104 protein-coding genes, 3 tRNA genes, 1 other RNA gene and 2 riboswitches (1 of these 110 only partly in view) are annotated in these 112,253 nt (G+C 64.5%); of the genes, 67 read left to right on the forward strand and 41 right to left on the reverse strand.

What is annotated here, in order from left to right:
- The 3 genes in view from EV678_RS00515 to cydX are tightly spaced (at most 21 nt apart) and all read left to right on the forward strand, a layout consistent with a single transcriptional unit that may run on beyond the window.
- Positions 1-472 carry the final stretch of a cytochrome ubiquinol oxidase subunit I gene (locus EV678_RS00515; protein ID WP_130458127.1) on the forward strand. It extends 1,076 nt beyond the left edge of the window, so 472 of the gene's 1,548 nt are visible here — the last part of the coding sequence; the start codon falls outside the window, past its left edge; its stop codon occupies positions 470-472.
- Positions 473-485: 13 nt separating this feature from the next.
- Positions 486-1,625: a cytochrome d ubiquinol oxidase subunit II gene (gene cydB, locus EV678_RS00520; RefSeq protein WP_130458128.1), complete on the forward strand. Its 1,140-nt coding sequence runs from the start codon at positions 486-488 to the stop codon at positions 1,623-1,625.
- 21 nt (positions 1,626-1,646) lie between these two features.
- A complete protein-coding gene (gene cydX / locus EV678_RS00525; RefSeq protein ID WP_014236989.1) occupies positions 1,647-1,742 on the forward strand; it encodes a cytochrome bd-I oxidase subunit CydX in 96 nt (31 codons plus the stop codon).
- Positions 1,743-1,840: 98 nt separating this feature from the next.
- Here the strand turns inward: cydX and EV678_RS00530 are convergent, their stop codons facing one another.
- The 11 genes from EV678_RS00530 to EV678_RS00580 all read right to left on the reverse strand — a co-directional run bounded on the left by EV678_RS00530 (position 1,841) and on the right by EV678_RS00580 (position 22,171).
- On the reverse strand, positions 1,841-4,054 hold the full coding sequence (locus EV678_RS00530; RefSeq protein ID WP_130458129.1) for an OsmC domain/YcaO domain-containing protein: 2,214 nt from the start codon (positions 4,052-4,054) through the stop codon (positions 1,841-1,843).
- A 212-nt stretch (positions 4,055-4,266) separates the two neighbouring features.
- Positions 4,267-8,271, reverse strand: a complete 4,005-nt coding sequence (locus tag EV678_RS00535; protein WP_130458130.1) for a cobaltochelatase subunit CobN — start codon at positions 8,269-8,271, stop codon at positions 4,267-4,269.
- Complete coding sequence (locus EV678_RS00540; RefSeq protein WP_014236992.1) at positions 8,255-8,596, reverse strand: DUF2149 domain-containing protein; 342 nt, start codon at positions 8,594-8,596, stop codon at positions 8,255-8,257. Before EV678_RS00540 ends, EV678_RS00535 begins: the two co-directional genes overlap by 17 nt.
- Positions 8,574-9,182, reverse strand: coding sequence for a MotA/TolQ/ExbB proton channel family protein (locus tag EV678_RS00545; protein WP_130458131.1), 609 nt, complete (start codon positions 9,180-9,182; stop codon positions 8,574-8,576). Before EV678_RS00545 ends, EV678_RS00540 begins: the two co-directional genes overlap by 23 nt.
- Before the next feature lie 14 nt (positions 9,183-9,196).
- On the reverse strand, positions 9,197-11,476 hold the full coding sequence (locus tag EV678_RS00550) for a TonB-dependent receptor plug domain-containing protein (protein WP_130458132.1): 2,280 nt from the start codon (positions 11,474-11,476) through the stop codon (positions 9,197-9,199).
- Positions 11,477-11,680: 204 nt separating this feature from the next.
- Positions 11,681-11,934: riboswitch (cobalamin riboswitch) on the reverse strand.
- A 151-nt stretch (positions 11,935-12,085) separates the two neighbouring features.
- Entirely contained in the window at positions 12,086-13,270 is a 1,185-nt protein-coding gene (locus EV678_RS00555; RefSeq protein ID WP_130458133.1) for a ribonucleotide-diphosphate reductase subunit beta, read from the reverse strand.
- Positions 13,267-16,113 carry a ribonucleoside-diphosphate reductase subunit alpha gene (locus EV678_RS00560; protein ID WP_207222126.1) on the reverse strand — a complete coding sequence of 949 codons (2,847 nt, stop codon included), beginning with the start codon at positions 16,111-16,113 and terminating at the stop codon, positions 13,267-13,269. Before EV678_RS00560 ends, EV678_RS00555 begins: the two co-directional genes overlap by 4 nt.
- 129 nt (positions 16,114-16,242) lie before the next feature.
- A riboswitch (cobalamin riboswitch) is annotated at positions 16,243-16,493 on the reverse strand.
- A 405-nt stretch (positions 16,494-16,898) separates the two neighbouring features.
- The gene (locus EV678_RS00565; protein ID WP_130458134.1) at positions 16,899-17,186 is read right to left on the reverse strand and encodes a hypothetical protein; all 288 of its coding nucleotides are present in this window, start codon (positions 17,184-17,186) and stop codon (positions 16,899-16,901) included.
- 202 nt (positions 17,187-17,388) lie between these two features.
- A complete protein-coding gene (locus EV678_RS00570) occupies positions 17,389-20,889 on the reverse strand; it encodes a hypothetical protein (protein ID WP_130458135.1) in 3,501 nt (1,166 codons plus the stop codon).
- Positions 20,890-20,948: 59 nt separating this feature from the next.
- Positions 20,949-21,740 (reverse strand): hypothetical protein, encoded by a 792-nt coding sequence (locus EV678_RS00575; protein ID WP_130458136.1) that lies wholly within the window; start codon positions 21,738-21,740, stop codon positions 20,949-20,951.
- Positions 21,741-21,751: 11 nt separating this feature from the next.
- Positions 21,752-22,171, reverse strand: coding sequence for a hypothetical protein (locus EV678_RS00580; protein ID WP_130458137.1), 420 nt, complete (start codon positions 22,169-22,171; stop codon positions 21,752-21,754).
- A gap of 690 nt (positions 22,172-22,861) precedes the next feature.
- Here EV678_RS00580 and ilvB point away from each other — a divergent pair.
- The gene (ilvB, locus tag EV678_RS00585; protein WP_130458138.1) at positions 22,862-24,580 is read left to right on the forward strand and encodes an acetolactate synthase large subunit; all 1,719 of its coding nucleotides are present in this window, start codon (positions 22,862-22,864) and stop codon (positions 24,578-24,580) included.
- 1 nt (position 24,581) lies between these two features.
- Positions 24,582-24,899 carry an acetolactate synthase small subunit gene (gene ilvN / locus EV678_RS00590; protein ID WP_130458139.1) on the forward strand — a complete coding sequence of 106 codons (318 nt, stop codon included), beginning with the start codon at positions 24,582-24,584 and terminating at the stop codon, positions 24,897-24,899.
- A 141-nt stretch (positions 24,900-25,040) separates the two neighbouring features.
- Here the strand turns inward: ilvN and EV678_RS00595 are convergent, their stop codons facing one another.
- On the reverse strand, positions 25,041-26,144 hold the full coding sequence (locus EV678_RS00595) for a hypothetical protein (protein WP_130458140.1): 1,104 nt from the start codon (positions 26,142-26,144) through the stop codon (positions 25,041-25,043).
- A 193-nt stretch (positions 26,145-26,337) separates the two neighbouring features.
- On the opposite strand from EV678_RS00595, the gene EV678_RS00600 reads away from it, so the two are divergent.
- From EV678_RS00600 to ahbB (EV678_RS00620), 5 genes are all read left to right on the forward strand, one after another.
- Positions 26,338-26,691, forward strand: coding sequence for a c-type cytochrome (locus tag EV678_RS00600; RefSeq protein WP_130458141.1), 354 nt, complete (start codon positions 26,338-26,340; stop codon positions 26,689-26,691).
- Positions 26,692-26,716: 25 nt separating this feature from the next.
- Positions 26,717-27,910, forward strand: a complete 1,194-nt coding sequence (locus EV678_RS00605) for a cytochrome D1 domain-containing protein (RefSeq protein ID WP_130458142.1) — start codon at positions 26,717-26,719, stop codon at positions 27,908-27,910.
- Between the two features lie 14 nt (positions 27,911-27,924).
- Positions 27,925-28,953, forward strand: a complete 1,029-nt coding sequence (gene ahbB / locus EV678_RS00610) for a siroheme decarboxylase subunit beta (RefSeq protein ID WP_130458143.1) — start codon at positions 27,925-27,927, stop codon at positions 28,951-28,953.
- The gene (locus EV678_RS00615; RefSeq protein WP_130458144.1) at positions 28,946-29,452 is read left to right on the forward strand and encodes an Lrp/AsnC family transcriptional regulator; all 507 of its coding nucleotides are present in this window, start codon (positions 28,946-28,948) and stop codon (positions 29,450-29,452) included. Before ahbB (EV678_RS00610) ends, EV678_RS00615 begins: the two co-directional genes overlap by 8 nt.
- Positions 29,453-29,618: 166 nt before the next feature.
- On the forward strand, positions 29,619-30,122 hold the full coding sequence (gene ahbB / locus EV678_RS00620) for a siroheme decarboxylase subunit beta (protein WP_130458145.1): 504 nt from the start codon (positions 29,619-29,621) through the stop codon (positions 30,120-30,122).
- 124 nt (positions 30,123-30,246) lie between these two features.
- Here the strand turns inward: ahbB (EV678_RS00620) and ssrA are convergent.
- The 6 genes from ssrA to EV678_RS00650 all read right to left on the reverse strand — a co-directional run bounded on the left by ssrA (position 30,247) and on the right by EV678_RS00650 (position 34,809).
- Positions 30,247-30,570, reverse strand: a transfer-messenger RNA (tmRNA) gene (gene ssrA, locus EV678_RS00625).
- Between the two features lie 39 nt (positions 30,571-30,609).
- Positions 30,610-31,269, reverse strand: coding sequence for an HAD family hydrolase (locus EV678_RS00630; RefSeq protein ID WP_130458146.1), 660 nt, complete (start codon positions 31,267-31,269; stop codon positions 30,610-30,612).
- Entirely contained in the window at positions 31,262-31,960 is a 699-nt protein-coding gene (ubiG, locus tag EV678_RS00635; RefSeq protein ID WP_130458147.1) for a bifunctional 2-polyprenyl-6-hydroxyphenol methylase/3-demethylubiquinol 3-O-methyltransferase UbiG, read from the reverse strand. The genes EV678_RS00630 and ubiG overlap by 8 nt, the downstream gene beginning before the upstream one ends.
- Positions 31,961-32,039: 79 nt before the next feature.
- Positions 32,040-32,678: an outer membrane protein OmpA gene (gene ompA / locus EV678_RS00640; protein WP_014237007.1), complete on the reverse strand. Its 639-nt coding sequence runs from the start codon at positions 32,676-32,678 to the stop codon at positions 32,040-32,042.
- Between the two features lie 82 nt (positions 32,679-32,760).
- Positions 32,761-34,095 carry a TRZ/ATZ family hydrolase gene (locus EV678_RS00645; RefSeq protein WP_130458148.1) on the reverse strand — a complete coding sequence of 445 codons (1,335 nt, stop codon included), beginning with the start codon at positions 34,093-34,095 and terminating at the stop codon, positions 32,761-32,763.
- Between the two features lie 69 nt (positions 34,096-34,164).
- Positions 34,165-34,809, reverse strand: a complete 645-nt coding sequence (locus tag EV678_RS00650; protein WP_130458149.1) for an OmpA family protein — start codon at positions 34,807-34,809, stop codon at positions 34,165-34,167.
- A 266-nt stretch (positions 34,810-35,075) separates the two neighbouring features.
- On the opposite strand from EV678_RS00650, the gene gyrA reads away from it, so the two are divergent.
- The 34 genes from gyrA (at position 35,076) to rpoS (ending at position 67,419) form a co-directional block, all read left to right on the forward strand.
- Entirely contained in the window at positions 35,076-37,697 is a 2,622-nt protein-coding gene (gyrA, locus tag EV678_RS00655; RefSeq protein ID WP_014237010.1) for a DNA gyrase subunit A, read from the forward strand.
- Positions 37,697-38,827 carry a 3-phosphoserine/phosphohydroxythreonine transaminase gene (gene serC / locus EV678_RS00660; protein ID WP_130458150.1) on the forward strand — a complete coding sequence of 377 codons (1,131 nt, stop codon included), beginning with the start codon at positions 37,697-37,699 and terminating at the stop codon, positions 38,825-38,827. Before gyrA ends, serC begins: the two co-directional genes overlap by 1 nt.
- 3 nt (positions 38,828-38,830) lie before the next feature.
- Positions 38,831-39,955, forward strand: a complete 1,125-nt coding sequence (pheA, locus tag EV678_RS00665; protein ID WP_205230918.1) for a prephenate dehydratase — start codon at positions 38,831-38,833, stop codon at positions 39,953-39,955.
- A 57-nt stretch (positions 39,956-40,012) separates the two neighbouring features.
- A complete protein-coding gene (locus EV678_RS00670) occupies positions 40,013-40,885 on the forward strand; it encodes a prephenate dehydrogenase (protein ID WP_014237013.1) in 873 nt (290 codons plus the stop codon).
- A gap of 48 nt (positions 40,886-40,933) precedes the next feature.
- Positions 40,934-42,868, forward strand: coding sequence for a bifunctional 3-phosphoshikimate 1-carboxyvinyltransferase/cytidylate kinase (locus tag EV678_RS00675; protein ID WP_130458151.1), 1,935 nt, complete (start codon positions 40,934-40,936; stop codon positions 42,866-42,868).
- 199 nt (positions 42,869-43,067) lie between these two features.
- Complete coding sequence (gene rpsA / locus EV678_RS00680; protein ID WP_014237015.1) at positions 43,068-44,774, forward strand: 30S ribosomal protein S1; 1,707 nt, start codon at positions 43,068-43,070, stop codon at positions 44,772-44,774.
- A gap of 114 nt (positions 44,775-44,888) precedes the next feature.
- Positions 44,889-45,191, forward strand: a complete 303-nt coding sequence (locus tag EV678_RS00685; RefSeq protein WP_014237016.1) for an integration host factor subunit beta — start codon at positions 44,889-44,891, stop codon at positions 45,189-45,191.
- A gap of 84 nt (positions 45,192-45,275) precedes the next feature.
- Positions 45,276-45,602, forward strand: coding sequence for a LapA family protein (locus EV678_RS00690; RefSeq protein WP_130458152.1), 327 nt, complete (start codon positions 45,276-45,278; stop codon positions 45,600-45,602).
- The gene (gene lapB, locus EV678_RS00695) at positions 45,602-46,768 is read left to right on the forward strand and encodes a lipopolysaccharide assembly protein LapB (protein ID WP_130459241.1); all 1,167 of its coding nucleotides are present in this window, start codon (positions 45,602-45,604) and stop codon (positions 46,766-46,768) included. The genes EV678_RS00690 and lapB overlap by 1 nt, the downstream gene beginning before the upstream one ends.
- 52 nt (positions 46,769-46,820) lie before the next feature.
- Positions 46,821-48,146 (forward strand): UDP-glucose dehydrogenase family protein, encoded by a 1,326-nt coding sequence (locus EV678_RS00700; RefSeq protein ID WP_130458153.1) that lies wholly within the window; start codon positions 46,821-46,823, stop codon positions 48,144-48,146.
- 10 nt (positions 48,147-48,156) lie between these two features.
- Positions 48,157-49,218, forward strand: coding sequence for a dTDP-glucose 4,6-dehydratase (gene rfbB, locus EV678_RS00705; RefSeq protein ID WP_130458154.1), 1,062 nt, complete (start codon positions 48,157-48,159; stop codon positions 49,216-49,218).
- Positions 49,205-50,134 (forward strand): dTDP-4-dehydrorhamnose reductase, encoded by a 930-nt coding sequence (gene rfbD / locus EV678_RS00710; RefSeq protein WP_130458155.1) that lies wholly within the window; start codon positions 49,205-49,207, stop codon positions 50,132-50,134. The genes rfbB and rfbD overlap by 14 nt, the downstream gene beginning before the upstream one ends.
- On the forward strand, positions 50,124-51,014 hold the full coding sequence (gene rfbA / locus EV678_RS00715; protein WP_130458156.1) for a glucose-1-phosphate thymidylyltransferase RfbA: 891 nt from the start codon (positions 50,124-50,126) through the stop codon (positions 51,012-51,014). The genes rfbD and rfbA overlap by 11 nt, the downstream gene beginning before the upstream one ends.
- Positions 51,011-51,559 (forward strand): dTDP-4-dehydrorhamnose 3,5-epimerase, encoded by a 549-nt coding sequence (gene rfbC / locus EV678_RS00720; RefSeq protein WP_014237023.1) that lies wholly within the window; start codon positions 51,011-51,013, stop codon positions 51,557-51,559. The genes rfbA and rfbC overlap by 4 nt, the downstream gene beginning before the upstream one ends.
- A gap of 13 nt (positions 51,560-51,572) precedes the next feature.
- A complete protein-coding gene (gene rfaE1 / locus EV678_RS00725; protein WP_014237024.1) occupies positions 51,573-52,520 on the forward strand; it encodes a D-glycero-beta-D-manno-heptose-7-phosphate kinase in 948 nt (315 codons plus the stop codon).
- A 9-nt stretch (positions 52,521-52,529) separates the two neighbouring features.
- Positions 52,530-53,522, forward strand: a complete 993-nt coding sequence (rfaD, locus tag EV678_RS00730) for an ADP-glyceromanno-heptose 6-epimerase (RefSeq protein ID WP_014237025.1) — start codon at positions 52,530-52,532, stop codon at positions 53,520-53,522.
- A 3-nt stretch (positions 53,523-53,525) separates the two neighbouring features.
- Positions 53,526-54,425 carry a cysteine synthase CysM gene (gene cysM, locus EV678_RS00735; RefSeq protein WP_130458157.1) on the forward strand — a complete coding sequence of 300 codons (900 nt, stop codon included), beginning with the start codon at positions 53,526-53,528 and terminating at the stop codon, positions 54,423-54,425.
- A gap of 5 nt (positions 54,426-54,430) precedes the next feature.
- Positions 54,431-55,228, forward strand: a complete 798-nt coding sequence (locus EV678_RS00740; protein WP_130458158.1) for a 3'-5' exonuclease — start codon at positions 54,431-54,433, stop codon at positions 55,226-55,228.
- Complete coding sequence (locus EV678_RS00745) at positions 55,225-55,668, forward strand: rhodanese-like domain-containing protein (protein ID WP_130458159.1); 444 nt, start codon at positions 55,225-55,227, stop codon at positions 55,666-55,668. Before EV678_RS00740 ends, EV678_RS00745 begins: the two co-directional genes overlap by 4 nt.
- Positions 55,669-55,752: 84 nt before the next feature.
- Positions 55,753-55,829 (forward strand) — tRNA-Val (locus EV678_RS00750).
- A 152-nt stretch (positions 55,830-55,981) separates the two neighbouring features.
- A complete protein-coding gene (thrS, locus tag EV678_RS00755) occupies positions 55,982-57,898 on the forward strand; it encodes a threonine--tRNA ligase (RefSeq protein WP_014237029.1) in 1,917 nt (638 codons plus the stop codon).
- A gap of 58 nt (positions 57,899-57,956) precedes the next feature.
- Positions 57,957-58,472, forward strand: coding sequence for a translation initiation factor IF-3 (gene infC, locus EV678_RS00760; RefSeq protein ID WP_197739083.1), 516 nt, complete (start codon positions 57,957-57,959; stop codon positions 58,470-58,472).
- Positions 58,473-58,581: 109 nt separating this feature from the next.
- Complete coding sequence (gene rpmI / locus EV678_RS00765; protein WP_014237031.1) at positions 58,582-58,779, forward strand: 50S ribosomal protein L35; 198 nt, start codon at positions 58,582-58,584, stop codon at positions 58,777-58,779.
- Positions 58,780-58,794: 15 nt separating this feature from the next.
- On the forward strand, positions 58,795-59,154 hold the full coding sequence (rplT, locus tag EV678_RS00770; protein ID WP_014237032.1) for a 50S ribosomal protein L20: 360 nt from the start codon (positions 58,795-58,797) through the stop codon (positions 59,152-59,154).
- A gap of 135 nt (positions 59,155-59,289) precedes the next feature.
- Positions 59,290-60,336, forward strand: coding sequence for a phenylalanine--tRNA ligase subunit alpha (gene pheS, locus EV678_RS00775; RefSeq protein ID WP_014237033.1), 1,047 nt, complete (start codon positions 59,290-59,292; stop codon positions 60,334-60,336).
- Between the two features lie 9 nt (positions 60,337-60,345).
- Entirely contained in the window at positions 60,346-62,718 is a 2,373-nt protein-coding gene (gene pheT, locus EV678_RS00780; protein ID WP_130458160.1) for a phenylalanine--tRNA ligase subunit beta, read from the forward strand.
- 12 nt (positions 62,719-62,730) lie between these two features.
- A complete protein-coding gene (locus tag EV678_RS00785; RefSeq protein ID WP_014237035.1) occupies positions 62,731-63,033 on the forward strand; it encodes an integration host factor subunit alpha in 303 nt (100 codons plus the stop codon).
- Positions 63,017-63,385 carry a MerR family transcriptional regulator gene (locus EV678_RS00790; protein ID WP_130458161.1) on the forward strand — a complete coding sequence of 123 codons (369 nt, stop codon included), beginning with the start codon at positions 63,017-63,019 and terminating at the stop codon, positions 63,383-63,385. The genes EV678_RS00785 and EV678_RS00790 overlap by 17 nt, the downstream gene beginning before the upstream one ends.
- Before the next feature lie 49 nt (positions 63,386-63,434).
- Positions 63,435-63,511 (forward strand) — tRNA-Pro (locus EV678_RS00795).
- A gap of 211 nt (positions 63,512-63,722) precedes the next feature.
- Positions 63,723-64,040: an H-NS histone family protein gene (locus EV678_RS00800; protein WP_014237037.1), complete on the forward strand. Its 318-nt coding sequence runs from the start codon at positions 63,723-63,725 to the stop codon at positions 64,038-64,040.
- 56 nt (positions 64,041-64,096) lie between these two features.
- Positions 64,097-64,837, forward strand: coding sequence for a 5'/3'-nucleotidase SurE (gene surE, locus EV678_RS00805; RefSeq protein ID WP_130458162.1), 741 nt, complete (start codon positions 64,097-64,099; stop codon positions 64,835-64,837).
- Positions 64,837-65,511, forward strand: coding sequence for a protein-L-isoaspartate(D-aspartate) O-methyltransferase (locus EV678_RS00810; protein WP_014237039.1), 675 nt, complete (start codon positions 64,837-64,839; stop codon positions 65,509-65,511). Before surE ends, EV678_RS00810 begins: the two co-directional genes overlap by 1 nt.
- Complete coding sequence (locus EV678_RS00815) at positions 65,508-66,422, forward strand: peptidoglycan DD-metalloendopeptidase family protein (protein WP_130458163.1); 915 nt, start codon at positions 65,508-65,510, stop codon at positions 66,420-66,422. Before EV678_RS00810 ends, EV678_RS00815 begins: the two co-directional genes overlap by 4 nt.
- Positions 66,423-66,432: 10 nt before the next feature.
- Positions 66,433-67,419: an RNA polymerase sigma factor RpoS gene (gene rpoS / locus EV678_RS00820; protein WP_014237041.1), complete on the forward strand. Its 987-nt coding sequence runs from the start codon at positions 66,433-66,435 to the stop codon at positions 67,417-67,419.
- Positions 67,420-67,471: 52 nt separating this feature from the next.
- Here rpoS and mltB read toward each other — a convergent pair whose 3' ends face one another.
- The 4 genes from mltB to EV678_RS00840 are packed head-to-tail and all read right to left on the reverse strand — an operon-like array spanning position 67,472 to position 72,430.
- A complete protein-coding gene (gene mltB, locus EV678_RS00825) occupies positions 67,472-68,503 on the reverse strand; it encodes a lytic murein transglycosylase B (RefSeq protein ID WP_130458164.1) in 1,032 nt (343 codons plus the stop codon).
- Positions 68,500-70,506 carry a transglutaminase TgpA family protein gene (locus EV678_RS00830; protein WP_130458165.1) on the reverse strand — a complete coding sequence of 669 codons (2,007 nt, stop codon included), beginning with the start codon at positions 70,504-70,506 and terminating at the stop codon, positions 68,500-68,502. The genes mltB and EV678_RS00830 overlap by 4 nt, the downstream gene beginning before the upstream one ends.
- Positions 70,503-71,477, reverse strand: a complete 975-nt coding sequence (locus EV678_RS00835; RefSeq protein ID WP_130458166.1) for a DUF58 domain-containing protein — start codon at positions 71,475-71,477, stop codon at positions 70,503-70,505. The genes EV678_RS00830 and EV678_RS00835 overlap by 4 nt, the downstream gene beginning before the upstream one ends.
- Positions 71,478-71,488: 11 nt before the next feature.
- Entirely contained in the window at positions 71,489-72,430 is a 942-nt protein-coding gene (locus tag EV678_RS00840; RefSeq protein WP_130458167.1) for an AAA family ATPase, read from the reverse strand.
- A gap of 152 nt (positions 72,431-72,582) precedes the next feature.
- Here EV678_RS00840 and EV678_RS00845 point away from each other — a divergent pair, with 152 nt between their 5' ends.
- The 4 genes from EV678_RS00845 (at position 72,583) to EV678_RS00860 (ending at position 76,424) form a co-directional block, all read left to right on the forward strand.
- Positions 72,583-73,509 carry a histone deacetylase family protein gene (locus EV678_RS00845; RefSeq protein ID WP_014237046.1) on the forward strand — a complete coding sequence of 309 codons (927 nt, stop codon included), beginning with the start codon at positions 72,583-72,585 and terminating at the stop codon, positions 73,507-73,509.
- A 109-nt stretch (positions 73,510-73,618) separates the two neighbouring features.
- A complete protein-coding gene (gene dapA / locus EV678_RS00850) occupies positions 73,619-74,497 on the forward strand; it encodes a 4-hydroxy-tetrahydrodipicolinate synthase (protein ID WP_014237047.1) in 879 nt (292 codons plus the stop codon).
- Positions 74,498-74,510: 13 nt separating this feature from the next.
- Complete coding sequence (bamC, locus tag EV678_RS00855; protein WP_014237048.1) at positions 74,511-75,644, forward strand: outer membrane protein assembly factor BamC; 1,134 nt, start codon at positions 74,511-74,513, stop codon at positions 75,642-75,644.
- Between the two features lie 12 nt (positions 75,645-75,656).
- Positions 75,657-76,424: an MBL fold metallo-hydrolase gene (locus EV678_RS00860; protein ID WP_130458168.1), complete on the forward strand. Its 768-nt coding sequence runs from the start codon at positions 75,657-75,659 to the stop codon at positions 76,422-76,424.
- A 94-nt stretch (positions 76,425-76,518) separates the two neighbouring features.
- Here EV678_RS00860 and EV678_RS00865 read toward each other — a convergent pair whose 3' ends face one another.
- The gene (locus EV678_RS00865) at positions 76,519-76,767 is read right to left on the reverse strand and encodes a hypothetical protein (protein WP_083833950.1); all 249 of its coding nucleotides are present in this window, start codon (positions 76,765-76,767) and stop codon (positions 76,519-76,521) included.
- 148 nt (positions 76,768-76,915) lie between these two features.
- A complete protein-coding gene (locus tag EV678_RS00870) occupies positions 76,916-77,389 on the reverse strand; it encodes a DUF7931 domain-containing protein (RefSeq protein ID WP_130458169.1) in 474 nt (157 codons plus the stop codon).
- A 123-nt stretch (positions 77,390-77,512) separates the two neighbouring features.
- On the opposite strand from EV678_RS00870, the gene rlmD reads away from it, so the two are divergent.
- Positions 77,513-78,808: a 23S rRNA (uracil(1939)-C(5))-methyltransferase RlmD gene (rlmD, locus tag EV678_RS00875; RefSeq protein ID WP_130458170.1), complete on the forward strand. Its 1,296-nt coding sequence runs from the start codon at positions 77,513-77,515 to the stop codon at positions 78,806-78,808.
- Positions 78,809-78,976: 168 nt separating this feature from the next.
- Here the strand turns inward: rlmD and cysN are convergent, their stop codons facing one another.
- The 6 genes from cysN to EV678_RS00905 are packed head-to-tail and all read right to left on the reverse strand — an operon-like array spanning position 78,977 to position 84,982.
- Complete coding sequence (gene cysN, locus EV678_RS00880) at positions 78,977-80,251, reverse strand: sulfate adenylyltransferase subunit CysN (RefSeq protein WP_130458171.1); 1,275 nt, start codon at positions 80,249-80,251, stop codon at positions 78,977-78,979.
- Positions 80,251-81,186, reverse strand: coding sequence for a sulfate adenylyltransferase subunit CysD (gene cysD, locus EV678_RS00885; protein WP_014237053.1), 936 nt, complete (start codon positions 81,184-81,186; stop codon positions 80,251-80,253). Before cysD ends, cysN begins: the two co-directional genes overlap by 1 nt.
- 55 nt (positions 81,187-81,241) lie before the next feature.
- Positions 81,242-81,964: a phosphoadenylyl-sulfate reductase gene (locus EV678_RS00890; protein ID WP_130458172.1), complete on the reverse strand. Its 723-nt coding sequence runs from the start codon at positions 81,962-81,964 to the stop codon at positions 81,242-81,244.
- Entirely contained in the window at positions 81,961-82,479 is a 519-nt protein-coding gene (locus EV678_RS00895) for a DUF934 domain-containing protein (protein WP_130458173.1), read from the reverse strand. Before EV678_RS00895 ends, EV678_RS00890 begins: the two co-directional genes overlap by 4 nt.
- Before the next feature lie 28 nt (positions 82,480-82,507).
- Entirely contained in the window at positions 82,508-84,184 is a 1,677-nt protein-coding gene (locus tag EV678_RS00900) for a nitrite/sulfite reductase (RefSeq protein WP_130458174.1), read from the reverse strand.
- Positions 84,185-84,208: 24 nt separating this feature from the next.
- Positions 84,209-84,982, reverse strand: a complete 774-nt coding sequence (locus EV678_RS00905; protein WP_130458175.1) for a sulfite exporter TauE/SafE family protein — start codon at positions 84,980-84,982, stop codon at positions 84,209-84,211.
- A gap of 105 nt (positions 84,983-85,087) precedes the next feature.
- On the opposite strand from EV678_RS00905, the gene cysB reads away from it, so the two are divergent.
- The 7 genes from cysB to EV678_RS00940 all read left to right on the forward strand — a co-directional run bounded on the left by cysB (position 85,088) and on the right by EV678_RS00940 (position 89,741).
- Positions 85,088-86,062, forward strand: a complete 975-nt coding sequence (gene cysB / locus EV678_RS00910; protein WP_014237058.1) for an HTH-type transcriptional regulator CysB — start codon at positions 85,088-85,090, stop codon at positions 86,060-86,062.
- 135 nt (positions 86,063-86,197) lie between these two features.
- Positions 86,198-86,581, forward strand: coding sequence for a 30S ribosomal protein S6 (gene rpsF / locus EV678_RS00915; protein ID WP_014237059.1), 384 nt, complete (start codon positions 86,198-86,200; stop codon positions 86,579-86,581).
- Positions 86,582-86,588: 7 nt separating this feature from the next.
- Positions 86,589-86,945, forward strand: a complete 357-nt coding sequence (gene priB / locus EV678_RS00920; protein ID WP_232058863.1) for a primosomal replication protein N — start codon at positions 86,589-86,591, stop codon at positions 86,943-86,945.
- The gene (gene rpsR, locus EV678_RS00925) at positions 86,911-87,189 is read left to right on the forward strand and encodes a 30S ribosomal protein S18 (RefSeq protein WP_014237061.1); all 279 of its coding nucleotides are present in this window, start codon (positions 86,911-86,913) and stop codon (positions 87,187-87,189) included. The genes priB and rpsR overlap by 35 nt, the downstream gene beginning before the upstream one ends.
- A 15-nt stretch (positions 87,190-87,204) precedes the next feature.
- A complete protein-coding gene (rplI, locus tag EV678_RS00930) occupies positions 87,205-87,654 on the forward strand; it encodes a 50S ribosomal protein L9 (RefSeq protein ID WP_014237062.1) in 450 nt (149 codons plus the stop codon).
- A 142-nt stretch (positions 87,655-87,796) separates the two neighbouring features.
- Positions 87,797-89,230 (forward strand): replicative DNA helicase, encoded by a 1,434-nt coding sequence (gene dnaB / locus EV678_RS00935; RefSeq protein WP_043799125.1) that lies wholly within the window; start codon positions 87,797-87,799, stop codon positions 89,228-89,230.
- 19 nt (positions 89,231-89,249) lie between these two features.
- Positions 89,250-89,741 (forward strand): flavodoxin family protein, encoded by a 492-nt coding sequence (locus EV678_RS00940; RefSeq protein ID WP_197739066.1) that lies wholly within the window; start codon positions 89,250-89,252, stop codon positions 89,739-89,741.
- Between the two features lie 179 nt (positions 89,742-89,920).
- On the opposite strand, the gene EV678_RS00945 is transcribed toward EV678_RS00940, so the two are convergent.
- From EV678_RS00945 to EV678_RS00980, 8 genes are all read right to left on the reverse strand, one after another.
- Positions 89,921-91,132, reverse strand: coding sequence for a transglutaminase-like domain-containing protein (locus EV678_RS00945; RefSeq protein ID WP_130458176.1), 1,212 nt, complete (start codon positions 91,130-91,132; stop codon positions 89,921-89,923).
- 67 nt (positions 91,133-91,199) lie between these two features.
- A complete protein-coding gene (locus EV678_RS00950; protein WP_014237066.1) occupies positions 91,200-92,642 on the reverse strand; it encodes a PhoH family protein in 1,443 nt (480 codons plus the stop codon).
- A gap of 22 nt (positions 92,643-92,664) precedes the next feature.
- Positions 92,665-93,138 carry a peroxiredoxin gene (locus EV678_RS00955; RefSeq protein WP_014237067.1) on the reverse strand — a complete coding sequence of 158 codons (474 nt, stop codon included), beginning with the start codon at positions 93,136-93,138 and terminating at the stop codon, positions 92,665-92,667.
- 77 nt (positions 93,139-93,215) lie between these two features.
- On the reverse strand, positions 93,216-94,001 hold the full coding sequence (gene murI, locus EV678_RS00960) for a glutamate racemase (protein WP_014237068.1): 786 nt from the start codon (positions 93,999-94,001) through the stop codon (positions 93,216-93,218).
- Between the two features lie 11 nt (positions 94,002-94,012).
- The gene (locus tag EV678_RS00965) at positions 94,013-94,357 is read right to left on the reverse strand and encodes a RidA family protein (RefSeq protein ID WP_130458177.1); all 345 of its coding nucleotides are present in this window, start codon (positions 94,355-94,357) and stop codon (positions 94,013-94,015) included.
- 25 nt (positions 94,358-94,382) lie between these two features.
- Complete coding sequence (locus tag EV678_RS00970) at positions 94,383-95,150, reverse strand: hypothetical protein (protein WP_130458178.1); 768 nt, start codon at positions 95,148-95,150, stop codon at positions 94,383-94,385.
- Between the two features lie 27 nt (positions 95,151-95,177).
- On the reverse strand, positions 95,178-96,710 hold the full coding sequence (locus tag EV678_RS00975; protein WP_014237071.1) for a fumarate hydratase: 1,533 nt from the start codon (positions 96,708-96,710) through the stop codon (positions 95,178-95,180).
- 11 nt (positions 96,711-96,721) lie between these two features.
- The gene (locus EV678_RS00980; RefSeq protein WP_130458179.1) at positions 96,722-97,246 is read right to left on the reverse strand and encodes a TIGR00645 family protein; all 525 of its coding nucleotides are present in this window, start codon (positions 97,244-97,246) and stop codon (positions 96,722-96,724) included.
- 302 nt (positions 97,247-97,548) lie between these two features.
- Between EV678_RS00980 and acs the strand changes: the two genes are divergently transcribed.
- From acs to EV678_RS01005, 5 genes are all read left to right on the forward strand, one after another.
- A complete protein-coding gene (gene acs, locus EV678_RS00985; protein ID WP_130458180.1) occupies positions 97,549-99,525 on the forward strand; it encodes an acetate--CoA ligase in 1,977 nt (658 codons plus the stop codon).
- A gap of 211 nt (positions 99,526-99,736) precedes the next feature.
- The gene (locus tag EV678_RS00990) at positions 99,737-101,647 is read left to right on the forward strand and encodes a DUF294 nucleotidyltransferase-like domain-containing protein (RefSeq protein ID WP_130458181.1); all 1,911 of its coding nucleotides are present in this window, start codon (positions 99,737-99,739) and stop codon (positions 101,645-101,647) included.
- The gene (locus EV678_RS00995) at positions 101,644-102,357 is read left to right on the forward strand and encodes a 3'-5' exonuclease (RefSeq protein ID WP_014237075.1); all 714 of its coding nucleotides are present in this window, start codon (positions 101,644-101,646) and stop codon (positions 102,355-102,357) included. The genes EV678_RS00990 and EV678_RS00995 overlap by 4 nt, the downstream gene beginning before the upstream one ends.
- Before the next feature lie 13 nt (positions 102,358-102,370).
- Entirely contained in the window at positions 102,371-104,413 is a 2,043-nt protein-coding gene (locus EV678_RS01000; protein ID WP_130458182.1) for a sodium:solute symporter family protein, read from the forward strand.
- Positions 104,414-104,456: 43 nt separating this feature from the next.
- Positions 104,457-104,723, forward strand: a complete 267-nt coding sequence (locus tag EV678_RS01005; RefSeq protein WP_014237077.1) for a DUF4212 domain-containing protein — start codon at positions 104,457-104,459, stop codon at positions 104,721-104,723.
- 21 nt (positions 104,724-104,744) lie between these two features.
- On the opposite strand, the gene EV678_RS01010 is transcribed toward EV678_RS01005, so the two are convergent.
- Positions 104,745-105,332 carry a tetratricopeptide repeat protein gene (locus EV678_RS01010; protein ID WP_165397425.1) on the reverse strand — a complete coding sequence of 196 codons (588 nt, stop codon included), beginning with the start codon at positions 105,330-105,332 and terminating at the stop codon, positions 104,745-104,747.
- A gap of 101 nt (positions 105,333-105,433) precedes the next feature.
- Here EV678_RS01010 and EV678_RS01015 point away from each other — a divergent pair, with 101 nt between their 5' ends.
- The 3 genes from EV678_RS01015 to EV678_RS01025 all read left to right on the forward strand — a co-directional run bounded on the left by EV678_RS01015 (position 105,434) and on the right by EV678_RS01025 (position 106,979).
- Positions 105,434-105,727 carry a hypothetical protein gene (locus EV678_RS01015; RefSeq protein WP_043798035.1) on the forward strand — a complete coding sequence of 98 codons (294 nt, stop codon included), beginning with the start codon at positions 105,434-105,436 and terminating at the stop codon, positions 105,725-105,727.
- Between the two features lie 60 nt (positions 105,728-105,787).
- Positions 105,788-105,878 (forward strand) — tRNA-Ser (locus EV678_RS01020).
- A gap of 111 nt (positions 105,879-105,989) precedes the next feature.
- Positions 105,990-106,979 carry a hypothetical protein gene (locus tag EV678_RS01025; protein WP_130458184.1) on the forward strand — a complete coding sequence of 330 codons (990 nt, stop codon included), beginning with the start codon at positions 105,990-105,992 and terminating at the stop codon, positions 106,977-106,979.
- Positions 106,980-107,012: 33 nt separating this feature from the next.
- Here the strand turns inward: EV678_RS01025 and EV678_RS01030 are convergent, their stop codons facing one another.
- Together EV678_RS01030 and EV678_RS01035 are read right to left on the reverse strand one after the other, a co-directional pair.
- On the reverse strand, positions 107,013-107,849 hold the full coding sequence (locus tag EV678_RS01030) for an antA/AntB antirepressor family protein (RefSeq protein ID WP_130458185.1): 837 nt from the start codon (positions 107,847-107,849) through the stop codon (positions 107,013-107,015).
- Positions 107,850-108,758: 909 nt separating this feature from the next.
- Positions 108,759-109,346, reverse strand: coding sequence for a recombinase family protein (locus EV678_RS01035; protein ID WP_130458186.1), 588 nt, complete (start codon positions 109,344-109,346; stop codon positions 108,759-108,761).
- Positions 109,347-109,693: 347 nt separating this feature from the next.
- Between EV678_RS01035 and EV678_RS16575 the strand changes: the two genes are divergently transcribed.
- The 3 genes from EV678_RS16575 to EV678_RS01050 are packed head-to-tail and all read left to right on the forward strand — an operon-like array spanning position 109,694 to position 112,204.
- The gene (locus tag EV678_RS16575; RefSeq protein ID WP_130458187.1) at positions 109,694-110,107 is read left to right on the forward strand and encodes a very short patch repair endonuclease; all 414 of its coding nucleotides are present in this window, start codon (positions 109,694-109,696) and stop codon (positions 110,105-110,107) included.
- A complete protein-coding gene (locus EV678_RS01045; RefSeq protein ID WP_130458188.1) occupies positions 110,085-111,353 on the forward strand; it encodes a DNA cytosine methyltransferase in 1,269 nt (422 codons plus the stop codon). The genes EV678_RS16575 and EV678_RS01045 overlap by 23 nt, the downstream gene beginning before the upstream one ends.
- A 2-nt stretch (positions 111,354-111,355) precedes the next feature.
- A complete protein-coding gene (locus EV678_RS01050) occupies positions 111,356-112,204 on the forward strand; it encodes a hypothetical protein (protein WP_207222129.1) in 849 nt (282 codons plus the stop codon).
- Positions 112,205-112,253: the final 49 nt, after the last annotated feature.

A 112,253-nucleotide genomic window follows, 5' to 3' on the forward strand; every position in this document is an offset into this window, starting at 1 on the left:
CAAGCGCTACAGCCCGGACCTGGCCCAGGCCACCCCGGCCATGCTGGACCAGGCGGCCCACGACTCCGTGCCCAGGGTGGCGCCGTTGTTCTGGACCTTCCGCCTGATGGTGCTGCTGGGTTTTGCCATGCTGCTGCTGGTGGGGCTGGCCTTCTGGTACAGCGTCAAGAACAGCTTCCAGCAGAAGACCTGGCTGCTGCGCTGGGCCCTGTGGTTCATCCCCATGCCCTGGATCGCCATCCAGTCCGGCTGGTTCGTCGCCGAGTACGGCCGCCAGCCGTGGACAGTGTTCGGCATGCTGCCCACCCATCTGTCGGCCTCCAGCCTTTCCGCCGCCAGCCTGTGGGGCTCCATCGCCGGCTTCGTCGGCTTCTACACCCTGCTGCTGGTCGCCGAGATGTACCTGATGTTCAAGTACGCCCGCCTCGGCCCCGCCGCCCTGCAGCCCGCCGCCGCGCCCGCCAACGCCTGAGGAGACGACTGAGATGCTGTTCGATTATCTGACCCTGAAACTCATCTGGTGGCTGCTGGTGGGCGTGCTGCTCATCGGCTTCGCCATCATGGACGGCCACGACATGGGCGTCGGCACCCTGCTGCCCATCCTCGGCCGGGACGACACCGACCGGCGCGTCATGATCAACACCGTGGCGCCCCACTGGGACGGCAACCAGGTGTGGTTCATCACCGCCGGCGGCGCCATCTTCGCCGCCTGGCCCTTCGTCTATGCCACCGCCTTCTCCGGCATGTACTGGGCCCTGCTGCTGGTCCTGTTCGCCCTGTTCTTCCGTCCGGTAGGCTTCGAGTACCGCTCCAAGCTGCCCAATCCGGCCTGGCGTAGCGCCTGGGACTGGGGCCTGTTCGCCGGCAGCGCGGTGCCGGCCCTGGTGTTCGGCGTGGCCTTCGGCAATCTCTTCCAGGGGGTGCCCTTCCACCTGGACGAAACCATGCGCTCCTTCTACACCGGCAGCTTCTGGGCCCTGCTCAATCCCTTCGCCCTGCTCTGCGGCGTGGTGAGCCTGTCCTTGCTGGCCCTGCAGGGCGCCACCTTCCTCGCCCACCGCACCGAAGGGGAGTTGCAGGCCCGCGCCAGGGGCGCCGGTACGGTGCTGGCGGTGCTGCTGCTGGCCGCTTTCTCCGCCGCCGGGGTATGGGTGGGCCGTCTCGACGGCTTCGTCATCCAGTCCATCGCCGACGTGGGCGGTGCCCTCAATCCCCTGATGAAGGAAGTGGTGCGCCAGCCAGGTGCCTGGTTCGCCAACTACCAGAAGTATCCCCTGCTGTGGGCCGTGCCTGCCCTGGCCTACGCGGGGGGGCTGCTGGCCCTGGCCTGCCTGCGGGCCGGCAAGACCCTGGTGGCCTTCATCGGCTCCTCCGTGGCCTGCCTGGCGGTGATCCTCACCGCCGGCGTCGCCCTGTTCCCCTTCGTGCTGCCGTCCTCCACCCTGCCCAAGGCCAGCCTCACCGCCTGGGATGCCACCTCCAGCTACGTGACCCTCAACGTCATGCTCTATGTGGCCCTGATCTTCACCCCCATCGTCATCGCCTACACCGGCTGGGCCTACCGGGTGATGGCCGGCAAGGTGACCCGGGACTACATCGTCGCCAACGACAAGGCCCTCTACTAATCAAGCAAAGGAGTACATGCCATGTGGTATTTCACCTGGATTCTCGGCCTGGGTTTCGCCGTGCTGCTGGCGGTGGTCAACGCCCTGTGGCTGGAAGCGAAGCACACGCAGGAATAGCGCTCGTTCCCTCCCTGGAACGAATTTCACCGGGCCCTCGGGCCCGGCTTTTTTTTATGGGAGTGCGGCGGCGGCCGATGCGGGGCCGCCGTTCCGGGTCAGCCGCCGGCCGCCACCTTGGCCCGGGCGGCGTGCACCTTCTTGTAGCTGTCGATCAGCCGCTGGTGCCGGTCCAGCCCTTCCAGCTTCATGCTGGTCGGGGTCAGGCCGTGGAAACGCAGGGTGCCCTGCACCGAGCCGATCACCGCGTCCATGCGCTCGTTGCCGAACATGCGGCGGAAGTTGGCTTCGTAGTCGGCCAGGTCCAGGTCCCCACCTTCATCCTTGTCCAGCACCACTTCCAGCACCACGTTCATGGCCTGGTAGAAGAGGCCCCGGTCCACGGTGTTCTCGTTGAACTGCAGGAAGGCGCCCACCAGGTCATGGGCCTCCGCCAGCTGCCCCAGGGCCAGATGGATCAGCAGCTTCAGTTCCAGGATGGTCAGCTGGCCCCACACCGTGTTCTCGTCGAATTCGACGCCGATGAGGCCGATGATGTCGGTGTAGTCGTCCAGCTCGCTCTCTTCCAGCCGTTGCAGCAGGGCGGCCAGCTGCTTGTCGCTCAAGCGGTGCAGGTTGAGGATGTCCTCGCGGAAGGCCAGGGCCTTGTTGGTGTTGTCCCAGATCAGGTCTTCCACCCCGTAGATTTCCGAGTAGCCGGGCACCAGGATGCGGCAAGCGGTGACACCTAACTGGTCGTACACCGCCAGGTAGGCCTCCTTGCCCATCTCTTCGAGAATGCCGAACAGGGTGGCCGCTTCATGGGCATTGGATTCTTCGCCGTGGCCGGAGAAGTCCCACTCGACGAAATCGTAGTCGGCCTTGGCGCTGAAGAAGCGCCAGGAGACCACGCCGCTGGAGTCGATGAAGTGGTCCACGAAGTTGTTGGGCTCGGTCACCGCCTGGCTTTCGAAGGTGGGCCGGGGCAGGTCGTTGAGGCCCTCGAAGCTGCGGCCCTGCAGCAGCTCGGTGAGGCTGCGCTCCAGGGCCACTTCCATGCTGGGATGGGCGCCGAAGGAGGCGAAGACGCCGCCGGTGCGGGGGTTCATCAGGGTGACGCACATCACCGGGAACTGGCCGCCGAGGGAAGCGTCCTTCACCAGCACGGGGAAGCCCTGTTCTTCCAGGCCCCGGATGCCGGCGACGATGCCGGGATACTTGGCCAGGACTTCCGCAGGCACGTCGGGCAGGGCGATTTCGCCTTCGAGGATTTCCCGCTTCACCGCCCGTTCGAAAATCTCCGACAGGCACTGCACCTGGGCTTCGGCCAGGGTGTTGCCGGCACTCATGCCGTTGCTGAGGTAGAGGTTGTCGATGAGGTTGGAGGGGAAGTACACCACCTCGCCGTCGGACTGGCGCACGAAGGGCAGGCAGCAGATGCCCCGGGCCACGTTGCCGGAGTTGGTGTCAATGAGGTGGGAGCCCCGCAGTTCGCCGTCCGGGTTGTAAATCTCCAGGCAGTACTCGTCGAGGATTTCCTTGGGCAGGGCGTCCTTCTTGCCGGGCTTGAACCAGCGCTCGTTGGGGTAGTGCACGAAGGGGGCGTTGGCGATCTCTTCGCCCCAGTACTGGTGGGTGTAGAAGTGGTTGCAGCTCAGGCGCTCGATGTACTCGCCCAGGGCCGAAGCCAGGGCGCTTTCCTTGCTGGCGCCCTTGCCGTTGGTGAAGCACATGGAGGAATGGGCGTCGCGGATGTGCAGGGACCACACATTGGGCACCAGATTGCGCCAGGAGGCGATCTCGATCTTGATGCCCAGGCCCGCCAGGAAGGCGGACATGTTGGCGATGGTCTGCTCCAGGGGCAGGTCCTTGCCCGGGATGTAGGTCTGGTGGCCGGCATCGGGTTTGACGGTGAGCAGGGCCTGGGCGTCGGCGTCCAGGTTTTCCACTTCCTCGATGATGAACTCGGGGCCGGTCTGCACCACCTTCTTCACCGTGCAGCGCTCGATGGAGCGCAGGATGCCCAGGCGGTCCTTCTCGGAAATGTCCGCTGGCAGCTCGACCTGGATCTTGAAGGTCTGCTGGTAGCGGTTTTCCGGATCGACGATGTTGTTCTGGGAGAGGCGGATGTTCTCCGTGGGAATGCCGCGGGTCTCGCAGTACAGCTTGACGAAGTAGGCCGCACAGAGGGCCGAGGAGGCCAGGAAATAGTCGAAGGGCCCCGGCGCCGAGCCGTCGCCCTTGTAGCGGATGGGCTGGTCGGCGATGACCGTGAAGTCGTCGAACTTGGCCTCCAGGCGCAGCTTGTCGAGAAAATTGACCTTGATTTCCATGGCGAATCCAAAAATGTGTGCAGACGAATAAAGCGAAGCGGCCGCCATTATCCGGGTTTCCCGGGGAAAGCCCTATTCCTCGGCCAGCCCCCTGGCCTCGGCGGAGGCTCGGCAAAAGCCCGGCGAAAAAAAACGCAGCCCGAAGGCTGCGCGCAAACGCCGGGGTGACAGCAGGATCACCCCGGAGGGGGACGGTCCGGCCTAAGCCGTGCTCATGGCCGGCGCCGGGCGCGCCAGGCGAAGCCGAGCAGCACCAGGGCCCCCAGGCCGGCCAGGGCCCAGTGGGTGACGGCCGGCGGCAGGGGGCTGTTGGCGGATTTGCTTTCCTGCACCGCGTAGCCTTGCACCGGCTCGCCGGCCTGGGCGGGCGGCGTCGGCCTGGGGGCCGGGGGCGGTGCCGCCTTGGCCTGGGCCGGCTGGGCCGCAGCCTTGGCGCCGGGGGGCGGTGCGGCCTGGGCGGCTATGCTTGCGGCGGCCGGCAGGGCGCTGCTGCGGCCGGGGGCGCGGGCGCCGTTGCCCGGGGCAGGCTGGCTGCGGGCCTCGGCCATGTCCCGGGCGTCCTGGGCCTGGGCCAGGGCGGTGACCTCGGCGCTGCTGCAGCTGTTGGCATTGCAGGCGACGCCCGCTTCGGCGATGACTTCCCGGTTCACCTGTTCCAGATGGGCCTTCACCCGGGGGTCGGCCTGCCAGTAGCCCTTGTTGATGGCTACCAGCATCTTGTCCACCACCGCCTGGTAGGCCCGCAGGTTCTTCGCTTCCCGGAACTTGTCCCTGACGCCCAGCCGGTTGCGGTCGGCCACGTAGGTCTCGTACATCTCCTGCCACTTGGCCCCGTCCACCGCCTCCGGCACGGTGACCTGCCAGCCCCACAGGTGCTCGGTCACCTTCATGACGAAGCGGGCGCCGGCATAGCCTTCCTTGAGCATGGCCTTGACCCATTCCGGGTTGGTGTAGCGGGTCCGCATTTCCCGGCCCATGAACTTGTCCAGGGTCTCGTGCTTGCCGCCCTTGCCGTCGGCCAGGTTGAGCACCAGGGTTTCCGGCGACTTGCCGTTCACCTGGCGGATGGCCATGGCCGTGGCGCCCAGGTACTGGAACACGTCGTCGTTATCCAGGGTGCCGTAGAGGTTGGAGGAGCGGGAGTGGATGGCCGCCTTGGCATCCTTCAGGGCCATCTTGAAGATGTCCACCGCCAGGGCCGCGCCGCCGGGGCGGTCGCCCCAGTAGCCCTGGCCGAAGAGATGGCCGACCCGGTTGAAGTACACGTCGGCCACCTGGCTTTCCTTATCCCAGGTGTTGGCGGCCTGGACCACGTTGTCCACCCCGGTGCCGTAGGCGCCGGAAGGTTCGGTGAACACCCGCACCGCCGCCAGGCGTGCCGCCTCGGCCGGGGCGATGCCCCGCTGCTCCAGGGCCTGGCGGGTCTTGCCCACATTGGCGCGGATGGGGTTGTCGTCCTCCTCCAGGTCCTTCACCTTGGAAACGGCCTCGTCCACCAGCAGCATCAGGGTCGGCAGGGCGTCCCGGTAGAGACCCGAGGGCACCACGGTGACGTCCACCCGGGGCCGGCCCAGGTCGTGGCGGGGAATGATCTCCAGGCCGCTGACCCGGCCCCGTTCGTCCCATTGGGGCTTCACTCCCAGCAGGGCGAGGATTTCCGCCTCGGTGACGCCCTCGTGGCGCATGGCCTCGGTGCTCCACAGGTTGAACACCACCCGGTCCGGGTACTGGCCGTGGCGCTGCCGGTAGTCGGCGACGAACTTCTCGGCCAAGAGGCGGCCCTGTTCCCAGGTGCCCGGAGTGGGCAGGCGGGAGGGGTCGAAGCCGTAGAGGTTGCGCCCGGTGGGCAGGGAGTCCGGATTGCGGATCGGGTCGTTGCCCGGGCCGGCGGCTACGTAGCGCCCGGCCAGCCCCGCCTCCAGGGCGTCCAGCTCGGCCTTGCCGCTGGCTTCCATATTGGCCATCAGGGCTTCCAGGCGGCGCTGGTATTCGGCCGGGGCCAGCTTGCCGGCCAGGGCCAGGATGGCCTCGGCGGTGCTGCGCTGCATCTCCCTGGGCGGAGCGATGCCGAAGGTGTGCAGGCCGTAGGGGGCCTGGTGTTCGCTCACTTCCTTCAGGTAGTGCTCCAGTTCCTCCACCTCCTCGCCGTTGGCCAGGGTGTCCTTGCCGATGTCCTTGAGCACGCCCAGCTTGCGGGCCTGGGCGTTGATCTCGCCGAGGGCGGCCGCGGCGGCGGATTCGCTCTTCTGGGCTGCCACCACGTAGTCGTCGATGAGGCCCCGCAGCTTGACCAGCTCCAGGTTGAGACTGGCCCTGTCGAAGGGGGGCGTCATGTGGGAGATGATGGTGGCCATGCCGCGCCGCTTGGCCTGCAGGGCCTCGCCGATGTCGTCCACGATGTAGGGGTAGAGCTGGGGCACGTCGCCCACCATGGCCTCCCCCGGATCGGCGGCGGTGAAGCCCACCTCCTTGCCGGAGAGCCATTCATGGGTGGCGTGGGTGCCCACATGCACCATGGCATGGGCCTGGTAGCCCTTCTGCAGCCACAGGTAGAAGGCCAGATACTGGTGGTGGGGCGGCAGGGCCACGTCGTGGTACATCTTCTTGATATCGCCCTCCCAGCCCCGGGAAGGCTGGGGCGCGAAGACCAGATTGCCGTAGCGCTGGGCGGGGAAGACGAAGTGGGGCTTGCCCTTGCTGTCCTTCCACAACATCACCCTGGAGTTTTCCGGCTCGCCCCAGGCCTGGACCATGGCGCGGCGCAGCTTTTCCGGCTGGCGGTCGAACCATTTGCGGTAGTCGCTCACCGGCAGCAGCATGGCGTGACCGCTGCGCACCATTTTTTCCAGGGCGCCGGGGGCCCAGTTGCCGATGTTGGTGCCGTGTTCCCGCAGGGCGTCGAACAGGGCTTCTTCCGTGGCCGGGCGGCCCTGGGCGTTGTAGCCGGCCTGCTCCAGGCGGGAGAGGATCTGCCACAAGGAGCGGGGCAAAACGTTGAGATAGGAGGCGCCGATGTTCTCCTTGCCCGGCGGATAGTTGTAGTAGATCACCGCCACCCGCTTGTTGGTGTTGAGCTCGTAGCGCAGTTCCACCCACTTCTTCACCCGGTCCGCCAGGCGCTCGATGCGCTCGGGAATGGGGGCCTCCACCACGTATTCCAGGCCGGTGCGGGGATCGGTCAGACGCTCCTTGGAAGCCACCACGGTGGGAGCCACGGCGCCGGCGAATTCGGCGCCGGCGATCTGCCAGGCCCGCTCGTTGAGGCTCAGGCCCATGGGCGAATCCTCCCATTCCTGGCGGCTCTGGTTGAAGAGGGAGAGGGCATTGACCACGGGTACGTCCAGGGCCTGCATGAGCGGGACGGTCTTCTCCGGCACGTTGCCCATCTTCAGGGCCAGGCCCACCAGGGCCGCCACCCGGGCCTTGCCCCTGGGGTCGATGAAGTACTGTTTGACGGCATTTTCGGAAGGAAAGCCGAAGGCCGGGGCGACGTTGAAGCCCCGCCGCTCCAGGCTTTCCACCATGGCTTCGAGCAGGGCCGAGCGGCCGGCCTGGGCCGTGACCCGGTTGAAGACGATGCCCACCCAGACCCGCTCGGCGGCGCCGGGGCGCTGCCGCAGGTAGTCCGCCGCGTAGTCTTCGAAGCGGCTAAAGAGCTGGCCGCTGCGGGGATTCCACAGGGCCACGGCGGGGAAGGGGCGGGGCGGCGGAGCCGCCAGGGGCAGGCCGAATTCCCGGGCCAGGGCCAGGCGCAGCATGGCGGCGTAGTTGTCCACGCCGCCGGCCTGGGCGTAGGCCCGCAGTTCCTCGTTGCGGCTCAGGCCCGCATCCCGTTCACCTTCCTCGAAGGGCGAGCCGACGGCGTAGGCCTTGGCGCCGCGCCGGTTGATTTCGGCCACGGCGGGAGCAATCTGCTTCGCCAGGTCCCGGCCCATGTTGTAGATCAGGGCCAGGTCGGCTTTGGCCAGGGCTTCCAGGTCCGCCGGGCTGGGCTGGGAGGAGGAGGCGATGTGGAAGCGCACCTGCTGCAGGGCCGGCTCCCGCTGCAGCTGCTGCACCGCATTGACCGCCGTCAGGGTGGCCGGGTCGCCGGGGAACAGCACCAATGACAGGGGCCGGGCCTGGGCGGCCAGGCCCAGGAGCAGCAGGGCCAGGCCCAGGAAGAGGTGCCGGAGGTGGAACAGGATCGGGCGCCTGCCCTCAGTCGGCCGGTACATAGACGATCCTCCCGTCGGGCAGCTTGTAGGCGGTGCCGAGGCGTTCGCCCCGGCCCGAGAGTTTCTGGTCGGTGACCTTGGCGGCTTTGATCTCGTTGCCCTTCTTGGTGATGATCTCCATCTCGCCGTTGGCGTTCTTCTTCACCATGGTCACTTCGGAGCTGGGGTCCAGCAGGTCCATCATGTTGTAGGCCATGAACAGGGCGATCATCATGGAGACGATGAAGACGATGCTGGCGTCGAAGAGGTTGGCGACCCCGGCGATGGGGTCTTCCAGGGCCTCGCCGTCCAGGGAGAAGCGCCTACGCCGCTGCAGCAATCGCATCGTCGGCCTCCGTCTGCAGGTGATGGGGGAGGGCCTGGCCGCTTTCCGCCAGGGTCAGTTCGGCGGCGTGGGCCATTTCCCGCACGTCGGCCCGCACCCAGCGTTCCCGGGAGAGGGCCAGCAGATAGGCGAGGACCCCGGCGCCCAGGCCGGCCACGGTGGCGGTGAAGGCGGTGACCATGCTGCCGGCCATCTTGGGGATGTTGCCTTCGGCCAGGGCGGCCAGGGAAATGCCCATGGGGATGAGGGTGCCCATGAGGCCCAGGGCCGGCCCCACCTTGATGACGAAGCGGATGCGGTCCAGGCGCCGCGACAGTTCCAGCTCCTCGGCCTGCAGCAGCCGTTCCACCTCGATTTCCAGGCGGCGCGGATAGCCCTTCAGGCGGTGCCGCAGCTGGCCCAGGCGCAGCTTGAAGCTTTCCACCTCCGGCAGATGGCCGCGGCGCCGCTGCCAGGCGTCGAACAGGGTGATGCCCAGCTGCAGGGGCACGTAGGCCACCAGCAGGGCGCAGCCGCCGATCACCGGCAGGTAGAGGGCGGTGGAGACTTGGTAGAGCAGTTGCTCGATGAGGGTAACGATTTCCATGATGGCTCCCAGGGTCAGAACGAGGCGTTCAGCTCGATGAAGGCATTGCGGCCGGGCATCTGGTAGTACTCGTAGTAGGTCTTGTCGAAGAGGTTGTTGATGCCGGCGCTGACCTTGAAATTCCTGTCGAACTGGTAGCTCAGCTTGAGGTTGGCCAGCCAGTACTTGCTGACGCCGCCGTAGACGTTCTTGATGACGTCGCTGTTGTCTTCCTTGCTGAACTGCTCGCCGGTGTAGGCGGCGGAGAGGTAGGCGCGCCACTGTTGCCACTGGGCGTCCAGAGCGAAGTAGGCGGTGTTCTTCGGCACATAGCGCAGGTGCTTGCCCTGCAGGCCGGTCCCGCTTTCGTCCCGGGTGATCTGGCTGTCGGTCCAGGTGTAGCTGGCGGAAGCCCGCAGCCAGGAGGCGAGGGGCATTTCCGCCGCCAGTTCCACGCCTTCCACCTCGGCCTGGCCGGCGTTGGTGGCCGTGGCGAAGAAGTCCACATTGGCCAGGCTGCCGCTGTAGGGGCTGAGCTTGCGGTAGATCATGTCCTGCAGCCGGGTGCGGTAATAGGTGGCCTTGGCCGAGCCCTGGCCGGCCAGGGCCGTCTCGATGCCCAGGTCCCAGGAGGTGGAGGTTTCCGGCTTCAGGTTGGGGTCGGCCACCAGCAGGCGGCGGCTGCTGATGCTGGGCGTGGCGTACATCTCGTAGTTGGAGGGAGCACGGAAGGCCTTGCCCAGGGAGCTGCGCAGGCTGGTGCCCGGCGTCAGGCGGTAGACCGCCGCCACCTTGGGGGAGAAGGCGGATTCGGAGCGTTCCGGGATGTCCAGATTGCTCCGGGGCGTACCGACAAATTTCTGCATGTTGCCCCGGCTGCTCCAGCGGTCGTGGCGGCCGCCCAGGTAGAGGGTGAGGTCGTCGCCGACGAAGATCTGGTCCTGCAGGAACAGGGAATTGGTGGTGCTTTCCCCGTCGGACTGTTCGTTGAGGGCGCCGGTGGTGCTGTCGGGATCGCGCCAGCTGGTGAGCTGGTACACCTTGCGCCGCAGGTGGCTGCGGCTGGAGGAGAGGCCGACGATCAGGTACTGGTTGCTGCCCGCGGCAAAACCCAGCTGGGCCGAGGCATCCAGGGTGGTGTTGGGAGTGCTGGTGCGGGTGCCCGGGCCGCTGTCGAAGGTGGCGCCGGTGCCGGAGCCGACGTAGAAGGCCTCCCGGTCGAAGTAGCCCACATTGGCCTTGAGGTCGTAGCCATTACCCAGCTTCCCGTCGAAGCCGGCGAAGTAGCGGGTCTCCTGGCGGTAGTTGGGATTGCTGGAATTCCAAAAGCTCGATTCCTTGATGCTGCCCAGCTTGTCGCCGTTGATGGAGACGTTGCTGGCGGGCAGGGCGAGGGGGGCGCCGTTCTTGCTCAGGTAGTTGTTGAAGCGCTCGAAGCCGATGCTGCTTTCGCTGCGGTTGAAGCCGGCGAAGAAGCGGGACTGGACATCCAGGCTGTAATAGACCTTGGCATGCAGGTTGTTGGCGTGGGAGGAAATGGCGCCCTGGTCCCCCACCACATAGGCCTTCTTGCCATCCACCGTGGTGGTGGCCCGGCCACCCTGGACCGCGTTGGCGCCAGTGCCGGTGGTGCCCACCGGCAGCACCACCAGGTCGCTGCCGGCGAAACCGGCCATGTCCTCGTAGCCGAAGCCCAGGGTGGCGGCCAGGCCGTTGTCCCACTTGTTGCGGTAGCTTGCTTCCACCCCGTTGCGCTCGCCGTCGCCGAAGCCCCGGCTGACCTTGACCCGGGTTTCCTGCTTGGTGGGCACCTTGGTGATGACATTGACCACGCCGCCCATGGCTTCGCTGCCGTAGAGGGCCGAGGCGGAGCCGGGCACCACCTCGATCTGCTCCACCTCGCCCATGGGAATGCCCATCAGGCTGGCCAGGCCGCCGGCGTTGCCGTCGGAGAGACTCATGCCGTCCACCATCATCTTCACCCGGCCGTCGGAGAGGCCGCGGAAGGAGACGATGGGGGCGGTGTTGATGCGGGTGCTGGTGCCCAGGCCGTTGCGCATGTAGAAGCTGGGCACCTTGGCGGTGAGGGCGTCGCCGATGCGCATGGCGCCCGAGGCGTCCAGCTTGTCGGCCGTCACGACGGTGACGGCGGCCGGGGCCTCCAGGGTGGTCTGCTCGATGCGCGAGGCGGTCACCACCACGCTGCCCAGTTCCGTCTCGCCCTGCTCTCCGGCGGCCAGGGCGGCCTGGGAAAAGAGGGCGGCGATGGCGGCGGCCAGGAGGCGCCGCGGTTGTTGGTTGTTGATGCTCCCCATGTTGCTGTCTGACTCCAGTCGATGGCTACCGACCGGGCTTCGGGAAACGGGGGCATAAAAGATGAGGCGCGACCGCCGGCCCGAGGGCAGGCGGCAGAAACTCGGCTCAGAGGGAAAAGCCGGCGCTTCGATTCATGCTCCGCTCCGTCCGCAACCCCGCGGTCGGTGGCAGGTTCGTGCCGGCACCGTCCTCCATGGACGGCGGGCACGCAAAAATCAAAGGCCGGTCTCCGGGCTCGCCAGTCTTGATGTTCCGCCTTCCCAAGCCAGTCGCCGGCCCCGGTGAGGGGGCGACGGGCTGGCTCAGTGGCTGGCGCTCCGGGGAGGAGGACCGTGGAACATCCGCACTGGCTTACCGTTGCGGGGGCAGCCGAAGCTTGGGGCCGTGATGGCCGTTACTTCGTTCCCGTTTCACCCGGCGGCTGCTGCCGCCGGACACCTTTGACTGCTAATGGCTCCCTGGGGAGCCGGGATCGCAACTGCAGGCGATCAGGAGTGCGATCATACCCCCAATCCCATCTATGACAAAAGTCTGTGTCCTGGGCTACCCCATCCCCGCCAGGGGCCGGGGCAGCGTCCAGGGCACGACGCCGCTGGCTGCCGCCCGGCTCAGTCCCAGGCCAGGGCGCCGCCGGTCTGGTACTCGGTGACGCGGGTTTCGAAGAAGTTCTTTTCCTTGCGCATATTGGCCTGTTCGTCGAGCCAGGGCAGCACGTTCTCGGCGCCGGGGAAGGGCTCGGCCAGGCCCAGCTGGCGGGCGCGGCGGTTGGCGATGAAGCGGAACTGGTCCCGGTGCAGGTCGGCGTTGTAGCCCAGGATGGGCTCCCGCAGGATGTAGCCGGCGTAGGCCGACTCGGCGGCTTCCGCCTCTTCCCACAGGGCCTTGACCTGGACCGGGTCCAGGGTCAGGTTTTCTTCCTGCAGGAGCTGGCGCACCACCCGGATGCCGAAGGCGCAGTGCAGCACCTCGTCACGCATGATGTACTGCAGCTGCTCGGCGGTGCCCTTCATCAGGCCCCGGCGCTGCAGGGCGAAGATGGGGGTGAAGCCGTTGTAGAACCAGCAGCCTTCGAAGATGCCGGCGAAGAAGAGGTAGGAGAGGGCGAATTCGTGCAGGTTGTCCCGGTCCGTCAGGTCGAAGTCGGAACGCATCACCCGCTCCAGGCGGCGGTTGGCCAGGGCGATCTTGCCGTGGATTTCCGGCACCACCCGGTAGCGGTTGTAGATTTCCTTCTGGTCCAGGCCCAGGCTTTCGATGCAGTGCTGGTAGGTCCAGGTGTGCAGGGCCTCTTCATAGACCTGGCGGGCCTGGTAGATCTGCAGCTCCGGCGCGCTCATCTTCTCCATCACCGCCAGGCCGATGTTGCGCATGGCCAGGATGTCGGAGGTGGTGAGGTAGGACAGCACGTTCTCGAAGACGTGGCGCTCGGCCGGCGTCAGCTTGTGGTTGTAGTCGTGCACGTCCTGGGCCATGGAGATTTCCAGGGGCGTCCAGTGGTTGCGGTTGGCGTTGAGGAAAAACTCCCAGGCCCAGGGGTACTTGAAGGGCGCCAGCTGGTTGATGTCGGCCTTGCCGTTCACCACCCGCTTGTCTTCCGGGTTGATGGGGGCCAGGGAGATGCCGCCGGCAGGCAGGCGGGGCGCGGCTGCCGGGGTAGTGCCAGCCAGGGGCGCCGCCGCTCCTGCCTGGGCGGGCAGGGGGGCTGGGGATGCTTGCCGGGCGGGCGTTGCAGCCGGGGCGGGCTGGGTGGCGGCGGGTGCGTCGTCCCAGTCGTCGAAACGCAGTTGGCTCATTGGCAGGCCTCGCAATCCGGGTTGTCGATGGAGCAGAACTTGGGCTCGGGCGCGGCGGGGGCGGCGGCCCGGTCCACCGGGGAACTGGTCTTTTCCATGGCGGTGGCGCCCAGGGTGCGCAGGTAGTAGGTGGTCTTCAGGCCCTGGGTCCAGGCCAGCTTGTAGATCTCGTCCAGCTTCTTGCCGGAGGGGGCGGCCACGTAGAGGTTGAGGGACTGGGCCTGGTCGATCCACTTCTGGCGGCGGGCGGCGGCCCGGATCAGCCAGGTGGGGTCGATCTCGAAGGCGGTGGCGTAGCGGGCCTTCAGCTCGTCCGGGATGCGGTCGATGGGGCCCAGGGAACCGTCGAAATACTTGAGGTCGGAGATCATCACCTCGTCCCACAGGTTAAGGGCCTTCAGGTCCCGCACCAGGGATTCGTTCACCACCGTGAATTCGCCGGAGAGGTTGGATTTGACGTAGAGGTTCTGGTACTCAGGCTCGATGGCGGCGGAGACGCCGATGATGTTGGAGATGGTGGCCGTGGGCGCAATGGCGACGCAGTTGGAGTTGCGCATGCCGACCTGGGCGATGCGCTCGCGCAGGGCGTCCCAGTCCAGGGTGGTGCTGCGGTCCACTTCCACATAGCCACCCCGGGCGTCTTCCAGCAGCTGCAGGGAGTCGATGGGCAGGATGCCCTTGTCCCACAGGCTGCCCTTGAAGCTGGAGTAGCGGCCCCGTTCCTCGGCCAGGTCGGTGGAGGCCCAGTAGGCGTGGTAGCAGACGGCTTCCATGGAGCGGTCGGCGAATTCCACGGCGGCCTCGGAGGCGTAGGGCAGGCCCAGCCGGTGCAGGCAGTCGGAGAAGCCCATGATGCCCAGACCCACCGGGCGGTGCCGCACGTTGGCGTTGCGCGCCTTGGGGGTGGCGTAGAAGTTGATGTCCACCACGTTGTCCAGGAGGCGCATGGCGGTGCGGATGGTGCGTTGCAGCTTGGCCTGGTCCAGCACCAGCTGGCCGTCCACCAGGATCAGGTGGGCCGGCAGGTTCACCGAGCCCAGGTTGCACACGGCGGTCTCGGAGTCGGAGGTGTTGAGGGTGATCTCGGTGCACAGGTTGGAGCTATGCACCACGCCCACGTGCTGCTGGGGCGAGCGCAGGTTGCAGGCGTCCTTGAAGGTGATCCAGGGGTGGCCGGTCTCGAACAGCATGGTCAGCATCTTGCGCCACAGCTGCACGGCGGGAATGCGCTTGAACAGACGGATTTCGCCCCGGTCGGCCTTGGCCTCGTAGGCGTTGTAGGCGACTTCGAATTCCTTGCCGAACTTGTCGTGCAGGTCGGGCACGTCACTGGGGGAGAAAAGGGTCCACTCGCCGCCGTTGATGACCCGCTGCATGAACAGGTCGGGAATCCAGTTGGCGGTGTTCATGTCGTGGGTGCGGCGGCGCTCGTCGCCGGTGTTCTTGCGCAGCTCGAGGAATTCCTCGATGTCCAGGTGCCAGGATTCCAGATAGGCGCAGACGGCGCCCTTGCGCTTGCCGCCCTGGTTCACGGCCACGGCCGTGTCATTCACCACCTTGAGGAAGGGGATGACGCCCTGGCTCTTGCCGTTGGTGCCCTTGATGCGGGCCCCCAGGGAGCGCACCGGGGTCCAGTCGTTGCCCAGGCCGCCGGCGTACTTCTGCAGCAGGGCGTTTTCCTTGATGGACTGGTAGATGCCTTCCAGGTCGTCGGAGACGGTGGTGAGGTAGCAGGAGGAGAGCTGGGAATGCCGGGTGCCGCTGTTGAACAGGGTCGGCGTGCTGCTCATGAAGTCGAAGGAGGAGAGCAGGTTGTAGAACTCGATGGCCCGGGCTTCCCGGTCGATCTCGTTGAGGGCCAGGCCCATGGCCACGCGCATGAAGAAGGTCTGGGGCAGCTCGATGCGGCGCTCATCCACGTGCAGGAAGTAGCGGTCGTAGAGGGTCTGCAGGCCCAGGTAGTCGAACTGCAGGTCCCGCTCGGCCTTGAGGGCGGCGGCCAGGCGTTCCAGATCGTAGTCCTTGAGGCGGGCATCCAGCAGCTCGGCGTCCACGCCGGTGCGGATGAGGCCGGGGAAGGCTTCGGCGTAGCGGGCGGCCATGGCCTCCTGGCTGGCTTCCTCGCCCAGTACTTCGACGCGCACGCTGCTCAGCAGCAGGCGGGCAGCCACCTTGCTGTAGCCCGGCTCCCGCTCGATCAGGGTGCGGGCGGCCAGTACCAGGGACTGGCGCACGGCGGCCAGGGGCACACCGTCGTAGAGGTTGTGCAGGGCTTGCTCCAGCACCGTTTCGGCAGCCACGTCGGCCAGGCCCTGGCAGGCTTCCCGGCATTGCTGCAGCAGGGCGGCCCGGTCCAGGGGGAAGCGGTGGTCGCCGTCCACCACGTGCAGCAGGGGGCCGGCGGCAGCGGGGGCGGCCGCCGCCTGGGCGGCCCGTTCGGCGGACCGCTTTTCCCGGTACAGCACGTAGGCCCGGGCCACGTCGTGCTCACCGGAGCGCATCAGGGCCAGTTCCACCTGGTCCTGGATGTCTTCGATATGCACCGTGCCGCCGCCGGGCAGGCGCCGGGTGAGGGCCTGGACGACGATGGCGGTGAGGCGGGAGACTAGATCCCGCAGGCGGGCCGAGGCGGCGCCTTGGCTGCCATGCACGGCCAGGAAGGCCTTGTTCATGGCGACGGAAATTTTCTCCGCATTGAAGGGCACCACCGAACCGTTGCGGCGGATGACTTCGAAGGACTGGGCCCGGCCGGCCAGATCGGCGGCGTTGGGCAGGCTGTCGTCCAGATTGTCGGAGGGTAGGTGGGATGACGCTTGGTGGGTGGCGAAGAGGCCGGCTTGCATCGTGGAACTCCCGTTATCAACGGAACGGGGGCCCAGGGCGGCGGGACTGCCGAGGCGCCGGCGGGCACGCCCATGGCGGCCGACAGCGGACAATCCCGATCCACCGGGGGGCACCCCGCCCCTGGTCAGACTGAAAAATTGGCGACGGCAGGTTTCCTGGCTCACGGGTCCTGGCCCGATGCCCGCCTTCCCGGTGGAACTGCCTCCCAGTGGCACGCGTGGACATCGAACTCGCCGTTTACAGTTGCGGGGGCAGCTCCGGCATGGGCGGAAAGTTCGCTGCGGATTCGCGGGGAATCCGTCTGATCCCGACTTCCTTGATCGCCGCACCGGATTCCCATTTGTCCCGAAATCGGGGAACCGTCGCGGAGGAGACTTTACCCCAGCCCTCAAGCGGAGGGCAAGGGGTTGGACACTACAGGTAGTAGTACGAGAGTAATAGACAACTACATATAGTGTATTTGGCGACAGGGTTTTTTCCACTGCCGGGAGCGTTTTGCCCAGAAAACGGGCAGAGTGTTTAATCCCCAGTAATACTGTGGCTTTTCATCGACTGTCCCGGAACGGCCCACAGACTTATCCACAGCTTTTGTGAATTAATGCGGGATTGATCGCCGAGACTAGGTGCCTTTGTCGGGCTGGCAGAAAAAATTTGGAGGCACCAAAGCGGTGGTGCCGAAGATCTGCTGGGGGCGGAAAAGTGGGGGAGTGGCAATCCATTTTTCCGCTGGCTGGGGCTGCCCTTTGCCGGTATCGCGCGGTGACGGCGGGCAGCCCCCTGGGAATTACAGGTTGTAACAGGTGCCGTTGCGGTCACTCCAGGACTTGCCGCCGGAGTTTTTGCAGTTGTGGCGGTCCTTGTGGTTGAGGACCTTGCCGCTGCATTTGCGGGCAGACCAGCAGGTCTGGCTTGCTGCCGCATCGGTAGCGGCAGGCATTTCCTTGGCCGCATCACTTTGGCCGGAGCTGGTTTGCTGGGGCGGAGAGGCCTCCTTCCCCTTTGCCGGAGTATCGGCGGCAAAAGCCGGGAAGGCGAGGGCGGTCAGCAGGGAAAGCATGGCAATCTTTTTCATCGGTGGCTCCTTTGGTGGTTGGCTGGATAAACAACGGTGAAGCAATGCTGCAGAGAAAATCGCTGCAGCAGGGAAGCGACACCAAGTGGTGCCGCAACTTCAATGACCATGCCGGTCGTTGAATTGGGAACAACTATTTGGCTCTTTGCCGGAACAGGCCCCGAGGGAAGGGCAGGAAAGCCACCCCTCGGGACTTTTCCCACTATTTCCCGGCAGTAAGGATTGCCCGCAGCGGCGGCAGGGGGGCACTCAGGTTGTGTAGCGGAATCTGCAGCCGCTGTTTGCCTTTGTAAGCGCCCCACAAGGTTCTGCTGGCGACGACCTGCAGAGGCTCTCCGGCCTTGGTGTCCTGACGCACCAGAAGGAGGTGGCGCAGAGATGGGTCGTCCAGCCTGCTTTCAATCGTGACCTCGGCCATTGCCGGAGCCCCCTTCTGGGCAGGATGAGTGGCTACCGATACCCGGGCACTGTCGGTGGATGCGGTCAGCCCGGATTTTTTGTTGACGCTGACGGCGTTCGCCTTCGCCAACTGGGCTTTGGTTCCCGCCTTGAAGACAGCGAAGTAGCTGCCGGACCAGGGCCAGGTGCCCCGGTTGTTTCCGCCGATCTTGGGATCATTGCCGTGGATTTCGTCCATGCCGCCGGTGTCCAGCGTGATAACGAAGCGATAGGGCGTGCCGTCGTCACCCGCCAGGCCGGTGGTTGGCCAGACTTCCGCTATTTCCTTGATTTGCCAGACCGGCAGATCCAGGGGCTGGCTGGTGGCGAAAGTGATCGGCTTGCCGATGGGCGCCAGGCTGGCCGGATCCAGCTTCTGGTAGGCGAACTTCACCTTGACGCCTTTGGCCACGGTATCCAGCGACAGGTTGTAGAGCTTCACCGCCACTCGCACCGGGGTTCCCTCTTCGACGCCGCCGGTCAGATAGGGGTAGGTCTTGGTTGCCTCGTCATAGGTGGCGGAGGTGACCGAGATGCCGCGCATCTGGCTGTAGCTGGACTCGTCCGGGTTGAGTATCCACTGGCTTTCTTCCCGGCTGTAGACCATCCGGTTCGGCAGGTTCAGCGCCGGATCTGGCCGCCCGCCGTAGGCGCTTTTCCACCAGCCGCGTCCGCCCATGGTGCCAAGGGGATCCACGGCGTGGGCGACCTTCAGTCCACCGTTCTGGGTGATGTAGATCAGGGAAAGGTAGTTGTAGGAGCGTTCCGTTGCCCAATCCACCTCGGGCTGGTTGAGGGTAATGCCCCGGGAGTTCTTGACCGAGCGTTCCGACAACTGGCTGTTTTCCCAACTGGCCTTGGCCGTCAGACTGACCGTGCCTTCCGTTTCGGCGGATACATCTACCAGTTCAATCTTGGCGCTGGCCTTGAAACCGACGGAGATGTCGCTGGAGTTGGACAGATTGTAGGAAAAGCTCTTTTCCGTGGATCCCCCGGCTTCATCGGTGTAGGAAAGTTCGAAGGTCTGCATATTGCCGTCGAAGGAACGCACTACCCGGCTGTTCAGCGGTTCGCGGACAGCCACCTGCTTGCCCTGGGAATCGTTGAACTTGAAATCGCCGAGATCCTGCGGGAAATTCGGGTCGGCAATATTCGGATAGCTCAGCAGGGTGTTGTTCATGTGGGAAGGCGAGAACCAGTCGACGGAGCGCCCGCCGGCCGAGTACTGCATGAGCCTCCCGGGGATGAGCACGTCGTAGTAGGGGTATTTCTGGGGCACGCTCAGGTTCATGCCGTAGACCGGGTAACGCCAGATGTCGAGGGTCCGGGCATTCCAGATCAGATGGTCGTCCACTGAGGTGGTGGCGGAGCTCTGGGTCATCTTCGACTGGTAATGGGTGCTGATGTTGCGTTCCATCACCTGCTGCTCGTAGGAGAAAGTGGTCTTGGCGGTGGTGGTGGCTTCCACTTCGGCGATTTCCATGACGCCGCCGCCTACCGTGCCGCTGACGCTGAGGGAAGCGCTGGAGCCGAAGTCGGTGGCCATCTGGTCGGTGGTGGTCTGTTGCAGCGTTTCTTCCTTGCTGTCCACCAGTTGTACGGTGAAGTTGGTATCGCCCGAGACATCCACCACCTGGCACTGTTCATCGCCCGGCTTCATCAACAGGCAGTCCACGTGGCGCGGCGGCATGTAAATGACGTACTGCGGGTCGATCAGATCCTGCACCTGGATGTGCAGGGGTGTGCCCAGGTAATAGCTGATTCCCCGGCTATCCAGGCCGACGGCACCGGGCGAATACTGTTGGCCCGAGCTTTCAAAGATCGGTTGCCGGTCGCTCCAGGCCTGCTGGATCGAAAAGTTACTCTTCTCGGCGGAATACGTCGCCGTGGCAACCACCAACTGGGGAATGGAGGCCGTCTGGGTGGCATCGCTGCGGGTAGGAATGACGATGGCCAGTTGGTCCAGGGGAGAAACGTTGTCGTTCTGCAAACCGATGAAGTTGCCGATGGCCAATGCCGGTCCCACCCCTTCCGTCCTGGACGGGTATTCCCTGCTGCCAACTTGCTGCGCCGGACTTGCAGAGAACTGGGTGAGCTGGGGAGAGATGCTGACGATCTGGGTCCAGGTATTGCCCCCGGCGTCGGCCCAGGCAAGGGCCAACTGCCGGGTATGGAAGGCGAAGGCCGGATTGCTGCCCTGGCTGCTGCGGGGATCGAAATGGAAGAGGCCTGGTGCCATTTCAAAGAACGAACCGGAAGCCGGAGTGGTCGCCAGCAGTTTGCCCCGGGGCGAAGGCCCATCGATTTTGAGCTTCTTGCCCAGGCGCAGGAATCCCAGTTCAAGTGTTCCACCCTGGGTGTAATAGGCCACGATGGCCTGGTCGAATCCCAGGGAGCCGAAATCTCCCGCGGCCAGGTTCAGGGAGCGGGGGCGTGCCGCCGTATCCAGCACGTAGGTGCTTTCCAGGGTCAGCTTCTGCTTCTTGGCGGCGTAAGAGAAGGAACGCAGCAGGATGCGTCCTGGCCCTTGTTCGCCGGTGCTGGTGTCTGCAGCCGTCAGTATGTCGAGGTTGCCATCGTTATCGTAGTCGCCGATGGCAATGGCCACATCGCCGCTGACGGCGTAGTCGGAAAGGTCTTTCCAGGCGGCGAGAGAAATCAGGGCCTCGGCGTTCTTGCTGCTGGCTGGCCGATAGCCAATGATATCGAGGGACTGGCGGCCTTTCAGGTTGCGCCGTGCCACGGCGATCCCCATGTGCTGCAGTTCATGCTTGTCTGCCCGCTGGTCCAGGAGGCCGGAGGCCGCAGCAAAGTCCCGAGCGTTTCCGCTAATACCGGGGTCGGTAAATTGATAGGGAAGGAATTCCCCGGTGGCTATCCCCCGCTGCCCGGTGTACAGGCTGACCCCATATCGATTGATGCAGATGGGTTGCTCGAACTTGGGAGTGCTGACCCGCCCGGAAATCAGGCGCCGGCGCGACGATTCCTGACAGGTGTCATCGGATTTCAGGCGTTGTCCCGCCTGCATCCAGTGGGTCAGATTGGCGTTGGCGGCGGCAAAATCCAGCAAGGTGGTGTTGGCCGCAGAGCCGCTGCTTGCCAACATGCCGACGTCGTTTACCTGAAAGATGGCGAGATTGGCCGGGTTCCTGATCGGGTTTTCTGCCCCGGGCTCCTCGGCGATTGCACCTACACCCCACAGTCCAGGGAGCGCGCACAAGAACAGGACTGCGGAAGCAGTTCGCACAAACGGTAGTGGTTTCATGTCTTGCTAGACTCCATAGGGCCAGCCGGTTGGTGGAACCGGCTGGCTGGGGGGGAGGACTATTCCTTGCGGCAGAACGTGGCCGTGTAATAGGGCGCCTGGACCGCGCTGTCGTAGGGAACCGTGATGTCGGTTTCCGTGTTGCCGGAGAAGTTGGTGTTGCCGCTGCCGGCATAACCGTGGGCGCAACATCCGGAACCGCCGGCGATACCGTTGGTCGGGAAGTTGATGACCCCGTTCATGCTGTGGCTGTGGGTCCGGTTCTCCCCGGGAGTCAGGGCGCGACCACCGAATGCGGCGCCGGGAACCCCGTTGGCCGGCAACCCTACGATGTAGCGGCCGGCAGCACTGTTGAACGGGCTCCAGCCCTTCGGGCAGGACGGCAACAGGTTGAAGGTGGCCAGGCCCTTGGGGACCTCCATCTTGGGATCGGGGCTGTCCTGCTTCATGCAGGCATTGAACTGGATGTAGGGCAGCGCCGATTCGGCCGACGTGGCGGAGCCGGTCATCGTATAGGTGCCGGAGTCGCCGGGGGTGTCGTTGCAGCAGCCGCCAATCAGGATGTACTCCTTGGAACTGGTGGTGACGGAACCGGTGGCCTTGGCATGCTTGTGCACCGGGGCCTGCTGCGAGGCAAGGGCCTGGCCGCCGTAGGATCCGGCACCGCCGCCGGGCATGGTGGGCACCAGGAAGCGGCCATTGGCGGAGGCAAGATTGGCGCTGTCCCAACCGGCGGGACAGGCGCCGTTGAAATAGGCCACAGTGAATTGGGGCAGGGCGTCGGCAGCCAGCACCGAAGTGGCAGTCAGCAGCGCCATGGAGGCCATCAGGCTGGAGTGTTTGGCAAGCATCTTGGCTCTCCCTATTTCGTTTGGCAGACAAGCAGTTGGATGAAAGGCAGGCCGCTGGTGGCGGCGCCGCTGGTCACAGATGCCGAATGGCTCCCATTCCTGGTGCCCTGGTCATTGCAGCAGCCCGAGGCGCCGGAGATGTGGTGGGACGGCAGGGAGACGGCCATGGTCCCCGAGTGGGTATGGGTGCGGTCTTCCTGGTCCTTGAGGGGCGTGCCGTAGGTCTTGCCAACGTCGCCGACATTGGCCGTGACCAGCATCATGCGGCCGGCTGCGTCAGTGGCGGCGACGCTGCCTTCCGGGCAGCTGGTTCCGTCGATGAAGAAGATCATCTTTGCCGGCAGGACCGGCTCCGCCGCGCTGGCCAGGCTGGCCAGCCCGGAACAGCCGATGGCCATGAGGCCGATCAGGGGAATGGGTTTCCAGAGCATCTTTATCTCCTTGTGGCTTTGCTTTGATGGGGACAACAGTCAGGGTCCGGGGGCAGGTTTGGAGGGCTGCTTGAACCGCAAATCCTGCTTCTTGTGGTGATGACTGGGTCGATGGTGTTCGCATATTCAATATGAATATGTCGTAACCATATGCGGAGGTGCCGGTGGACAACAAATAGAATTTTCGTATGCCATTGTTTTATCCTAAGCCAGTCTGTTGTGCCCTGCTTTTCTCGGCCAGGAGCGTGTCCGCCGGCGTCCGATGAGACAGAAGGAGAATTTATGAAGTACCGGGAGAGTTCCCGTTACCGGTGTGAACAGGGAGTCGGAAGAACGGTGGGGATCACCGGCTGCAAATTACGGCTTGCGTTCCCGTTCGGCTTTTCTGCATAATTGCCCGACCGATTTTTCATCGCCCCCGAATCTTCGCTGCCCATGAACCGCTTCGCCGCTACCGCCGACACCTCTTTCGCGCTGCCTGCCCAGGCCGGTGCGATGCTGTCCGTAGTAGGCGCTGTAGTACGCGTAGTCGTAGTAGTACGCGCGTGCGCCGCTGGGATGAGCGAAGTCCGGTAAAGAAACCAACCGAATTCCACAAAACCCCCGCCGGCGCGACAGCCCGGCGGGGGTTTTGTTTTTGGGCCCTCCGACCGGCAAGCCAAACCGGATCACGCAAGGAGAAGCCCAGCCATGAATGCCCCAGCCCCCCAAACCGCCCGCCAGACGGATGCCGCCCCGGCGTCGGAAACCCTTACCGGCGCCCAGATCGTCGTCCGCCTGCTGGAACGCCAGGGCGTCACCACCGTCTCCGGCATTCCCGGCGGCGCCATCCTGCCCTTCTACGACGCCCTCTCGGCCTCGGAGAAAATTCGCCACGTGCTGGCCCGCCATGAGCAGGGCGCCGGCTTCATCGCCCAGGGCATGGCCCGTGCCAGCGGCCAGCCCGCCGTCTGCCTCGCTTCCTCCGGCCCCGGTGCCACCAATCTGCTGACCGCCATCGCCGACGCCAAGCTGGATTCCATTCCCCTGGTGGCCATCACCGGCCAGGTGCCCCGCAGCATGATCGGCACCGACGCTTTCCAGGAGGTGGATACCTACGGCCTTTCCATCCCCATCACCAAGCACAACTTCCTGGTGAACTCCGCCGAGGAGTTGCTGGAGGTGATTCCCCGGGCCTTCACCCTGGCCGCCTCCGGTCGCCCCGGCCCGGTGCTGGTGGATATTCCCAAGGACGTCCAGGCCCAGGCCATCGAGGTCAGCCAGTGGCCCGCTCCCGGCGGCCGCCAGGCCCGGCCGGCGCCGGACATGGCAGCCATCGAGAAGGCCGCCGCCATGATCAACGCCGCCGAGCGGCCCATCCTTTATCTGGGCGGCGGCGTCGTCCATTCCGGCGCCGCCGAGGCCGCCGTGGCCCTGGCGGAGAAGGCATCGCTCCCCACCACCATGACCCTCATGGCCCTGGGTGCCATGCCGGTGGACCATCCCCTCTCCATCCACATGCTGGGCATGCACGGCGCCCGCTACACCAACCTGCTGCTGGAAGAGTGCGACCTGCTCATCGCCGTCGGCGCCCGCTTCGACGACCGGGCTACCGGCAAGGTGGCCGCCTTCTGCCCCAAGGCCCAGATCATCCACATCGACATCGACCCCTCCGAACTGGACAAGATCAAGAACGCCCACGTGGGCATCGCCGGCGACGTGGGCGAGGTGCTGGAAAAACTCTCGCCCCTGGTGGAGGCCCACCTACGCAAGCGCTGGCTCACCCACATGGGCGATCTGCGCTCCCGCTTCCGCCTGCAGCGGCCCAACCTGGAAGACCCGCGCAGCCACTACGGCCTGATCCAGGCCGTGGCCGACTGCCTGGACGATTCCGCCTCCATCGCCACCGACGTGGGCCAGCACCAGATGTGGGTGGCCCAGGCCTACCCCCTGCGTCGGCCGCGCCAGTGGCTCACCTCCGGCGGCCTGGGGACCATGGGCTTCGGCGTCCCCGCCGCCCTCGGTGCCGCCCTGGCCGAGCCCGAGCGCACCGTGGTCTGCTTCACCGGCGACGGCAGCATCCTGATGAACATCCAGGAACTGGCCACCATTGCCGAAGCCGGCGCCAACCTGAAGATCGTGCTCATGAACAACGACGCCCTGGGCCTGGTGTACCAGCAGCAGGAGCTGTTCTACGGCAAGCGCTACTTCGCCTCCAAATTCGCCGGTCAGCCCGACTTCCTCAAGATCGCCGAAGGCTTCGGTATCGACACCCTGGACCTGGACACCGCCGCCGCCCCCCGGGCCGCCCTGCGCCAGGCCCTGCAACGGCCCGGCCCCTGCCTCATCCACGCCTTCATCGACATGAACGAGAAGGTCTACCCCATGGTGCCCCCCGGCGCCGCCAACACCGACATGATTGGAGGCTGAGATGAACGCCGTCAGCAAAAACGAAAACGCCGCCCTGGCCCGCCCCCAGCGCACCGTGCTGGAACTGGAAGTGAACAACCACGCCGGGGTCATGTCCCACGTGGTGGGCCTCTTCTCCCGCCGCGCCTACAACGTGGAGGGCATCCTCTGCCTGCCCGTGGGCGACGGCAGCATCAGCCGTATCTGGCTCCTGGTCCTGGAAGACCGGCGCCTGGAACAGATGGTGAAGCAGGTGGAGAAGCTGGAGGACGTACGCACCGTGCGCCGCCATGGGGCGGATCATGCGGTGTTTGAACGGCTGGAGGAGTTTTTCCGCTGAGGGAACTAAGCGCCCGCCTTAGGAGGAGGTGGGCGCTAGTGATTGGGGCTACTAGTGACGGAAAGCGCCAGTTACCGGTATGGAAGAGTGGATGTTCTGGGTTTGCTCCTACGGCACGTATCAGCCTGTAGTAGATTTACCTTACCTACGGAATCGCATGAGAGACTGGGTGATTTCGCTTGCAGTGTCATGCCGAATGCTAAAACGTAGCTGACCTTCGCTATCTTCGAAAGTTACTGTGAGTTCGGAGTCGGAACTGTACTGTTGCACACGGGTGTAAAGGCCAATAATTTCATTATTCCTGACGGCAAGAATGCAATGACAAAGGAGCTTAGACTGAAGCGATATTGAGCGCAGGAATTGCAAATCAGGTGGGGGTGATGTGTCAAACAGTGGCGTGATGACATGATTTTGCTCGTCTACGAGATTGGGTGTCGGTGCTACTACACTCGACTCAATGCGAGCGCTTTTAATAAGAAGGTGGTCACCTACGTAGGCCTGTTTGATTATCAGGAGAGGGTGCGAGACATGTAGGTGAGGCCCGTCAATCTGTGCTTCCCATATGACATATGTGACTTCCGGTAGCTTTTGTATTCGGCCGTTACTGAAATAGGCTATCTCGTATCCGCCACCGAACATGTTTCTTAGGGTAAAAGCTGAACTTTTCCCAAAGAACTCTGATTGAAGGAGTATGCCACCGAGTGAAAGAGCTCTCGCGATAGCAACATTGCCAGCAGTTAGAGTACCCGTCGCCGCAGATTCAATATTGCTGAGCATGTCAGCAAATTCCCGTATGGCGCAAGAACCGGTGCCACTTACATAGGCTGTTCCAATCGAGGTGGTCCGTAGTTCTTCTGCCCCAAAGTGAAACTGATGGAGTCCGCTTCCATCATGTACAAGGCCAATGAAGCTTGCTGGATGACTCTTGATGTCAGGTTCTCCTTCGAGGTAAGTCAGAATTGTGTCAACAGATAGAGGTCCAGCAAGCGCGCGTCTGCGTAGCTCACAGATGGCAACCTTGGCACTAAGCCAGCTACCAGACCATGCGATAGCACACGAGTCGCTGAGCAAGCATACTTTCTGGCTAAGACCTGATATGGACCATCCGGAATCACCGAAAAAGTCCTGTACTTCGCCTTGCGCAGGTACGGCGATCATTTTCCCATCAACAGTCGAACCAGTTAGAAGTAGATCTCCGAAAAGAATTGGGAATCCTGCAACTGCAAAAGTAGAAATAACGGTCATGACGCGTGGTCCCTTCGGATAGCTAATTCCACTGATTGAGTATTTGTCCTCTGCAGTTTGAATCTTCGCATGACTATTCTGGGGTGATATCAGTTCTGTCTGTATTTCCCCCTACAACCCCCGCGGTCTTTCTGCATCGAAAGCTGATGCTTATCAAAGTGTCCCGGTGGGCCGGGCGGCAAGATGGATGCCCATGAAGCCCGCCATTTCTTTCCCTCGCATGTGCCTGAGCGGCCTTGGCCTGGCAGCAGCCTTGCTGCCCCTTTTCGCTAGTGCCACGGAAGCGGTGATTCCCGCTCCCCGCGCCAGGGAACTGGTGCATATGGTTCGTCAGGATTGCGGTTCCTGCCACGGCCTGACCCTCAAGGGCGGCCTGGGGCCGGCGCTGACGGCTGAGACTTTCCGCCAGCGGCCCGCCGAGAGCATGGTGGCCACCATCCTGCACGGCCGGCCGGGTACGCCCATGCCGCCCTTCAAGGGCATCATCAACGAGGCCGAGGCCCAGTGGATCGTGCAGCAGCTCCAGGCCGGCTTCCCCAACGAATAATTTGAGTTTCCCGCGAAAGACCGCCATGACGCCTGCCACGCCTGTCGTTTCCCGCCGCTTTCTTCTGCCCGTTCTCCTGCTCTCCCTCCTGGCCGGCTGCGCCAGTGCGCCGGCTCCCCGCGGTACCGGCGATCTGGGGGTGGTGATCGAGCGTTCCATCGGCCAGGTGCAGGTGGTCAATACCACCTCGAAAAAGGCTCTGGCCAAGGTGCCCGGGCTGGGCGACCTGTCCCACGCTTCCGTGGTCTTCAGCCGGGACCAGCGCTACGCCTACGTCTTCGGTCGTGACGGCGGCCTGACCAAGGTGGATATCCTCACCGCCTCCATCGCCAAGCGCATCGTCCAGGCCGGCAACGCCATCGGCGGCGCCATTTCCCAGGACGGCAAGCTGGTGGTGGCCCAGAACTACGAGCCGGGCGGCATCAAGGCCTTCGACGCCGAGACCCTGGAACTGGTGGCGGACATTCCTTCCGTGGACATGAACGGGGTGCGCTCCAAGGTGGTGGGCCTGGCCGACCTGTCGGGCAACCGCTTCGCCTTTTCGCTCTTCGAAGCCGGTGAAATCTGGGTGGCCGACCTCTCCAACCCGAAGGCGCCCAAGGTGCAGAAGTACTCCGCCGGCAAGCAGCCCTACGACGCCCTGGTGACGCCGGACGGGCGCTACTACATCGCCGGTCTCTTCGGCGAGGACGGTCTGGCCATGCTCGACACCTGGCAGCCGGAGCAGGGCGTGCAGAAGATTCTCGCCGGCTACGGCAAGGGCGAGCAGCCCCTGCCGGTGTACAAGATGCCCCACCTGCGGGGCTGGTCCGTGGCCGGGGGCAAGGCCTACCTGCCCGCCATCGGCCGCCACGAGGTACTGGTGGTGGATACCAAGACCTGGAAGGAGACGGCCCGCATTCCGGTGAAGAGCCAGCCGGTGTTCGTCATGGCCCGGCCCGACGGGCGGGAGATTTGGGTGAATTTCGCCTTCCCCGACAACGGCTGGGTCCAGGTCATCGACACCCTGGAAGGCAAGGTCACCCATACCCTGCAGCCGGGCAAGGCCATCCTGCACATGGAATTCGCCCCCCGGGGCGAGGCCGTCTGGCTCTCGGCCCGGGACGACAACAAGGTCACCGTCTTCGACACCCGCACCAAGGCGCCGGTGGCCGAGCTGAAGGCGGAGAGCCCGAGCGGCATCTTCTTCACCAGCCGCGCCGCCCGCACCGGCTTCTGACGCATCGCCCGTCCATGCCCATGAACGCCGCCCGCTTCCCCCTGCTCAACGACTACCAGCGGGACTTTCCCCTGGTCTCCCGGCCCTTTGCCGCCATCGGCGCGGCCCAGGGCTTGAGCGAGGCGGAGGTGCTGGAGCAATACCGCCACTGGCAGCAGCAGGGCATGGTGAACCGCATCGGCGCCGTCTTTGCCCCGCGCCGGGTCGGGGCCAGCACCCTGGCCGCCCTGCAGGCGCCGCCGGAGCGGCTGGAATGGGTGGCCAGCCGGGTCAGCGCCCATCCCGAGGTCAATCACAACTACGCCCGGGAACACGCCTACAACCTGTGGTTCGTCGCCACCGCGCCGGACGCCCTGCGTCTGCATGCGGTGCTGGCGGCCATCGAGGCCGAGACCGGCTGCCCCGTCATTTCCCTGCCCCTGGTGGAAGAGTTCCACATCGACCTGGGTTTTGACCTGGCCGGCGGCGGCGCCCGGCGCCAGCCGGTGGCGGCGGTGCCCTCCCTGGAGCAGCCCATCGAACTGACCCGGGAAGAGCAGGGGCTGATGCCGGTGCTGCAGGAGGGCCTGCCCCTGGAGCCCCAGCCTTTCCGCGCCCTGGCCTACCGGGCCGGCCTGGAGGAAGGGCGTCTGCTGGACCTGCTCGGCCAGTGGCTGGAGCGGGGCATCCTCAAGCGCTTCGGCGTGGTGGTGCGGCACCACGAACTGGGCTACACCGCCAACGCCATGTGTGTCTGGGCCGTGCCGGAAGGGGAGGTGAGCGCCCTGGGCGAACGCCTCGCCGCCGAGCCCGGTGTCACCCTCTGCTACCGCCGCCGCCCCATGGCGCCCCACTGGCCCTACAACCTGTTCTGCATGATCCACGGCAAGGCCCGGGAGGAAGTGGCGGAACTGCGCCGCGGGCTGGGCGAACGCCTGGGGTTGGACGCCTTTCCCAACGAGCTGCTCTTTTCCACCCGGCGCTACAAGCAGACCGGCGCCCGCTATGCGCCCCAGGCACCCCGGGCAGATGCCGATCCCCTGAGGCAGGCCGCCCATGGCTGACGCGGTGGAGCAGGCCAAGCCCTTCCGCCGCGCCGCCCTGGCACCGGCCCGGGAGCCGGATGAACTGGATCGGCGCATCATCAACGCCCTCCAGGGCGACTTCCCCCTGAGCCCGGAGCCCTACGCCGAGGCTGCGGCCAGGCTGGGCATCAGCGAGGCCGAGCTGCTGGCCCGGCTGCAGTCTCTGCTGGACGACCGCATCCTCACCCGGTTCGGCCCCATGTTCCAGATCGAGCGCCTGGGCGGCGCCTTCTGCCTGGCGGCCATGGCCGTACCCGAAGCCGAATTCGAGCGGGTGGCGGAGCAGGTCAATGCCTTGCCCCAGGTGGCCCACAACTACGCCCGGGAACACGCCTTCAACATGTGGTTCGTGCTGGCGACGGAAACGCCGGAGGGCATCGACGCTGCGGTGCAGGCCATCGAGGCCGCCACTGGCTACCCGGTCTATCCCTTCCCGAAAGAGAAGGAATACTTCGTCGAAATGAAGCTGCAGGCATGAACGCCGCGACCGTCGATCTCAGCATTTCCCAACCTGTCGCGGCGCTTTGGCTCACGCCGCAGGCCCATTCCGCCCGGGCGGCCCGTGCTGTCCGGGGGCAATGCCGGTATGCCGTCCCGTCGGGGACGGGTATGGCGTCTGCGAGCTGCCTGCCAGGAAACCGTTGATGGACGACACTTTCCCCATGGATGACCTGGATCGCCGCATCGTGCTTGCCACCCAGGCCGGCCTGCCCCTGGTGCCGCGTCCCTACCTGGCCCTGGCGGAGCAGCTGGGCGTGACCGAAGCCGAGGTGCGGCAGCGACTGGCCCGCCTGCTGGCAGCGGGCGCCATCCGCCGTATCGGCGCTGTGCCCAACCACTACGCCATCGGCTACACCGCCAACGGCATGAGCGTGTGGCAGATCGACCCGACGGTGATCGACGCCGTCGGTGCGCGGGTCGGCGGGCTGCAATCGGTCACCCACTGCTATCGCCGGCCGGACCATCCGCCGGCCTGGCCCTACAACCTCTTCGCCATGGTCCACGGCAAGAGCCGGGCGGAGGTCGAAGCCGAAGTCGGGCGCGTCGCCACCTTGATCCAGGCCGAGTTCCCCGGCGCCCTGGGTGCTCGGGATATCCTCTTTTCCACTCGCATCCTGAAAAAAACCGGCCTGCGCCTGGGCGAGTGATTGCCTGGGTCCTGCGGGTGCTGCTTTATGGGGGAGGTTCAGTAGCTGCTGCACCAACGCTCTCGGAAAGGGACAACGGGCGTTGCTTGAGGCGGGGAAGCTACATTTGGGGAATTGGAAATAACGATGGGGACCGAAGTCCCCACCGGCTTTTCTTTGGTAACAAGGCTCAAGCAGCCTCGGCAAAAGCCTTAAGCGGCGATTGCGAAACGCTCATCGTTGGCGTTTGGAGATTTGCTTCATTAACGTCGATCGCCTGACGAGTTGCCTGCGCACCTTTGCCCGCCCTGTCGAAGCCAGTACACCCCCACCTAAGAACTCTCCGAAACTCTTAGGTGGAGGTGGCGGGAATCGAACCCGCGTCCAGAACGCCTCCAGATTGCCGGAATTACAACCATGACCAGCATTATGGGGGCTGCCCCCCGGAACTTCAAGGGGCGGTGGTCTGATATCTGTCGTAATCCTGACGCGGCGAGGCGACTGGCCTTCAGCGGGCCGGGCGGAGTAGGGGCGACACTTCGTCGGGGTGGTCGATCAGGTGGTCGGCACCCCAGGTCTCCGGCGGGTGTTCCGTGCCCAGATAGCCCCAGCGGACGCCGATGGTCATCATGGCGCAGGCGTTGCCGGCCTGGATGTCCCGCAGGTCGTCGCCCAGGTAGCAGCAGTTCTGGGTGGGCAGACCCAGCAATTGGGCTGCCAGCAGCAAGGGATCAGGTGCCGGCTTTGGGTTGGGGGTCGAGTCGCCGCAGACAATGCAGGCGCAGCGGTGAGCCAGATCCATCTGTTGCAGCAGCGGATGGGTCAGGCGCTCGCTCTTGTTGGTGACCACGCCCCAGGGAATGCGGCGTTGTTCCAGCTGTGCGAGCAACTCGGCCATGCCCGGGAACAGTGTCGTATGGTGGCAGAGCCGCTCTTCATAGTGCTGGATGAAGCGGCGGTAAAGCTCGACGTAGCTGTCATCCTGGGGCGTAACGCCCATGCCGACCCGCAACAGGCCCCTGCCTCCCTGGGAGGTGTGGGGGCGCAGGGTGGCCAGGGGAAGAGGCGGCAGGTTGTAGTCCTGGCGCACCCGGTTGAGCGCGGCTCCCAGGTCGGGAGCCGTGTCCGCCAGGGTGCCGTCCAGGTCGAACAGTACCGCTTCAGGCATTGCGCACGGTGCGCAGCAGGTAGTTCACCGAAGTGTCCCGACCCAGGCTGTAGCGCTGGGTGAAGGGGTTGTAGGTCATGCCGATGATTTCGGCCACTTCCAGGTCGGCTGCCTTGCAATGACGTGCCAGTTCGGATGGCTTGATGAATTTGGCGTAGTCGTGGGTGCCCTTGGGCAGCATCTGCAGGAGATACTCGGCGCCAATGACAGCGAGCAGGTAGGACTTGGGATTGCGATTGAGGGTGGACAGGAAGACCTGGCCGCCCGGCTTGACCAGCTTGGCGCAGGCCGCCACCGTGCTGGCGGGGTCCGGCACGTGCTCCAGCATTTCCAGGCAGGTGACCACGTCGAAACTGCCCGGCATTTCGGCTGCCAGGGACTCGGCGGAAATGTGACGGTAGTCCACGCTGCGGCCGCTTTCCAGCAGGTGCAGGCGGGCGACGCCGAGGGCCTTTTCCGAGAGGTCGATGCCGGTCACCTGGGCGCCCCGTTCGGCCATGCCCTCGCTGAGCAGACCGCCGCCGCACCCCACGTCCAGCACTTTCTTGCCGGCCAGCCCCGCATTGGCGTCGATCCAGTCGAGACGCAGGGGGTTGATGTCGTGGAGCGGCTTGAACTCGCTCTTGGGGTCCCACCAGCGGTGGGCCAGGTCACTGAATTTCTGCAGTTCGTTGGGATCGGCGTTAATCATGGCTGAAATATGGCAAGGGAGAGGCTAGGAAAGAAAAAAGCCCTGCGAATGCAGGGCTTTTTACAGGAACGGCGCAGGATTACTTGGTGCCGATCACTTCGATTTCAACGCGACGGTCAGGCTGCAGGCACTCGATCAGGGCCTTGGTCTTCTTTTCGCTCTTGCCGCACTTGCCGGCGGTCACGGGCTGCTTTTCGCCCTTGCCTTCGGTGTAGACGCGGTTGGCTTCGATGCCCTTGCTCACCAGGTATTCCTTGACGGCGGCAGCGCGACGCTCGGACAGCTTCTGGTTGTAAGCATCCTTACCGATGCGGTCAGCGTGACCCACGGCGATGATCACTTCCAGGTTGATTTCCTTGGCCTTGACCACCAGCTCGTCCAGCTTGGACTTGCCTTCGGCGCGCAGCACGGCCTTGTCGAAGTCGAACAGGGCGTCGGCGGACAGGGTGATCTTGGCGCCGACGGGCTTGACGCCACCGGCGTCCTTGGCAGCGGCACCGGCCTTCACCAGATCGCCATCACATTCAGCGATGGCGGCGGCGGGGGTCCAGTAGCCGGTGCGCCAGCAGAGGCCGAAACCGCTGCGGGCAACTTCGTTACGGGTATCGGTCAGGTAGGCACCCTTGTCGGTGGTTTGGGCTTGGGCCATGGTGGCGCCCAGGCTCAGGCCGGCGGCAAGCAGAACCAGCAGGGACTTTTTGGCGAATTTGTTGGTCATCTCTCTTTTACCTCGTGTTCGTGAAAGGCAGCTGAATCAGCAACGGCGCAACCCCTTATTTTTGCGTGGGTTCGGCCCGAGACTAATCTCGAATTTTATTCTGCCATACTTTGGCAAGGCTGATCAAATCATTTTTCCCGATTCCGCACAGGGAGCCGTTCTCCACCCTTAATTGCCCTGCAACCCAGACGTGGGAGACATGCTCCCTCCCGGCCGCATATACGGCGTGGGATGCGGGGTCGTAGCAGGGGGAAAGTTCGGGGGATGAAAGGTCGATGGCGCAGAGGTCGGCAGCTTTGCCAGACTCAATTGTACCTATTTTGTCTTCCATGCCCAGCGCCCGGGCACCGGCAAGGGTGGCAGCCTGCAGGGCCTGGTGGGCGCCCAGGGCCTGTGCGTTGCCGCTGGCGCCCTTGGCCAGCAGGGCGGCCAGGCGCATTTCGGCCAGGAGGTCGAGGCGGTTGTTGCTGGCGGCGCCGTCGGTGCCGATGCCGACATTGACGCCGGCTTGCAGCAATTCGGCAGCAGGGGTGATGCCGCTGGCCAGCTTGAGGTTGGAGGCCGGGCAGTGGGCAACGGAGCAGCCGTGGGTGGCCAGCAGGGCAATTTCAGCCGCTTGCAGGTGGACGGCGTGAACGGCAATCAGGCCGGGGCCCACCAGTCCCAGGCGGCGCAGGCGTTCCAGGGGACGTACGCCGTATTGCTTCAGGCTTTCCTCGATTTCAGTCGTGGTTTCGTGCAGGTGCAGGTGGATCGGAATGTCCAGCTGTTCTGCCAGGGGCAGGATGCGCTCGAAGGTCTGGTCGGAGACCGTATACGGCGCATGGGGGGCCAGGCAGAAGGAGAGGAGGGGTTCGTCGCGCAGGTCGTCCCGGGCGGCCAGGCCTTTTTCCAGGTAGTCCTCGGCGCCGCTGGCGTAGGCGTTGGGAAAGTCCAGCACCACCAGGCCCAGGGCAGCCCGCATCCCCATCTGCTGGACGGCGGCGGCCGCTTCCCGGGGGAAGAAGTACATGTCGTTGAAACAGGTGATGCCGCCCCGCAGCATTTCGGCTGCCGCCAGCAGAGTGCCGTCGCGGACGAACTCCCTGGAGACGAAACGTCCCTCTGCCGGCCAGATGTGCTCCTGCAGCCAGGTCATCAGGGGCAGGTCGTCGGCCAGGCCGCGCAGCAGGCTCATGGCTGCGTGGGTGTGCAGATTGACCAGACCGGGAATCAGCAGCTGTTCGCCCAGATGTACCGTCTTGCGCGAAGTGAAGCGTTCCCGGGCCTCCGCCTGGGGCAGCACGGCGACGATGTTGCCTCCGCTGACGGCGACGGCATGGTTTTCCAGGGTGACGCCGAAGGGTCTGACCGGAATGATCCAGCGCGCCTCGATCAGGAGGTCGATGCTGTCGGCGGGAGTGGGGGAGGAGGTCATTGGGTGTGGGATGGTGTGTGAACAAAAAAGCCCCGCCGTATGGGGCGGGGCGTCTGTCTGCAACTGCTGTTACTTGGCGCTGCCCTTGACCTCGACCACCACGCGGCGGCTGGGGGCCAGGCAGGCGATCAGCTTCTGCCGGGGCAGGGAGTCATCACATTTGACGCCCTGGGCCGGCTGGGTCTTGCCGGCACCCATGGTGTCCACCGTGTCGGCCGGCACGCCTTTCTTCAGCAGATAGGCCTTGACTGCATCGGCGCGCTTTTCGGACAGCTTCTGGTTGTATGCCTGGGAGCCCAGGCGGTCCGTGTGGCCGGTGATCATGATCATGGAGACGGAAGCGCAGGAGCCCAGCTTGGCCACCACGTCGCTGTCCAGGCGTTTCTGGGCGGCGCCGGTCAGGGCGGCCTTGTTGAAGGTGAAGAGCTCGTCGCTCTGCAGGGTGACGGTGAAGTCGCACTTCTTGGCGGCTGCGGCGGCGGCCGGTGCGGCGGCGGCGGGGGCTGCCTTGGTCAGGTCCGGATCGCATTCGGCCAGGGCGGCCGCCGGGGTCCAGGCGCTGGTGCGCCAGCACAGGCCGAAGCCACTCTTGGCCACCACATTGCGGGTGTCGGTGAGATAGGCGGCGGTTGGCGTCTGGGCCAGGGCCGGGGCGGCACAGGCAACGGCGCCCAGGGCGGCGATGATGGTGGTGGTCAGGTTCTGCTTTTTCAAGATTTGTCCCTCCTCGTGGGTGGTGTCTCAGGTGTGGCCTTAGGGGGCCTTTCTTTGCCTACCATTGCACATACGGCAATGTATGGGCGATTTAACCAAAGATTTTCGGGGGATACAACCGATTCCGGCGGAGCGGGAAGGGATTCCGCCGGGATATCCCCGGCCGTGGGGGCGTTCTGACGGCGGGGAGGCCGGCGTGCTAGAATCTCCCCCTTCATTTCCACCGGAAATCCTCCCAGAGCCGCTCCGGCGGCCGCCCGAGACCTATGGATCAATTCGCCAAAGAAACCCTGCCAATCAGCCTCGAAGAGGAAATGCGCCGTTCCTACCTGGATTACGCCATGAGCGTGATCGTCGGCCGGGCGCTGCCGGATGTGCGGGACGGCCTCAAGCCCGTGCATCGCCGGGTCCTGTTTGCCATGCATGAACTGGGCAACGACTGGAACAAGGCCTACAAGAAGTCCGCCCGTATCGTCGGCGACGTCATTGGTAAGTACCACCCCCACGGCGATACGGCGGTGTACGACACCATCGTGCGCATGGCCCAGGACTTTTCCCTGCGCTACATGCTGGTGGACGGCCAGGGCAACTTCGGTTCGGTGGACGGCGACAACGCTGCTGCCATGCGATACACGGAAGTGCGCATGGCCCGCATCGGGCATCAGCTGCTGGAAGACATCGACAAGGAAACCGTCGACTTCGGCCCCAACTACGACGGCTCCGAGCAGGAGCCCCTGATCCTGCCGGCCCGCATCCCCAACCTGCTGATCAACGGCTCCTCCGGCATCGCCGTGGGTATGGCCACCAACATCCCGCCCCACAACCTGGGCGAGGTGGTGGCCGCCTGTCTGGCCCTGCTGCAGAACCCGAACCTGACCATCGACGAGCTGATCGACATCATTCCGGCCCCCGACTTCCCCACCGCCGGCATCATCTACGGCGTTGCCGGGGTGCGCGAGGGCTACCGTACCGGCCGTGGTCGGGTGGTGATGCGGGCCAAGACCCACGTGGAAGACCTGGACAAGGGCAACCGCCAGGCACTGATCATCGACGAGCTGCCCTACCAGGTTAACAAGCGCACCCTGCTGGAAAAGATCGGCGAGCTGGTCAACGAAAAGCGCATCGAAGGCATCTCCGACCTGCGGGACGAGTCCGACAAGTCCGGCATGCGGGTGGTGATCGAACTGAAGCGGGGCGAGATGCCCGAGGTGGTCCTGAACAACCTGTTCAAGATGACCCAGCTGCAGGATACCTTCGGTATGAACATGGTGGCCCTGGTGGATGGCCAGCCGCGCCTGCTCAACCTGAAGCAGATGCTGGAATGCTTCCTCGCCCACCGCCGCGAAGTGCTTAACCGTCGCACCGTCTTCGAACTGCGCAAGGCCCGGGAAAAGGCCCACACCCAGGAAGGCCTGGCCGTGGCCCTGGACAACGTGGACGAAATCATCGCCCTGATCAAGGCCGCGCCCACTCCGGCCGATGCCCGCCGCGAGCTGATGGCCCGCATGTGGGTCTCCGCCACCGTTACCGAGATGCTGGCCCGGGCCAGCCTGGATGCCACCCGTCCCGAAGGCATTGCGCCCGAGTACGGCCTCTCCGCCCAGGGCTACCGCCTCACCGAAGCCCAGGCCCAGGCCATCCTGGAACTGCGTCTGCAGCGCCTGACCGGCCTGGAGCGGGACAAGATCGTCGCCGACTACAAGGAACTGCTGGAGAAGATCGCCGACCTGATGGATATCCTGGCCCGCCCCGAGCGCGTCACCGAGATCATCGGCGAGGAACTGACCGCCATCCGCGACCAGTTCGGCGACGACCGTCGCTCCGAGATCGTGGCCTACGCCCAGGACCTGGGCATCGAAGACCTGATCACGCCCCAGGACATGGTGGTGACCCTGTCCCACACCGGCTACATCAAGTCCCAGCCCCTGGCCGACTACCGGGCCCAGCGCCGCGGCGGCCGCGGCAAGCAGGCGGCTGCCATGAAGGATGACGACTTCGTCGATCACCTCTTCGTCGCCAACACCCACGACTACATCCTCTGCTTCTCCAACCGGGGCCGCTGCTACTGGCTCAAGGTCTATGAAGTGCCCCAGGGCAGCCGCATCAGCCGGGGCAAGCCCATCATCAACATGTTCCCCATGGAAGAGGGCGAGCAGATCAACGCCATCCTGCCGGTGAAGGAATTCTCCGACGACAAGTACGTCTTCATGTGCACCGTCCAGGGCACCGTGAAGAAGACTTCCCTGGCCAACTTCTCCAATCCCCGCAAGGCCGGCATCATCGCCGTCGATCTGGACGAGGGCGACTACCTGATCGGTGCCGACCTGACCACCGGCCAGAGCGACATCGTGCTGGTCTCCGACGGCGGCAAGGCTGTCTGGTTCGGCGAGGATCAGGTGCGCCCCATGGGTCGCCAGTCCCGCGGCGTGCGCGGCATGATGCTGCAGGAAGGTCAGAGCGTCATTTCCCTGCTGGTGGCCGAAAGCGAAGAGGAAACCGTGCTGGTGGCCACCGAGAACGGCTACGGCAAGCGCACCCGCCTGGGCGACTTCCGTCGTTCCAGCCGCGGCACCCAGGGCGTCATGGCCATTGCCGCCAGCGAGCGTAACGGCAAGATCGTCGCTGCCAAGCTGGTGACCGATGCGGATGAGGTCATGCTCATCACCACCGGCGGCGTGCTGATCCGCACCCGGGTGGCCGAGATCCGCGAACTGGGTCGTGCCACCCAGGGCGTCACCCTGATTTCCCTGGATGCGGGCGAGAAGTTGTCCGGCCTGGAAAAGGTGGCGGAAAGCGAAGGCGATACCGATGCCGAGGCCGGCGACGAACTGGCGGACGGCGAAATGCTTGAAGGCGGCGAGGACAGCGCTGCCAGCGAGGAAGCGTAATGCGTTTGTGGAATTTCAGTGCCGGCCCGGCTGCTTTGCCCGCCGAGGTGCTGGAGCAGGTTCAGGACGAAATGCTGGACTGGCAGGGCGCCGGTTGCGGCGTCATGGAAATGAGCCACCGAGGCAAGGAATTCACGTCCATCGCCCAGCGGGCCGAAGCCGATCTGCGGGAGCTGATGGGCATCCCCGCCAACTACAAGGTGCTGTTCCTGCAGGGCGGAGCCACCCAGCAGTTCGCCCAGGTTCCCCTCAACCTGCTGGCTGGCGTTAAGGACAAGCAGCCGGCCGACTACATCGTCACCGGCTCCTGGTCCAAGAAGGCCTTCAAGGAAACTCTGCGGGTCTGCGGTGAAACCGCCGCCCGCTGCATCGCCAGCACGGAAGACAAGGCTGCCGTGGCCGACGGTTTCACCCGTCTGCCGGCCTCTGCCGAATTGCAGGTCAACGCTGATGCGGCCTACCTGCACCTGTGCACCAACGAAACCATCCACGGCGTCGAACTGCTGGACGAGGCGGCCTTCCTGGCCAGCGTTCCCGCCGGGGTGCCGGTAGTGGCGGACATGTCCTCCCACATCCTCTCCCGGCCCATGGACGTTTCCCGCTACGGCCTCATCTATGCCGGCGCCCAGAAGAACATCGGCCCTTCCGGCCTGACTCTGGTGATCGTGCGCGAGGACCTGCTGGGCAAGGCCCCGGCCAGTCTGCCGACGGTCCTGGACTACGCGGTCATGGCCGAGAACGACTCCATGCTCAACACCCCGCCCACCTTCGCCATCTACGTGGCCGGGCTGGTGTTCCAGTGGCTGAAGCGCATCGGCGGCATCAACGAGATGGCCCGCATCAACGCCGAGAAAGCCCGCCTGCTTTACGCCGCCATCGACGGCAGCGACGGCTTCTACCGCAATCCGGTGGACCCGGCCTGCCGTTCCCAGATGAACGTGCCCTTCACCCTGCGGGATGCCGCCCTCGATGCGGAGTTCCTGGCTGGCGCCAAGGAAGCCGGCCTGCTGGCCCTGAAGGGGCACAAGTCCGTCGGCGGCATGCGCGCCTCCATCTACAACGCCATGCCGCTGGACGGGGTTCGCGCCCTGGTGGCGTACATGGATGCTTTCGCCAAGTCCCGGGCCTGAACCATGAGCGACCGCCAGAATAGCGACAACGGCAAGGACTCCCTGCTGGCCGAGCTGTCCGTGGTGCGCACGGACATCGACGCCATCGACGCCCAGCTGCTCGACCTGCTCAACCGCCGTGCCCGCTGCGCCCAGCAGGTGGGCGAGATCAAGGCCCGTCACGGCGATGCCGGCTTCATCTACCGCCCGGAGCGGGAAGCCCAGGTGCTGCGCCGCATCCAGGACATGAACCAGGGGCCCCTTTCCAGCGAAAGCGTCACCTGGTTCTTCCGCGAGGTCATGTCGGCCTGCCTGTCCCTGGAGCAGCCCCTCGGCATCGCCTTCCTCGGGCCCCTGGGTACCTTCTCGGAAAGCGCATCCACCAAGCATTTCGGCCATGCCGCCCGGCTCCTGCCCCAGGCCTCCATCGACGACGTTTTCCGCGAAGTGGAAGCCGGCCATGCCAACTACGGCGTGGCGCCGGTGGAAAATTCCACCGAAGGCGCCGTCGGCCGTACCCTGGACCTGCTGCTCGGCACTTCCCTGAAAATCTGCGGCGAGGTGGTGCTGCGCATTCACCAGCACCTGCTGACCAAGGCCCCGTCCCTGGACCGGGTGACCAAGGTTTACTCCCACGCCCAGTCCCTGGCCCAGTGCCATGAGTGGCTGAACCGCCACCTGCCCAACGTGCCCCGCATCTCCGTCGGCAGCAATGCCCAGGCGGCCCAGATGGCGGCCCAGGAAGAGGGCGCCGCGGCCATCGCCGGCGAGGCGGCGGCGGACCGCTACGACCTGCCCCGGCTGGCCGAGAGCATCGAGGACGAGCCCAACAACACCACCCGCTTCGTGGTGCTGGGCCGCCACGACGCCGGCCCCTCCACGGCGGGCAAGGACAAGACCTCCCTGATCATGTCCATTCCCAACAATACGGGGGCCCTGCATACCCTGCTGGTGCCCTTCGCCGACGCCGGTGTCTCCCTGACCCGCCTGGAATCCCGGCCGGCGCGCCACACCCTGTGGGAATACGTGTTCTTCGTCGATGTGGACGGCCACCGGGATGAACCCCGGGTCAAGGCGGCCCTGGACGAACTGGCCCGGCGTGCGGCCTACCTGAAGGTGCTCGGGTCCTACCCGGTCGCCGTCTATTGATTCCTTTCTCCCCGGCGTTCCGTGGATTCTTTCGTGCAAGTTCTCTAGGCGCGCGTCATGGCCGAGTTCAACAAGGTAGTCATTTTCGGTGTGGGCCTCATCGGCGGTTCTTTCGCCCTGGGCCTGCGGGCGGCCGGCGCGGTGGAGGAGGTGGTGGGCTTCGGGCGCAGCCCCAAGTCCCTGCAGCAGGCCCTGGACCTGGGCGTGATCGACCGGGCCGGCATCAACCCGGCCCATGAACTGTCCGACGCCGACCTGGTGCTGTTGGCCACGCCGGTAGGCCAGATGCCCGAGATCATGGCTCGCATCGTGCCCTATCTGGGGCCGGAGACAGTGGTCACCGACGGCGGCTCCACCAAGGGCGACGTGGTGGCTGCGGCCCGGGCCGCCTTTGGCGAGCGCATCGGCCAGTTCGTGCCGGCCCATCCCATCGCCGGGGCCGAAAATTCCGGTGCCGCGGCTGCCCGGGCCGATCTTTACCGGGAACGCAAGGTGGTGCTGACGCCCCTGCCGGAGAATTCCGTGCTCAACGTGGCCAAGGTCCGTTCCGCCTGGGAGTGGTGCGGCGCCCAGATCTACGAACTGACGCCGGCCGAGCACGACCGGGTCTTCGCCGCCGTTTCCCATCTGCCCCATCTGCTGTCCTTCGCCCTGGTGCATGATCTGGCGGTACGGGAAAACAAGGAACTGTTCTTCACCTTTGCCGCCAGCGGCTTCCGCGATTTCACCCGCATCGCCGCCAGCCACCCGGAAATGTGGCGGGACATCTGCCTGGCCAACAAGGACGCCCTGCTGCTGGAACTGGACAGCTACCGGGCCCAGCTCGACGAGTTGCACCAAGCCCTGGCTGCCGGCGACGGCCGCCGTCTGGAAGAAATTTTCGATACCGCCCGCACGGCCCGTCGCGACTGGGCCGAAGGCAAGCGCTAACCCCCGGCTGGCGGGCTTCTCCGCCGGCCCCTCAAGGCTGTTGTGACCATGGAATTCCTCGACCTCGCTCCCTTCGTTTCCGCCGGCGGCACCGTGCGTCTGCCCGGCTCCAAGAGCATTTCCAACCGGGTGCTGCTGCTGGCCGCCCTGGCCGAAGGCGTTACCGAGGTGCGGGACCTGCTCCATTCCGACGATACGGAACGCATGCTGGAGGCGCTGCAGCAGCTGGGCGTGGGTGTGGAGTCCCTGGGCGGCGAGGCCTACCGGATCGGCGGCGTCGGCGGTCCCTTCCCGGTGAAGGAGGCCGAGCTGTTCCTTGGCAACGCGGGCACCGCCTTCCGTCCCCTCACCGCCGCCCTGGCCCTGGCCGGTGGCCACTATGTGCTGAAGGGCGTGGCCCGCATGCATGAGCGGCCCATTGGCGACCTGGTGGACGGTCTGCGCCAGCTGGGGGCCGAGGTGCGTTACCTGGGCAACGACGGCTTCCCGCCCCTGGAGATTTTCCCCGCAAGCATCCGCGCTGGCGGCGTGCTCCAGGTCCGCGGCGACGTATCCAGCCAGTTTTTGACTGCCCTGCTCATGGCTCTGCCCCTGACCGGCGTCGAAACCCGGGTGGAGGTGGTGGGCGAGCTCATTTCCAAGCCCTATATCGAAATCACCCTGGCCACCATGGCCCGCTTCGGTGTGGAGGTCCAACGTGAAGGCTGGCAGGCCTTTGTCGTGCCGGCCGGGGTGCGCTACGTCTCTCCCGGCACGGTCTATGTGGAAGGGGATGCCTCTTCCGCCTCCTATTTCCTGGCAGCCGGCGCCATCGGCGGCGGCCCCCTGCGGGTCGAAGGCGTGGGCAAGGACTCCATCCAGGGCGACGTGCGCTTCGCCGAAGCCCTGGCCCTCATGGGCGCCCGCATCGAGATGGGACCCAACTGGATCGAAGCCCGGGCTCCTGCCAGCGGCAAGCTCCAGGCCATCGACCTGGACTGCAACCATATCCCCGATGCGGCCATGACCCTGGCCACCGCCGCCCTCTTTGCCGAAGGCACCACCGTGCTGCGCAACATCGCCAGCTGGCGGGTCAAGGAGACCGACCGCATCGCCGCCATGGCCACCGAACTGCAGAAGCTGGGGGCCATCGTCGAGGAGGGGCCGGACTACCTCAAGGTGACGCCGGTGCCGGCCCTGAAACCGGCCGCCATCGATACCTACGACGACCATCGCATGGCCATGTGCTTCTCCCTGGCCGCCTTTGCCACGCCACTGCGCATCAACGATCCCAAGTGTGTGGCCAAGACCTTCCCCGATTATTTCGAGCGTCTGGCCACGGTTACCCGCAGCGTGCCGGTGATCGCCATCGACGGTCCCTCCGCCTCCGGCAAGGGTACGGTGGCGGCCCGGGTGGCGGCGGCCCTGGGCTTCGGCTATCTGGATTCGGGCGCCCTCTACCGCCTCACGGCCCTGGCCGCCCAGCGGGCCGGGGTGGACTGGGATGACGAAGCCGGGGTGGCGGCAGTGGCCGCCGGCCTGGAAGTGGTCTTCGGTGAAGGCTCCATCCGCCTGGCCGGCGAAGAGGTGGAGGGGGCCATCCGTACCGAGGAAATTTCCCAGGGTGCCTCCAAGGTGGCCGCCCTGCCTGCGGTGCGGGCCGCCCTGCTGTTCCGCCAGCGGGTCTTCCGCTGCGGCGCCGGCCTGGTGGGGGATGGCCGGGATATCGGTTCCGTGGTCTTCCCCGACTCCCGGCTCAAGGTCTTTCTCACCGCCTCTGCCGAGGTACGGGCGGAAAGGCGTTATAAGCAGTTGATCGGCAAAGGGTTCCCTGCTAACATGCAGGCCATTTTGCTGGATTTGCGTGAGCGCGACCGCCGCGATAGTGAGCGGAGCGTGGCGCCCTTGCAGCAGAATGAGGATGCCGTCCTGCTGGACACCTCGGGGCTTACCATCGACCAGGCGGTCGACCAGGTCCTCGACTGGTACGGTTCGGCATCCTGACTGGTGTCACCGTTCCACGCCTCTGCCTCGTCAGCCTGATCGGAAATTCCTTTCGCGTTCGGACTTCCTGGAAGAAGCGGGAACCTTTTTCCCGCATTTTTTCGCCCGCTGTCGGGCAGGGTGCCGGAAGGAAGGGGGAACGGTGGCGGTGTTCAACCTTTTCCCGCCAGCTTGTACAGGCGGTTAGGGTACCTTTTCCATGACTACTGCTTCCCCCATTTCCCAAGAATCCTTCGCTGCGCTATTCGAAGAGAGCCTGGCCCGCCAGGAGATGCGCTCCGGTGAAGTGATTACCGCCGAAGTCGTTCGCGTCGACCAGAACTTTGTCGTCGTCAACGCCGGCTTGAAGTCCGAATCCTATATCCCGGTCGAAGAATTCCTGAGCGACGCCGGCGAAGTCGAAGCCAAGATCGGCGACTTCGTGCAGGTCGCCATCGAACAGCTGGAAGACGGCTTCGGTGAAACCCGCCTCTCCCGCGACAAGGCCAAGCGCATCGCCGCCTGGAACGATCTGGAAAAGGCCCTGAACGAAGGTACCCTGGTGACCGGCGTCATCACCGGCAAGGTCAAGGGCGGTCTGACCGTCATGACCAACAGCGTCCGCTCCTTCCTGCCCGGCTCCCTGGTCGACATCCGCCCCGTCAAGGACACCACTCCTTACGAAGGCAAGACCATGGAATTCAAGGTCATCAAGCTGGATCGCAAGCGTAACAACGTGGTCGTTTCCCGCCGTGCCGTCCTGGAAGAAACCATGGGCGAAGAGCGCGAGAAGCTGCTGTCCACCCTGCAGGAAGGCGCTACCGTCAAGGGTATCGTCAAGAACATCACCGACTACGGCGCCTTCGTGGACCTGGGCGGCATCGACGGTCTGCTGCACATCACCGACCTGGCCTGGCGTCGTGTGCGCCACCCCAGCGAAGTGCTGGCCGTGGGCGACGAAGTCACCGCCAAGGTGCTGAAGTTCGACACCGAAAAGAACCGCGTGTCCCTGGGCCTGAAGCAGCTGGGCGAAGATCCGTGGGTGGGCATCTCCCGTCGTTACCCCTCCGGTACCCGCCTGTTCGGCAAGGTCACCAACCTGACCGACTACGGCGCCTTCGTTGAGATCGAACAGGGTATCGAAGGTCTGGTCCACGTCTCCGAAATGGACTGGACCAACAAGAACGTGCACCCCACCAAGGTTGTCCAGCTGGGCGACGAAGTGGAAGTCATGATCCTGGAAATCGACGAAGACCGTCGTCGTATCTCCCTGGGCATGAAGCAGTGCCTGGCCAATCCGTGGGAAGAGTTCGCCCAGAACCACAAGAAGGGCGACAAGGTCTCCGGCCAGATCAAGTCCATCACCGACTTCGGCGTGTTCATCGGCCTGCCCGGCAACATCGACGGCCTGGTACACCTGTCCGACCTGTCCTGGAGCACCACCGGCGAAGAAGCCATCCGCAACTTCAAGAAGGGCGACGAAGTGCAGGCCGTGGTGCTGGCCATCGATACCGACAAGGAGCGCATCTCCCTGGGTATCAAGCAGCTCGAAGGCGACCCCTACACCAACTACATCGCCACCCACGAGAAGAACACCATCGTGCGCGCCGTGGTGAAGAGCGTTGATGCCAAGGGTGCCGTGCTGCAGCTGGAAGGCGACGTTGAAGGCTACCTGCGTGCTTCCGAGTACTCCCGTGACCGCGTGGAAGATCTGTCCCAGCTGGTCAAGGTCGGCGACGAACTCGAAGCCATGATCATCAACGTGGATCGCAAGTCCCGCAACGTGAACCTGTCCATCAAGGCCAAGGATCAGGCCGAGCAACACGAAGCCATGCAGAAGTTCGCTTCCGAAAGCTCCGCCGCTTCCGGCACCACCAACCTGGGTGCGCTGCTGAAGGCCAAGCTGAACGGCTCCAACCAGGGCTAAGAAATCCCCTTCCATGCCCCTCCCGGCTTCCCGGTGCTGCGCCGACAGGTTCGGTACCGGGGGTGGGTGGGGCTGGAGGGCTTCTTTCCCTCAATGGCTTTTTAAGGCTCAAGCATGACCAAATCCGAGCTGATCGCCCGCCTGGCCATGCGGTTTCCGCAACTGGTGGCGAAAGACGCTGATTTCGCGGTCAAGGAAATTCTCGATGCCATGACCGAGGCTCTGGCCCACGGTGACCGTATCGAGATTCGGGGGTTCGGCAGCTTCGCGCTGAACTACCGGCCGCCGCGAATGGGGCGTAACCCCAAGTCCGGGGATAAAGTCAGCGTTCCGGAAAAATACGTACCCCATTTCAAGGCAGGCAAGGAACTGCGCGAACGGGTGGACCTGGGGCTGCTGGCCTCTCTCTCCGCCTGACGCTGACCTTACCCCCTGTCCTGTGGTAGATTGCGGGCGGCAACCCTAGGGTTGCCGCCTTTTTTATTGCTTGCGGATAAGGCTATGCGCGCCCTGATCTTGATCATCCGGCTCATCATCTTCTTCTTCTTGCTGGGTTTTGCGGCAATGAACAGCGATCCGGTGAGTCTGCGCTTCTTCTTCGATACTCAGTGGCAGGCGCCCCTGGTGATCATCCTGCTCGGTTTCTTCGCCGCCGGGACGGCCCTTGGTGCTCTGTCCCTGCTCGGTACCCTGTTCCAGCTGCGCCGCGAACTGTCTCGCACCCGCCGTGAACTGGCGCGGGAGCGGGAGCGCCAGGCCGTGCTCAAGCCGGCTGCCAGCGACGCTGCCGTGCAACCGCCTCCTGCCGGCGAGGCCGTGGCCCAATGATCGAATTCGAGTACTGGCAGTTACTGCTCTTTCCCCTGTTTTTCGTCCTTGGCTGGGCCGCCGCCCGCATCGACATCAAGCATCTGGTGCGGGAATCCCGGGCCCTGCCCCGGTCCTACTTCCAGGGCTTGAATTTCCTGCTCAACGAGCAGCCGGACAAGGCCATCGAAGCCTTCATCGAAGTGGTGAAGGTGGATCCCCAGACGGTGGAACTGCACTTCGCCCTGGGCAACCTGTTCCGCCGCCGCGGCGAGACCGAGCGGGCCATCCGCATGCACCAGAACCTCATCGAGCGGGTGGACCTGTCTCCGGAGCTGAAGCTGCAGGCCCTTTCCGAGCTTGGCCAGGACTTCCTCAAGGCCGGTCTGCTGGACCGGGCCGAAGAGGTATTTTCCCGTTTGCGCGGCACCTCCCGGGACGAGGAGGCCAAGCGCAACCTGCTGGAAATCTACCAGCAGGAGAAGGACTGGCAGAAGGCCATCGCCATCGCCAAGGAAATGCCTGACTACGCCACCCAGAAGGAAATCGCCAACTATTACTGCGAGCTGGCAGCCGGGGAGATGATCAATTCCCGGCCCGATTCCGCCCGCCAGTACTTGGACTCGGCCCTTTCCCTGCACCGCAACTGCGTGCGCGCCAGCGTCCTGCAGGGCGACTTGTTGCAGCAGGCGGGTGATTTGGCAGCGGCCATCGAGGCCTGGAAGCGCATCGAGAGCCAGAATCCGGCCTACCTGGCCATCGTCGCCCGCAAGCTGCAGGATGCCTACCTGGCCCAGGGGCAGCGGGACGAAGGGCTGCAACTGCTGCGCGGCTATCTGGCCAGCTACCCCTCCCTCGATCTGCTGGAAACCGTATTCCAGCTGGTGATGGATGCGGAGGGGCCGGAGGCGGCCTATCGCCTGGTGCGGGACGAATTGCGGCGCAATCCGACCCTGCTGGGCCTGGACCGCCTGCTGGAAGCCCAGCTGCTCGGTGTGCCGCCGGAAAAGCGGGCGGACCTGGAGCTGGTGCGCAATCTGGTGCACAACCACACCCGCCGGCTGGCCCGCTATCGGTGCGATAATTGCGGCTTCAAGGCGCGCCACTTCTACTGGCGCTGTCCTGCCTGCGGCGGCTGGGAAACCTATCCGCCCCGGCGCACGGAAGAATTCGATCTGATCCCCTGAGCCCATGAATGCGTCGGTTTGGGCGGATCAATGACCCTTCAGGGAGAATAATTTGAAAGTTACGGTTGTCGGTACGGGCTATGTAGGCCTGGTGAGCGGTACCTGCCTGGCCGAGGTGGGCAACGATGTGCTGTGCCTGGATGTGGACCCGGAAAAGATCCGGATTCTCAACGAAGGCGGCATTCCCATTTTCGAACCGGGCCTGCTGGACATGGTGAAGCGCAACGTGGCCGCCGGCCGCCTGCGTTTTACCACCGATGTGGAACAGGCCGTGGCCCACGGCACCATCCAGTTCATTGCCGTCGGCACGCCGCCGGACGAGGATGGCTCCGCCGATCTGCAGTACGTGCTCGCCGCCGCCCGCAACATCGGCCGCCACATGGGCGACTACAAGGTGGTGGTGGACAAGTCCACCGTGCCCGTGGGCACCGGCGACAAGGTGCGCGCCGCCATCGCCGACGAGCTCAAGGCCCGGGGCGCGGATATCGCCTACAGCGTCGTCTCCAATCCGGAATTCCTCAAGGAAGGCGCCGCCGTGGAGGATTTCATGCGGCCGGACCGCATCGTCGTCGGCGCCGAGGACGAGCGCGCCATCGAGTTGATGCGCGCCCTCTATGCGCCCTTCCAGCGCAACCACGAGCGCCTCATCGTCATGGATGTGCGTTCCGCCGAACTGACCAAGTACGCCGCCAACGCCATGCTGGCCACCCGCATCAGCTTCATGAACGAACTGGCCAACCTGGCCGAGAGGCTGGGTGCCGACATCGAGCAGGTGCGCCAGGGCATCGGTTCCGACCCGCGCATCGGCTACCACTTCCTCTATCCGGGCTGCGGCTACGGCGGTTCCTGCTTCCCCAAGGATGTGCAGGCCCTGCAGCGCACCGCCCGCCTCGATGCCGGCATGGAGATGAAGGTCCTCAATGCGGTGGAAGACGCCAACGATGCACAGAAGCACGTGCTCACCGCCAAGACCGTGAAGCGTTTCGGCAACGACCTCAGCGGCCGCAAGTTCGCCGTCTGGGGCCTGGCATTCAAGCCCAATACGGACGACATGCGCGAGGCCCCCAGCCGTTACCTGCTGGCCGATCTCTTCGCCGCCGGCGCCACCGTGGTGGCCTACGATCCGGTGGCCATGCATGAAGCCCGGCGCATTTTCGGCGACGAGCCGCGCCTGAGCTATGCGGAGAGCCCCATGGCCGCCCTGGAAGGGGCGGATGCCCTGCTCATCGTCACCGAGTGGAAGGAATTCCGCAGTCCCGATTTCGAGGCCATCAAGGCCAAGCTGAAGCAGCCGGTGATCTTCGACGGCCGCAACCTGTACGAACCCAAGCAGGTGCGCCAGTTCGGCATCGACTACCAGGCCATCGGCCGTCAATAAGGAGTCCGCCATGATCCTGGTGACCGGCGGTGCAGGCTTCATCGGCAGCAATTTCGTCATCGACTGGCTGGCGGCGGGGGACGAGCCTGTCATCAACCTGGACAAGCTGACCTACGCCGGCAATCTGGAGAACCTCCAGGGACTGGCCGGTGATCCGCAGCATCGTTTCGTGCGCGGCGACATCGCCGACTACGATCTGATTCTGGAACTGCTGCAGCAGAACCGGGTGCGGGCGGTGGTGAACTTCGCCGCCGAGAGCCATGTGGATCGTTCCATCCACGGGCCGGAGGACTTCATCCAGACCAACATCGTCGGCACCTTCCGCCTGCTGGAGGCCGTGCGGACCTACTGGAACGGCCTGCCTGCCGACGACAAGGCGGCCTTCCGCTTTCTCCACGTGTCCACGGACGAGGTTTACGGTTCCCTGGAAAAGGAGGCCCCGGCCTTCACCGAGCAGCACCGCTACGAGCCCAACAGTCCCTATTCGGCCAGCAAGGCGGCCTCCGACCATCTGGTGCGGGCCTACCACCATACCTACGGCCTGCCGGTGCTGACCACCAACTGCTCCAACAATTACGGGCCTTACCATTTCCCGGAAAAGCTCATTCCCCTCATCATCCACAACGCCCTGGCCGGCAAGCCCCTGCCCATCTACGGCGACGGCCAGCAGGTCCGCGACTGGCTCTATGTGAAGGACCATTGCAGCGCCATCCGCCGCGTCCTGGAAGCCGGCCGCCTGGGTGAGACCTACAACGTGGGCGGCTGGAACGAAAAGCCCAACCTGGAGGTGGTGCATACCCTGTGCGCCATGCTCGACGAACTGTCGCCCCGGGCCGACGGCGCCTCCTACGCCAGCCAGATCACTTTCGTTGCCGACCGGCCCGGCCACGACCGGCGCTATGCCATCGACGCCAGCAAGCTGGAACGGGAGCTGGGCTGGAAGCCGGCGGAGACCTTCGAAACCGGCATCCGCAAGACCGTACGCTGGTACCTGGACAATCCCCAGTGGGTGCACAACGTCACCTCCGGCGCCTACCGGGAGTGGGTGGGCCGCCAGTATGGGGAAGTCTGAGGTGTCGGCTCCCATCCTGCTCCTGGGCAGCCAGGGCCAGCTGGGCTGGCAACTGCAGCGGGACCTGGCGCCCCTGGGGCCGGTGCTGGCCCTGGACCGGCGTACTTGCGACCTGGCCGACCTGGACCGGCTGCGGGCCGTGATGCGGGAACAGCGCCCCCGCCTGATCGTCAATGCCGCCGCCTATACGGCGGTGGATCAGGCGGAAAAGGAGCCTGAACTGGCCCGGCGCATCAATGCCGAGGCCGTGGGCCTGCTGGCCGAGGAGGCCAAGGCCCTGGATGCCCTGCTGGTGCATTACTCCACCGACTACGTCTTCGACGGCAGCAAGGCGGCGCCCTATGTGGAGTCCGATGCCACGGCGCCCCTCGGCGTCTATGGCCGGACCAAGCGGGAAGGGGAGGAAGCCATGCTGGCCGTGGGCGGCCGCGGCCTCATCTTCCGCACCAGCTGGGTCTTCGGCGCCCGGGGCAAGAATTTCGTCAAGACCATCCTGCGCCTGGCGAGCGAGCGGGATAGCCTCAAGGTGGTGGCCGACCAGGTCGGCAGCCCGACGCCGGCGGCCATGATCGCCACCGTCACCGGCATGGTCCTGGCCCAGCTCGACGGCGGGCGCGCCCAGCAGGGCTGCGAGCTGTATCACCTGGTGGCTGCCAATCCGGTGAGCTGGAACGGTTTTGCCCGGGCCATCGTCGCCGCCGCCGAACAGACGCCCGGCTTCGCCCTCAAGCTGGGGCCCGAGGCCATCGCACCCATTCCCAGCAGCGAATATCCGCTGCCGGCGCCGCGCCCCCTCAATTCCCGTCTCGACTGCCGCAAGCTGGAGGACCGTTTCGGTCTGACCATGCCCGACTGGCAGCCCTATCTTTCCCGCATGATGCAGCTTCTCGCCCTGAAGGCCCAGAATGGCTACTAAACCCCGTAAAGGCATCATTCTCGCCGGCGGTTCCGGCACCCGGCTCTATCCGGCCACCCTGGCGGTGTCCAAGCAGCTGCTGCCGATCTACGACAAGCCGATGATCTACTACCCCCTGACCACCCTGATGCTGGCCGGTCTGCGGGACATCCTTATCATCTCCACGCCCCAGGACACGCCCCGCTTCGAGCAGTTGCTGGGAGACGGCTCCCAGTGGGGTATCAACCTGCAATACGCGGTGCAGCCCTCGCCGGACGGCCTGGCCCAGGCCTTTCTCATCGGCGAGGACTTCCTCGACGGCGCCCCGGCAGCCCTGGTGCTGGGGGACAACATCTTCCACGGCCACGACCTGGCCACCCTGGTGCAGCGGGCCAACGGCCGTGCCAGCGGCGCCTCGGTCTTCGCCTACCGGGTGAACGATCCGGAGCGCTATGGCGTGGTCGAGTTCGATGCCCAGCAGCGGGCCCTCTCCATCGAGGAAAAGCCGCTGCAGCCCAAGTCCCACTACGCCGTCACCGGCCTCTACTTCTACGACACCGATATCGTCGCCGTGGCCAAGGGCATCAAGCCGTCGCCCCGGGGAGAACTGGAAATCACCGACGTGAACCGGCACTACCTGGAAGCGGGCAAGCTCAACGTGGAAATCATGGGCCGGGGCTATGCCTGGCTCGATACCGGCACCCACGAATCCCTGCTGGAGGCGGGCCAGTTCATCGAGACCATCGAGAAGCGCCAGGGCCTCAAGGTGGCCTGCCCCGAAGAGGTGGCCTGGCGCCAGCGCTGGATCGACGACGCCACCCTGGACGCCCAGGCCCGGGTCCTGGCCAAGAACGGCTACGGCCAATACCTGCTGGCCCTGCTCAAGGAGCAGGGGCTGTGAAGGCAATCAGGACGGCCATTCCCGAGGTGATAGTCCTGGAACCCAGGATTTTCGGCGATGCCCGGGGCTTCTTCATGGAAAGCTATAACCGGCGCACCTTCGCCGAGCTTACCGGTTGTGATCCGGATTTCGTCCAGGACAACCATTCCCGCTCCGCCCGGGGCGTGCTGCGCGGCCTGCATTACCAGATCCGCCAGCCCCAGGGAAAACTGGTGCGGGTGGTGAGCGGTGCCGTGTTCGACGTGGCGGTGGACATCCGCCGCAGTTCCCCCACCTGCGGCCAGTGGGTGGGAGAAGTGCTGTCGGCGGAAAACCAGCGCCAGATGTGGGTGCCGGCCGGCTTTGCCCATGGTTTCCTGGTGCTCAGCGAGACCGCCGAATTCCTCTACAAGACCACCGATTACTACGCGCCCGAATTCGAGCGCTGCATTGCCTGGAACGATCCCGGGCTGGCCGTGGACTGGCCCCTGGACGGGCTGGAGCCCCGCCTGTCGGCCAAGGATGCCCAGGGCGCCAGCATGGCGGATGCCGAACTTTTTGATTGATATGCCAAGCGACATGCACCAACTTCCCGATTTTTCCGCCGCCCGCATTCTCGTGGTCGGCGATGTCATGCTGGACCGCTACTGGTTCGGCGATGTCTCCCGCATTTCCCCCGAAGCACCGGTGCCGGTGGTCAAGGTGGAGCGCTCCGAAGAGCGTCCCGGCGGCGCCGCCAACGTGGCCCGCAACTGCGCTTCCCTGGGGGCGCGGGTCGGCCTGCTGTCCGTGGTCGGCAACGACGAGGCCGGCCGCATCCTGCAGCGGCAGATGGAAGAGGGCGGCATTGCCGCCTCCCTGCTGCCCGACGGAGCCATCGACACCACGGTCAAGCTGCGGGTCATCGGCCGCCAGCAGCAGCTGCTGCGCATCGATTTCGAGACCACCCCGTCCCACGAGGTGCTGCAGGCCAAGCTGGCCGAGTTCGAGCAGCGCCTGGCCGGGGTGGATGTGGTGATCCTTTCCGACTACGGCAAGGGCGGCCTGGCCCATATCGGCGACATGATCCGCCTGGCCCGGGCGGCCGGGAAAAAGGTGCTGGTGGATCCCAAGGGCGAGGATTATTCCAAGTACCGCGGCGCCACCGTCATCACCCCCAACCGCTCCGAGCTGCGCCAGGTGGTGGGGCGCTGGAGCGACGAGGCCCAGCTGGCGGCCAAGGCCCAGCAATTGCGCAGCGAACTGGAACTGGAAGCCCTGCTGGTGACTCGTAGCGAAGAGGGCATGAGCCTCTATCGCGACGGCGAGGCGCTGCATCAGCCGGCCCGGGCCCAGGAAGTGTTCGACGTCTCCGGTGCCGGCGATACGGTCATTGCCACCCTGGCCGCCATGATGGCCCTGGGCGCCCCCTGGGGCGACGCCATCCACCTGGCCAACCTGGCCGGCGGCGTGGTGGTGGGCAAGCTCGGTACCGCTACCGTCAGTCGCGAGGAACTGTCGGCCGCCCTGGCGGCCGACGCCAATTAAGGAATTCACATGTACTACATCGTCACCGGCGCCGCCGGCTTCGTCGGCGCCAACCTGGTCAAGGCCCTCAATGAGCGGGGCATCACCCGCATCATCGCCGTGGACAACCTGACCAAGGCGGACAAGTTCAAGAATCTGGTGGACTGCGAAATCGCCGATTACCTGGACAAGGGCGAGTTCCTCGAGCGCCTGCTCTGCGGCCACTTCGACGGCGACGTGGAGGCCATCTTCCACGAAGGCGCCTGCTCCGACACCATGGAGACCGATGGCCGCTACATGATGGAGAACAACTACCGCTACTCCCTGTCCCTGCTGGACTGGTGCCTGGAGCAGGAAGTGCAGCTGCTCTACGCCTCCTCCGCCGCCACCTATGGCGGCAGCAGCGTCTTCAAGGAAGAGCGGCAGTACGAGGCGCCCCTCAACGTGTACGGCTACTCCAAGTTCCTCTTCGACCAGATCGTGCGCCAGCGTCTGCCCGAAGCCGGTTCCCAGGTGGTGGGCTTCCGTTACTTCAATGTCTACGGCCCCCGGGAGAGCCACAAGGGGCGCATGGCCTCCGTCGCCTTCCACCATTTCAACCAGTACCGGGCCGAAGGCAAGGTCAAGCTGTTCGAGGGCTGCGACGGCTACGCCAACGGCGAGCAGCAGCGCGACTTCGTTTATGTGAAGGACGTGGCCAAGGTCAATCTGTACTTCCTCGACCATCCTGAAAAGTCGGGCATCTTCAACCTGGGCACCGGCCGGGCCCAGAGCTTCAACGACGTGGCCGTGGCCACGGTGAACAGCTGCCGGGCCGCCGAGGGCAAGCCGGCCCTGTCCCTGGAGGCGATGGTGCAGCAGGGGCTGGTGGAGTACGTGGCCTTCCCCGAAGCCCTCAAAGGCAAGTACCAGAGCTTCACCCAGGCCGACCTCAGCAAGCTGCGCAGCGCCGGCTATGGTGACGAGTTCGCCACCGTCGCTGAAGGCGTCGCCGACTACGTGCAATTCCTCAACGGACGCTGAGCCATGTACAAGACCCTGGAAGATTTCGTCGGCAACACGCCCCTGGTGCAGCTGAAGCGCCTGCCCGGCGAGGCCATTGCCCAGCGCGGCAACGTCATCCTGGCCAAGCTGGAAGGCAACAATCCGGCCGGCTCGGTGAAGGATCGCCCGGCCCTCTCCATGATTTCCCACGCCGAGCAGCGGGGCGAGATCCGGCCCGGCGACACCCTGATCGAAGCCACCTCCGGCAACACCGGCATCGCCCTGGCCATGGCCGCCGCCATGCGCGGCTACCGTATGATCCTGGTGATGCCGGAAAACCAGAGCCTGGAGCGGCGCCAGACCATGCGTGCCTACGGCGCCGAACTGATCCTGACGCCCCGGGACGGCGGCATGGAACTGGCCCGGGACGTGGCCGAAAAAATGCGCGACGAAGGCAAGGGCATCATCCTCGACCAGTTCGCCAATCCGGATAATCCCCTGGCCCACTTCGAAGGCACCGGGCCGGAAATCTGGCGCGACACCAAGGGCCAGGTGACCCATTTCGTTTCCAGCATGGGCACTACCGGCACCATCATCGGTACTTCCCAGTTTCTCAAGAAAAAGAATCCGCGCATCCAGATCGTCGGCTGCCAGCCGGAAGAGGGTAGCCAGATTCCCGGCATCCGCAAATGGCCCGAAGCCTATCTGCCGAAAATCTACGAGCGCAGCCGGGTGGACCGCCTTGAATACGTGTCCCAGGCCGAGGCCGAGGACATGACCCGGCGCCTGGCCCGGGAAGAGGGCCTGTTCGCCGGCATATCCTCCGGCGGCGCCCTGGCCGTGGCCCTGCGCCTGGCCCGGGAGCTGGAGAACGCCACCATCGTCACCATCGTTTGCGACCGGGGCGACCGTTACCTGTCCACCGGCGTTTTCCCCGCCTGAGTCCCATGGTTCCCGTCCTCGTCTTCGATATTGAAACCATCCCGGATGTGCCCGGGCTGCGCCGCCTGCACGATCTTCCCGCCGACCTCTCCGACGACGAGGTGGCTGAACTGGCCTTCCAGCAGCGCCGGGCCCAGAACGGCAGCGACTTCCTGCCCCTGCACCTGCAGCGGGTGGTGACCATCTCCTGCGCCCTGCGGGCCCGGGATGCCTTCAAGGTGTGGTCCCTGGCGGCGCCCGAGATTGGCGAAGGGGAGATCATCCAGCGCTTCTTCGACGGCATCGAGAAATTCACGCCCCAGATCGTTTCCTGGAACGGCGGCGGCTTCGACCTGCCGGTGCTGCACTACCGGGGCCTGATCCACGGCGTCGTGGCTCCCCGCTACTGGGACCTGGGCGACGGCGACTATGCCGATTCCCGGGACTTCAAGTGGAACAACTACATCAGCCGTTACCACACCCGCCACCTGGACCTGATGGACCTGCTGGCCATGTACCAGCCCCGGGCCAGCGCTCCCCTGGATGACCTGGCCAAGCTCATGGGCTTCCCCGGCAAGCTGGGCATGGACGGCGGCAAGGTGTGGCAGGCCTGGCAGGAGGGCAAGGCCGATGAGATCCGCGATTACTGCGAGACCGATGTGGTCAATACCTACCTGGTGTCCACCCGTTTCCGCCTGATGCGGGGCGAGGTCAGCCGGGAGGAGCATCTGGCCGAACTAGCCTTCATCAAGGCCGAACTGGCCAAGCTGGACAAGCCCCACTGGCAGGAATTCCTGGCCGCCTGGCCGGAGGTGACGGCGTGAAGCGCGCCTCCCTCTTCCTCCTGGCTCTGCTGGCGGCGTTCGCGGCCAGGGCCGAGGTGGTGAATGTGGACAGCGCCGAAGTGGCCCGGCTGGTGGCCAGTGGCGTGGTCCTGGTGGATATCCGTACCGAGCCCGAATGGCGGGAAACCGGCGTCATTCCCGGCAGCCGCCTGCTTACCTTCTTCGATGCCAACGGCCGCGCCAATCCGGCGGTCTGGCTGGAGCAGCTGAAGACGGTGGCAGGTCCGGAGCAGCCGGTGATCCTCATCTGCCGCAGCGGCAACCGCACCCGGGCCGTCAGCGACTTCCTCGAACAGCAGGCCGGCTACAGCAAGATCTACAACGTGCGCCAGGGCATCCGCGCCTGGATCCAGGAGTCGCGCCCCGTCACCGCAGTGGCGCCGGCCCTGGCCAAATGTTCGCCCGGACGGTTGTGCTGATTTTTTTTTGTGGGGCGAAGCGAAAAAAGTCTCCTCAGCCCCTTGCGCGATTCTCTGGGATCGTTATAATTCGGCCTTCTTTGCAGGCGCGTAGCTCAGTTGGTTAGAGCACCACCTTGACATGGTGGGGGTCGTTGGTTCGAATCCAATCGCGCCTACCAACACCTTGAACGGAGTTGTACCGTGAATTTCCGAACTTGCACTATCCTGGTTCAGAAAGCCTAAGCGGTTCGCCTTCGTTCCTATGTCGAAAAAAAGTGCGGATCCGTCCGCACTTTTTTTTTGTCCAGAATTTAATGTGGCTGGAGAAATCATGCCCAATATCACGCTGCCCGACGGTTCCATCCGCTCCTTCGATGCTCCGGTGACCGTTGCCGAGGTTGCTGCCTCCATCGGTGCCGGCCTCGCCCGCGCCGCCCTGGCCGGCAAGGTGGACGGCAAGCTGGTGGATACTTCCCACCTGATGGAGCGTGATACCCAGCTGGCCATCGTCACCGACAAGGATGCGGATGGTCTGGAGATCATCCGCCACTCCACGGCCCACCTGCTGGCCTATGCGGTGAAGGAGCTCTTTCCCGAAGCCCAGGTGACCATCGGTCCGGTCATCGACAACGGCTTCTACTACGACTTCGCCTACAAGCGCCCCTTTACCCCTGAAGACCTGCTGGCTATCGAGAAGAAAATGGCCGAGCTGGCCAAGCGCGACATTCCGGTGAGCCGCGAAGTCTGGGCCCGGGACGATGCGGTCAAGTTCTTCCTGGAGCAGGGGGAGAAGTACAAGGCCGAGCTGATCGCCGCCATCCCGGCCGACCAGGATGTTTCCCTGTACCGGGAAGGCGAATTTGTGGACCTCTGTCGCGGCCCCCACGTCCCCTCCACCGGCAAGCTCAAGGTTTTCAAGCTGATGAAGGTGGCCGGAGCCTACTGGCGCGGCGATTCCAAGAACGAGATGCTGCAGCGCATCTACGGCACCGCCTGGGCCAAGAAGGAAGACCAGGAAGCCTACCTGCACATGCTGGAAGAGGCCGAGAAGCGGGATCACCGCCGCATCGGCAAGCATCTGGATCTGTTCCACATGCAGGACGAGGCGCCGGGCATGGTTTTCTGGCACCCCAAGGGCTGGGCCATCTGGCAGGAAATCGAGCAGTACATGCGCCAGGTCTATCGCGACAACGGCTACCAGGAAATCCGCTGCCCCCAGATTCTCGACCGCAGCATGTGGGAGAAGTCCGGCCACTGGGAGCACTACAAGAACAACATGTTTACCACGGAGTCGGAGAAGCGGGATTACGCCATCAAGCCGATGAATTGCCCGGGGCACGTGCAGGTGTTCAATTCCGATCTGCGCTCCTACCGCGACCTGCCCCTGCGCTATGGCGAGTTCGGCTCCTGTCACCGCAACGAGGCCTCCGGCGCCCTGCACGGCCTGATGCGCGTGCGCGGCTTCGTCCAGGACGACGGTCACATCTTCTGTACCGAAGACCAGATCGAGGCGGAAGTGACGGCTTTCAACGCCCTGGTGAAGAAGGTCTATGCTGACTTCGGTTTCGACCAGGTGGCGGTGAAGTTGGCCCTGCGCCCCGAAAGCCGTGTCGGTTCCGACGACATCTGGGACAAGGCGGAGAATGCCCTGCGGGCCGGCCTCAAGGCTTCCGGCCTGGAATGGGATGAATTGCCCGGCGAGGGGGCCTTCTATGGCCCCAAGATCGAGTTCCACATCAAGGATGCCATCGGGCGCTCCTGGCAGTGCGGCACCATGCAGGTGGATTTCTCCATGCCGGGTCGCCTGGGTGCCGAGTATGTGGGCGAGGACAATGCCCGCCATGTACCGGTGATGCTGCATCGGGCCATCCTCGGTTCCCTGGAGCGTTTCATCGGCATCCTGGTGGAAAACTATGCGGGTGCCTTGCCTCTGTGGCTGGCGCCGGTACAGGCCGTGGTGCTGAATATTTCGGAAAAACAGGCCGATTTTTCCGCCGAAGTGGTGAAAACCCTGCGTCAGGCAGGTTTGCGTGCCGAAGCGGATTTGCGCAATGAAAAAATTACCTATAAAATACGCGAACATAGCTTGAACCGGTTGCCTTATCAGCTCGTCATCGGCGACAAGGAAAAGGAAGCCGGCTTGGTGGCCGTGCGTACCCGCGGTGGTCAGGACCTGGGGCAAATGCCCGTGGCAAGCCTGATCGAGCGGCTTCTGGAAGAAGTCGCCGCGCGTAAGAGCACGGCTTAGTTTTTGTCCGTCCCCGAATGGGGCGGCCTGTTTTCGTGGAGATTGAACCATCGCCGCACTGCAAAAGGCGCATCGCGTCAACGAAGAAATCACGGTGCCGGAAGTCCGGCTTATCGGGGAAGAAGGCGAGCAGATTGGTGTCGTAACCATCCGTGCGGCGCTGCAAATGGCCGAAGAGGCCGGTGTGGATCTGGTGGAGATCGCTCCCCTGGCCAAGCCGCCGGTATGCCGGGTGATGGATTACGGCAAGTTCAAGTACCACGAGGCCAAGAAGCAGCACGAGGCCAAGCTGAAACAGAAGCAGGTACAGGTGAAGGAGATCAAGCTCCGTCCCGGTACCGACGAAAACGACTACCAGATCAAGCTGCGGAACATGACCCGCTTCCTGGAAGACGAAGACAAGGTCAAGGTGACCCTGCGCTTCCGCGGCCGTGAAATGGCCCACCAGGAAATCGGTATGCGTCAGCTGGAACGCATCAAGGCCGATTTGCTCGAGCTGGCACAGGTCGAGCAGATGCCGAAGATGGAAGGTCGCCAGATGGTGATGATGCTGGCGCCGAAGAAGAAGGTGTAATTGCAGTACCCGCCTCCGGACTCGTTCGGGGGCGATATAAGTGGTGCCGGGTAGTCAAGCGTTTCCGTCGGAAGCCACCTGGGATCATGTTAAAACCAAGGAGCATTCAATGCCCAAGATGAAGAGCAAGAGCGGTGCCGCCAAGCGGTTCAAAATCCGCGCTGGCGGCAGCATCAAGCGCGGTCAGGCGTTCAAGCGTCACATCCTGACCTCCAAGACCACCAAGAACAAGCGCCAACTGCGCGGTACCGAAGCCATTCACGACAGTGACAAGGCCTCCATCCGTGCCATGTTGCCCTACGCCTAATCAAGGAGATTAAAGATGCCCCGAGTTAAGCGTGGTGTAACGGCTCGCGCCCGTCACAAGAAGATTCTGGTTCAGGCCAAGGGTTACCGCGGCCGTCGCAAGAACGTATATCGCATCGCCAAGCAGGCGGTGATGAAGGCTGGTCAGTACGCCTACCGCGACCGTCGTCAGCGCAAGCGTCAGTTCCGTGCCCTGTGGATTGCCCGTATCAACGCGGCAGCCCGTGAAGTCGGCCTGAAGTATAGCACCTTCATGAATGGCCTGAAGAAGGCCCAGATCGAAGTGGACCGCAAGGTTCTCGCCGACCTGGCCGTGTTCGACAAGGCTGCGTTTGCCGCTCTGGCAAACCAGGCCAAGGCGAGCCTCGGCGCCTAAGCGTTAAGCAAGCGGAAAAAAGGAGGCTTCTGCCTCCTTTTTTTCTTGGTGCCGGCAGTATCGGCATCTCTGGTGTCTTTTTCGCCCGGGCACCCTAAATCCGGGGCGATAACAGAATTCGAACGACGCGAGCCCATGCAGAATCTCGAACAGATCGTCAGCGAAGCCCTTGCGGCTTTTGCTGCCACCCAGGACCCGGATGCCCTGGAACAGATCAAGGCCCGTTATCTGGGCAAGAGTGGTCAGATCACCGAATTGCTGAAGGGGCTGGGCAAACTGGCTCCGGAAGAGCGCAAGGCGGCCGGTGCCACCATCAACCAGGCCAAGGAACAGGTTGAGGGTGCCCTCAACGCCCGCCGCGAAGCCATCCGCCGCGCGGCCCTGGAGGCCCGTCTGGCCGAGGAATCCTTGGACGTGACCCTGCCCGGTCGGGGTGAAACCCGGGGTGGCCTGCATCCCGTCACCCGTACCCTGGAACGCATCGAGGCCCTGTTCCGCTCCATCGGTTTTGAAGTGGCCGACGGTCCCGAGATCGAAACCGACTTCCACAACTTCACCGCCCTCAATACGCCGGAAAACCATCCGGCCCGCTCCATGCACGATACGTTCTATCTGCAGGACGAGCAGGGCGGCGTTGCCGAGGGGGTGCTGCTGCGCACCCACACCAGTCCCATCCAGGCCCGCTACATGCAGGCCCACGTGGCCAAGTACGGTCACCTCGAGACCATGCCCGAGATTCGCATCATTGCGCCGGGTCGGGTCTATCGCGTCGACTCCGATGCTACCCACTCCCCCATGTTCCACCAGGTCGAAGGCCTGTGGATCGGCGAGAACGTTTCCTTCGCCGACCTCAAGGGCGTGGTCGCCGATTTTCTGCGCCGCTTCTTCGAGAGCGACGACCTGAAGGTGCGCTTCCGTCCTTCCTTTTTCCCCTTTACCGAGCCTTCTGCCGAGATCGACGTGGCCTTCATGAGCGGCGCCCTGGAAGGGCGCTGGCTGGAGATCGCCGGCTGCGGCATGGTGCACCCCAATGTGCTGCGCCATGCCGGCATCGATCCGGAAAAGTACACCGGCTTTGCCTTCGGCTTCGGTCCGGACCGTCTCACCATGCTGCGCTACGGGGTCAATGACCTGCGCCTGTTCTTCGACGGCGACCTGCGCTTCCTGAAGCAATTTGTCTAAGGATTGATCGTGAAATTCTCCGAATCCTGGCTCCGTACCTTCGTCAATCCTGATCTGTCCACCGACGCTCTGGCCCATCTGCTGACCATGGCGGGCCTGGAAGTGGAAGAGCAGGACCCCGTTGCGCCCGCCTTCACCCAGGTGGTGGTGGCCCATGTCCTGGAGGTGGTGAAGCACCCTGATGCCGACCGCCTCAACGTCTGCCAGGTGGATACCGGTAACGGTCCGGTGCAGATCGTCTGCGGCGCCCCTAATGTGGCCGCCGGGCTCAAGGTGCCCTGTGCCCTGCCCGGTGCCGTGCTGCCCGGCGACTTCAAGATCAAGGTGGCCAAGGTGCGCGGCGTCGAGTCTTCCGGCATGTTGTGTTCCGCCCGGGAACTGGGCATCGCCGAAGATGCTTCCGGTCTCCTGGTGTTGCCGGCCGATGCCCCCGTTGGGGAAAGCATCCGCCGCTACCTGGACCTGGACGACACCCTGTTCACCCTGAAGCTCACGCCCAACCGGGCCGATTGCCTCTCCCTCACCGGTGTGGCCCGCGAAGTGTCGGCCCTGACCGGCGTGGCCGCTGTCTATCCGGTAGTGGAACCTGTGGCGCCTGCTTGCGATGCCCGCCGGGAAGTGGTGCTGGACGCTCCGGAGGCTTGCCCCCGTTACGCCGGCCGGGTGGTGCGCGGCATCAATGCCAAGGCGCCCACGCCTGAGTGGATGCAGAAGCGCCTGGAGCGCAGCGGCATCCGTTCCATCTCCGCCGTGGTGGATGTCACCAACTACGTCATGCTGGAACTGGGGCAGCCCCTCCATGCCTTCGACGACGCCAAGCTCCAGGGGGCCATCCACGCCCGCCTGCCCAAGGCCGGGGAAAAGCTGCTGCTGCTCAACGAGCAGACCATCGATATCGACGCCGACGTGCTGGTGATTGCCGACGATGCCAAGCCCCTGGCCCTGGCCGGCATCATGGGTGGCGAAGAGAGCGGCGTCACCCTGGAAACCACCGACCTGTTCCTGGAGTCGGCCTTTTTCACGCCCTTTGCCATTGCCGGCAAGGCCCGCCGTTACGGCTTCTCCAGCGATGCCTCCCACCGCTTCGAGCGGGGCGTCGATTTCGCCGGTGCCGTCCGTGCCCTGGAGCGGGCTACCCGCCTGATTCTCGATATCTGCGGCGGTCAGGCCGGTCCCGTGACGGAAGCGGTGGCCGCACTGCCCCAGCGTCAGCCGGTGCGTCTGCGCACGGCCCGGGTGAACAAGGTGCTGGGTGTGCCTTTCAGTGCCGAGGCCATTGCCTCCCTGCTGGGTCGTCTGGGTCTGCCCTTCGTCCAGGAAGGTGGCGACTTCGTGGTGACGCCTCCCAGCTTCCGTTTCGACATCGAGATCGAGGAAGATCTGATCGAGGAAGTGGTGCGGGTTCATGGCTACGACGAGATTCCGGCGCCGCCGCCGGTGGCCCGGGCCGCCATGCTGCCCATGCCGGAAGGCAAGCGGCAGATCCAGCGCCTGCGCCAGATCCTGGCCGATGCCGGTTACCAGGAAGTGGTCAATTTCGCTTTCGTCGAAGAAGGTTGGGAAAAGGATTTCGGCGGCAACGCCGATCCCATCCGCCTGGCCAATCCCATTGCCAGCCAGATGGGGGTCATGCGTTCCACCCTGATCGGTGGTCTGGTGGCCACCTTGGCTAACAACCTGAAGCGCAAGCAGAGCCGGGTACGGATCTTCGAAACCGGTCGCAGCTTCCACAAGGATGCCGCCGCCCAGCCCGTGGCCGGCTACCGTCAGCCCTGGAAGCTGGCCGGCCTGGCCGCCGGCGATGCCCTGCCCGAACAATGGGGCAGCGCCGCCCGCAAGGTGGACTTCTTCGACGTCAAGGGTGACCTGGAGGCGCTGCTGCAGCCCTTTGCCGCACGTTTCGAGAAGGCTGCCCATCCGGCCCTGCATCCCGGCCGTGCTGCCCGCCTGCTCCTGGATGGCAAGGAAATCGGGGTGGTTGGCGAACTGCATCCCGAGTGGGTGCAGAAGTACGACCTGCCGTCGCCGCCGGTGGTCTTCGAACTGGATCTGGAGCCCCTGTTGGCCGGACGTCTGCCCCAGTATGCAGAGCTTTCCCGCTTCCCCGCCGTGGTGCGGGACTTGGCGGTGGTGGTGGACAAGGGCATGGCCCTGCAGTCCCTGCTGGACGGCCTGAAAGCCCAACGGCCGCCCCTGGTTCAGGACATCCAGCTGTTCGATGTCTACACCGGCAAGGGGGTCGATGAAGGGAAGAAAAGCCTTGCATTCCGCATAGTTATGCAAGATACTCAAAAAACTTTGCAAGATGCGGAAGTGGATGTTGCCCTGCAGCAGCTGGTGGCCCTCCTGGAGCATCAATTTGCCGCCAAACTCCGTGTCTGATCAGGGAAAACAATGACTCTCACCAAAGCAGAACTTGCCGACCTGCTTTTCGAAAAGGTCGGACTCAACAAGCGCGAAGCCAAGGACATGGTGGAAGCCTTTTTTGAGGAAATCCGCAATGCACTGGAACGGGGCGAAGGCGTCAAGCTTTCCGGCTTCGGTAATTTCCAGTTGCGCGACAAGCCCCAGCGTCCCGGGCGCAACCCCAAGACCGGCGAGGAGATTCCGATCACCGCCCGCCGCGTCGTTACCTTCCATGCCAGCCAGAAGCTGAAGGCCGAGGTGGAGCAGTCCTACGATGGAAAGCAGTCCTAAGGAAAGCGGCAAGGAAGAGTTGCCGCCCATCCCCGCCAAGCGTTACTTCACCATCGGTGAAGTGAGCGAGCTTTGCGGCGTCAAACCCCACGTGCTGCGTTACTGGGAGCAGGAGTTCACCCAGCTGCGGCCGGTGAAACGCCGGGGCAACCGCCGCTATTACCAGCATCACGAAGTGCTGCTGGTGCGTCGTATCCGCGAACTTCTTTATAATCAGGGCTTTACCATTAGCGGTGCGCGTAATCGCCTGGAAGAGGGGCATGGCGCCACGGAATCCGTGGAGAGCACCGTTCCTGCTGCCCAGGCCTTGCGTCAGGAGCTTTTGGGGATTATTGAATTACTTCGTGTTTGAAAGCTATTTACAAATTTAATTCGTTTCTGTATAGTTTTGTTTCTCGAGTCGGGGCGTAGCGCAGCCTGGTAGCGCACTTGCATGGGGTGCAAGGGGTCGCGAGTTCGAATCCCGCCGCCCCGACCAGTAGTTCCGAAAAAACCGGCCCTAGGCCGGTTTTTTCATTTCCAGCTTTCCTTTTTCTCCTTGTTTCTCCATTTTTCCGATTTCAGCGGAGAATTATTCCTGTTGTCGATTGCGGCAGGGAAAATAATCCATATAAAATCGGTTGCTCGACAATGAGCTGCCCGCATTGTCGCCATCGAATCGATTCCCTTATTCCGTAAAGGAAATAAACATGGATATTTCTTCCCTGTCCCTGGCCGAACTGAAGCTTCTGCAACAGCAAATTCCCCTGGAAATCAAAAAGCGCGAGGTTCAGGAAAAGGAAAAAGTCCTGAATGAATTGAAACTGATTGCCGAATCCCGGGGCTTTTCCCTGGATCAGCTGCTCAAGGGCGGCGAAAAAGGCAAGGCCAAGTCCGGCCGCAGCGTCCAGGTTAAATACCGCCATCCCCAGAATGCCGACCTGGCCTGGACCGGTCGCGGCCGCAAGCCCCAGTGGGTGCAGGAATGGCTGAACGGCGGGCGCAAGATCGAGGAACTGGCTGTCTGATCAGCTCCGGTCCGGTAGTTTCTTTCTGCCAACAATAAAAAGCCTTGTTCCGTTCCATGCGCATTCTCCTCAGTAACGACGACGGTTATTTCGCCACCGGCATTGAAGTGCTGGCCCGTACCCTGGCCGATATCGCCGACATCACCGTGGTCGCCCCCGAAAGGGACCGGAGCGGGGCGAGCAATTCCCTGACCCTGGACCGGCCCCTGTCCCTGCGGCGAGCCCCCAACGGCTTTTATTTCGTCAATGGCACGCCGACGGATTGCGTCCATCTCGCCGTCACCGGCATGCTGGACGAACTGCCGGACATGGTGGTCTCGGGCATCAACCATGGGGCCAACATGGGGGACGACACCGTCTATTCCGGCACCGTGGCGGCGGCGACGGAGGGCCATCTGCTGGGCGTTCCGGCCATTGCCGTTTCCCTGGTGGGCAAGGAAGCGAGCCAGTTCGAGACGGCAGCCCGGGTGGCCCGGGATCTGGTGCTGCGCTTCCAGCAGGCGCCCCTTGGCCAGCCGGCCCTGCTCAACGTCAATGTGCCGGATGTGCCCTACGCCGAACTGAAGGGCGTGGCCGTGACCCGGCTGGGCAAGCGCCACAAGGCCGAGCCGGTGGTCAAGGCGCGCACGCCGCGCAATGAAACGGTTTACTGGGTTGGTGCTGCGGGTGCCGCCCAGGATGCCGGCGAAGGCACCGATTTCCATGCCGTGGCCCAGGGCTGGGCCTCTGTCACGCCGTTGCAGATCGACCTGACCCACAATCAGCAGCTGCCCGAGCTGCGGAACTGGTTGCGCTGATGGCAACGGGCGTTTCCGGTATCGGCATGACCTCCCTGCGCACCCGCATGCGCATGGTGGAGCGTCTGCGGGACAAGGGCATCGTGGACGAGACGGTGCTCGCCGCCATGGCTGCCGTGCCCCGCCATATCTTCGTCGAAGAGGCCATGGCCCACCGGGCCTATGAGGACACGGCCCTGCCCCTGGGCCATTCCCAGACCATTTCCCAGCCCTATATCGTGGCCCGCATGATCGAGCTGTTGCGGGCCGGGCGTGAACAGAGTCTGCCCGGCGGTCTCGGCAAGACCCTGGAGATCGGCGCCGGTTGCGGCTACCAGGCAGCGGTGCTGGCCCAGCTGGCGCCCGACGTCTATGCCGTGGAACGGATCGAGCCCCTGATCGAACGGGCCAAGCAGAACCTGCGGCAGATGCAGCAGTTCAACGTGCGCCTCAAGTATGCCGACGGCCAGTTGGGGCTGCCGGAAGCGGCCCCCTATCACACCATCATCGTCGCCGCCGCGGCCAACCGGGTGCCGCCCGCGCTTTTGCAGCAGCTGGCGGTTGGTGGCAGAATGGTCCTGCCCGTGGGGGCCGGCGAGCAAGCCCTGCACCTGATCGAACGCACGCCCCAGGGGTTCCTTGAGACCAAGCTTGACGCGGTGCGTTTCGTGCCGCTGCTGTCAGGAGTCGAATGAAAACGCCAGGTTTTATCTTCCGTGCCGCCACCCTGAGCGGTATTGCGGCCCTGCTGTTCCTGGCCGGTTGTGCCAGCCATGCGCCGGCGCCGGTGGTCGAGCGCGGGGTGCCGAGCAAGCCGGCTGCCGCCTCCAAGGACTTCTACACGGTCAAGAAGGGCGACACCCTCTACAGCATCGCCCTGGATAACGGCCAGGACTACAAGGACGTGGCCGCCTGGAACAATCTGGAAAATCCCAACCGCATCCTGGTGGGGCAGCAGCTGCGCGTGACGCCTCCCGACGGTGGTGCTGCCGGCACGGCGGTGGCCAAGCCCATCGGTGGCGGCGTGGTGGAAAGCCGTTCCCTGGACGGCGGCCCGGCGCCGGCTGCGGCCAGCGACACGCTCAAGCGGGAGCCCAAGGCCGGCAAGGAAGCCTATTCCGACCAGGCCTGGGCCAAGGCCCAGAACCAGAACCAGAACAATGCCCAGGGCGCTGCCGCCAAGCCGGCAGAACCCGTCCGCAGCGAGGCGCCGGCGGCTGCTGCAGCCCCCGCTGCTGCCGATGTGACCTGGGCCTGGCCCGCCGGCGGCAAGTCCATTGCCGGCTTCAACGAGGCCACCAACAAGGGCGTGGACATCGCCGGCAAGCTGGGCGAACCGGTGCTGGCGGCGGCCGACGGCAAGGTGGTGTACAGCGGCAGCGGCCTGCGGGGCTACGGCAAGCTGGTGATCATCAAGCATGACGCCACCTTCCTCTCCGCCTACGCCCACAACAACAACATCCTGGTCAAGGAAGGCCAGTCCGTCACCCGGGGACAGAAGATCGCCGAGATGGGCAATTCGGACACGGACCAGGTGAAGCTGCACTTCGAAATCCGTCGGCAGGGCAAGCCGGTGGATCCCACCCAGTACCTGCCCAAGCGCTGACAGGTCTGCCGTGCGCGACGACGCCGACGCCGCTGATTTTCCCGACGGGGATGCGGAGGAGGCGTTCGCCGCGGACGAGGCCCAGGACGAGTCCCTGGCCGCCGCTGCGACGGCGGCAGAGGGCGACGACGGGGCGCCGCCGGCCTATGAACTGCTCAACGACGTCACCCAGCTCTATCTCAACGAGATCGGTGCCAAGCCCCTGCTGACGCCGGCGGAGGAGTTGGAATGGTCCCGCCGGGCCAAGGCCGGGGAATTCGCCGCCCGGCAGAAGATGATCGAGCACAACCTGCGCCTGGTGGTGAATATCGCCAAGCACTACCTGAACCGGGGCATTCCCCTGCTCGATCTGGTGGAAGAGGGCAACCTGGGGCTCATCCATGCCCTGGAGAAATTCGATCCGGAGCGGGGCTTCCGCTTTTCCACCTACGCCACCTGGTGGATCCGCCAGAGCATCGAGCGGGCCATCATGAACCAGTCCCGCACCATCCGCCTGCCGGTGCACGTGGTCAAGGAAATCAACGTGGTGCTGCGGGCCATGCGCCATCTGGACGGGGCCCGCGGCCTGACGCCGTCCCGGGAGACCCGGGTGGAGGAAGTGGCCCATCTGCTGGGCAAGCCGGTGGATGACATCCGCCACATTCTCCATCTCAACGAGCATGTGGCCTCCCTCGATACGCCCCTGGACATCGACCCCAACCACACGGTGGGGGACTCGGTGGCCGACGATTCCGCCGGGGCCGACCCGGTGGGGGTGTTGCAGGAAAACGAACTCAACGACCTGGTGCTGCAGTGGGTGGAACAGCTGCCGGAAAAACAGCGCCAGGTGGTGGAGCGCCGTTACGGCCTGAAGGGGGCGGAGATCGCCACCCTGGAAGCCATCGCCGCCGACCTGGGCCTGACCCGGGAACGGGTGCGGCAGATCCAGGGCGAGGCCCTGAGCCAGCTGCGGCGCATCATCAAGCGCGGCGGCGTGGACCGGGACAGCATCCTCTAGCAGGCCGTCCCCTCCGGCCTCCCGGCCCGACCCTCAGTGGCCCCGGGCCTGCCTACTGGCCGGCCGCCAGCAGGGCCTGTTTTTCTTCCCGCAGTTTCTCTCCCAGCTGGAACACCGCCATGGCGTAGAAGCTGGAGCGGTTGTAGCGGCTGATCACCCAGAAATTCTGTTCCCCCAGCCAGTATTCCGTCGGCGCGTCCGGCGTCACCAGGTCCACCATGGCATAGCGGGCCCCGTCCGGGCCCGGGGCGGCCAGGCCGGCCCGGCGCAGGGCGCTGGCGCTTTGCCGCAGGGTGAGGTCGGTTTGGGTCAGTTCCGTTGGCGGCTCCGTGCCCAGGGGCAGGGGATGGGCCACCGGGGCGCCGGTCTGCCAACCGTGCTGGGCGAGGAAACTGGCGACGCTGCCGATGGCGTCCTCCGGGCTGTTGCGCAGGTCTATCTGGCCGTCGCCGTCGAAATCCACGGCGAAGCGGCGCTGGCTGCTGGGCATGAACTGGGGAATGCCGATGGCGCCGGCGTAGGAGCCCTTGATCTCCAGGGGCGACTGGCGGTTCTCCCGGGCCAGCAGGAGGAAGTTTTCCAGCTCGCCGCGGAAGAACTCGGCCCGGGGCGTATAGCGGAAGGCCAGGGTGGCCAGGGCCTGCAGCACGGAATAGCGGCCGGTATTGCGGCCGTATTCGGTTTCGACGCCGATGATGGCGACGATGATTTCCTCCGGCACGCCATAGATGGCGCTGGCCTTGGCGATGGTGGCGGCGTGGCGTTGCCAGAAAAGCAGACCCTGCTGGCTGCGGCGGTCGTTCACGAAACGTTCCCGGTAGCGCTGCCAGGAGCGGCGCTCGGCGCTGGCGGCGGGCTGGATGGCACTGAGCACGGAGGCGTTGGGGCCGGTGGCGGCGAACAGGGATTTCAGCTCCGCCTCTCTGAAGCCGTGGCGCTGGGCCATGTCGGCGGCGAAGGCGGCGGCCTGCTCGTCGTTGGCGAAGGTTTCCTGGGGGCGGGCGCCGGCGGCGAAAGCGGGGGCAGCCAGGAGCGGGATGAATAGGGCGATTCGGGCGGCACTGCGCCGCAAGGCATGTTTCAAGAGGGTCTCCGGGATGGCAGCTCGCGGATGCAGGCGGCTAGCCGTTCTAGCAGTTGTTGTCGGTCACGGGGCGCCAATGGTGGCCCATAGCGCAGGGTGGCGTAAAGCCCCGCAATGGCTTCGGCCTGGGGCGCCAGGGTGGGCAGGCGCTCTCCCAGCCGGCGGCCGTAGGCCAGGGGGCCTTCCCACGGGGCCCGCGCCAGGTCCGGGGCGAGGCGGGCGCTGCGGCGGCAGAAGCGCTGCCACAGGCGCTCTTCCGGGGCCAGGCGGGGGCGCCGGCCCAGGCTCCACAGGGTCAGCAGAAGCAGGAGCAGGCCGCAGGCGGCGGCCAGGGCGGCGCTCATATTGCGCCAGTCCGGCTGCTGCAGGCCGAGGCGGGAGAGCAGCTGGCGCTGGCGTTCCGGGGTGTAGCCGAGGACCCACTGGTTCCAGGCGTTGTTGGCCGCTTCCCAGCGGTGGCGCAGGCGCACCAGCCAGTCCAGGTCCACCCGGGCCAGCAGGGGCAGGGCTTCGTCGTCGGGCAGGGCGGCGGCGATGCCGGCCTCGATGCGCGCCGGGGAAATGGCCGAGGTGGGGTCCACCCGCCGCCAGCCCTGGTCTTCCAGCCAGACTTCGGCCCAGGCGTGGGCGTCGGACTGGCGCACCGTCAGGTAGCCGTCCACCGGGTTGATGTCGCCGCCCTGGTAGCCGGTCACCACTCGGGCCGGCACGCCGGCGGCCCGCATCAGGACGACGAAGGCCGAGGCGTAGTGTTCGCAGAAGCCGCGGCGGGTGGCGAACAGGAACTCGTCCACCCCGTCCCGTCCCAGCAGGGGCGCGCGCAGGGTGTAGAAAAAGGGCTCCTGGCGGAAGTGGGCCAGGGCCCGCTGCACCAGGCTGGCCGGGCGGGGATCGGCGCGGCGCCACTGTTCCGCCAGTTCCCGGGTGCGCGGATTGCGTTCCGCCGGCAGCTGCAGGGCCCGCTGCAACACCAGGGGCTGCTCCTGACGGTTGTGGCGGTAGTCCAGCACCGAGCGGAAGGCCTGCCGGCTGCGGCTGGTCAGGGGCGCCGGCGCCAGCACCTGCAGGTCGTGGCCGATGCTGGCCTCGGCGGGGACGGCGGTGGGGCTGTCCAGGGCCAGCAGCCAGCGCTGGTTGTGGGGTTCCAGGGTGGTGACGTAGGCCACTTCCGGGCCCCGGGCTTCCACCTGGGGCTTGCGGTGGGGCAGGAAGCGGGCGCGCCAGACGCCGTCGGCGAAATGGTCCAGCACCGGGCCGCGCCAGTAGAGCTGGGCCCGGGGCGGCGTCTCGCCCTGGAACTGGACGCGGAAGGCGATGCTGCCGTTCTGGATGAGATTGGCCAGGCTGCCCGGGGCCATGGTCTCCGAGAGGCCGCTGAGCCCGGCATGGGCGTCCCGGGGCAGGCCCCAGAGGGGGCCGGAGATGCGCGGAAAGAGCAGGTACAGCACCAGCATGAAGGGCAGGGCCTGCAGGGTCAGCACACCGGCGTAGCGCAGGCTGGCCAGGGGCCGGGCCCGGTCGTCGCCGTGCAGGCGCAGCAGGGTTGCCGTGAGCAGCACCAGGGCCAGGAGCATCCACAGGCCGGTGGGAATGCTCTGGGAGTGGAAATAGTGGGTGAGCAGGAGGAAGTAGCCCAGCATCAGCACCACCACCCCGTCCCGGCGCTGCCTCAGTTCCATCAGCTTGAGGGCCAGGAACAGCACCAGCAGGCTGACACCCGCATCCCGGCCGAGAAGGGTGCGGTATTCGACGACGATGGCGGCCAGGCTGCCGAGGGATACCAGGGACAGCAGCCAGCGGGGCGGCAGGGGCAGCTGGCGCAGCCACAGCCAGGCGCGCCAGGCCAGGACCAGGCCGGCAATGGCAGTGAGCCAGAGGGGCTGGTGCAGGGTGTGGGGCCCGGCCGTGGCGAGGGCGCACAGCAGCAGCCAGGGCAGCACGCTGTGGGGCAGGGGCGACGGCAGCGGACGGCGCTGCCGGCGCCAGGGCAGGCGCCAGTTCATGGCTGACGGGCTCCCGGGGGCGACCACAGGGCCAGGGTTTCCAGGCAGCGCTGGCGGTGGGCCGGGCCGCTGCCCCGGGGGATGTCCACTCCGGGCAGTTGCAGGCCGTAGCTCAGGCCCTCAGCTTCCGCCGCCAGGACCCAGCCGGTGAGGAGGGAGAGGCCCTGTTCCACGTCACAGCCGGAGGGCAGGTCCTGCCAGTCGAGGCGGATTTCCTCGGCGCCGCCGCCAGCAAAGTGTTTCACCGGCAGGGGCCGTTCCGCCGGCTCCCGGGCAGCCGCCTTCCAGGCGATGTGACGCAGGGGGTCGGCCGGCTGGCGCGGACGCAGTCCGGCGAAGTCCTCCTGGCCGTTGCCGCCCCGGCTGTCGCCGGCCTGGGGCACGCTGCGGGCCCGGGGTAGGGGGCTGGACAGGGGCGCGGGATAGACCAGGTGCCGGGCCGCGGGCAGGAAATAGGCCCAGGCGCGGAAGAGGCCCAGGGGGTAGACACTGGCGACGGTCAGTCGCGGCAGGGGGCGGTAGCCCCGGGGCTGGGGCGGCAGGGGCAGGCTGACGCTGCTGCTGTCCGGGAGCTCCAGTTCCGCCAGGATGGGGCCGGCGCCGGCATCCAGGGCCAGGGCCCGTCGCGGCCGGGGGTCGGGGCGGTCCAGGTGCAGGGTCAGGCGGGCCTGCTCGCCGGCGAAGACCGGGGCCACGGTGCCGGCCTGGAGCCCCAGGCCGAGCAGGTTGCGGAAGGTATGCACCATGGCCACCAGTCCCAGTCCCGCCAGCAGGAACACCAGGGCGTGGCCCAGGGCCAGGTCGTAATTGATGGCCCCCAGCAGCATCACCACCAGGGCCAGGGCGTAGAGGAGGCCGCTGCGGGTGGGCAGGATGTAGATGCGCCGCCGCTCCAGGCGGACTGCGCCGCCCTCGGGCTGGAGACGGAATAGCCAGCGTTGCCAGCGCTGGGCCTGGGCGCGCAGGTCCATGGTCTGCCGGTTCAGGGCAGGGCCACGCCCCGCAGCAGGGCCAGGGCTTCCTCGGGACTGGCATGGCCGCTGCCCTGGGCCAGGGGCAGGCGGTGGCAGGCGAGGGCGGGCCAGACGGCCTGGACGTCTTCCGGCAGCACCTGGCGGCGTCCGGCCAGGTAGGCCCAGGCCCGGGACACCGCCAGCAGGGCCAGGGCGGCCCGGGGGCTGAGACCGTGGCGGAAGGCGGGGGCGCGCCGGCTGGCTTCCACCAAAGCCTGCACATAGTCGAGCAGGGGCGGCGCCGCATGGACCCGCTCCACCTCGTCCTGAAAGCCTGCCAGGGCCGGGGGCGTCAGGCAGGGCGTCAGCGCAGCCACCTGGCTGCGGCGGCCGCCGGATTCGAGCAGGGCCCGCTCGGCCCGGCTGTCCGGGTAGCCCAGTTCCAGGCGCAGGAGGAAACGGTCCAGCTGGGACTCGGGCAGGGGAAAGGTGCCGACCTGGTGGGCCGGGTTCTGGGTGGCGATGACGAAAAAGGGTTCCGGCAGGGGCCGGGTGATGCCTTCGGCGGTCACCTGGTGTTCTTCCATGGCTTCGAGCAGGGCGCTCTGGGTCTTCGGCGTGGCCCGGTTGATTTCGTCGGCCAGTACCACCTGGGTGAAGATGGGTCCGGGGAGGAAACGGAAGTCGGCATGTTCCCGGTCGAAGATGGAGACGCCCAGGATGTCCGCCGGCAGCATGTCGCTGGTGAACTGGATGCGCTGGAAGTCCAGGCCCAGCAGCCGGGCCAGGGTGTGGGCCAGGGTGGTCTTGCCGACGCCGGGCAGGTCCTCGATGAGCAGGTGGCCCCGGGCCAGCAGGCAGGCCAGGGCCAGCCGGACCTGGGTGTCCTTGCCGAGGATGACGCGGTTGGCGGCATCGAGGACGGCGGCGATGCCGTCGCCCGGAGAGGTCTGGGAGGCTGGAAGGGGCATGGCTTGTGGCTTCCCGATGTTGGGATAATAATCACAGATGAGAACGGTAGCAGCACGAACGATTATATCCATAACCAAAATCCGGACCGGGAGGAGACGTCTCCGCACAGGAGACAGCGCACCCAGGGCCGCTCAACGCTCGGACGACCTACGTGACCACCACCGCCTTCATTACCCACCGGGACTGCCAGTTGCATGACATGGGGTCCTACCACCCGGAATGTCCCGCCCGTCTCACGGCCATCAGCGACCAGATGATCGCCCAGGGGCTGGATCCCTATTTTTCCTACTACGACGCGCCCCTGGCCACCCTGGAGCAGATGCTGCGCGCCCACTCGCCGGCCTACCTGGAACGGCTCAAGCGCACGGCCCCGGAAAACGGCATCGCCCACCTGGACCCGGATACGGCCATGAATCCCCACACCTGGACGGCGGCCCAACGCTCCGCTGGCGCCGGCGTCATGGCCGTGGACCTGGTGCTGAAGGGCGAGGCGACAGATGCCTTCTGTGCCATCCGTCCCCCCGGCCACCACGCCGAGCGGGAAAACTGCATGGGCTTCTGCTTCGTCAACAACATCGCCGTGGCGGCCCGCCATGCCCTGGAAGTCCATGGCCTGAAGCGGGTGGCCATCGTCGATTTCGACGTGCACCACGGCAACGGCACCGAAGACATCTTCAAGGACGATCCGCGGGTGCTCATGGTCAGCATGTTCCAGCATCCCTTCTTCCCCTACAGCGGGGCCGACGGGACTGCCGACAACATGTGCAACGTGCCCCTGCCGGCCGGCACCGGCGGCGAGGACTTCCGCATGGTCGTTTCCGACATCTGGCTGCCCCGCCTGCACGAGTTCCGGCCCGAGCTGCTGTTCATTTCCGCCGGCTTCGACGCCCACTACGAAGACGACATGGGCAGCATGAAGCTGGTGGAGTCCGACTTCGCCTGGGTCACCCAGCAACTGAAAACGGTGGCCCAGCGCCACTGCCAGGGGCGCATCGTTTCCATGCTGGAAGGCGGTTACGTCCTCTCCTCCCTGGCGCGCAGCGTTTGCGCCCACCTGCGGGCCCTGGCCGATCTCTGAGCCTTGCCCGGGACCCGGGCGCCTCAGGCCCGGGTCACATTCCTTTACACTTCTGCCCTGATCTTCGGGGTAGAATCCTGCGATCATTTTTCCCGAATTCGTGACCTCCATGATTACCGGTTCCATTGTTGCCATCGTCACCCCCATGTCCGACGATGGCCGTCTCGATTACGACAGCCTGAAGAAGCTCATCGATTTCCACGTACAGGAAGGGACGGACGGCATCGTCATCGTCGGCACCAGCGGCGAGTCCCCCACCGTCAATGTGGATGAGCATGCCGAGCTGATCCGTACCACGGTCAAGCATGCGGCCGGCCGGATTCCGGTGATCGCCGGTACCGGCGCCAATTCCACCTCCGAGGCCATCGAGCTGACCCGCTTCGCCAAGAGCGTCGGCGCCGATGCGGCCCTCTCCGTGGTGCCCTACTACAACAAGCCGACCCAGGAAGGCCTGTACCAGCATTTCCGTTCCATCGCCGAAGCGGTGGATATCCCGGTGATTCTCTACAACGTGCCCGGCCGCACCGTGGCGGACATGTCCAACGACACCGCCCTGCGCCTGGCCCAGATCGACAACGTGGTGGGCATCAAGGACGCCACCGGCAACCTGGAGCGGGGCGCCGACCTGATCGCCCGCGCCCCGGCCGACTTCGCCGTCTATAGCGGCGACGACGCCTCCGCCGTGGCCCTGATCCTGCTGGGCGGCAAGGGCGACATTTCCGTCACCGCCAACGTGGCGCCGCGCCTGATGCACGAAATGTGCGCCGCCGCCCTGGCCGGCGATGTGGCCAAGGCCCGGGAAATCCACTTCAAGCTGCTGGGACTGCACCGCCATCTGTTCTGCGAAGCCAATCCCATCCCGGTGAAGTGGGCCGTGCAGCAGTTGGGCCTCATCCCCGGCGGCATCCGCCTGCCCCTGACCACCCTCTCGCCCGAATGCCACGAGCGGGTGCGCTCTGCCATGCGCCAGGCCGGCGTGCTTGCCTAAGTTACGGAATCCCATGAAGCGTATCGTTTGCACGCCCCTGGTGGCGTCCCTCCTGCTGGCAGGGTGCAGCGGCATCCTGCCGGAATCGAAGAAAATTGATTACAAGTCGGCCATCAAGGCCCCGACCCTGGAGATTCCTCCGGACCTGACCTCTCCCACCCGGGATGACCGCTATGCGGTGCCGGATACGGGCGGCCGCGGCAGCGCCACCTTCTCCGCCTATGCGGCCGAGCGGGATCCCCAGGCCCGGGGCTCCGCCAAGAGCAGCGAAGTGCTACCCCAGGTGGACAAGACCCGCATCGAGCGTTCCGGCACCCAGCGGTGGCTGGTGGTGGCCGGCACCCCCGACCAGGTCTGGCCCATGATCAAGGACTTCTGGCAGGAAACCGGCTTCCTGGTCAACGTGGAAGTGCCCGAGGCCGGCGTGATGGAAACCGACTGGGCTGAAAACCGCGCCAAGATCGGCGAGGACATCATCCGCAGCACCCTGGGCAAGATGTTCGACTCCCTCTATTCCACCGCCGAGCGCGACAAGTTCCGCACCCGTATCGAACCGGGGGCCGAGCCGGGCACCGTGGATATTTTCATCAGCCATCGCGGCATGTATGAGGTGTATATCTCCGAAGGCAAGGACCAGACCCGCTGGCAGCCCCGGGAAGCGGATCCGGAACTGGAGGCGGAGATGCTGCGCCGCCTGATGGTCCGGTTCGGCACGGAAGAGAAGAAGGCCGAGGCCATGGTGGCTGCGGCCAAGGACCGTCAGGTCGAGCGGGCCAAACTGACCCGGGCCGATGACGGCCAGGGCGCCCTGGAACTGCAGGAACGCTTCGACCGGGCCTGGCGCCGTGTCGGCCTGTCCCTGGATCGGGTCGGCTTCACCGTGGAAGACCGGGATCGCTCCAAGGGTCTGTTCTTCGTCCGTTATGTGGACCCGGAAGTGGACGACAAGAAGGCCGACAAGAGCTTCATGTCCAAGCTGGCCTTCTGGAAGGGTGACGACAAGTCCGATTCCAAGATCCAGTACCGCATCCTGGTGAAGGATCAGGGCAGCAGTTGTACCGTCCAGGTGCTTTCCCGCGAAGGCGGTGTGGACCGTTCCGATACCGCCAAGAAGATTCTGGGCCTGCTGTACGAGCAGTTGAAGTAAGCGACCGCCGCCATGCGCTTCGCCTCCCTGGGAAGCGGCAGCCGGGGCAACGGTCTGTTGGTCGAGTCCGGTGGCACGCGCGTGCTGCTGGACTGCGGCTTCTCCCTGCGGGAAGCCACTTACCGGCTGCAGCGCCTGGGGGTGGAGCCGGAAACCCTGGCCGGCGTGCTGGTCACCCATGAGCATTCCGACCATCTGGCCGGTGTGGTGCGCCTAGCTGCCAGGTTCAACCTGCCAGTGTGGCTGACGACCGGCACCGCGACCATGCTGTCGGAGTCCGAGTCCGCCTACGGGCAGCTACGGCGTATCGACAGCCAGCAGTCCCTGGCTGTCGGCGATCTGGAAATCCTGCCTTTCACCGTACCCCACGATGCCCGGGAGCCCGTCCAGTATGTCTTTGGCGACGGCAACCGGCGCCTGGGCGTGCTCACCGATTGCGGCAGCCTGACCTCCCACGTGCTGGAGGTATTGCAGGCCTGCGACGGCCTGTTCCTCGAATGCAACCACGATCCGGATCTGCTGGCTGCATCCGTCTACCCGCCCTTCCTCAAGCGCCGTATCGGCGGCAGCCATGGCCATCTGGCCAACGACGTGGCGGCGGAATTTCTGACCCGTTTGGATACTTCCGCCCTGCAGCATGTGGTGGCCGCCCATCTGAGCGAGAAGTGCAACCGGCCCGAACTGGCCGTGGCCGCCTTGAGCGGGGCCCTGGGCTGTGCAGCGGAGTGGATCGGGGTGGCGGATCAGGAAAACGGGGTGGGGTGGCGCAGCTTCTGCTGATGGGGCCTGGGGGAATTGATTCTCGCCCGGGGGAAAACAGGTAATAAAAAAGCCGACCCGGAGGTCGGCTTTTTTCTACTGCGCAACAGCGAGATTACTTCTTCTCGGCGGGAGCGGCAGCAGCTTCAGCGGGGGCAGCAGCGGCGGGAGCAGCAGCGCCTTCAGCGGGCTTGGCAGCGTCAGCAGCGGGAGCAGCAGCTTCAGCGGGGGCAGCAGCGGGAGCGGCCGGAGCAGCGGGAGCTTCAGCAGCGGGAGCCGGAGCGGCGACGACGGGTTCTTCTTTCTTGCCGCAAGCGGAAACGGCCAGGGCAACCAGAGCAGCAACGAGGAGAGAGTGCTTCATTGTTTATTCCCTATCAATTAGTGTGTGATCCAAACAATCCTGAGGCTGATCAGCCAGGGGGGGCTAATCAGGGCGGCATTATAGCAGTAAATTCAGCCGGGTATAGCCTGCAAGGCCCTTTTCTATACGCCTGGCATGTAACAGATTGTCACAGACCCAGGGGGGTATGGGCGACTGTGCTGCACCCTTCGGCCAGGATGGACTCGAAACGCTTGGCGTAGGGGTGGCAGGCCCGCGCATCGGCCTCGATGCATTTGCCCCGGGGCTGTTCCCGGTGGAAGCGCAGCAGGGCGTGCTCGGCATCGATCAGGACCATGGCGTCCTGCAGGTTGGCCAGGCTTTCCGGGGCTTGCAGCCAGGTGAAGGCGTGGCCGTGCTGGCGCGCCAGCTGTACCAGCCGGGGGCAGCCGGTCTGGCTGGGGCCGGGGTGCTGCAGCACCAGGGTCAGGCGGGTATTGGGGCGGCGCAGGAACTCCTGCAGCAGGGCGATCCGTTCCGGGCTTTCCAGCGGAAAACTGGACAGGTCGCCGTCGAAGATGCGGATGGACTGCTGCGCCAGGGGCAGCAGCTGGAGCAGGGCCGCATCCAGTTCGGTGCGGCTGGTGAGAAGGCGTTCAGGCATGGCGGGCTCCCGTGGAGTGCCTACCATAGCAACCACCATGGGGCGGCGCAACCGCCGCCGCCGGCTGTCTTTGCCTTTGCCGGCGCGCTGGTAGAATGGCGCCTTTTTTCGGGGGATGGGCCCATGCCTGTCGGCAAGATCGAATCCTTGGACCACGACGCCCGGGGCGTGACGCGCCTGGAGGGCAAGACCGTGTTCGTGGAAGGCGCCCTCCCCGGGGAAACGGTGGAGTACGCCCTGTTCCGGGAGAAACCCAATTACGCCGTGGGTGAGGTCAGCGCCGTGCTGCGCCCCTCCTGCGCCCGGGTTCCTCCCCGCTGTCCCCATTTCGGCACCTGCGGCGGCTGCAGCATGCAGCACCTGGAGCCCACCGCCCAGGTGGCGGCCAAGCAGCGCCTGCTGGAAAACAATCTGTGGCATCTGGCCCGGCTCAAGCCGGAGCAGGTCTACAACCCCATCTACGGCCCCACCTGGGGCTATCGCCACCGGGCCCGGCTGACCGTGCGCATGGTGGAATCCAAGGGGATGCTGGTGGGCTTCCACGAGAAGCGCAGCAGCTATGTGGCCGACCTGCATACCTGTCCCATCCTGCCGGCCCACGTTTCCGACCTGCTGGTGCCCCTGCGCCAGCTCTTCGTGGGCCTCTCGATCCGGGACCGGCTGCCCCAGGTGGAAATCGCCGTGGGCGAGAAGTGCACGGTCATGGTGCTGCGCATCCTGGAGCCCCTCAGCGGGGCCGACGAGAAGCTGCTGCGGGCCTTTGCCGACGAGCACGGCATTGTTTTCTTCCTGCAGCCCAAGGGACCGGCTTCGGCCTACCGCTTCCATCCCGTGGATGGTCCTGACCTCTCCTACCTGCTGCCGGAGTTCGGGCTGGAAATGCGTTTTTCCCCCACCGAATTCACCCAGGTCAATCCGGGCATCAACCAGATGCTCATCCGCCGCGCCATGCGCCTGCTGGACCCCCAGCCCGGGGAGCGCATCGCCGACCTGTTCTGCGGCCTGGGCAACTTCACCCTGCCCATCGCCCGCAGCGGCGCCCGGGTGGTGGGGGTGGAAGGCCTCAAGGAACTGACCCGGCGGGCCGAGGAGAATGCGGCGGCCAACGGCCTGGCGGCCAACGTTTCCTTCGGCGTCGCCAATCTCTTTGAATGCACGCCCAAGTCCCTCGGGGCCCTGGGCCATTTCGACAAGATGCTGATCGACCCGCCCCGGGAAGGGGCGGTGGAAGTGGTCAAGGCCCTGGGGGAGGATAGTCCCGGCCGCATCGTCTATGTCTCCTGCAACCCCTCCACCCTGGCCCGGGACGCGGCCATCCTGGTGCATCAGAAGGGCTACCGCTTCAGCGGTGCCGGCATCGTGAACATGTTCCCCCACACCTCCCACGTGGAATCCATCGCCCTGTTCGAGAAGGCATAGCCGCCAAAAATCAGGTGCCCCGGAAAGCAGAAGGGACGCCATTCTCCAGCTTGATGCTCTGGAGAATGGCGTCCCTCTTGTCTTTCAGGGTGCCTACTACTTCAGACCCATGGACGCCTCAATCTCGGTGTCCGCTGTGTCCTCTGTGGCTAAAAGCCCTTAACCCACTCAGCCGATCATCCCCGCGCCGATGGTGTTGTTGGTGCTTTCATCGATGACGATGAAGGCGCCGGTGGCCCGGTTCTGGCTGTAGGGGTCGATGAACAGGGGCTGGGCCAGCTTGAAGCTGACGCGGGCGATGTCGTTCATCTGCAGCTTGTCCGTGGCCTGCTGTTCCAGGGTGTTCACGTCCACCCGGTAATCGATGCTGGCCACCTTGGCCTTCACTTCCCGGGTGGTGTGGCGGATCAGGTAGGTGCGGGCCCGGTCCAGGGGCGTTTCCGCCAGCCAGCAGACGGTGGTGTCGATCTGCTTCACCACCTGGGGCTGGGCGGCACTGCGCACGATCATGTCACCCCGGGAGATGTCGATCTCGTCTTCCAGCAGCAGGGTCACCGATTGCTCGGAAACGGCCGCGGGAATGCTCTGGCCGCCGATCTGGATGTCCTTGACCCTGGTTTCCCGGCCGGAAGGCAGCACGGTGACGGCTTCGCCGACAGCCAGCTCGCCGGATTCGACCCGGCCCATGAAGCCCCGGTAGTCGTGCAGTTCCGGGTTGGCGGAATCCTGGGGGCGGCAGACGAACTGCACCGGGAAGCGGAAGGCTTCGGCCTGCTCGCTGTGGGCGCCGGGAGCGGCTTCGAGGATTTCCAGCAGGGTCGGGCCCTTGTACCAGGAAAGGGCTTCGCCCCGGTCCACCACCATGTCGCCGTTGAGGGCGGAGAGGGGGATGAAGCGCACGTCTTCGATGCCCAGCTGGGCGGCGAAGGCCAGGTAGTCGGCCTTGATCTTCTCGAACACGGCCTGGTCGTAATTGACCAGATCCATCTTGTTCACCGCCACCAAGAGGTGGGGGATGTTCACCAGGTGGGCCAGGTAGGAATGGCGCCGGGTCTGGGTCAGCACGCCCTTGCGGGCATCCACCAGGATGATGGCCAGGTTGGCGGTGGAGGCGGCGGTCACCATGTTGCGGGTGTACTGCTCGTGGCCCGGGGCGTCGGCGATGATGTACTTGCGGGTGCCGGTGCTGAAGTAGCGGTAGGCCACGTCGATGGTGATGCCCTGTTCCCGCTCGGCCTGCAGGCCGTCGGTGAGCAGGGAGAGGTCCACCGCTTCCATGCCGCGCTTCTGGGAGGTGCGCTCGATGGCGGAGAGGGTGTCGGCCAGGATGGTCTTGGTGTCGAACAGCAGGCGCCCGATCAGGGTGCTCTTGCCGTCGTCCACGCTGCCGCAGGTGAGGAAGCGCAGCAGGCCGTGATCTTCAATTTTTTCGGGGGCGGACATCAGAAATACCCTTCCTTCTTACGCTGTTCCATGGAGGCCTCGCTGGTCTGGTCGTCCAGACGGGTGGCGCCCCGTTCGGTGATGGTGGTGGTGGCGGTTTCGAGAACGATCTTTTCCACCGTGTCGGCGTCGGATTCCACCGGGGCGGTGCAGGAGATGTCGCCCACGGTGCGGAAGCGCACCTGCAGGTCGATGATTTCCTCGCCGGCCTTGGGCAGGTTGGTCAGCTCGCCGGAAACCAGGGGCACATTGACCGGGACGATGGCGCCCTGGCGCATCACCACCGGGCGGGTGTGGGCGAAGTAGATGGAGGGCAGCTCCAGGCCTTCCCGCTCGATGTACTGCCAGACGTCCATTTCCGTCCAGTTGGAGATGGGGAAGGCGCGGATGTTCTCGCCCTTGTGGGCCCGGGCGTTGTAGAGGTTCCACAGCTCGGGGCGCTGGTTCTTCGGGTCCCATTGGCCGAACTCGTCGCGGAAGCTCATGATGCGCTCCTTGGCCCGGGCCTTTTCCTCGTCCCGGCGGGCGCCGCCGATGCAGCAGTCGAAACCGAATTCCTCGATGGCTTCGAGCAGGGTCACGGACTGGTGCTTGTTGCGGGATTCGCCCTCATGCTTGAGCACCACGGTGCCGCGCTTCATGGAATCTTCCACGGAGCGCACGATGAGGCGCTCGCCCAGCTCGGCGGCCCGCTTGTCGCGGAATTCCACCACTTCCTGGTAGTTGTGGCCGGTGTCGATGTGCATCAGGGGGAAGGGGAAACGGCCGGGGCGGAAGGCCTTTTCGGCGATGCGCAGCATGCAGATGGAGTCCTTGCCGCCGGAGAAGAGCAGCACCGGATTGGCGCACTGGCCGGCCACTTCACGCATGATGTGAATGGCCTCCGCCTCGAGCCAGTCGAGGTGGGAGAGGGTTTGCTTGGTCAGAGTGGTCATTTTTCAGTACCGGGTCGCAACGTTTTCTAAGATCGGCAGGGTGGGGCGGTCGGGCTTACTTCTTGTGCAGCCCGCATTCCTTCGTTTCCGGATTCTCCCACCACCAGCGGCCGGAGCGGATGTCCTCGCCGGGGGTGACGGAGCGGGTACAGGGGGCGCAGCCGATGCTGGGGTAGAACTGGTCGTGCAGCTTGTTGTAGGGCACGCCATTATCCAGCAGATAGGCCCACACTTCCTTCTCGCTCCAGTCGGCCAGGGGGTTGAACTTCTCCAGGCCGTTGGCTTCGTCGAACAGGCGCACCGCCAGGCCGTCCCGGGTGGCGGCCTGCTGGGCGCGCATGCCGGTGATCCAGGCCTGCTTGCCGGCCAGGGCCCGCTGCAGGGGCTCCACCTTGCGCACGTAGCAACAGCCCTTGCGCAGCTCGATGGATTCGTAAAAGGCGTTGATGCCGTTGGCCCGCACGTATTCCTCGGTGAGATCGTGGCGGGGGTAGAAAACCTTCAGCTTCAAGCCGTAGTGCTTTTGCACGGCGGCCATCAGGTCGTAGGTTTCCAGGGGCAGGCGGCCCGTATCCAGGGAGAAGATTTCGATGGGCAGGCCCGCCTTGACGATGAGGTCGGTCAGCACCATGTCCTCGGCCCCCAGGCTGTTGGCGAAGGTGGCCGGGGAGAAGTCCCGGGCGATCTGGGCCAGCAGGGTCTTGGCGGCTTCCGCCTTGGCTGCGGTGGCGGCCCGCAGCTCGTCGGAGACGCGGAACTGGGCGGGAATGACGCTCATGCGGCCCTCCGGCGGAAGAGGGGCTGGGGCTGGTCCACCGCGGCCTGGTAGGGGGTCTTGAAGGTGTCGAAGAGGGTCAGGGCCTTGTCAGCGTCCTTGTCGGCGCGCAGGGCGAAGGCGTCGATGCCGCAGCGGGCCATGAGGAACAGCTGGTCCGGCAGCACGTCGCCGATGGCGCGGATCTCGCCCTGGTAGCCGTAGCGCTCCCGCAGCAGGCGGGCGGCGGAGTAGCCGCGGCCGTCGGTGAATTTGGGGAAATCCACGGCGATCACGGACAGCTGGGCCAGGTCGTCGGCCAGGCTTTCGGGACCTTCGCCGGCGGCCAGCCACACGCCCACCGGGGCGGCAGGGCTGGAAGCGGCCAGCAGCGCGGATTTCCGGGCATGCCAGACGGAGAGGGGCACCAGTACCGGGCCCTGGGGCAGGTCAATGGTGTCGGCCGTCTCGCCTTCGGCCAGGCGCAGCACGCTCCAGCTGTCTTCGACGACGGCGCGGTTCTTGATGATGCGGGTCATGGTCGTTCCTTTATTCCGTGTCGATGGGTCAGGCGGCTTTCTTGCCCTTGAGGCGGTCGCCGTACACCTTGTCCTTGAAGGGCTCCACGCCCAGGCGGTCCAGGGTGTCGATGAACAGCTCGTCCTCGTGGCGGTTGTCCAGGTAGACCCCGATCAGCTTTTCCACCACGCCGGCCACTTCGTCGGCGGGGAAGGAGGGGCCGATGACCTTGCCCAGGTGGGCGTTGTTGCCCTGACGGCCGCCCAGGGTGATCTGGTACCACTCCTCGTTGCCCTTATCCACGCCCAGCACGCCGATGTGGCCCACGTGGTGGTGGCCGCAGGAGTTCATGCAGCCGGAGATGTTGAGCTCGATGTCGCCGATGTCGTAGAGGTAGTCCAGGTCTTCGAACTTGGCCTGGATGGCGTTGGCGATGGGGATGGACTTGGCGTTGGCCAGGTCGCAGAAATCGCCGCCGGGGCAGCAGATCATGTCCGTGATGAGGCCGATGTTGGGCGTGGCCAGGGCGGCGGCCTTGGCGTCCTGCCACAGGGCCTGCAGCTCGTCCTGGCGCACGTCGGCCAGCACCAGGTTCTGCTCGTGGGTGACACGCACCTCGCCGAAGCTGTAGCGGTCGGCCAGGTCGGCCACCCGGTCCATCTGCACATCGCTGACGTCGCCCGGGGCGGTGCCCGGCTTCTTCAGTGAAAGGGTAACGGCGGCATAGCCGGGAACCCGGTGGGGGCGCACATTGCGCTCCACCCAGCGGGCGAAGGCGGGCAGTTCGGCCTGGGCCTGGACGAAGCCTTCGTCGATGGCCGGCAGCTGCGCGTAGGCGGGGGGATTGAAAAAGGCCGCCACCCGGTCATATTCGGCCTGGGTGATGGTGGCCGGGCCGCCCTTGAGGTGGGCCCATTCGGCTTCCACCTGCTCGGCAAATTTTTCCACGCCCAGGGCCTGCACCAGGATCTTGATGCGGGCCTTGTAGGCGTTGTCGCGGCGGCCGTAGCGGTTGTAGACCCGCAGGATGGCTTCGTTGTAGGTGAGGATGTCCTGCCAGGGCAGGAACTCGCGCACCACCTGGCCGCGGATGGGGGTGCGCCCCAGGCCGCCGCCGACGATGACGCGGAAGCCCACTTCGCCCGCCTCGTTCTTGCGGATGTGCAGGCCGATGTCGTGGAACCAGGTCAGGGCCCGGTCTTCCAGGGCACCATTCACGGCGATCTTGAACTTGCGCGGCAGGAAGGCAAATTCCGGGTGGAAGGTGCTCCACTGGCGCAGCAGCTCGCACAGGGGCCGGGGGTCCAGGATTTCATCGGCGGCGACGCCGGCGAACTGGTCCGTGGTGACGTTGCGGATGCAGTTGCCGGAAGTCTGGATGGCGTGCATTTCCACTTCCGCCAGTTCCGCCAGGGCGTCGGGCACCCGCTCCAGGGGAATCCAGTTGAACTGCAGGTTGTGGCGGGTGGTGAAGTGGCCGTAGCCCTTGTCGTAGTCCCGGGCGATTTTTGCCAGGCGGCGCAGCTGGGCGCTCGACAGCATGCCGTAGGGCACGGCGACGCGGAACATGGGCGCATGGCGCTGGATGTAGAGGCCGTTCTGCAGGCGCAGGGGGCGGAACTCCTCGTCCGAGAGTTCACCGGCCTTCCAGCGGCGCACCTGGTCCCGGAATTGGGCTACCCGTTCCTGGACGAGGGCGTGGTCATAATTGTCGTAACGGTACATCGTAGGGCCTCGGGCGAAAGAGTCTTAGTGGGCAATGAGTTTGGCGCCGATCAGCACCAGCATGGTGGCCAGGATGGGGCGCAGGATTTTATCCGGTACTTTGGCCGAAATGTGGCTGCCGACCCAGATGCCGGGCAGGGAGCCGATCAGCAGGGCCATCAGCAGCTGCCAGTCCACGCTGCCCATGAGCCAGTGGCCGGTGCCTGCCACCAGGGTCAGGGGCACGGCGTGGGCCACGTCGCTGCCGACGATACGCACGGCGGGCAGCTTGGGGTAGAGGAAGAACAGGGCGGCCACGCCCAGGGCGCCGGCGCCGACGGAGGAAATGGACACCAGCACCCCCAGGGTGGCGCCCACCGCGATGGTGATAGGCGTCTGATGCCGTTGCACGAAGGAAGTTTCGTGGTTCAGGGCGTAGGACTGCAGCTTCTTGCGGAAAATGATGGCACAGGCGGTGAGCAGCAGGGCGATGCCCAGGCAGAGGGAGATCAGGCCGGTGGTTTCCGGCCCCTGCTTGGGCAGGTGGGCCAGGATGTAGAGGGTGACGGCGGTGGCGGGCATGCTGCCGGCAGCCAGCAGGCCGACGATGCGCCATTCCACATGACCCTTGCGCGAATGCACCACGGTGCCGCCGGCCTTGGTGACGGCGGCGTAGAGCAGGTCGGTGCCGACGGCGGTGGCCGGGTGGATGCCGAACAGGAGCACCAGCAGGGGGGTCATGAGGGAACCGCCGCCGACGCCCGTCAAACCGACGATGGCGCCGACTACGAATCCAGAGAGGGTATACAGCCAGTCCATGGTGCGCCTTGTCGTGAAGTGGGGCGCATCGTAACAGCCGTTTATTGGCCTCAAAAGAATATCGTGCTACATTGATATAACCTAAAGTTATTAGCAGGCTATGTCATGAAGCTGCAGCAACTGCGTTATCTGGTCGAGGTTTCCCGCCGCGGACTGAATGTTTCCGAGGCGGCGGAAGCACTCTACACCTCCCAGCCCGGAGTCTCCAAACAGATCAAGATGCTGGAGGACGAACTGGGCATCATCGTCTTCGAGCGTAGCGGCAAGCGCCTCACCGGCATCACCGAGCCGGGCAAGGCGGTGCTGGAAATATCCAACCGCATCCTGCGGGAGGCGGAAAACCTCAAGCGGGTGGGCGAGGAATACGCCGGCGGCGATTCCGGCAGTCTGGTCATTGCCACCACCCACACCCAGGCCCGCTACGCCCTGCCGCAAGTGGTGAAGCGCTTCACCGAGCGCTATCCCCGGGTGCGCCTCAACCTGCACCAGGGCAGCCCGACCCAGATCGCCGAGTGGGCGGCCAACGGCGAGGCCGACATCGCCATCGCCACCGAGGCCCTGGACCATGTGCCCAACCTGGTGACCATGCCCTGCTACCAGTGGTCCCACTGCGTCATCGCCCCGGCCGGCCACCCCATCCTGGAGCAGGGTCCCCTGTCCCTCTCGGTGCTGGCCCGCTTTCCCCTCATCACCTACGATCCGGCCTTCACCGGCGGCGGCCGCATCAGCAGCGCTTTCGAGCGCCACGGCCTGACGCCCAATGTGGTTCTCTCCGCCATCGACGCGGACGTGATCAAGACCTACGTCACCCTGGGCCTGGGCCTGGGCATCATCGCCCGCATCGCCTTCGACCCGGAGCGGGACGGCCGGCAGAACGGCCTGGTGGCCCTGGATGCGGGCCATCTGTTCGAATCCAACACCACCCGCCTGGCCCTGCGCCGGGGAACCTATCTGCGCCGCTATGAATATGATTTCATTGAGTTGTTTGCGCCGCACCTGACGCGCAAGGCGGTGGAAAAGTCCATGGAAGGCGCCCTTTCCGGCGGCGCCGGCCGGGGCGAGGACGAGTACCAGCTCTGAGCTGTCGCCGCCGATTCTCCCGGGTTCGCGGTTTTCCTTGATTTTCCTTGGAAAACCGCGTTATACTCGCCGGCTTTCCAACCTTGCCCTACCTGCGAACGCATGGCGGAGGGCTGTTAGCCAAAAGGAGAATACATGCGCCATTACGAAATCGTATTTATCGTCCATCCGGACCAGAGCGAGCAGGTTCCGGCCATGGTCGAACGTTACCGTTCGATCGTGACCACCCGCAGCGGCGTGATCCATCGTCTGGAAGACTGGGGCCGTCGTCAGCTGGCCTACCCGATCCAGAAGGTTCACAAGGCCCACTACGTGCTGATGAACATCGAGTGCGACGGCGAGACCCTGAACGAACTGGAGCACTCCTTCAAGTTCAACGACGCCGTGCTGCGTCACCTCACCGTCAAGACCAAGGCTGCCGTGACTACTCCTTCCCCCATGATGAAGGAAGAGAAGTCCAAGTCCCTGCTCGAAGGCAAGGCTGAAGCCGCTGCCGCCGAAGCGGCCCCGGCTGCCTAATTAATCGTTGGCTGCTGCGAAGCTGACTGAAAACCGCGTTGTCATCACCGGGACGCTGATCGAACACAAACCCTTGCGTTACACCCCCGCCGGCGTGCCGGTGAGCGAAGGGCGCCTGCGCCACGAATCAGAAATGATCGAAGCCGGCCACCCCCGCAAGGTCGAATGTGAAGTCAACGTCGTTGCCCTGGGAACCACAGCCAAATGGCTGCAGGATGCCGGGCCCGGCAAGGCGGTAAGACTCGAAGGGTTTCTCGCCCTGAAGAGCAAGAACAGCCGGCAGCCCATGTTGCACGTAGAACGAATCGAATTTTTGGAAGGAAATGAAAATGGCTCGACCGTTTTTCAAGAAGAAGGACGATGACAAGAAAAAGCGCCGCGGTGGCGGCATGTTCAAGCGCCGCAAGTTCTGCCGCTTCACTGCCGAGAAGATCGTCGAGATCGACTACAAGGACGTGGACCTGCTGAAGGACTTCATCGCTGAAAACGCCAAGATCATGCCGGCCCGCCTGACCGGCACCAAGGCCCACTACCAGCGCCAGCTGGGCGTCGCCGTCAAGCGCGCCCGCTACCTGGCCCTGCTGCCCTACACCGACAACCACGTTTAATCGGGAGAGAGAAACATGCAAATCATTCTTCTGGAAAAGGTTGTTAACCTGGGTAACCTGGGCGACGTGGTCAAGGTCAAGGACGGCTACGCCCGTAACTACCTGATCCCCCAGCGCAAGGCCAAGCGTGCCACCCCCGCCGCCCTGGCTGAGTTCGAAGTCAAGCGCGCCGAGCTGGAAAAGGCCCAGGCCGACAAGCTGGCCGCTGCCGAAGCCCAAGCCGGTCAACTGAACGGCCTGATGGTCCAGATCAGCCGCAAGGCCGGTATGGACGGCCGTCTGTTCGGTTCCGTGTCCAACTTCGACATCGCCGAAGCCCTGGAAGCCCAGGGCCAGAAGGTCGAGAAGGCTGCCATCCGCATGCCCAACGGCCACCTGAAGGCCATCGGTGACTACCCCATCGATATCGCCCTGCACACCGACGTGATCGCCCAGATCACCGTCTCCGTCCTCGGCGAGCACTAAGCCACAAGCGCCCTGCGGGGCGTCTTGCACAAAGGCCTTGCAGGTTGATCCTGTAAGGCCTTTTTCTTTTCTGCCGTCGCTGCAACGGGCCCCAATGGGCGGCGGCAGAGTAGAATTGCCCTTCCTCGACATTGACCTCGCCATGAACAAGCCCCGTCGTTTCTCCCGCTCCGACCCTTCCGATTCCCCCATCGATCCGGCCCTGGCCCAGTTGCGGGTGCCGCCCAACTCCCTGGAGGCCGAACAGTCCCTGCTGGGCGGCCTGCTGCTGGACAACCAGGCCTGGGACAAGGTGGGCGACATGGTCGCCGAGGGCGACTTCTACCGGGACGAACACCGGCGCATTTTCCGCCAGATCCAGCGCCTGCTCTCCCTGGGCAAGCCGGCGGACGTGGTGACGGTGTCCGAGGCCCTGGATGCGGCCGGCGAGACCGAACATACCGGCGGCCTGGCCTATCTGGGCGAACTGGCGGCCAATACGCCGTCGGCCTCCAACATCCGCCGCTACGCCGAAATCGTGCGGGAGCGGGCCATCCTGCGCCAGCTGGTGACGGCCGGCGACGAGATCGCCTCCAGCGCCCTCAACCCCCTGGGGCGGGATGCCAAGACCCTGCTCGACGAAGCCGAGACCCGGGTTTTCGAAATCGCGGAAAAGGGCGCCCATTCCCAGCAGGGTTTCGTGCACATCAACCCCCTGCTCAACGAGGTGGTGCAGAAGATCGAGGAACTGCACGACCGGGACAATCCCTCCGACGTCACCGGCGTGCCCACCGGCTTCATCGACCTGGATTCCAAGACCTCCGGCCTGCAGCCCGGCGACCTCATCATCGTCGCCGGCCGCCCCTCCATGGGCAAGACCGCCTTCGCCCTCAACATCGCCGAATACGTGGCGGTGGAGCAGGGCCTGCCGGTGGGCGTGTTCTCCATGGAAATGGGCGGCGCCCAGCTGGCCATGCGGATGGTGGCGTCCCTCGGGCGCCTCGATTCCCACCGCCTGCGTACCGGCCGCCTCAACGACGAGGAGTGGTCCCGCCTCTCCATGGCCCTCGGCAAGATGCACGAGAAGCCCCTCTACATCGACGAGACCGGCGGCCTCAACCCCTTGGACCTGCGGGCCCGGGCCCGGCGCCTGGCGCGCCAGTACGGCGGCAAGCTGGGCCTGATCGTGATCGACTACCTGCAGCTGATGGTCTCCGCCAAGGCCGGCGGCGGCGAGAACCGGGCCACGGAAGTGTCGGAAATCTCCCGGGCCCTGAAGTCCCTGGCCAAGGAACTGTCGGTGCCGGTGATCGCCCTCTCCCAGTTGTCGCGGAAGGTGGAAGAGCGGACCGACAAGCGCCCCATGATGTCCGACTTGCGCGAATCCGGCGCCATCGAACAGGATGCGGACGTGATCATGATGATGTACCGGGACGACTACTACAACAAGGAAAAGAGCCAGTATCCGGGCCAGGCCGAAGTCATCATCGGCAAGCAGCGTAACGGCCCCACCGGCACGGTGCACCTTACCTTCCTCGGCGAATATACCCGCTTCGAGAACTGCGCCTTCCAGGGCAGCCGGGGTCCCGAGTACTGATCCTGGCGGGGCTCTCGGCGTGAAGACCCTGCTCGTCGTCTTCCACTCCCAGACCGGCGGCGCCGCCGCCATGGCCGAGGCCGCCGCCCGGGGTGCCGGCGACGAGCCGCTGGTGACGGTGCGCCTGTGCCATGCCGACAGCGTCGGCCCGGCGGACCTGCTGGCGGCCGATGCCTATCTCTTCGTCACGCCGGAATACCTGGGGGCCATGGCCGGCCGACTCAAGGATTTCTTCGACCGCAGCTACTACCCCGTCCTGGATCGTCTCAACGGCCGTCCCTACGCCGTCCTGGTGTGCGCCGGCAGCGACGGCCAGGGGGCTGCCCGGCAGGTGATGCGCATCGCCACCGGCTGGCGCCTCAAGGCGGTGGCCGAGCCCCTCATCGTGTGCACCCGGGCCCAGACGCCGGAGGCCATTCTGGCTCCCAAGATTCTGGCGGCGGACGATCTGGACCGCTGCGCCGAAGTGGGTGCCGCCCTGGCGGCAGGCCTGGCCCTCGGCATCTACTGAAGGCCGCACCGGGACGGCGGGCCGCTCCGCTGCCTCCCCGGGAGCAATGGGGCGGCGCTGTTCCGGCCATATTCCCGTAGATATAGAAAAGACGCCATTCTCCGCCGCATGTGCCTGGAGAATGGCGTCTTTATTGCCTTCCATGGCTTCCCCTGGTGGGAGGGAAGCGTCTACCGGGACTAGCCCTCGCTGGGACGGGCTTCCAGGCTGATGCTGCCCTGGCGGCCCAGCAGGCGCACGCTGCCGTCCCGCTCCACCTGGGCCAGCAGGGGCCGGTCCACCACCGGCAGGGATTCGCCGGGGCCCTGGGGCAGATGCACCCCGTCGGCACTGCTGTAGGCGGCCCAGTTCATTTCCCAGAAGCCGAAGAGACGCTTGCGCAGGGCGCCGCTGTCCCCGTCCTGACGCTGGGCCAGGGCCGCATCGGCCGGGTCCACCGGCACCCAGCCGTAGAAGGGGGCGTGGAATTCGGCGCGCCAGTGCTGGGCGGTGGAAACGTCGCCGCTGGCGCCCAGGCTGGGGGACTGGCGGGAAGGGCCGAGGCGCTGGCCGCTGACCCGGCGGGCGGGAATGCCGCAGGCCCGGCACAGGGCGACGAAGATGCCGGCCAGGCCGGTGCCGCCGTCGTTGCGGGCGCAGAGGGCGGCCTGGATGGACTCGGGGGCGCCGCTGCAGCTGATGCCGTGATCCACCACCCAATCGTAGATGGCCAGGGCCTGGGGCATGGGTTCCCGGATGCGGCCGGTGATGCGTTCGGCCAGCTCGGCCAGCACGTCCTGGGGCCAGGGGCCCAGGCTCTGCAGGTTCTGGTTGAGCACTTCCTCCGTCTCCGGCGTGGCGCCGCGGCGGGTGATGTCGAACAGGCGCTGGCGGGTGCCCAGGCGCAGCTTCAGTTCCAGGGTCGGAGCCCGGGTGCCGGCGGGCCATTCGGCGAAGAAGGTCAGCAGGCCGCTGTCCCCGTCCCGGCGCAGGCCGGCCTTGCCGTAGTTGCCCTGCCAGTCCAGGTCTTCCACCCGCTGCCAGTCGTTTTCCGAAGGTACGGGAATCCAGGCCCGCAGGGGCTGGCCGCTGTCCGGCGCGGCGACCTTGACCACCAGGTCGTAATGGCGCCAGGACTGCTGGCGCGGACGGGGCAGGGGGGCCGGGCGCATGCCGGTGACGTGGCCGGCGGGCGGCTGGTTGGGGGCGGAGGGACGCAGGTTGGCGGTATTGCCCCGGGCGTTGCTTTTGGCCGGAGCCGCCTTGGCGCCGGCCTTGCCGGCCGGCTTCTTGGCCGTCGCCTTGGCGGCGGGCTTAGAACTTGTATTGGTATTGGTTTTCTTGGCAGCGAGGACGCTGCCGGGAGCGACGGCAAGGCCGCCGGCAAGCGCGAGAAAGGCACGGCGCTTCATGCTCAGTCCTCCGGAAAAACTAAAGCCGCACCAGGTGCGGCTTTAGGGGGATGAAAACGTGGAAAAATTATAGCACTTCGGCCGCGTGGTCAGCCAAGCGGGAACGCTCGCCCCGTTGCAGGGTGATGTGGCCGGAGTGGGTCCAGCCCTTGAAGCGGTCCACCACGTAGGTGAGGCCGGAGGAACCCTCGGTCAGGTAGGGCGTGTCGATCTGGGCGATGTTGCCCAGGCAGACCACCTTGGTGCCCGGGCCGGCCCGGGTGATGAGGGTCTTCATCTGCTTCGGCGTCAGGTTCTGGGCCTCGTCGATGATCAGGTACTTGTTGATGAAGGTGCGGCCCCGCATGAAGTTGAGGGACTTGACCTTGATGCGGCTGCGGATCAGGTCCCGGGTGGCGGCCCGGCCCCAGTCGCCGGCCTCGTCGTCGGTCTTGTTGAGCACGTCCAGGTTGTCCTCCAGGGCGCCCATCCAGGGGGCCATCTTCTCCTCCTCGGTGCCGGGCAGAAAGCCGATGTCCTCGCCTACCGGCACCGTCACCCGGGTCATGATGATCTCCGAGTACTGCTTGGTCTCCAGCACCTGGGTCAGGCCCGCGGCCAGGGTCAGCAGGGTCTTGCCGGTGCCGGCCTGGCCCAGCAGGGTGATGAAATCCACCTCCGGGTCCATCAGCAGGTTGAGGGCGAAATTCTGTTCCCGGTTGCGGGCGGTGATGCCCCAGACGTTGTTCTTGGGGTGGGTGAAGTCGATCAGGGTTTCCAGCTCGGCGCTCTTGCCGGAAACGTTGCGCACCAGGGCGTAGAGGGGCTGGGGACCTTCCTGGTAGACGAATTCGTTGACCAGCAGGTGGGAGCAGAGGGGCCCCTTGATGCGGTAGTAGGTGCGGCCTTCCCGCTTGCCCGACTCCATGCCCTGGCCGTGCTTGTCCCAAAAGTCTGCCGGCAGTTCCCGCACGCCGGTGTACAGCAGGTCAGTGTCTTCCAGGACCTTGTCGTTGAAGTAGTCCTCGGCGGCCAGGCCCAGGGTGCGGGCCTTGATGCGCATGTTGATGTCTTTCGACACCAGGATCACCGAACGCTTGGGGTAGCGGCGCTGCAGGTGGAAGACGACGGCCAGGATCTGGTTGTCGTACTTGGAGGTGGGCAGGGCCTGGGGCAGTTCGGAACTGATGGCCTCGGTCTGCAGGAACAGGTGGCCGGTGGCCAGCTTGCTGGACGGGGTTTCCAGGGAAATGCCGCCCTCGATCTCGTCGCCGGCGTGGGCCAGGATGTCGTCCAGGGTACGGCTGGCCTGGCGGGCATTGCGGGAGATTTCCGACATGCCCTTCTTGTTGTTGTCCAGTTCCTCCAGCACCATCATCGGCAGGAACACGTCGTGTTCCTCGAAGCGGAAAAGGCTGGTGGGATCGTGCATCAGCACGTTGGTGTCGAGGACGAAAATCTTGCAGCGGGAAGAGGCGGTGGAGGAAGAGGAAGCTACCGTTTTGCTGCTCGCGGCGGGTTTGCGGGCCATGGGGCGTCCTGTCGGTCGAGGGTCAGAGGGATGTGACGAAATCGAGTACTTCCTGGGCGTGGCCGGGCACCTTCACCCCGCGCCATTCCTTGCGCAGCTTGCCTTTGCCGTCGATGACGAAGGTGCTGCGCTCGATGCCCCTTACCTGTTTCCCATACATGTTTTTCAATTTCATGACACCGAACAGGGAACACAGGGTTTCGTCCGGATCGGAGATCAGGTCGAAGGGCAGGTTCTGCTTGGTACGGAAGTTTTCGTGGGACTTGAGGGAATCCCGGGACACCCCGAGGACCAGGGCGCCGGCGGCGACGAATTGCGGGTGCAGGTCGCGGAACTGCTGGGCTTCGGTGGTACAGCCGGGGGTGCTGTCCTTGGGGTAGAAGTAGAGGACGACGGTCTTGCCGGCGTGGGCGGAGAGGGTGAAGGGGCTGGTGCCGGTGGCCGGCAGGGAGAAGTCGGGAACGCTGCTGTCGGGGGAGAGGGGGGTATCGGCCATATTGGAGCTCCGTGGTTTTTTGTCCATTGTTGGAGCAAACCCGGGAGCGGGTCAAGGCCGCCAGGGGCTGACGGGGCTCAGACCCGGGCCAGCAGTTCCTCGCCGCGGCAGCGTTCGGCCAGCCAGCCCAGGCCCAGTCCGGCCAGACTGGCGTGCAGCTGTTCCGGCCGGGCCGTGGCCTGCAACAGCAGCCGGCCCTGGCCCTGGGCCGAAGCGCCGGCCAGGCGCTGGGCCTGGCGGGCCACCGCCTCGGCCACGTCCACCAGCTGGGCGCGGCCGGCCACCAGGGGCGCCAGCAGGGGGGTGAGGAAGGAATAGTGGGTACAGCCCAGGACCAGCTGATCGGCGCCGGCATCCAGCAGCCGCTGCATCTTGAGGCGGACTTCGGCGACGAATTCGGGGGTCTGCAGGTCCCGGCTCTCGACCCGGGTGGCCCAGCCGGGGCAGGGCTCCACCAGCACGTCGACACCGTCGGCATGGTCCCGGATGAGGCGGGCCAGGCGTTCGCTGCGGGCGGTGGATTCGGTGGCGAGGACGGCGATGCGGCGGCTGCGGCTGGCCTTGGCCGCCGGCTTGACCCCGGGCTCGACGCCGACCACCGGGATGTGGGGCAGGGCGGCGCGCAGCATCTGCACGGCAGCGGCGGTGGCGGTGTTGCAGGCGACGACGATGAGGCCGCAGTCCTGTTCCGCCAGATGGTGGCCGATGGCCAGCACCCGGCCTTGGATGAAGGCGTCGCTGCGCGGCCCGTAGGGCACGTGGGCGGTATCCGCCAGGTAGGTGAGGTCTGCCGTGGGCAGGCTGCGGGCGATGGCGGCCAGGACCGAGAGGCCGCCGATGCCGCTGTCGAAGATGCCGATCATGGCGGGGGATTTTACCGCGCCGCGACCACCACCAGTTCCACTTTATAGCCGGGCTTGGCCAGGCGGGCCTGGACGCAGGCCCGGGAAGGGGCGCTGCCGGCGGGCAGCCAGGCATCCCAGACCTCGTTCATGGCATCGTAGTCGGCCATGTCGGCCAGATAGATGGTGACCTGCAGCAGGCGGCTCTTGTCGCTGCCGGTCCTGGCCAGCAACTGCTCGATGCTGGCCAGGATTTCCCGGGTCTGGGTGGCGGCATCAGCCTCCAGGGTCTGGGCCACTTCCACCAGGTAGATGGTGTCGTTGTGGATCACCACGTCGGAGTAGCGGGGCGTGCTACCGAAGCGTTCGATGGGCATGGGATGTTTCCGAAAAAGGTGAGGACTATCGGCGCCAGCCGATTTCCCGGGCACTGGCGGGGCCCACCAGGGTTTCATCCAGGGAGTCGGGAATGCGGGCCCGGTCGGGGCCGAGGGGGAGGCGGCCGGCCATCAGTTCGGCTTCGCTCTGGGGATAGCGCGGTTCCTGGAACGGCGCGGCATAGCCGTCGGGATGCAGGGGCAGGCCGGTGGCCATGTCGTACTTGTCGCTGGCACCCAGGGTATGTAGCAGCTCATGGGCAGCGACGACGTGGTTCTGGGCCGTCTGGCGCGGGTCGGCAAAGAGATGCACGACGCCCAGCATGCCCTTCTCCAGGCCGCTGGAATGGGGCACCCGGGGGGTCAGGGCCGGATCGTGATAGATCAGGTAGAGCCGTACCTGGGGCTTGGGGCTGGTGGGCGGAGAGTGCTGCCAGGCCCAGTAGCGCAGTTGCAGGCTCCACAGGATGCTGTCGAGCACGCTGCCGCCCTGGGGTCGGGGCGGCGGCAGCTGGCGGATTTCTCCGCCCAGGGTGATGTCCACCGGGCGCTGGGTGGTGACGCCGTGGCGCGCCGCTTCGCTGTTCAGGTAATCGCTGATGGGCTGGAAACTGTCCTCACCGAGGCGCTGGAGATAGCGCCGGGTGGCGGCACTGTCGTCGGCCGCCAGGGGATAGACGGCGACGCGCAGGGTGCCTTTCCATGCCGTGGCATTGGCCTTGGCATGCCAGGCGGAAAAGGCCACCGACGCCAGTACCAGCAGCAGTACGGCGATGCGTAGACGACGCCACATGGCGGTCGGTGGTCTTGAGCGGAGAGGTTAGGCTTTGACCGGGATCTTGCCGATCTTGACCTGCCATTCCTTGGGGCCGGTCTCATGCACGCTGGTGCCGGAGGAATCCACGGCCACGGTGACGGGCATGTTCTGCACCTCGAACTCGTAGATGGCTTCCATGCCCAGGTCGGCAAAGCCCACCACCTTGGCGCTCTTGATGGCCTTGGCCACCAGGTAGGCGGCACCGCCCACGGCCATCAGGTAGGCGGACTTGTTGTCCTTGATGGCCTCGATGGCGACGGGGCCGCGCTCGGACTTGCCGATCATGGAGATGAGGCCGGTCTTCTCCAGCATCATGCGGGTGAACTTGTCCATGCGGGTGGCGGTGGTGGGGCCGGCGGGGCCGACCACTTCGTCGCGCACCGGGTCCACGGGGCCCACGTAGTAGATGACCCGGTTGGTGAAGTCCACCGGCAGCTTCTCGCCCTTGGCCAGCATGTCGGCGATGCGCTTGTGGGCGGCATCGCGGCCGGTCAGCATCTTGCCGTTGAGCAGCAGCTTCTGGCCCGGCTTCCAGGAGGCCACTTCTTCCTTGGTCAGGGTATCCAGATTGACCTGGGTGGCGGCCTTCAGGTCCGGGGTCCAGGTCACGGCGGGCCAGTCTTCCAGCTTGGGCGGCTCGATCTTGGCGGGGCCGGAACCATCCAGGTGGAAGTGGCAGTGGCGGGTGGCGGCGCAGTTGGGCACCAGGGCCACGGGCAGGTTGGCGGCGTGACAGGGGTAGTCCAGCACCTTGACGTCGAGCACGGTGGTGAGGCCGCCCAGGCCTTGGGCGCCGACGCCCAGGGCATTCACCTTTTCGTACAACTCCAGGCGCAGTTCTTCGGCCCGGGTCAGCTTGGCGCCGCTCTTGGCCTTGTCCTGCAGATCATGGATGTCCACCGGGGCCATGATGGATTCCTTGGCCAGCAGCATGGCCTTCTCGGGAGTGCCGCCGATGCCGATGCCGATGATGCCGGGAGGACACCAGCCGGCGCCCATCTCGGGGATCTTCTTGAGGACCCAGTCCACCAGGTCGTCGGAGGGATTGAGCATGGCGAACTTGGACTTGGCTTCGGAGCCGCCGCCCTTGGCGGCGCAGATCACTTCCACGTGGTCGCCGGGAACGATCTCGAAGTGCACCACGGCCGGGGTGTTGTCCTTGGTGTTCTTGCGGGCGCCGGCCGGGTCGGCCAGCACGGAGGCGCGCAGGGGGTTGTCCGGGTTGGCGTAGGCGCGGCGTACGCCTTCATTGACCATTTCCTGCAGGCTCATGGTGGCGTCGTCCCAGCGGACGTTCATGCCGACCTTGAGGAAGACCATGCCGATACCGGTGTCCTGGCAGATGGGGCGGTGGCCTTCGGCGGCCATGCGGGAGTTGGTCAGGATCTGGGCAATGGCGTCCTTGGCGGCGGGGGATTCCTCGCGCTCGTAGGCTTCGCCCAGGGCCTTGATGTAGTCCAGGGGGTGGTAGTAGCTGATGTACTGGAAAGCGTCCGCGATGGACTGGATCAGGTCTTCCTGGCGAATGGAACTCATGCTGGGTTTCCTCAGTGCTTGGATTGGAGGTTGAGGGTCTGATTCATGACTTTGTCCGTAACGGCCATCATGAACGCGGAAACGACGAATACAGCGTGGATGCCCACCTGCCAGCCGAGGACCCGGTTGTCCAGCTGGGCGGCGTTGATGAAGCTCTTCAGCAGGTGAATGGAGGAAATGCCGATGAGGGCCGTGGCCAGCTTTACCTTGAGGACGCCGGCATTGACGTGGGACAGCCATTCCGGCTGATCCGGGTGACCCTCGATGTCCAGCTTGGAGACGAAAGTCTCGTAGCCGCCGATGATGACCATGATGAGCAGGTTGGCGATCATCACCACGTCGATCAGGCCGAGGACGATGAGCATGGTCTTGGCTTCGTCCAGGTGGGCAATGTCGGCCACCAGGTGGGACAGTTCCATCATGAACTGAACCACGTAGATGCCCTGGGCGACGATGAGTCCGAGGTAGAGGGGGGCCTGCAGCCAGCGGCTGGAGAAGATCAGGCGCTCCATATTGTTTTGGAATTTGGAATTCATCTTTGTGCGTTGCAAGGTTGTTGGAACCGTTGGGAGCGCGGATTTTAGCATGCCTAGGTGGCTGATTTTGGTGCTCTTTTATGCTGCGGCGCAGCGAGGAGGTGTAAGGGCACTGTAAGAAAGGGGGGGTTTAATCGCGGCCATTCACGGGGCTTTGCGGGCAGTTGATTTGCTCCAGGTCACGGAAAACCAGCGGGTCGCAAAATCCAGAAACAAAATGCGACTCACGCCCCCGAAAGGGAGGGCGTTTAGCTCTCGACGCAGCAATTTTTGCTATTGCAGACAATGCAGAGGAGATGAGTATGTCCCAGATCGAATCCGTTCTCGTTGAAAACCGTGTCTTCCCCCCTTCCGAAGAAGTGGTGAAGCGGGCGACGATTTCCGGCATGGCCGCTTACGAGGCCCTGTGCAAGGAAGCGGAAACCGACTACACCGGTTACTGGGGCCGTCTGGCCAAGGAACACGTGGTCTGGAAGCAGCCTTTCACCAGCGTGCTGGATGAATCCAACGCTCCCTTCTACAAGTGGTTCGCCGACGGCAAGCTGAACGTTTCCTACAACTGCCTGGACAAGAACGTCGAAGCCGGCCTGGGCGACAAGGTCGCCATCATCTTCGAAGCCGACGGCGGTGCCGTTTCCAAGGTCACCTACAAGGAACTGCTGTCCCGCGTCGCCAAGTTCGCCAATGCGCTGAAGGCCAAGGGCATCAAGAAGGGCGACCGCGTCATCATCTACCTGCCCATGTCCATCGAGGGCATCGTCGCCATGCAGGCCTGCGCCCGTATCGGCGCCATCCACTCCGTGGTCTTCGGCGGCTTCTCCGCCAAGTCCCTGGAAGAGCGCATCCTGGATGCCGGCGCCGTGGCCGTCATCACCGCCGACGAGCAGACCCGCGGCGGCAAGAACATCCCCCTGAAGCCCGCCGTCGATGAGGCCCTGACCCTGGTCGGCGCCAACTCCCCGGTGAAGACCGTGATCGTGGCCAAGCGCACCGGCGGCGCCTGCAACATGGTGGCCGGCCGCGACGTGTGGTGGACCGATGCCGAAGCCGGCCAGTCCGACGTCTGCGAACCCGAGTGGGTCGAGGCCGAGCATCCCCTGTTCCTGCTCTACACCTCCGGTTCCACCGGCAAGCCCAAGGGCGTCCAGCACTCTTCCGGCGGCTACCTGCTGCACGCCGCCCTGACCATGAAGTGGACCTTCGACATCAAGCCTGACGATGTCTTCTGGTGCACCGCCGACATCGGTTGGGTCACCGGCCACACCTACATTACCTACGGCCCCCTGGCCTGCGGCGCCACCGAGATCGTCTTCGAAGGCGTGCCCACCTTCCCGGACGCCGGCCGCTTCTGGAAGATGATCCAGGACCACAAGGTCTCCATCTTCTACACCGCGCCCACCGCCATCCGCTCCCTGATCAAGGCCGGCGGCGACCTGCCCAAGAAATACGACCTGACTTCCCTGCGTCTGCTGGGTTCCGTCGGTGAGCCCATCAACCCCGAAGCCTGGATGTGGTACTACAACGAAATCGGCGGCGGCCGCTGCCCCATCGTCGATACCTTCTGGCAGACCGAAACCGGCGGCCACATGATCACCCCGCTGCCCGGCGTCACCCCCCTGGTGCCCGGTTCCTGCACCCTGCCGTTCCCCGGCATCCAGGCCGCCATCGTCGATGAGACCGGCCACGAGCTGGAGTGGGGCAAGGGCGGCTTCCTGGTGGTGAAAAAGCCCTGGCCCTCCATGATCCGCACCATCTGGGGCGATCCGGAGCGTTTCAAGAAGTCCTACTACCCCGAAGACCTGGGCGGCCGCCTGTACCTGGCCGGCGACGGTGCCGTGCGCAACGCCAAGACCGGCAACTTCACCATCACCGGCCGTATCGACGACGTCCTGAACGTCTCCGGTCACCGTATGGGCACCATGGAAATCGAATCCGCCCTGGTGGCCAACCCCCTGGTGGCCGAAGCCGCCGTGGTGGGCCGTCCCGACGACCTGACCGGCGAAGCCATCTGCGCCTTCGTGGTGCTGAAGGGTTCCCGTCCCTCCGGCGAGGATGCCAAGCGCGTCATCAAGGAGCTGCAGGACTGGGTGGGCAAGGAAATCGGCCCCATCGCCAAGCCCAAGGACATCCGCTTCGGCGAGAACCTGCCGAAGACCCGCTCCGGCAAGATCATGCGTCGTCTGCTGCGTTCCCTGGCCAAGGGCGAGGAAGTCACCCAGGACGTTTCCACCCTGGAAAACCCGGCCATCCTGGAGCAACTGAAACAAGCCGGCGCCTGAGCCTGCAACCAACCGCCGGGGCGACCCGGCGGTAAAACAACTGAAATACAGAGGGGCGTGGAGGAGACCACCCAGTCGTGAAGCCGGCATGATCCACCGGCCATCGACACTCTGTACCAAGCGGCAGACTATAAAGACCGCTTTCGGGCCGGCGCGATATTGTTCGCGCCGGCCTCTTCATTTGCTACGTTGCGCAGGGAGAGAATAAAAAATGTCCACAAACGCAACCCAGATGCTGGTGTCCGCCACCATGGAGTTCCTGCGGCGCCATTCGCCCTTCGACCGCATGGAGGGTGATGCCCTGCGTTTCCTCGCCGAGCGCCTCAAGCTCGCCTATTACCACAAGGATGCGGCCATCCTGACCCCGGACATGGGGGCGGCCCGCACCTTCTACATCATCCAGCGGGGCAAGGTGGTGGCACGCCAGGCCGGCGAGGTCAATGTCACCGAATACAACGTCATGACCCTGGGCCCGGGGGAATGCTTCCCCATCGGCGCCGTCACCGCCCAGCGGGCCTCCACCAACGGCTATACCGCCATCGAGGATGTCTTCTGCTACCAGCTGGCGGCCGACGATTTCTTCGAGCTGATGCGCATGAGCTCGGTGTTCAACCTGTTCTGCACCCAGTACATCGCCAGCCTGCTCAACCAGTCCCGGCAGCAGCTGCAGGTCCAGTTCGCCCAGCGGGCGGCGGAGCAGCAGTCCCTCAACACGCCCCTGTCCCTGCTGGCCAAGCGGGAACCCGTCTCGGTGCAGCCGGAAACGCCCCTGCGCCAGGTGCTGGAGGCCATGGGCCAGCAGCGCCTGGGCTCCATGATCGTCACCGATGCGGAAGGCAAGCCGGTGGGCATCTTCACCCAGAGCGACGTGCTGCACCGGGTGGTGCTGGCCGGCGTGGCCCTGGAGGAGCCCATCGGCAAGGTCATGTCGAAGGACCCCCACACCCTGCAGGACACGGTCTATGCCTACGATGCGGCCCTGGCCATGGCCATGCACGGCATCCGCCACGTGCTGGTGGTGGATGGGGAAGGGCGGCTCAAGGGCGTCATTTCCGAGCGGGACCTGTTCACCCTGCAGCGGGTCGGCCTGCGCCAGATCCGCCAGTCGGTGGAGACGGCGCCGGACCTGGAAACCCTGCTGCAGACCAGCCACGACGTGCGTCAGCTGGCCCTCAACATGCTGGCCCAGGGCGTCGGCGCGGAGCAGGTGACCCAGTTCATCTCCGCTCTCAACGACACCATCACCCGCCGGGTGCTGGAACTGAACCTGGACAAGCACGACCTCTACGGCGTGGACTGGGCCTGGCTTTCCTTCGGCTCCGAAGGCCGGGAGGAGCAGACCTTCAGCACCGACCAGGACAACGGCATCATCTACCTGTGCCCGGACTTCATGGACAAGGAGCAGCTGAAGATGCGGCTGCTGGACTTCGCCCGGGACGTGAACGACGACCTGGACAAGTGCGGCTTCCCCCTCTGCTCCGGCAACATCATGGCCGGCAACCCGGACCTGTGCCTGACCCTGGAGGAGTGGGAGGAAAAGTTCACCAACTGGGTGCGCCATCCCCATCCAGCGGCCCTGCTCAACGCCACCATCTTCTTCGATTTCCGCACCCTCTACGGCAACCCCAGCCTGGGGGAGCGGCTGCGCAAGTGGATGCTGAGCCTGACCACGAGCAACCCGGGCTTCCTCAAGATGATGGCCCACAACGCCCTGGACGTGGAGCCGCCCCTGGGCAAGATCCGGGACTTCGTCACCGATCTGGACCCGGAGCATCCGGGCACCATCGACCTGAAGAAGTACGGCGCCCGCCTGTTCGTGGATATCGCCCGCATCTACGCCCTGGCCGCCGGTATCCACAACAGCAACACGGTGCAGCGCCTGCGCCACAGCGCCAAGCGTCTGGGCATCAGCGGCGAGGAAATGGCCGCCATCATCGACTCCTTCAACTTCATCCAGCTGCTGCGCCTGCGGCATCAGCACCTGGAGACGGAGGCGGGCCAGGCCGGGGACAACCGCATCCATCCGGACAAGCTCAATGAGCTGGACCGGCGCATCCTCAAGGAATCCTTCCGCCAGGTGCGCAAGCTGCAAAGTCGCATCAAGATGGACTACCAGGTATGAGCTGGCTGGCCCGTTTCTTCCGCAGCAAGAAGCCGGAGGTGGTGCTCTCGCCCGAGCAGCGGGAGCGCCTGGAGCGCTGGCAGCAGCTGCCGGACCCGGACCTCAACCACTCCCATTTCCAGACCCGCTACGTGGTGGTGGACGTGGAGTCCTCCGGCCTCAACATGGTCAAGGACCGGCTCATTTCCATCGGCGCCGTGGCCGTGGTCAATGGCCTCATCGACACCCAGGACGCCTTCGAGGTGATCCTCAAGCAGGAGGTGGTGAGCGACACCGCCAACATCCTGCTGCACGGCATCGGCGGTTCGGCCCAGCGGGAGGGCATGGAGCCGGCGGATGCCCTGCTGCTGTTCCTCGAATACATCGGCAAGTGCCCCCTGGTGGCCTACCACGCCATGTTCGACCACTCCATGATCGCCCGGGCCATGGAGAAGTACCTGGGCATCGAGTTCGAGCAGCAGTGGCTGGACCTGGCCTGGATCATGCCCGAGCTGTTCCAGGACCGCATCGACACCAACGTGGCCCTGGATGCCTGGCTCAACCTCTTCGGCATCGAGAACATCCAGCGCCACAACGCCGTCTCCGACTGCTACGCCACCGCCAAGCTGCTGCAGGTGGCCATGGCCCGGGCGGCGGAGAGGGGCGCCGAATGCCCGGAGCGGATGATGGAAATCGAGCGGGTCCGCCGCTGGCTGCGGCGCAGCAACTGAGGAGGCAGGCGCCATGCCGACCGCCAAGGGGTTCCGTCAGCAGCTGAAGCGCTACTACCTGCTTTATACGGTCGGCTTCCTGGCCTTCGTCGCAGTCCTCGCCTTCCTCGAGCACCTGGGGCTGCCGCCCCGCTGGATCGGCTACGCCTTCCTCCTGTTCACCATCCTCATCTACGCCACCATCGGCGTCATGAGCCGTACCGCCGATGTCTCCGAGTATTACGTGGCGGGGCGGCGGGTGCCGGCCCTGTTCAACGGCATGGCCACCGGGGCCGACTGGATGTCCGCCGCCTCCTTCATCGGCATGGCTGGCACCCTCTACCTGACTGGCTACCAGGGCCTGGCCTACATCATGGGCTGGACCGGCGGCTACGTGCTGGTGGCCCTGTTCCTGGCGCCCTATCTGCGCAAGTTCGGGCAATACACCATCCCCGACTTCCTCGCCGTGCGCTACGGCGGCAACGCGCCCCGCCTGGTGGGCGTGGCGGCGGCCATCATCGCCTCCTTCGTCTATGTGGTGGCCCAGATCTACGGCGTCGGGCTGATCACCAGCCGCTTCGTCAGCCTGCAGTTCGAGATCGGCGTCTTCGTCGGCCTCGCCGGCATCCTGGTGTGCTCCTTCCTCGGCGGCATGCGGGCCGTGACCTGGACCCAGGTGGCCCAGTACGTGATCCTCATCATCGCCTACGTGACGCCGGTGGCCCTGCTGTCCTTCCAGATCACCAGCGTGCCGGTGCCCCAGCTGGTGTACGGGGAAGTGCTGCAGGAAGTGGGCAAGCTGGAGGAAAAGCTATTCGAGACTCCGGCCGAGCAGGAGGTGCGGGGCCTGTACCGGGAGCGGGCCGACGCCTACTACGAGAAGATCATGCGCCTGCCCGTTTCCCTGGCGGAAGAGCGGCAGCGCCTGACCATGCGCATCAACGCCCTCAAGGAAGAGAACGCCCCCATGCGCGAGGTGGTGGCCTTGGAGCGGCTGCGGCGGGACCTGCCGGCCAACGCGGAGGAGGCGCGGGAGCGCTGGGACGCGGCCATGCACGCCGCCGCCGACCGGGGCGCCATGCCCATCCGCCACGCCGAGGCCTTCCCCGGGCGCAGCGAGGCCGAATCCTCGGCCGCCCGGCTCAACTTCCTCACCCTCATGTTCTGCCTCATGGTGGGCACCGCCGCCTTGCCCCACGTCCTGATGCGCTACTACACCACGCCCACGGTGAAGGAGGCGCGGGAGTCGGTGACCTGGTCCCTCTTCTTCATCCTGCTGCTGTACTTTACCGCCCCGGCCTACGCCGTGTTCGCCAAGTACGAGGTCTATTCGACCCTGATCAACACCCCCATCGCCCACCTGCCGTCCTGGGTGGCGGCCTGGGGCAAGGTGGGGCTGGTGGCCATCGAGGACATCAACCACGACGGCCTGCTGCAACTGGCGGAACTGTCCCTCAACCCGGACGTGATCGTCCTGGCGACGCCGGAGATCGCCGGCCTGCCCTACGTCATCTCCGGTCTGGTGGCGGCCGGCGGCCTGGCGGCCGCCCTGTCCACGGCCGACGGCCTGCTGCTGACCATCGCCGGTTCCCTCTCCCACGACGTCTATTACAAGATCATCCAGCCCCGGGCCTCGACCCAGTGGCGCCTGGTCATTTCCAAGTCCCTGCTGCTGGTGACGGCGGTGCTGGCGGCCACGGTGGCGGCCCAGCGGCCCGCCACCATCCTCTACATGGTGGCCTGGGCCTTCTCCATCGCCGCCGCCGCTTTTTTCCCGGCCCTGGTCATCGGCATCTTCTGGAAGCGGGCCAACCGGGCCGGCGCCGTCTCCGGCATGGTGGTGGGCCTGCTCATCACCGTCTATTACATGGTGCGGGTGCAGTTCGATTCCGTGCCCTGGCTCGGCCTGCGCGGCATCGGCATGGAGCCCTGGTTCGGCATCCAGTCCACCTCGGCCGGCGTCTGGGGCGTACCGGCGGGCTTCCTCACCATCGTCGTCGTCAGTCTGCTGACCAGGCCGCCCTCCCGGGAGGTGCAGGACTTCGTCGAGCAGGTGCACTATCCGCAACTGCGCTGAGGCCCCGGGGCATTCCGGGGCGCCGCCGCCACAGGGGACAGCCATGCAACTTACAGATCGGCATCGGGAATACTGGCGCAAGAACCTGCGCATGACGGCGCTGCTGCTGGCCATCTGGTTCCTGGTCACCTACGTGGTCAGCTACTTCGCCCGGGAACTCAACGAGTTCACCGTGCTGGGCTTTCCCCTGGGCTTCTACATGGGGGCCCAGGGCTCCCTGGTGGTCTATGTGCTGATCATCTGGTTCTACGCCCGCTACATGAACCGGCTGGACCACCAGTACGGCGTCCATGAAGGGGGCCGCGACTAGCGTCCGCCCGGGCGGGGCGTTTCAGGCCTCCAGGTGGGCCACCAGGGATAGCAGCTGCGGATGCTCTCCATCCCGCATCAGCTGCCGTGCCAGTCGGGGCTCGAAGGCCGCCAGGCGCCGGGCGATGCGTTCGCTCTCCTGGTGCCGGCCGGCATGGTGGTAGGCCATGCCCAGGTGGTAGTAGGCGATGCCGTTTATGGGCTGCAGCTCCACCGCCTTTTCCAGGGCCGTCGCCGCTGCTTCGTGTTCGCCCAGGGTGGCATGGGCCAGCCCCTTGCCGTACCAGGCCCGGTCCAGCTGCGGATTGAGGCCCAGAGCGACGTCGAAGGCGGCGATGGCCTGCCGGGGCCGGCCCAGCCGGTCCCGCACGTAACCCAGGTTGAAGTGGTGCTCACCACGCTCCGGCGCCAGGGAGGCGGAGCTGGCGTACCAGGCCTCGGCTTCCTCAAGGCGTTCCTGGCGGGTGGCAAGATAACCCAGGCAGGCCGCCGTGGCCGCTGCTGGGGCATGGCGAAAGGCCTCCTGATAGGCAGCGTAGGCCGCCCCATCCCGGCCGAGGAAATGCAGCAGCCAGCCGTGCAGGCGGTGGAGCCAGGGGCCAAGTGGCATCGTTTTCATCTCCCGTGCCCGGGGCAGCGCTGCGGGCGCGCCTGGCATAAAATTCCGTCAGCCCACGGCATGGCGCCGTGGCCCCTTCAGTGTGAGGACCCATGGTATCCGCCGCTCTCCTGCTTGTCAGCGTTCTGCGCGCCCTGATCGAAGTGGCCGGGCTGTGCCTGCTCGGCCAGGGCGTGCTGGCGCTCCTCGCCGGCAGCCGCCGGGAGGGCAATCCCATCTACCAGATGTTCCGCATCGTCACCCGTCCCGCCCTGCTGCTGATGCGCCGTCTGGCACCCCGGGTGATCCTGGACCGGCACCTGCCCCTGCTGACTTTTTTCGTCCTCTTCTGGCTGTGGATCATCCTTGCCTATTTGCGCCAGCTCATCGCCCTGGAAGCAAATTGAGCGATCCGGCGAAAATGTTTTGCGTTATTCAAAAGCTTCGCTATAATGCGCGGCTTCCGCGGAGAGGTGGATGAGTGGTTTAAGTCGCACGCCTGGAAAGCGTGTTCAGGGTAATACCCTGACGGGGGTTCGAATCCCCCCCTCTCCGCCAGAATACTGGCAAGCCCGATTTCTAAGCCTAATCAATAGGTTGTAGAACTCGGGCTTTTTGTTTTTACCACACGCGTTTACCACACGCGAGCCCGTCTCCTCCAGATTGTATATGGCCGCAACCTCAGATACTTCCGAAGCGCCACAACGCAACTTCCATGAAGAGATTGACGCCTACATCTCTAAGATGCAAGCGTTGGCAGCCATTGCGAATTTGCAGTCATCGACTCAGAGACTCCATCCGCTGTTTGCCACCCTCGAAACTCTTTCACGTTTGCGCAAAGCGTGGATTACGCCTCAGGGGTTGAGGGTAGAGAAACTTGGGCCAAACCCTCAGGTAGTTGTGCGCCAACTGCTGCATGTATTGAATGCGTTGTCGGTCTATGGATATGACCGGATGTACTGGCGAGCAGATGGATACTTTGAGGAGTTGGAACAAAACGAAGTCAATAGAAAGTTCATTCGTAGTCGCTTGCCCCAACCTGAACACTACGAGGCCACCATCTCAGAGTTGGCCTACTGGGGATGGCTCAAAGCGCGTGGACTGTCCCCTTGTCTCATGGAGGAGGAAGGCAAGCCCGATTTACTCGTGGGCCACGACCAAACAGGTGATCCGGTCTTCTGTGATGTAAAGGCGATTCTTCCCGATACGCATCCCAAGCGAGTTGAGAAGGTCATCAAAAAGGCAAACGAACAGATAAAGAACGTTGCGGGAGAAACTACAAAAGGATTTTGTCTGATCCGAATAGTTTCCCCCGTTGTTCGCCTTCCGGTCATTTCCGATACGGGACAGGGCAATCTTTGGCTGAAGCCAGAGCAAGGTAATCGCAATCCCTCAGGTGTTCCGTATGAGATCGCTGAGTTCTACGACAGAGCGGCGAAACTGCTGAGTTCGCAAAACTGCCGCTCAGTTGCTAAGGTCGTTCTCACTTGGGAGGAGCAACTTGTGATTGGAAATATCCCCGGCTGGGTAACTATCCATGGGGTTCGGAATAGCTGCCAGGTTGACCACGCGAATGCGCGTCAAAACATCACGTTGGATGTTGATCTTCTACCAAAAGCAACAATCGCCTCTAATATCAACCTCGTTCCACGGCTTTAGCCTCCGTGAATCAGATCGTAACGTGATGAACTGTCATGCAGCATTCCTGACGAGAAGGCCGTAGTCTGCCGGGTTGATCCTGTGGCCGAAGGTCGGAAAAAGAGAATCCTTCAGAACCTTGCGATCAGTGTAACCAGCACAGAACAAGCTGGCAGCCACGTCATAGCAGCGGCTGTACAAAACCAGATCGTCAGTCGTAAGGACATCGCGTATTCCTCGGTTTCCGCCAAGAGCCTCGCGCCAGTGACCGGCGGGGTAGCCCGTCAGCACTTCACAGACAAGGCTTTTGATCGACTTCTCCCAGTCGTTTGCGACAACAAAGGTCAAGTCCCGCCTGATGTTGCCCTGTTTGGCTGCTTCGGCTGCTTTCTTGATGCAGTGGTGGGTCAATTCGTTGTCAGTGCTGACCAGAGTTGCAACCCTCACGGGGAGATGCTTGGCAAGGCGAAGGGCGAGGTCTTCCATGTCGAGGAAGTAGTCACGGACATCGCGTCCTTCAGGGGTGTTTGCCATCATCGCCAGATGGGCGGCAATGTCACGGCTCAGGGTGTAGTCGGTGCGGGGGCGTCCGGTTCCGCCCTTGGTGACTTTTGCAGAGATTTCTGCAAAACCATTGTCATTGCCGAGCAACGGCTTGATGTTGTGATCAACCCACATGTTGAACCTGCCATGTGGTTTGCCGATACGCTCCCAGAGCTTTCGGGCATCCATGCAGGGTGCCTTGCGGTTCTCGACGATGGGCAGCACACGCCGAGTGTTCATCATTCGCTGGGCTTGCTCTTCGGTAAAGCCGAGGGTCACCAGTTCAGCCTTGGGGCAGTTGTTCGGGGTGAAGGCAAGGGATTTGCCGGTACGTTTGGATTTGGACATAAGCAGTTTTCCTATCGGTAAAACCCGCGTGAAGCCCCTCCATGTCAGCCACCAGCCCCCACTGCAAGGGGAACTGACATGGCAACACACGGGCTTTACGGATCGGGCTGGTTAAGGGAATGGCCTTGGGGAGGCCGGAGTGAGATTCACAGGAACACCGAAGTGGTCACGCTCGGTTCTTCGCCGGGTGGCCTTCGGTATCACCTGTGTTGGGTCTTCATCTTGGTTATTCATGGATGAAGAACATGGAGGTGGTGTCACCTCGGAAAGATGCTGGTCTCTCCGATGTGAAACCTCAGGGGAGTCTCCGGTGGCCCCATCGGTACCACCAGCGTTGATACTGAAGAGGTATATCTTCAGGTATCACCAGAGCATGGTCTCGGTTGTACCCCCCTTACCCCCCATCACCGCGTCCCTGAGCAACATCGAGCAGGTTGTTGTTGGCCTTGGTCGTCGTCGTTCAGGTAGTCACCCTGGCTGCTGCCTTGATGGGTGACACGTCGCCTGTCTCAATGGCCGTGCCCTTCTGCACGACCACCAACTGTGCCAAGTTCAACCCCATGCCCTGTGTCATGGCTGCCGCTTGGAGGCGTAAAGAGGTGGGTAAGGGAGAAGCGAAACCTGCTCATCGGATGCTCGAACTGGCATCACCGTCGCACGGCCTTCGGAGTCCCCCCGGAAGGGCTGTTCCTTCCTATGGGGTGGCCTAATCGAAAAGCTTATAAAAATCAGTTGGTTGCCAAAGTCATAAAATGACGATTGGCTGTCTTGTTTCGTGGCCTTGTACGGTCAGCAAAGAAGCCCATAAAACGCGCTACAAGCCGTTTTCTTAGCTTAGAAATGGGTTGGTATTGCCCGGTCTCAAAAAACGGCTTCTGTGTACCTTTGCATTCGTCTGGGTGGTATTGGTCAGGCGGTGGAAGTCTCGCTCTCCCTGATCCGCATGATCGTTTGGCGGCTGGTGTTGAAGTCACGGGCAAGCGCAGCAACAGCTTCACCCTGCTGGAGACGCTGAAGGACTTCGGCCCGTTGCTCTTCGGTCAGAGCGGTGGGGCGGCCACAGTGCTTTCCTTCCGCTTTGGCTCTGGTGAGTCCCTGCTGGGTACGTTCGATCAACAGGTCGCGTTCAAACTCGGCAACAGCGGCGAGAACCTGCATAGTCATCTTCCCTGCTGAACTTGTCAGATCAACACCGCCCAAAGCAAGGCAATGAACCCTGACGCCAATCTGGGCCAGTGCTTCGACAGTTGCCCTAACATCCATCGCATTACGTCCAAGGCGGTCGAGCTTGGTGACAACGAGGATGTCTCCTTCTTCGAGTCGGTCAAGGAGCTTGGCAAAGGCTGGACGTGCGGAGGCTTGGGTGGAGCCACTGATGCACTCAGAGACGATTCTCTTGGGGTCGATGTTGAATCCTGCCGCTTTGATTTCCTGAACCTGATTGTCGGTGGTCTGATCGGTAGTGGAGACGCGGCAGTAAGCGAAGAGACGGGACATGGACAACCTCGTATGTACGAAAACGATGTCCGTATTTTCAATATGTCCGAAATTCGTGTCAAGCTATGTTTCGGACATGCCTGGGCGAGGTGTCCGTAAGGGGTCGGTTTTGAACAATGACCTGAGAGGTAATGCCGATCAAAGGTGGTCATCGGTCGGAAAGTCTGCTCAGCGATTGTGTGCAGAGAAAGAAAGCCGTGGTTGGCTTCTGAGACGCGAGGGGGTAGAGGGGGGGAAATCGTCAGGCCTCAATCTAACGATTCCCCTCTGAGATTTTTGCGGCGTTTTCAAGCCGACATTTTCCGACAGTCATCGCGTGTCAGGTGCGGCTATGGGACAATGCTCAGATGGTAGACACTCGCACTGCACAGAAGCGTAGCGAGATCATGTCGAAAGTTCGCTCGAAGCACACAAAGCCTGAGCTTTTGGTGCGACGAATGATTTTTGGCATGGGGTATCGTTACCGTCTGCATGTCGTTTCATTGCCCGGAAAGCCAGACATCGTGATGGTTGGGAGGCGGAAGATTATCGATGTGCGGGGTTGCTTTTGGCATGGGCACGAAGGGTGTAGGTACGGAAGGTTGCCAAAGACCAGAGAGAATTTCTGGGGGGCAAAAGTTGAGCGTAATCGAGAGCGGGATAGGCTGAATCAGACCAAACTGGAGTGCGCCGGTTGGCGTGTGCTGGTGGTCTGGCAGTGCGAGTTAAAGAATCAGGAAGTACTGAAGGCAAAGCTGCATGAGTTCATCGAAGCAAAATAATCGTCCGATTGGCATTGATCTCTTCGCGGGTGCGGGGGGGCTGTCGCTTGGTTTTGAACAGGCAGGGTTTGACGTTGCTGCTGCCGTTGAAATTGACCCGATTCACTGTGCCGTTCACGAGTACAACTTTCCGGATTGCGCAGTTATTTGTGCGAGTGTTGTTGATCTGACGGGAGAAGAGATTCGCAGCCGCGCAGGATTGGGCAACAAAGAAATCGACTGTGTTTTCGGGGGGGCACCTTGCCAAGGTTTCTCGATGATTGGGAAACGGGTGCTTGATGATCCTCGGAATCAACTTGTGTTCCACTATGTGCGCTTGGTTCGAGAGTTACGCCCGAAATACTGTGTGTTTGAGAACGTGAAGGGGCTTACAGTAGGGAAGCACAAGCAGTTCCTGGCTGAGTTGATTGAGGCTTTGGAACAGGCTGGATACGACGTGATGCTTCCTTACAAGGTGTTGAACGCTGCTGAGTTTGGTGTGCCGCAAGATCGGCGCAGACTGTTCTTGATTGGTACTCGTAAGGGCGAACAGATGCCTGATTATCCGGATACGCTGGGTCAGGTCAGCGTGATCGAAGCGATTGGCGATCTACCCAATGCCGACCAATTTCAAGAGTTGCTTGAAACTGACTCGGTGCCGGTTGAGTTTGAGACAGAGAGCAAATACGCCCGAAAGTTACGAGGGCTTGATAATGATCCGAAGGACTACTCCTATTGCAGAGAGTTCGATCCCAACGTATTGACGGCCAGTCTTCGTACAGAACATACCGATCTTTCTCGGAAAAGATTTGTCGAGACAGCACACGGTAAGACCGAACCCGTAAGCCGTTTTCACAAACTGCACCCTCAAGGGGTTTGCAATACACTGAGAGCTGGAACAGATAGTGCGCGGGGAGCATTTACTTCTCCTCGCCCAATACATCCGAACTGGCCGCGAGTCATCACGGTTCGAGAAGCTGCGAGGCTCCATTCCTATCCTGATTGGTTTCGCTTTCATGTCACCAAGTGGCACGGGTTTCGGCAGATTGGAAATAGTGTCCCCCCTCTGCTCGGGCGGGCAGTTGCGGGGCAGATAGTCAAAGCTCTCGGTGTCGTACCCAAAAAACCGAAGAGGAAGATTGGTTTTGCTGATCGGCGTGAAGAGCTGTTGTCCTTCGACATGAGTACTGCGGCACGGTACTTCAGCGTACCGAAAGACACCATTGCAAAACGAACCCGACAAATTGAACTTACACTGGCGACGTGAAAATGGGAAAAGCCAAAAAAGAAACCTCCAAAAGTACAACTCCGACGGCCACAGCCTACGAGGTCGCTATTGAGAAGATTTTCTTCAAGTACTACAAGCGTGGGGATGTCGAAGTTCAGTTCCGCAAGTCAGATATTGATGATGTAGCTGACGACGAAGAGGTTAAAGCGGCAAACAGCGGTAAGAAATTGAGTAACCCACCGGCACTAGTCTACGAGTTCCGGTCGCGGCGAGCCTTGCCTCCGGCTATTGCCAAAACTGCAAACGAGGGTTTTGAATGGGGCATAGAGCTTGATGGAAAGAGCCGCTATGTCTTCAAGCAGATGCGAGGAATGTTGATCGAACCACGGCCAGATATGGCGGCGATCCCAATTCCAGATGCTACGCCAGAGATTGTGGAGCAGTATGCACTCGATGACGAACAAGCTCTGTTGGCGAAAATTCGCTACAACCGTCTGATCGATATTTTCCTGTGCATTGCTACCTATTCTCTGCAAAACCACCTAAGAACATCTGCGGAAATGCGTCCTGAAAAAGGGAGCCGCAGCCAAATCGAAATTGACGAGATATATGTCGGAGTCGACAAAAAGGGGCAGCATTACGTCATCCCCGTACAAGCCAAAGGCGGCAAGGACAAGCTCTCGAAGATGCAGTCTCGGCAAGACATTGCTTGGTGCAAGCAGCGTCTTCCAGAACTCGAATGTAGAGCCATTTCAGCTCAGTTTGTTGGCGACGAGATCGTCTTGTTCTTGCTCAAAGAAGAGGGAGAAGACATCAAGGTCGAAGAAGAGAAACGTTACAAGCTCTTCAGGTCTGACAAGTCGGAAGTGCCGAATGGTCGGCGTTCCTAAGGGGGAGAATCGTCAGGTCAGTTGTCAAACCAACGATTCCCCTCAGAAG

The organism is Azospira oryzae (assembly GCF_004217225.1).
Taxonomy (GTDB): Bacteria; Pseudomonadota; Gammaproteobacteria; order Burkholderiales; family Rhodocyclaceae; genus Azospira; species Azospira oryzae.

What these genes read in the sequence shown, in the direction of transcription:
- cydB (WP_130458128.1), top strand. Translation starts at nt 486, where the DNA reads ATGCTGTTCGATTATCTGACCCTGAAACTCATCTGGTGGCTGCTGGTG.
- cydX (WP_014236989.1), top strand. Translation starts at nt 1,647, where the DNA reads ATGTGGTATTTCACCTGGATTCTCGGCCTGGGTTTCGCCGTGCTGCTG.
- EV678_RS00530 (WP_130458129.1), bottom strand. Translation starts at nt 4,054, where the DNA reads ATGGAAATCAAGGTCAATTTTCTCGACAAGCTGCGCCTGGAGGCCAAG.
- EV678_RS00535 (WP_130458130.1), bottom strand. Translation starts at nt 8,271, where the DNA reads ATGTACCGGCCGACTGAGGGCAGGCGCCCGATCCTGTTCCACCTCCGG.
- EV678_RS00540 (WP_014236992.1), bottom strand. Translation starts at nt 8,596, where the DNA reads ATGCGATTGCTGCAGCGGCGTAGGCGCTTCTCCCTGGACGGCGAGGCC.
- EV678_RS00545 (WP_130458131.1), bottom strand. Translation starts at nt 9,182, where the DNA reads ATGGAAATCGTTACCCTCATCGAGCAACTGCTCTACCAAGTCTCCACC.
- EV678_RS00550 (WP_130458132.1), bottom strand. Translation starts at nt 11,476, where the DNA reads ATGGGGAGCATCAACAACCAACAACCGCGGCGCCTCCTGGCCGCCGCC.
- EV678_RS00555 (WP_130458133.1), bottom strand. Translation starts at nt 13,270, where the DNA reads ATGAGCCAACTGCGTTTCGACGACTGGGACGACGCACCCGCCGCCACC.
- EV678_RS00560 (WP_207222126.1), bottom strand. Translation starts at nt 16,113, where the DNA reads ATGCAAGCCGGCCTCTTCGCCACCCACCAAGCGTCATCCCACCTACCC.
- EV678_RS00565 (WP_130458134.1), bottom strand. Translation starts at nt 17,186, where the DNA reads ATGAAAAAGATTGCCATGCTTTCCCTGCTGACCGCCCTCGCCTTCCCG.
- EV678_RS00570 (WP_130458135.1), bottom strand. Translation starts at nt 20,889, where the DNA reads ATGAAACCACTACCGTTTGTGCGAACTGCTTCCGCAGTCCTGTTCTTG.
- EV678_RS00575 (WP_130458136.1), bottom strand. Translation starts at nt 21,740, where the DNA reads ATGCTTGCCAAACACTCCAGCCTGATGGCCTCCATGGCGCTGCTGACT.
- EV678_RS00580 (WP_130458137.1), bottom strand. Translation starts at nt 22,171, where the DNA reads ATGCTCTGGAAACCCATTCCCCTGATCGGCCTCATGGCCATCGGCTGT.
- ilvB (WP_130458138.1), top strand. Translation starts at nt 22,862, where the DNA reads ATGAATGCCCCAGCCCCCCAAACCGCCCGCCAGACGGATGCCGCCCCG.
- ilvN (WP_130458139.1), top strand. Translation starts at nt 24,582, where the DNA reads ATGAACGCCGTCAGCAAAAACGAAAACGCCGCCCTGGCCCGCCCCCAG.
- EV678_RS00595 (WP_130458140.1), bottom strand. Translation starts at nt 26,144, where the DNA reads ATGACCGTTATTTCTACTTTTGCAGTTGCAGGATTCCCAATTCTTTTC.
- EV678_RS00600 (WP_130458141.1), top strand. Translation starts at nt 26,338, where the DNA reads ATGAAGCCCGCCATTTCTTTCCCTCGCATGTGCCTGAGCGGCCTTGGC.
- EV678_RS00605 (WP_130458142.1), top strand. Translation starts at nt 26,717, where the DNA reads ATGACGCCTGCCACGCCTGTCGTTTCCCGCCGCTTTCTTCTGCCCGTT.
- ahbB (WP_130458143.1), top strand. Translation starts at nt 27,925, where the DNA reads ATGCCCATGAACGCCGCCCGCTTCCCCCTGCTCAACGACTACCAGCGG.
- EV678_RS00615 (WP_130458144.1), top strand. Translation starts at nt 28,946, where the DNA reads ATGGCTGACGCGGTGGAGCAGGCCAAGCCCTTCCGCCGCGCCGCCCTG.
- ahbB (WP_130458145.1), top strand. Translation starts at nt 29,619, where the DNA reads ATGGACGACACTTTCCCCATGGATGACCTGGATCGCCGCATCGTGCTT.
- EV678_RS00630 (WP_130458146.1), bottom strand. Translation starts at nt 31,269, where the DNA reads ATGCCTGAAGCGGTACTGTTCGACCTGGACGGCACCCTGGCGGACACG.
- ubiG (WP_130458147.1), bottom strand. Translation starts at nt 31,960, where the DNA reads ATGATTAACGCCGATCCCAACGAACTGCAGAAATTCAGTGACCTGGCC.
- ompA (WP_014237007.1), bottom strand. Translation starts at nt 32,678, where the DNA reads ATGACCAACAAATTCGCCAAAAAGTCCCTGCTGGTTCTGCTTGCCGCC.
- EV678_RS00645 (WP_130458148.1), bottom strand. Translation starts at nt 34,095, where the DNA reads ATGACCTCCTCCCCCACTCCCGCCGACAGCATCGACCTCCTGATCGAG.
- gyrA (WP_014237010.1), top strand. Translation starts at nt 35,076, where the DNA reads ATGGATCAATTCGCCAAAGAAACCCTGCCAATCAGCCTCGAAGAGGAA.
- serC (WP_130458150.1), top strand. Translation starts at nt 37,697, where the DNA reads ATGCGTTTGTGGAATTTCAGTGCCGGCCCGGCTGCTTTGCCCGCCGAG.
- pheA (WP_205230918.1), top strand. Translation starts at nt 38,831, where the DNA reads ATGAGCGACCGCCAGAATAGCGACAACGGCAAGGACTCCCTGCTGGCC.
- EV678_RS00670 (WP_014237013.1), top strand. Translation starts at nt 40,013, where the DNA reads ATGGCCGAGTTCAACAAGGTAGTCATTTTCGGTGTGGGCCTCATCGGC.
- EV678_RS00675 (WP_130458151.1), top strand. Translation starts at nt 40,934, where the DNA reads ATGGAATTCCTCGACCTCGCTCCCTTCGTTTCCGCCGGCGGCACCGTG.
- rpsA (WP_014237015.1), top strand. Translation starts at nt 43,068, where the DNA reads ATGACTACTGCTTCCCCCATTTCCCAAGAATCCTTCGCTGCGCTATTC.
- EV678_RS00685 (WP_014237016.1), top strand. Translation starts at nt 44,889, where the DNA reads ATGACCAAATCCGAGCTGATCGCCCGCCTGGCCATGCGGTTTCCGCAA.
- EV678_RS00690 (WP_130458152.1), top strand. Translation starts at nt 45,276, where the DNA reads ATGCGCGCCCTGATCTTGATCATCCGGCTCATCATCTTCTTCTTCTTG.
- rfbB (WP_130458154.1), top strand. Translation starts at nt 48,157, where the DNA reads ATGATCCTGGTGACCGGCGGTGCAGGCTTCATCGGCAGCAATTTCGTC.
- rfbD (WP_130458155.1), top strand. Translation starts at nt 49,205, where the DNA reads ATGGGGAAGTCTGAGGTGTCGGCTCCCATCCTGCTCCTGGGCAGCCAG.
- rfbA (WP_130458156.1), top strand. Translation starts at nt 50,124, where the DNA reads ATGGCTACTAAACCCCGTAAAGGCATCATTCTCGCCGGCGGTTCCGGC.
- rfaE1 (WP_014237024.1), top strand. Translation starts at nt 51,573, where the DNA reads ATGCACCAACTTCCCGATTTTTCCGCCGCCCGCATTCTCGTGGTCGGC.
- rfaD (WP_014237025.1), top strand. Translation starts at nt 52,530, where the DNA reads ATGTACTACATCGTCACCGGCGCCGCCGGCTTCGTCGGCGCCAACCTG.
- cysM (WP_130458157.1), top strand. Translation starts at nt 53,526, where the DNA reads ATGTACAAGACCCTGGAAGATTTCGTCGGCAACACGCCCCTGGTGCAG.
- EV678_RS00740 (WP_130458158.1), top strand. Translation starts at nt 54,431, where the DNA reads ATGGTTCCCGTCCTCGTCTTCGATATTGAAACCATCCCGGATGTGCCC.
- thrS (WP_014237029.1), top strand. Translation starts at nt 55,982, where the DNA reads ATGCCCAATATCACGCTGCCCGACGGTTCCATCCGCTCCTTCGATGCT.
- rpmI (WP_014237031.1), top strand. Translation starts at nt 58,582, where the DNA reads ATGCCCAAGATGAAGAGCAAGAGCGGTGCCGCCAAGCGGTTCAAAATC.
- rplT (WP_014237032.1), top strand. Translation starts at nt 58,795, where the DNA reads ATGCCCCGAGTTAAGCGTGGTGTAACGGCTCGCGCCCGTCACAAGAAG.
- pheS (WP_014237033.1), top strand. Translation starts at nt 59,290, where the DNA reads ATGCAGAATCTCGAACAGATCGTCAGCGAAGCCCTTGCGGCTTTTGCT.
- EV678_RS00785 (WP_014237035.1), top strand. Translation starts at nt 62,731, where the DNA reads ATGACTCTCACCAAAGCAGAACTTGCCGACCTGCTTTTCGAAAAGGTC.
- EV678_RS00790 (WP_130458161.1), top strand. Translation starts at nt 63,017, where the DNA reads ATGGAAAGCAGTCCTAAGGAAAGCGGCAAGGAAGAGTTGCCGCCCATC.
- EV678_RS00800 (WP_014237037.1), top strand. Translation starts at nt 63,723, where the DNA reads ATGGATATTTCTTCCCTGTCCCTGGCCGAACTGAAGCTTCTGCAACAG.
- surE (WP_130458162.1), top strand. Translation starts at nt 64,097, where the DNA reads ATGCGCATTCTCCTCAGTAACGACGACGGTTATTTCGCCACCGGCATT.
- EV678_RS00810 (WP_014237039.1), top strand. Translation starts at nt 64,837, where the DNA reads ATGGCAACGGGCGTTTCCGGTATCGGCATGACCTCCCTGCGCACCCGC.
- EV678_RS00815 (WP_130458163.1), top strand. Translation starts at nt 65,508, where the DNA reads ATGAAAACGCCAGGTTTTATCTTCCGTGCCGCCACCCTGAGCGGTATT.
- EV678_RS00830 (WP_130458165.1), bottom strand. Translation starts at nt 70,506, where the DNA reads ATGAACTGGCGCCTGCCCTGGCGCCGGCAGCGCCGTCCGCTGCCGTCG.
- EV678_RS00835 (WP_130458166.1), bottom strand. Translation starts at nt 71,477, where the DNA reads ATGGACCTGCGCGCCCAGGCCCAGCGCTGGCAACGCTGGCTATTCCGT.
- EV678_RS00840 (WP_130458167.1), bottom strand. Translation starts at nt 72,430, where the DNA reads ATGCCCCTTCCAGCCTCCCAGACCTCTCCGGGCGACGGCATCGCCGCC.
- dapA (WP_014237047.1), top strand. Translation starts at nt 73,619, where the DNA reads ATGATTACCGGTTCCATTGTTGCCATCGTCACCCCCATGTCCGACGAT.
- bamC (WP_014237048.1), top strand. Translation starts at nt 74,511, where the DNA reads ATGAAGCGTATCGTTTGCACGCCCCTGGTGGCGTCCCTCCTGCTGGCA.
- EV678_RS00860 (WP_130458168.1), top strand. Translation starts at nt 75,657, where the DNA reads ATGCGCTTCGCCTCCCTGGGAAGCGGCAGCCGGGGCAACGGTCTGTTG.
- EV678_RS00865 (WP_083833950.1), bottom strand. Translation starts at nt 76,767, where the DNA reads ATGAAGCACTCTCTCCTCGTTGCTGCTCTGGTTGCCCTGGCCGTTTCC.
- EV678_RS00870 (WP_130458169.1), bottom strand. Translation starts at nt 77,389, where the DNA reads ATGCCTGAACGCCTTCTCACCAGCCGCACCGAACTGGATGCGGCCCTG.
- rlmD (WP_130458170.1), top strand. Translation starts at nt 77,513, where the DNA reads ATGCCTGTCGGCAAGATCGAATCCTTGGACCACGACGCCCGGGGCGTG.
- cysN (WP_130458171.1), bottom strand. Translation starts at nt 80,251, where the DNA reads ATGTCCGCCCCCGAAAAAATTGAAGATCACGGCCTGCTGCGCTTCCTC.
- cysD (WP_014237053.1), bottom strand. Translation starts at nt 81,186, where the DNA reads ATGACCACTCTGACCAAGCAAACCCTCTCCCACCTCGACTGGCTCGAG.
- EV678_RS00890 (WP_130458172.1), bottom strand. Translation starts at nt 81,964, where the DNA reads ATGAGCGTCATTCCCGCCCAGTTCCGCGTCTCCGACGAGCTGCGGGCC.
- EV678_RS00895 (WP_130458173.1), bottom strand. Translation starts at nt 82,479, where the DNA reads ATGACCCGCATCATCAAGAACCGCGCCGTCGTCGAAGACAGCTGGAGC.
- EV678_RS00900 (WP_130458174.1), bottom strand. Translation starts at nt 84,184, where the DNA reads ATGTACCGTTACGACAATTATGACCACGCCCTCGTCCAGGAACGGGTA.
- EV678_RS00905 (WP_130458175.1), bottom strand. Translation starts at nt 84,982, where the DNA reads ATGGACTGGCTGTATACCCTCTCTGGATTCGTAGTCGGCGCCATCGTC.
- cysB (WP_014237058.1), top strand. Translation starts at nt 85,088, where the DNA reads ATGAAGCTGCAGCAACTGCGTTATCTGGTCGAGGTTTCCCGCCGCGGA.
- rpsF (WP_014237059.1), top strand. Translation starts at nt 86,198, where the DNA reads ATGCGCCATTACGAAATCGTATTTATCGTCCATCCGGACCAGAGCGAG.
- rpsR (WP_014237061.1), top strand. Translation starts at nt 86,911, where the DNA reads ATGGCTCGACCGTTTTTCAAGAAGAAGGACGATGACAAGAAAAAGCGC.
- rplI (WP_014237062.1), top strand. Translation starts at nt 87,205, where the DNA reads ATGCAAATCATTCTTCTGGAAAAGGTTGTTAACCTGGGTAACCTGGGC.
- dnaB (WP_043799125.1), top strand. Translation starts at nt 87,797, where the DNA reads ATGAACAAGCCCCGTCGTTTCTCCCGCTCCGACCCTTCCGATTCCCCC.
- EV678_RS00945 (WP_130458176.1), bottom strand. Translation starts at nt 91,132, where the DNA reads ATGAAGCGCCGTGCCTTTCTCGCGCTTGCCGGCGGCCTTGCCGTCGCT.
- EV678_RS00950 (WP_014237066.1), bottom strand. Translation starts at nt 92,642, where the DNA reads ATGGCCCGCAAACCCGCCGCGAGCAGCAAAACGGTAGCTTCCTCTTCC.
- EV678_RS00955 (WP_014237067.1), bottom strand. Translation starts at nt 93,138, where the DNA reads ATGGCCGATACCCCCCTCTCCCCCGACAGCAGCGTTCCCGACTTCTCC.
- murI (WP_014237068.1), bottom strand. Translation starts at nt 94,001, where the DNA reads ATGATCGGCATCTTCGACAGCGGCATCGGCGGCCTCTCGGTCCTGGCC.
- EV678_RS00965 (WP_130458177.1), bottom strand. Translation starts at nt 94,357, where the DNA reads ATGCCCATCGAACGCTTCGGTAGCACGCCCCGCTACTCCGACGTGGTG.
- EV678_RS00970 (WP_130458178.1), bottom strand. Translation starts at nt 95,150, where the DNA reads ATGTGGCGTCGTCTACGCATCGCCGTACTGCTGCTGGTACTGGCGTCG.
- EV678_RS00975 (WP_014237071.1), bottom strand. Translation starts at nt 96,710, where the DNA reads ATGAGTTCCATTCGCCAGGAAGACCTGATCCAGTCCATCGCGGACGCT.
- EV678_RS00980 (WP_130458179.1), bottom strand. Translation starts at nt 97,246, where the DNA reads ATGAATTCCAAATTCCAAAACAATATGGAGCGCCTGATCTTCTCCAGC.
- acs (WP_130458180.1), top strand. Translation starts at nt 97,549, where the DNA reads ATGTCCCAGATCGAATCCGTTCTCGTTGAAAACCGTGTCTTCCCCCCT.
- EV678_RS00990 (WP_130458181.1), top strand. Translation starts at nt 99,737, where the DNA reads ATGTCCACAAACGCAACCCAGATGCTGGTGTCCGCCACCATGGAGTTC.
- EV678_RS00995 (WP_014237075.1), top strand. Translation starts at nt 101,644, where the DNA reads ATGAGCTGGCTGGCCCGTTTCTTCCGCAGCAAGAAGCCGGAGGTGGTG.
- EV678_RS01000 (WP_130458182.1), top strand. Translation starts at nt 102,371, where the DNA reads ATGCCGACCGCCAAGGGGTTCCGTCAGCAGCTGAAGCGCTACTACCTG.
- EV678_RS01005 (WP_014237077.1), top strand. Translation starts at nt 104,457, where the DNA reads ATGCAACTTACAGATCGGCATCGGGAATACTGGCGCAAGAACCTGCGC.
- EV678_RS01010 (WP_165397425.1), bottom strand. Translation starts at nt 105,332, where the DNA reads ATGCCACTTGGCCCCTGGCTCCACCGCCTGCACGGCTGGCTGCTGCAT.
- EV678_RS01015 (WP_043798035.1), top strand. Translation starts at nt 105,434, where the DNA reads ATGGTATCCGCCGCTCTCCTGCTTGTCAGCGTTCTGCGCGCCCTGATC.
- EV678_RS01025 (WP_130458184.1), top strand. Translation starts at nt 105,990, where the DNA reads ATGGCCGCAACCTCAGATACTTCCGAAGCGCCACAACGCAACTTCCAT.
- EV678_RS01030 (WP_130458185.1), bottom strand. Translation starts at nt 107,849, where the DNA reads ATGTCCAAATCCAAACGTACCGGCAAATCCCTTGCCTTCACCCCGAAC.
- EV678_RS01035 (WP_130458186.1), bottom strand. Translation starts at nt 109,346, where the DNA reads ATGTCCCGTCTCTTCGCTTACTGCCGCGTCTCCACTACCGATCAGACC.
- EV678_RS16575 (WP_130458187.1), top strand. Translation starts at nt 109,694, where the DNA reads ATGGTAGACACTCGCACTGCACAGAAGCGTAGCGAGATCATGTCGAAA.
- EV678_RS01045 (WP_130458188.1), top strand. Translation starts at nt 110,085, where the DNA reads ATGAGTTCATCGAAGCAAAATAATCGTCCGATTGGCATTGATCTCTTC.
- EV678_RS01050 (WP_207222129.1), top strand. Translation starts at nt 111,356, where the DNA reads ATGGGAAAAGCCAAAAAAGAAACCTCCAAAAGTACAACTCCGACGGCC.